The organism is Streptomyces sp. NPDC002680 (genome assembly GCF_042889145.1).
In the GTDB taxonomy this organism is placed as follows: domain Bacteria; phylum Actinomycetota; class Actinomycetes; order Streptomycetales; family Streptomycetaceae; genus Streptomyces; species Streptomyces adonidis.
This window is the reverse complement of the sequence record NZ_JBIAQP010000001.1, coordinates 115,343-230,685: the sequence shown is the minus strand read 5'-3', so window position 1 is coordinate 230,685 and position 115,343 is coordinate 115,343. Positions and strand designations below refer to the sequence as shown.

Sequence of the window (115,343 nt, the reverse complement as noted above, 5' to 3'; positions counted from 1 at the left end):
TGGTCGTCTGCGAGGCCGGCGACATCATTCCCGGCGACGGTGACGTCGTCGAGGGCGTGGCGTCCGTCGACGAGTCGGCCATCACCGGCGAGTCGGCGCCCGTCATCCGAGAGTCGGGCGGCGACCGGAGCGCCGTCACCGGCGGTACGAAGGTGCTGTCCGACCGGATCGTCGTCAAGATCACGACGAAGCCCGGTGAGACCTTCATCGACCGCATGATCGCCCTGGTCGAGGGTGCGGCCCGGCAGAAGACGCCGAACGAGATCGCGCTGAACATCCTGCTGGCCTCGCTGACGATCGTCTTCCTGCTCGCGGTGGCGACTCTGCCGCCGTTCGCGGACTACGCGGGCTCGCATCTCTCGATGGTCGTGCTGGTGGCGCTGCTGGTCTGTCTGATCCCGACGACGATCGGCGCGCTGCTCTCCGCCATCGGTATCGCGGGCATGGACCGGCTGGTGCAGCGGAACGTCCTCGCCATGTCCGGGCGCGCGGTCGAGGCCGCCGGTGACGTCTCCACGCTGCTGCTCGACAAGACCGGCACCATCACCCTCGGCAACCGCCAGGCGTCGGAGTTCGTGCCGGTCAGTGGCACCACCGAGGCCGAGGTGGCCGACGCGGCCCAGCTGTCGTCGCTGGCCGACGAGACGCCCGAGGGGCGGTCCATCGTCGTCCTGGCGAAGGAGAAGTACGGGCTGCGCGAACGCCAGCGGGGCGAGCTGTCCGGCGCCGAGTGGATCGCCTTCACCGCCCAGACCCGTATGTCGGGCGTGGACGTCGATGGCCGCAAGATCCGCAAGGGTGCGGCCGGTTCGGTCGTCGCCTGGGTACGGGAGCAGGGCGGCGCGGTGTCCGAGGACGCCGGCGCGCTCACCGACCGGATCTCCGAGGCGGGCGGCACCCCGCTGCTCGTGGCCGTCGAAGACACCGACGGGGCACGGGTGTTGGGCGTGATCCACCTCAAGGACGTCGTCAAGGAGGGCATGCGGGAGCGGTTCGACGAGCTGCGCAGGATGGGCATCAAGACCGTCATGATCACGGGGGACAACCCGTTGACCGCCAAGGCGATCGCCGAAGAAGCGGGCGTCGACGACTTCCTCGCGGAGGCGACTCCCGAGGACAAGATGGCGCTCATCAAGCGGGAGCAGGCGGGCGGCAAGCTCGTCGCGATGACCGGCGACGGCACGAACGACGCTCCGGCGCTGGCGCAGGCCGACGTGGGCGTGGCCATGAACACCGGTACCTCGGCCGCCAAGGAGGCCGGGAACATGGTGGATCTGGACTCCAACCCCACCAAGCTGATCGAGATCGTCGAGATCGGGAAGCAACTGCTCATCACCCGGGGCGCGTTGACGACGTTCTCCATCGCCAACGACGTCGCGAAGTACTTCGCGATCATCCCGGCGCTGTTCGCGGCCGTCTACCCGGGCCTGGACAAGCTCAACGTCATGGCCCTGTCCTCGCCCGACTCCGCGATCCTGTCGGCCGTCATCTTCAACGCGCTGATCATCATCGCGCTCGTGCCGCTGTCCTTGAAGGGCGTGCAGTACCGGCCGGTGAGCGCGGACAGGATGCTGCGGCGCAACCTCGGGATCTATGGCCTCGGCGGGCTCATCGCCCCGTTCATCGGCATCAAGATCATCGACCTGCTCATCTCCCTCATACCTGGAATTGGCTGATCGGCTATGAACAACTCGGTATCGAACACCGGCCGGTTGCTGTGGGCGGGCCTGCGAGCCCTGCTCGTGTTGACCGTGCTCACAGGTGTGATCTACCCGCTGGCCGTCACAGGTGTTGCCCAAGCACTTTTCAACGACAAGGCGAACGGATCCGAGATCAAGGCGGACGGCAAGGTCGTCGGATCCTCGCTGATCGGTCAACAGGGCTACAGCCTGGACTACTTCCAGCCGCGCCCCGCCAACGGTCTGGGTGTGAACTCGGTCAACACCCAGTACAAGCTGATCCTCTCCGGTGCCACCAATCGCTCCGGTGACAACGCCGACCTCATCAAGTGGGTGAAGGAGGCGAAGGCGAAGGTCATCAAGGACAACTCCGTCCCCGGCTACACGGTCAAGCCCTCCGACGTACCCGCCGACGCGGTCACGTCCTCCGGCTCGGGCCTGGACCCGGACATCTCCCCGCAGTACGCCGACATCCAGGTCCACCGGATCGCCGAGCGGAACGGCCTGACCGTCGCCCAGGTGCGGAAGCTGGTCGACGACCACACCGACGGCCGCACCCTCGGCTTCATCGGCGAACCGCGGGTCAATGTCCTCGAACTCAACATCGCGCTCAAGGGACTTGTGGCGAAGGGCTGATGGTCTTACGCGCACCGAGCGGGAGTCGGCGGACCGGGAGCCAATCCGGTACGCCGACTCCCGCTGCCACAGGGCCGGTTCCGTATGACCCGGCCCTTCGGACACGCAGGAAAGGCGTACCCCGATGACCCGGGTACTGGTGGTGGAGGACGACCCTCAGCTCGTCCGGGCCCTCGTGATCAACCTGCGGGCGCGCCGGTACGGGGTGGACCCGGCGCCCGACGGCACCACCGCGCTCCGACTGGCCGCCGCCCGGCAGCCCGACGTGGTCCTGCTCGACCTCGGGCTGCCGGACATGGAGGGGGTGGATGTCATCAGGGCGCTGCGCGGCTGGACCCGGGTACCGATCCTGGTGCTGTCCGCCCGATGGGCATCCGAGGAGAAGGTGGCCGCCCTGGACGCGGGTGCCGACGACTACATCACCAAACCGTTCAGCATGGACGAACTCCTCGCCCGGCTCCGGGCCGCCGTCCGCCGCACCGAGGACGTACCGCTCGCCCCCGAGACGACACTCGTCGAGACCGGCGACTTCACCATCGACCTGCGCGCCAAGAAGGCCAGCCGCGACGGCCACGACATCCGGCTCACCCCGACCGAATGGCACCTGCTCGAAATCCTGGTCACCAACCCGGGGCGGCTGGTCAGCCAGAAGCACCTGCTCCAGGAGGTCTGGGGAGACTCGCAGAGCAACAAGACCAACTACCTGCGCGTCTACATGGCCCAACTCCGCCGCAAACTCGAAACGGACCCCGCGCACCCCCGCTACCTCATCACCGAGCCGGGCATGGGCTACCGCTTCGAGAGCTGAGGCCACGCTCCGGAAGAACCTTGGGCGCCGCTGTCGATCCAGCAACGTCCCGTTCGACATCCTGATGTAGGACGCCTCGCCAGGAGGCGACAGGACCTGATGAGGGAACACATGGATCAGCTGCTGCGCGTGCAGAACTTCTGTATCTCGACGGACGGCGTCGCCGCCGGCGAGGGCCAGAGCCTGGAGCGGCCATTCGGCCACGACATCGATCCGGGAAGGCTCTTCGCCTGGGCCGGCGCCACGGCGAGCTGGCCCAACCGCACCGAGCCTGGGGGAAGCCGGGGCCTCGACGACTACTTCACCCGGGACTTCAGCCACAACATCGGCGCCGAGATCATGGGCCGCAACAAGTTCGGACCCCAGCGCGGCCCGTGGCACGACCACGAGTGGCGCGGCTGGTGGGGTGACGAGCCGCCCTTCCACACGCCGGTGTTCGTCCTGACCCACCACAAGCGTCCATCGTTCACGCTCTCCGACACCACGTTCCATTTCGTGGACGGCGACCCCGCCACCGTCCTCGCGCAGGCACGGGAGGCCGCGCAGGGCAAGGACGTCCGGCTCGGCGGCGGCGTGACCACCATCCGGGAGTTCCTCGACGCCGACCTCGTCGACACCATGCATGTGGCCGTCTCACCGGTGAAGCTCGGCTCCGGGCTGCGCCTCTGGGACTCGCCCGAACAGCTGATGGACCGGTTCCACATGGAGGTCGTGCCCAGCCCGAGCGGCGTGACGCACCACCTCTTCTGGCGCAAATGACGAGAGAGACAACGTGCGGCAGAACTGCTGGCTCCGGTGCCCCTACACCTCGATGTGCGAGCCCATGATGACCGTGCGGTCGCGGGGCAGGCTGAAGTACTCGGCTGCGTCGGCCGTGATGTAGGACGTGGCGATGAACAGCCGCTTGCGCCAGGGCGCCATCGTCGGGGCCTTGCCGCGGCGCAGCTCGATCTTCGACAGGAAGTAGGACGCCTGGTCGAGTTGGAGTGGTCCTTCGGTGTCGGCCGGGTCGAGGAGGGCCAGTGTGCCGGGCACGTCCGGTGTGTCCATGTAGCCGAACCGGGCGGTGACGTGGATGATCCCGTCGTCGCCGTACCCGAGGTCGTCGACGACGACCCGCTCATCGGCCGGGACGCGGGGCACGGGCTCGGTCCCGATGGACAGGATCACGACCTGGGCGTGCCGCACATGGTTGTGCTTGGCGTTGGCCCGCATGGCCAGCGGCGCGGTCTCCTTGCCCCGGTTCAGGAAGACGGCCGTACCGGGCACCCGGAGCGTCGGCTCCTGCCCCTCGCGGAGGTGTTCGATGAACTCGGGCAACGGGCCCTCCTGGCGCGCCCGTTCCGCGGTGACGAGTTCACGGCCGCGCTGCCAGGTCGTCATGACGGTGAACGCGGTGAGGCCGATCAGCAGCGGCAGCCACGCGCCGTGGACGAGCTTGGTCAGGTTGGCCGCCACGAACAGCAGGTCCACCAGGAGGAGCAGGCCCCCGCCGACGACGAGCAGCCACCGGGGCGTACCCCACTTGGCGCGGGCGACGTAGAAGAAGAGCAGCGTGGTGATGGTGATGGTGCCGGTGACCGCCATGCCGAACGCGTAGGCCAGCGCGGCGGAGCTGCGGAACGCGAAGACCAGGGTGAGTACCGAGACCATCAGCAGCCAGTTGATCCAGGGGACGTAGATCTGACCGATGGTGGACTCGGAGGTGTGCGCGATGCGCAGCCTCGGCAGATAGCCGAGCTGGGCCGCCTGGGAGGCGACCGAGTACGCGCCGGTGATCACCGCCTGGGAGGCGATCACGGTCGCCGCAGTCGCCAGGATCACCATCGGCCAGCGCCCCCAGTCGGGCACGAGCAGGAAGAACGGGCTGCTGATGTTGGCCGGGTCGTCGAGGATCAGCGCGCCCTGGCCCAGATAGCTCAGCACGCAGGCGGGCAGTACGAGGAACAGCCAGCCCCGGGTGATCGCCCGGCGGCCGAAGTGCCCCATGTCGGCGTAGAGCGCCTCGGCGCCGGTGACCGCGAGCACGATCGCCGCCAGGGCGAAGAAGGCCGTACCCCAATGACCGAACAGGAAGCTGAGTGCGTACGTCGGTGACAGCGCCCTGATGATGTCCGGGTGGTCGGTGATGCCGACGACGCCGCACGCGCCGATGGCGGTGAACCAGGCGATCATGACCGGCCCGAACACCCGGCCCACCGCCGCGGTTCCTCTGCGCTGCACCAGGAACAGCCCCACGATGATCACCGCGGTGATCGGCACGACCGCGCTGTCCAGCGACGGCTCGACGACCTTGAGCCCTTCGACCGCGGACAGCACCGAGATCGCCGGGGTGATCATGCTGTCACCGAAGAACAGCGACGCCCCGAAGATGCCGAGCGCGGCGAGGACGACGGCGGCCCGACGCCCACGCTCCGAACTCCACCGCCGCAACAGGGTGATCAGCGCCATGATGCCGCCCTCACCGTCGTTGTCGGCGCGCATCGCCAGCAGAATGTAGGTGACCGTGACGATGATCATCACCGACCAGAAGATCAGCGACACCACCCCGTACACGTTGTCCGTGGTGACCGGGACGGGGTGCGGGTCGTCGGGGTTGAACACCGTCTGGAGGGTGTAGATCGGGCTGGTGCCGATGTCGCCGAAGACCACACCGAGAGCACCGATGACCACCGCGAGGCGTACCGCGTCGCGCGTGCTCGCCCGCCGGGTCTCCTCCGGTGGCTGCGGCGCGGATCCGTCGTCCGACGCGGTTGCCTGCCGTCGATCGGCCATGGTGCTCCTCCTCCGTGTCGTCCGCTGAGCTGCGGACCAGGGGCATCGGGGCGGACGATACCCACCCCCTGGCGTGACACCTGGTAGGGGGTGCTGTTTCGTGTTCCGAGTGGCGTCTGCGGCGAGTCGTTGTCACGGCCTGTCGACCGGGGCCGCGCCGATCCAGCGGTGGTACGAGTCCACGTCGACGTTGCTGCCACACACGATGGTGACGACGTGTCGGCCGGCGAAGCGGTCGCGGTCTTCGAGGATCGCCGCGATGCCTAGCGCGGCCGAGGGTTCGACGACGAGGCCGGCGTGGTCGAGGAGCATCCGCATACCGGCGATGATCGACGCCTCCTGGACGAGGACGGCGTCGTCGGCGACCAGGAGAAGGTCGTCCAGGACGGCCGGGATGGGATACCGGCCGGCGACGCCGTCGGCGATGGTGTCGGTCGAGTCGGTGGTGACGATGCGCCGCTGGTGCCATGAGCGGGTCAGCGCCGGTGCGCCCAGCGGCTGGACGCAGATCACCTCGACCTCGGGTGTCAGGGCCTTGACCACATGACCCACTCCCGTGGCCAACGCTCCACCGCCGAGAGCGATCAGGACGGTGTCGAACGACGGCGGGGTGTCCACTCCTTCCACCAGTTCCAGGCCGATGGTCGCCGCGCCCTCGCAGGTCTCGATGTCCAGGCTGTCCTCCACCAGCCGGATGCCCTCGTGGCGTGCAATGGCCGCAGCCCGCTCACGGGCCAACTCGTGGTCGCCGTCCACCAGTTCCAGCCCGGCGCCGAGTGCGCGGATACGGTCGAGCTTGGCCCGGGTCGCGAAGCGGGACGCCACGACGGTGACATCGAGCCCCCGGCCGCGACCGGACCACGCGAGGGCCTGGCCGAGGTTGCCCGCGCTCGCGCACACCACGGCCCGCGAGCCCTCGTCGGCGAGCCGGCTCGCGATCACCTCGGTGCCACGGGCCTTGAAACTGCGGACCGGGTTCGCCGTTTCGAGCTTGATGCTCACGGCGCATCCGAGGCCGGGTTCCAGTGCCTCGCAGCGGTACAGCGGAGTGTCGAGAAAGACCGGGTCGATCAGTCGGCGGGCCGCCCGGATCCGGGCGGTGTCGAGACGCGTCTTCTGCACGACATGGCAGCGTAGTGCCACGGGCGGCGGCTCCCTCGGCAACGGCCAGGAGCCGTGGCCCGGTTGAGGTGTGTCACGCTGCGGGGGTCTCTTGGGACTGGCCGCGCCGGGGCGCCCGGGCACGCGATCCCCGAGGACCGGCCGTGGGTGGAGGCAGAGCAGCGACAGCACCCCGGAGATCTCCGGCGACGCGCCCAACTGGTCGGCCAGGAGAGGTTGCCCCGACCTGCCCGGCTCGCGGCCGGACGGAGTGAGGGGCATCGATGCCGGTCCCTTCGGACTGGCCGCATGCGCCGACAGGCCGGGGCGGGCCGTGTGAACGGCGACAGGCCGAGGCGCTCTCGCCCGTGCGCTTCACGGTCCTCGCCGCTTCGGGGCGCCGCGCGGCACGCGGAGTTACGCCCCGGCCGATTCCCGGTTGATCCGGCGGAGCCATCCGTACGTGCTTCCAGCGACGCTGCACAAGCCGCGTGAAGGGCGCCAGAGGATGGGGAATCGTATGACTGCGATCGCGGAACGGACAGCGGACGCGTCTCCGCGCTCCAGGAGGGGGCACCGGCCGCAACGCCCGCTGTTCGGCGTACGGCTCGGACAGGTCGTCGTGTGGGAGGCCGCCGCTCTGCTGCTCGCGGCCGGTCTGGCGTACCCGGGCCCGGCCCGGGTTCCCGCACTGGCCGCCGCCGGGCTGCTGCTCGTCGCGACACTGCCGAGACTGCAACGACGCCCGCTCTACGACTGGGTGCTCACCCGGACCCGCCATGCGACCCGGCGACGCGGACCCCGCGCGCGGGACACCGGGCCGTTGCGTGCCCTGCTGCCGGAGCTGAGTGTGGGCCGGGCGGGCGGGCGCAGCCGGGTGCGGATGGGCGTCGTCCACGACGGCCGGGCCTGGATCGCGCTCGTCGGCGTGGACCGGGACGACCGGATCGGCCCCGGCCAGGACACCGGCGCGCCGATCCCGGTGCACCGGCTGGGCGAACTGCTCCAGGTGGACGACATCGCCTTCGACTCCGTGCAGGTGCTGGTGCACAGCGTCTCCGCGCCCATCGTCGGGGACTCCGCCGCTGAGCCGTGCGCCGCCTCCTACCGGCAGTTGAACAGCGAGGGCATCCCGCTCACCCGGTCGACCTGGATCGCGCTCCGGCTCGACGAGGCCGTCTGCCCGGAGGCCGTGGCCGCGCGCGGCGGCGGTGAGGCCGGCATCCGCCGGGCCCTGCGGCGCGGCGCCCTGCAGGCGGTCGGTCTGCTGCACGACGAGGGTCGGCCGGCCCATGTGCTCGACGAGACGGAGGCCGCGGAAGCACTGACGGCGGTCGCCGGACTGCGGGGCGACGAACCGGGCGGGCAGCATCCGCCGTCGGCCGAGGAGTGGGCGGCCTGGCACGGCCAGGGCGTCCCGCACGTCTCGTACTGGGTGCGCGAGCGGAACCGGAACGCGACCGGGAGCGGACCGGCCCGGCTCCAGGAGCTGCTGGGAGGGATTCCCGCCCGCGCCGCCGTCCTCTCCCTCACCCTCACCGCGACCTCCGACGGCACTCCCGCCCGCACCACGCTGGTGCGCACCACCGGCGCCGCCCCTAACGAGGCGAACGCCCTCGCCCGCAGCGCCGCCGAACACCGGATACGGCTGCACCGGCTGGACGGTGAGCAGGCCGCCGGCATGCTAGCCACCCTGCCGCTGGGCCGGTCCGTCGGCCCGCACGTGCTCGCCGAGCCGGTCACCGAGCCGGTCGCCGCACGGGCCGGTGGGCCGCTCGAACCCGCATCGCCCGCCGAAGGGCTCACCCTCGGCACACTCCGGGACGGCAGCCCGGCCCCGCTGCGGGTGTTCCGGCGTCTGCCCCTGCGGATCGGCGTGTTCCTGCCCCGCCCCTCCGTCGAACTCCTCGTCTTCCGGCTGCTCGGCGCGGGCGCGACCGTCCACGTCCGCTCCCCGCAACCCCAGTCCTGGGCCGCGCTGATGCGTGCCGCGGCCGTCGACCCGGGGCGGCTGGTGATCGGCCTGCCCGGCGGAGCCACCCCGCCCGCCGGCGGTCCGCTCGCCCCGGTCGTGGTCGTCGACGACTTCCCCGGCGGCTCCGGAGGCCCGCGCGCCGACCTCGGCACCTGGCAGACCGGGCTCACCCTGCTCCCGAAGGTGCCCGACCTGCCCGCCGACGGCACGGCGGCGCTGCGCCGCTACGACGCGGTCCTGGTCCCACGCCTCCAACCGGCTGCCGTACGGCAGTTGAGGGCCGCGTACGGGCTGCCGGACAGCGTCGTACGGACGCTTCCGCTGCTGCCGCGTGACGCCCTCGCCGTCGTGGAGAGCGGCGGAGCCGAGACGGTGGACCTGCGCCCCACGCAGACGGAGAACGACCTGCTGCACACGCTCGGGCACGGCCCCGGGGTACGGCCATGAGCGCGCGTCGCCGCAACAGCGCGGCGGTAGTGATATCCGTGGTCGCCGCGACCGCTGTCCTGCCCGCCGCCGGCCCCGCCGTCGCGGCGGAATGTGCCGCACCCTCCGTGCAGACCACCGCCGAACTGCCCTGGTCACAGGCGCGTCTTGACCCGCAACGGGCCTGGACACTGACCCAGGGCGAGGGCGTGACCGTCGCGATCGTCGACTCGGGAGTCGACGGATCGGTTCCGCAGCTCGCCGGGAATGTGCTGCGCGGCTCGGACGTGGTCGGCGGGAGCGGGCGCGGCGACACCGACTGCGTGGGCCACGGGACGTTCGTGGCGGGCATCGTCGCGGCCCGCTCGACGGCCGGCCTCAGGTTCGCGGGCGTCGCCCCGGCGGCGACGATCCTCCCGGTGCGGCAGACGACCGACGGGGAGGACGGCACGGCCAACGGCATGGCCGACGCGATCCGCGAGGCCGTCGACTCGGGTGCCGACGTCGTGAACGTCTCCATCAACTCCCCGGTGCGGAGCAGGGGACTCGATGCCGCCGTGAAGTACGCCGTCGACAAGGACGTACTCATCGTCGCCTCCGCCGGCAACGAGGAACAGCCGGGACAGCGGTCGTCGGCGCTCAGCTTCCCCGCCGCCTACCCGGGGGTGCTCGCCGTCGCGGCGGTCGGCCGGGACGACCAGCCCGCCGCTTTCTCCAGGAGCGGAGAGTACGTCGACATCGCGGCGCCCGGCGTGGACATCCTGAGCCTCGGCACGGGCGGCCCCGGCTACCGGGTCGACGAGGGAACCAGCTTCGCCGCACCCTATGTCTCGGGTACGGCGGCACTCGTACGGGCCCGCCACCCCGAACTGACGGTCCAGCAGGTGATCCACCGGCTGGAGTCCACGGCCGACCATCCGGCGAAGACGCTGCCCGATCCGCAGGTGGGCTGGGGCATCGTGAACCCGTTCGAGGCGGTGACGGCGGTCATCCCGGAGGAGGCCAAGGGCCAGGAGCAGCCGCAGGGCTCCGCGCCGTCCGCGGTGCCGTCGGACAACGCTCCCGTCGCCGCCGTACAGGATGCGACCCCGCGCGGCTCCCTCTTCCTGCTGTTCGGCCTTGCCGCGCTCGCGGTCCTCGGTGCCGGGGGAGTCCTGGTGGCCCGCATGGCGGCCCGTCGGCGCTGAGAGGCAAGGGACGACGAGACGTACGTGGGGGCGGGACCCGGATCCGGGTCCCGCCCCCACGTACGTCGTTGTCAGGACCGCACCGCCTCCGCCAGCCCCGTCTGGACCAGCACCGGCGCCGCCCGGCGCGTGATGAGTTGGGCGCGGCCCACGGGCAGTCGCTTCGGGGGTACGCCGTTGAGGAAGCTGCCCTCCTCGCGGCCGCAGGAGAACAGCAGCGAGGAGCAGCCCAGTTCCATCAGCCGTCGGACGACCGGGTCCGACATCCCGCGCATCGCCCCCGCCGAACTGCGGGCGATCACCAGGTGGAGCCCGATGTCGGCGCCTTGGGCGAGCAGGTCCGCCAGCGGTGACAGGGGCTGGGTGGTGGGGGTCGCGAGGAGGTCGTAGTCGTCGATCAGGAGGTAGAGGCGCGGGCCCTGCCACCAGTCGCGCAGGGGGAGCCGGTCCGGGGTGATGTCGGCGCCGGGAACCCGCTTGGCGAGGGAGCCCGTGGCCTCCTTGACCAGGTTCGCGAGGGTGGTGCCGGACACCGCGTAGCCCAGCTGGTACTCCTTCGGCACGGCGTCGTACAGATTGCGCCGGGTGTCCGCGAGGACCACCCGAGCCTCGGCCGGGGAATAGCGGTCGGCGACCGCCTTCGCGACCAGCTTCAGTACGTTCGTCTTGCCCGTCTCCGTGTCACCGACCACGAACAGGTGCGGGCTCTGCTCGAAGTCGTGCCACATCGGCCGCAGCCCGGTCTCCTCCAGGCCGAGTGTCATTCGCATGTCGCCCGCCACGGACGGCAGTTCACCGGCGCCGACGACTGCCGGAAGCAGCTTGATCTGCGGGGCGCCGGGCCCGTGCCAGGCCTTCGCGACCGTCTCGACCAGTTCGCGGTGTGCCTCGGCCAGGCCGTCGCCGCTCTCGGTTCCGTCGATCCGTGGCACCGCGCCGAGGAACTGGAGCCGCTCCGGGGTCAGACCGCGGCCCGGCACCTTCGGGACCAACGCCGCCGCCTTGGAGTTGATGTCGGAGTCCATCGAGTCACCCATCTTCAGCTCGAAGCGGGTGCCCATCGCGTCGCGCAGCCACGGCCGGAAGTCCATCCAGCGGCCGGAGGTGACGATCAGATGGACGCCGTAGCCGAGGCCGCGGGTGCAGATCTCCTGGATGGAACTCTCCAGCTTGTCGAACTCGCCGCGCATCGTCACCCAGCCGTCGACGACCAGGAACACATCGCCGTACGGGTCCTGGTCCAGGAAGCGGCCGGCCTGCCGTGCCTTGCGGTACTCGGCGACGGACTCGATGCCGTGCTCGCGGAAGAACTCCTCGCGCCGGTCGAGCAGCCCGACGACCTCGTTGACCGTACGGGTCACCCGGTCGACGTCCAGCCGGCCCGCGACGCTGCCCACGTGCGGCAGCCCGCGCAGCGAGGACAGCGAGCCGCCGCCGAAGTCCAGGCAGTAGAACTGCACTTCGCGCGGGGTATGGGTGAGGGCCAGCGCCGTGACGAGCGTACGGGCCAGGGTGCTCTTGCCGCTCTGGGTGGCGCCGACGATCGCCACATGGCCGTCGCCGCCCGCCAGGCTCGCCGTCATCACGTCCCGGCGCTGCTCCAGCGGCTTGTCGACGATGCCGACCGGTACGCGCAGTCCGCCCCGGTCCGCCCAGCCGGCTGCCGTGAAGCCCAACTCGCCCGCCTCGGCGAGCGGCGGCAGCAGCCGGTCCAGGGTGGGCGGCTCGGCCAGCGGCGGCAGCCACACCTTGTGCGCGGGCGGGCCCTGGTCCACCAGCCGGTCCACGATGACGTCCATCATCGACTCGGTGGTCCCCTCCGGCTCCTCGGCCGGACCGGTCTCGGCGGGCCGCAGGATCCGCGGCTCGATGTACCGCGAGGTGAACGGCACCACCTGCTGCTCGATGACCGCCTGCCGGCGGGCTCCGCGCGCCGCGGTGGAGCGGTACGGACCCGAGACGTACGCGGCCCGGAAGCGCAGCAGCGTCTCCGTGTCGGTCTTGATGTAGCCGTGGCCCGGCGCCGACGGCAGGTTGTGCGCGTCCGGCACCCCGAGCACGGCACGGGACTCGGAGGCGGAGAAGGTCCGTAGACCGATGCGGTACGACAGATGGGACTGGAGGGCGTGGATCTTGCCCTCCTCCAGCCGTTGCGAGGCCAGCAGCAGATGCACGGCAAGGGACCTGCCGAGCCGGCCGATCATCACGAAGGTGTCGATGAACTCCCGCTTCTGGGACAGGAGTTCACTGAACTCGTCGACGACGACGAAGAGCGACGGCAGCGGGTCGAGCGGGGCCCCGGCGGCTCGCGCCTTCTCGTAGTCGAAGACCGAGCTGTAGTTGCCCGCCGCGCGCAGCAGCTCCTGGCGCCGGTTCATCTCCGACTGCAGTGCCTCCTGCATACGGTCCACCAGCGGCAGTTCGTCGGAGAGGTTGGTGATGACGGCCGAGGTGTGCGGCAGCCGGTCCAGGCCGAGGAAGGTCGCCCCGCCCTTGAAGTCGACGAGCACGAAGTTGAGCGCCTCGGAGGAGTGCGTGGCCGCGAGGCCCAGTACCAGGGTGCGCAGCAGCTCCGACTTTCCGGAACCGGTCGCCCCGATGAGGATGCCGTGCGGGCCCATGCCGCCCCGGGACGCCTCCTTGATGTCGAGGTCCACCGGGTCGCCGTGCTCGGAGATGCCGATCGGGATGCGCAGCTGGTCCAGGACCGAGCGGGGCCGCCAACTGATCGCCGGATCAAGGCGCTTGGCGTCGCCCAGGCCGAGGAGGGTGGGCAACTCGAAGTCCGTGGCCTGCGGTTCGGAGGTGTCGGTGCCGCGACCGAGCCGGTACGCGGTGACGAGCCGGGCCAGCTTGGCCGCGCGGCCCGTGCTCAGCGCGTCGGGCACGCAGATCTCCGTGAACACCTCGGTGCCCGCCTGGTTCCTGGTGACCCGTTCGATCGCCTCCGGAGTCACCTTGAGCCGCAGCACGAACCGGTTGTCGCGGCGCGGCAGACAGTCCGCGAGGTCGATCACCACACCGTTGCGGTAACCGCTGGACACGGCCTGCACCCCGGCCGGGATCTCCGCGCCGTCCACCACGACCACCAGGAACGGCTCGTCCGCCGACATCTCCGCCTTGGGCTCGAAGCCCGGCCGCTCGCGCAGCTTCTCGCCGCCGAGCAGCTCCTCCAGCCGGGCGAAGTCACCGCTGATGACCCGTACCGGCCCGGCCGCGTCCGTGACCGTCGGATGCGCGGTGTGCGGCAGCCACTTGGCCCACTCCCACTCCTCGGCCGCCCGGCCGTCGGTGAGGATGCCGATCCGCAGGTCGTCGGGGGAGTGGAACACGGCCAGATGCGCCAGTACGGCCCGTACCAGCGCCCGCGCCGCGTCCTTGTCGCCCTCCATCAGAACATGCGCGAAACCGCGCAGGAACGCGGAGGCCGGAGTGCCGGGCACCTTGCCGTACGCCTCGATGAAGCGCCGCAGCGCATGGCTGCTCACCGGCTCCAGGTCCTCCACCGGGGCGGACTGCGGGGGCGTCAGCCGTACACCGAGCGGCTGGGCGCCGACGCCGAGCCGTACCTCGCCGAAGTCGGGGTGCGAGGCGCGGCGCTCCCACAGCCGCTTGCTCATGGCCGCCGACCACAGCCCCTCCGGGTCGGGGAACTGCCAGAACTGGTGACGGCGCTGCTGATCGGCGGCCCTGCGGACCTGCCTGCGGGTCTGCGCCAGATAGCGGAGGTAGCCGCGGCGCTCGGCGCGCAGCTTGCGCTTGCGCTCCAGCGGCCCCCGCAGCAGGTTCATCACCAGCATCAGGACACCGGAGATGCCCATCGCCGCGATCATCACGTAACGGATGCCGGCGTTGATGCCGGGGATGACGAACATCATCCCCATCGATCCGAACGACATCAGCATGGGCAGAAAACCCATCACCGCCTGAAAGCCGCCGGGTTCCAGCTCCGGCAGCGGGGGCGGGGTCTGCAGATCGATCTCGCCGCGCGGTGGTTCCGGCGCCGAGCGCCGCGCGGGGCGGCGGAAGAGCACGGTGGACACCCTGGCCTCCAATCGGTGGCGCACCCGGTGTGCGCGCCTGGAACACGCATGGAACGCGCCGTCGGGTCACTCGAATCGCAGGAAATCGCGGGCAATCGCAGATTTCCTGGGCCGCCGGAAATTTCTTCAAGTCCGCTGAACCGGTTCCGGGGAGGTCTCGTGTTGTCGGCGTGAACAGCAACGTGACCAACGAACTGAGCCGGTTGATGCTCGTGACGCCCTCGACGTCACTGGAGGTCGCCGTCCCGTCGGACGTCCCGCTGTACGACCTGTTTCCGACCCTGCTCTCCTACGCGGGACCGGATCTGGCGGACGCCGGGGTGGAGCACGACGGGTGGGTGATCCAGCGCCTCGGCGAGCCCCCGCTCGACGAGGAACGCACCCTGTCCATGCTCGCCGTCCGCGACGGCGACACCCTCCATCTGCGGCCCCGCAGGGCCGAGTTGCCCGTCATCGACTACGACGACCTGATCACCGGGGTCGCCGACGGAGTCCGCCGACGCCCGGACCGGTGGCGGGACTCCATGACGCGCCGCCTCTTCCTCACCCTGATGTCCCTGGCCCTGGTCACGAACCTCGCGGTGCTGTGGCTCGACGGCCCCCCGCTCGCCCGGGCGGGCACGGCGGGCGCCCTCGTCCTCGTCCTGCTGATCGCCGCCGCGATCTGCTCCCGGCTGACCGGCGACGGCACGGCCGCCGGACTGCTCGGCCTCGCCGCCGTACTCTTCGCCGCACTCGCCGGACACACGGTGATGCAGCCGCCGGGCGGCGGAACCGATCCGGCCCAGATACTCGCCGCCGGTGCGGCGGCGCTGGTCACCGTGCTGGTGGGGATGGGCCTCGTGGCCCGCTGGCTGCCCGCGTACGCGGCGGCCCTGGCCGTCTCCTTCGCGCTCGCGCTGGGCGGACTGCTCTCGATGGCGGGCGGGTTGAACCGTTCCGAGTCCGCGGCCGTTGTCCTGGTGGTGGCGCTGGTCTTCAACGCCACGGTGCCGATGACGTCCTTCCGGCTCGCCGATCTCCGGCTGCCCCTGCTGCCCACCAACAGCGACGAACTCCAGCAGGAGATCGAGCCGGAGCGCGCCGCCCGGCTGCTGGACCGGGCCGTGGTCGCCGACCAGTACATGACGGCACTCTTCACCGCCGTCGGCCTGGTCAGCGGAGCGGCCCTGCTGGCCCTCGCACCCGCCACGCACTGGGGCGCGCAGACCTTGTACGGGGCCGCCTGTCTCACCCTGCTGTTGCGCAGCCGGGTACTGGCCGGGGCGGGGCAGCGGATCGCCCTGCTGGCGCCCGCCGCCCTCGCGCTGGCCGTGGGAAGCGTGGGCCTCGCCGCCGCGCTGCCGCCCGAACTGCAGCCGGCGGGACCGGTGCTCGTGCTCACGCTGCTCGCGGGACTGCTGCTGACGGCGGCCGCGGTGCTGCCGGGGCGCCGGCTCGTCCCCTACTGGGGCCGGGCCGCGGAGATCGGCGAGCTGCTCACCGGGCTCGTCATGCTCCCTGCCCTGCTGGCGGTGCTCGACGCCTACGACTGGGCCCGCGCGCTGTTCGGCTGACACGTGGGTGCGATGGACCCACGAGGGCGCCAAGTCCCGTACGGCAAAAGAATTCTGACGGAAAATCAGAGGAGGTAGTTCGCGATGCAGACACGCCGGGATCAGGTCCAGGCCCATCTCTTCACCCTCAGCCGGATCACGGCGGGACTGACCCGCGGTGAGCCGGACGCCCCCGAGACGCCGATGCGCCGGTTCAGCCTCGGCACGATGGCCGGTGCCATGCTCGGCGTGGTCGCCCTGGGCGGCTTCGCGGCCTTCGGATTTATCTCGCCGGGCAGCAGCAAGGCCTTCCAGAAGGAGGGCACGCTGGTTGTCGTCAAGGAGACCGGCAGTCGCTATCTGTTCCTCAGCGGTGCCCTGCATCCCGTCACCAACTACTCCTCCGCGCTGCTGATCACCGGCAAGAACTCCCTGAAGCCGCAGACCGTCACCACCAAGGCGATCCAGGACGTGCAGCGCGGCCCGACCGTCGGCATCGTCGGCGCCCCCGAAGGACTGCCGGCGGCCCGCAGCCTGGACCGGGACGCCTGGGCGGTCTGCTCGGCCGAGACGGACGACGGCCAGGGCGGTACGACCCCGGTTGTCACCGCATACGTCGGCGGCCGGCCCGAGGGGCTGCGGGACCTGGGGGACGACCAGGCGCTCAGCGTCCGGGCCCCGGACGGCACGTCCTTCCTCGCCTGGACCGACCGCCGGTTCGCCGCACCCAACCGCAACGCGCTGACCGCCCTCGGATTCGCCAACGTCGCCGCCTTCCCGGTGGGGAACGCCTGGCTCAACTCCCTGGCCGCGGGCCCCGACCTGACCCAGACCGACGTACCGGGGCGAGGCGAGCCGGGCGTCACGGTCGGCGGCCTGGCGACCCGGATCGGGCAGGTCCTCCAGGACGACACCAACGGCAACTTCTTCCTCGTATGGGGCGAGGGCATCACCCCGCTCACCCGCACCGAGGCCACGCTCGTCCTCGGCGACCCGCGCACCGCGCCCGCCTACCCGGACGGCAACCCGGTCGCCATCGAGGCGAACTCGGCGGCCATCGCCCAGACCGCGCTCACCGACCGCAAGCTCAACGAGGCCGGGCTGCCACCGAACCCGCCGACACCGGTCGGCGACCCGGGAACCGGTTCCACCCTGCCCTGCGTACGGATCAAGCCGGGCGCCGGTACGAACGGCGAGGCGACGGTACGGGTCGCGGTGCGCGAGTCGGCCGACGGCACCGGCAGCCCGCCGCAGGCCGGGCTCCAGAGGCCCGCGACACCGGCGGCCGACGGCGGCACGCTCGCCGACCGGGTCGTCGTACCGGCCGGGCGCGGGGTGCTGGCCCGGGAGCAGTCCACGGCCGGCGACACCAGCCCCACCCTCTTCCTGATCACCGACTCGGGCGTGAAGTACCCCCTGGCCACGCCCGACGTCGCCAAGACCCTCGGCTACGACACCGCCTCCGCGGTGCCGGTGCCGAGCCAGGTCCTGGCACTGGTCCCCACCGGACCGGTGCTGGACCCCGATGCGGCGAAGCGGCCGCTGGCTGCCGACCCGGGCACTCGGCCCGGGGTGCCCGCGGCCACCGCGCCGGGACTCTCCGACCAGCCGGATCCCTCCGGCACCCAGTGACCCCAGGGCGCCCTCCGGGGCCCGGGACCGACCGAAGGAGGCAGACATGGCAGTGAATTCCGCGGATTTCGCCGGAATGAAGAGGGGCCTTGAGCTGATCGTGAACGCGGGCAACGACCTGCGCACCGAACACGGCAAGGCCCAGTCCACGGTGCTGGAACTTCAGCAGTACTGGTCGGCGCAGTCGGCCAGCACCTTCCAGCGGATCATGACCACCTTCGACGACAAGATGGCCGCGATGCTCGCCGCCCTCGAGGAGATCGAGGCGAAGCTGGAGAGCACCCTCGGCATCCAGATCGCGGCCGACCAGGACACCGAACTCGCCATCACCCAGCTGAGTGCCGCGCTGGAGGGCCTGACCGGCCCGACCCGCTGACGGCCCCACGCGGCGCGTCGTACGTACACAGCAGATCGCACCAAACCCCAGTAGCAGCACACCGTAAACCGAGGAGGGCACAGCCATGCCTGTAAATGCCGACTACAACGGCGACGGATTCATCTCCAACGGCGAGGCCATGAGGGGCGCGATGGAAGGGATCATCACCGCCAGCAACGCCGTGGGCCAGTGCCTGGACCGACTGGAGACGGAGATCTACCCCACCCTGCAGAACTGGCAGAGCGAGGGCGGGGACGGCGGAGCCAAGGGCGTCTACGACAAGTGCCAGCAGGACTGGGACCGGGCCGCCAAGGAGCTCCAGACCTTCCTGACCCAGGCGGGCCAGGGCGTGGGCGCCGTGGTCGACATCTACCGCCAGCAGGACCTCAACGCCATGCGGGCGCTCGAAGGCTGAGCCGCAGCGGGTACCGCATCGCTGCTCCGCCCGTGGTGAACGGACCGTTCGTGTACGTCCGTTCACCACGGGCCGCCGGGGACCGGCCCCGGAGCGCTCAGGGAAGTCGGCCGACTCGACCACAGGACGGAAGAAGGTACATCGACATGGCAGCGGGCAGCTCCGAGATCGCGGTGGAGCCCAGAGACCTCAAGGCATTCGGCGAACACCTCAAAGAACTGGCCGCCGAAGGGGTGGCGGAGGCGCCCGGTCTCGCCGCCATCCAGCGGAAGGTCGGGGAGATCGTCGTCCCCGACGTGGACCCGCGGTACTTCCCCGGGACCCAGGAACTCCGGACCACCCTCGACACCGTACGCACCGGCATCGGGGAGGAACTCCGCGCCCTCGCGGACTTCTTCGTCAGGCTCGGCGACGACCTGGTCGACGCGAGCGAGATGTACCGCGACGGCGAGGACATGGCCCAGGCCCAGGCCGACGAGCTGGGCAGGCTGCTCCAGGAGACCTCGGAGTTCCTCGACGTACGCGACGCCAAGCTCGCCAAGATCGAGGAGCGGCAGACCGGCGAGAAGTCACAGAAGACGAACGACGAGTCGCTGCGTGACGACGACCTCGACGACGACGGCACGGTCGACAACCCCAACCTCGACGCCGACGGCAACGTCAAGGACCCCGAGGCCGACGGCGACGACAACGGCGTCAAGGACGGCGACCAGTACGTCGAGGGCGACGCCGACCTCAACGACGACGGCGAGCTGTCGACGTTCGAGAAGGAGTACGGCGACAAGGACGACGACGGCAGGCTCGACAACAAGGACGACGCCGAGGGCAACGACCTCGACGTCGACGACACCCCGGGCACCGACCCGACGGACCACGACCGCAACCACGACGGGGTCGACGACCGGTACGCGCCGGAGAACCTCGGCCACGGGGAATCGGTCCTCGACGACAAGGTGTTCGCCCCGGTCCGGGAAGAGAACGAAAAGCCCACCTTCCTCGACGGCATCGCCGAGTTCGGGGAGGACGTCGAGGAGTTCTTCGACGGACTGGAGGCCGACCAGGACATGGACGGCAGGCCGGACGACCAGGACGGCAAGGTCGAGTTCGTCGACAAGGACGGCAACGGCGTTCACGACAACCTCCAGGACTCCGACGGCGACGGCTACTCCGACGAGATCGAGAACTTCGCCGGGTCCGACCCCAACGACGCGAGCAGGTAGGCGGCCATGCCCACGATCACCTTCGAATTCACCGGACCACAGGCCACAGCGACCATCCAGGCCACCCAGTCCGCGCTCACCGCGCTCAACAACAACCACCGGATCCGGCGCACCGACGTGGACAACGAAGGCGTCCCCACGTTCAAGGGCCGCCAGAACGGCGGCGGTTCGCCCGTCGCGGGTTCGCCGGCCGGCACCCCGAGGCAGGTCCAGCGGACGGCACGGCAGGGCGGCACCGACACCCGGACCGGGACCGGGACCGGCGGCACGGGCACAGGTACCGGGACCGGTACCGGAAACAACCTCAATCGGACCCTGCCCGCCGACGCCCGCCAGACCCCCGACGGAGCCAACCCCAGGACCGGCGCGCTGCCCACGGGCGGCGACACGCCGACCAAGCTGAGCAGCACCACGCCCCCGGGCGGCAAGCCCGCGACCGGCAGCCTCCTCGCCGACACCCCGGACTCCCTCACCGGAGGAACGGGCGGCGCCGGGACCTCCCGCCTCACCACCCCCTCCGGCACTCTCGGTTCCATCGGTTCCGACGACGCCGGGCGCAAGGGGTCCGCGCAGGTGCCCGACTTCGGCGGTGCCACAAGTCGCCTCGACGCACTGGCCGGTGAGGGCGAGGCCGGTCTGCGGACCGGCTCCACGGACACGAGCTTCGGCGGCGGCCGTCCCGGCACGGGCTCGCTCGACCTCGACCAGGCCGACTTCGACCGGCTCGGAAATCTCGCCTCGGACGGCGCCACCCGGCTGTCCGGGGTCAACGACAGCGGCGGCTTCGGCGCCGGGACCGGCGGCATCACACTGCCGCCCACCTCGCTCACCGGAGGGGCCGGCCTCGGTGGCGCGGGCGCGGTGCGGGTGCCGTCCCTCGGCAGCGGCACCGACGGACTGTTCGGCGGTGGCGGTGGTGGCCTCGGCGGCGGTGGCGGCCTCTCGGTGCCGACGGGCGCGCTCACCACCGGCGGGATCGGTGGGGGAGGCGGCGGTGGCAGCCTGCTGAGCGGCGGTACGGGGACCCCCGGTGCCGGCTCACCGACCGGGGCCAACCTGGGCGCGGCCGCCGCAGGCCGGGCGGGCGCCGCGGGTCTGCCGGGCGGCGGTGTCGCGGGCGCCCCGGGCACGTCGGGGGCTCCGATGATGCCGATGGGCGGCGGGGGGATGGGCGGCGCCCCGCAGCAGGGCGGCAAGCAGGAGACCCCGAACCAGTCCCAGACCTGGCTGACCGAGGACGAGGACGTCTGGGGCAGCGACGACGACTGCCGTTCCGGTCAGCTGGGCCGTGACTGAGAACCCGAACCGAATCCGTCGCCGGTACGTGTCCGTAGCGCCCGCGCACGAATGATCCGCCCCGAAAGGATGTGATCCGACATGCCCGAGAGGGTCTCGTCGGTGGCCCCACCGACCCAGCTGGACCTCGACACCCTGAACCAGCTGATCACCGCGATCAACAGTCTCAACGCCGACCCGTACTTCGCCGCGGCCCAGGTCTTCTTCGACGTGTCGGTCATGCTCGGCGAACTCTCCATGGAGGTCCGGGCCAAGGCCGAGTACCTCACCACCGACCAGGGCGGGGCCAAGGGCTGGACGGGGGAGGGCGCCGAGGCCTTCAAGAAGGTCGCGGCGGAACTGTCCACGTTCCTCATGGAGTTCGCCAACGTGGTCCAGCGTATGGAGATCCCGACCCGCGACGCCGGGAACGACGTCGTCGAACTGCGGCAGCAGTTCGACCAGATCCTCAGGGCCAACGCCAGCAACTTCGGCGGCGGCACGGACGGAGGGCCGCGATGAAGCCCTCCAACGAGGCCCTGCTGAAGGAGATCCAGGCCGACTTCGAACGGACCCGGGACACCTTCCTCGAAGTGCAGCGGAACCTGAGTTCACTCGAATCGGCCGCAGAATCCCCGGACCGCATGATGAGCGTGACCGTCGACGCGCAGGGCCAGTTGTCCTCCCTCACCTTCCGTGGCACCGGTTACCGCTCCATGGCGCCCGCCCAGCTCGCCGACCTGATCGTGTCGACCGTGCGCCGCGCACAGCACGACCTCCAGGCGCGGGCACAGGCGACGGCCGCCCCGATGCTCACGGACGGGGTCGCGGGCACCTTCGACGGTTCCTCGCTGTGGGACCTGCTCCCTGGCGCGGACGACCCCGCGAACGCCGAGTTCTTCAAGTCTCTGCGCAGCGGCTTCGGGACGGAGGACGACGGAGCGGGCGCGTCGCCGCAGCAGGGCGGAGCCCGTCGGCCGGCGCGCCGCACCGCCTCGGCGCTGGACGACGAGGAGGAGTAGGCCGTGGCCGTCCTCAAGAACAAGGACGACGACAACGACGAGATCGTCTTCGTCCCCTCGCAGATGAGGAAGATCGCGCCGAGCTTCGACGCCCTCGCCGACCGGATGAAGTCGATCGGCACCGCCATCGCCTACGTCACCGACACCCCCGTCGAGGGCGACCAGGGCAACGAGACGTACCAGGCGATCGGCGACCTGATGAAGGAGGCCAAGAAGGTCATCGACGCCTTTCCGGAGGTGGCCGAGGGCATCGGCAACACCGGAAAGATCGTGGAGGGCCTCGCCGACGCCGGTGACATGGCCGAGAGCAGCGCCCAGGACGTGATGATCGGCCTCGACAAGGTGATGCCCGACGGCACGTTCCTCAGCAGCAGCAACAAGGGCAACTCGGCTGCGCCGCCGCCTCCGCCGAGTTCGAGCACCGGCACGTCGGTGCCGAACGCCGGTAAGCGCTGACGGCCCTACCGGCCACCACCGGTACCGCTTCATTCCCTCTTCCCCGTCCCGTTCCATCGCCACGGAGGACCCTCATGCAGGGCGACATCGACCCGCCGGACTGGCTCGCCGACATCATGGCCACCGTCGCAGGCGAGGACTGGCCCGACGTCAGCGAGATGGACCTGCTCAACCGGGCACGGGACCTGGAGGAGACGGCGCGCAAACTGGAGGAGATCGGCCCGCAGTTCATGGCGGCGTCGCAGGAGGTCCTCAACATCACCAAGGGGCAGGGCGCGGAGGCCTTTCGCAAGAAGGTCGAGCTGTTCGCCAAGGGTGACGGTACGGAGAAGAGCCCGGGTGCCTTCCCCGGGCTGATCGAGGCGTCCAGGAAGCTCGCCGAGGCCCTCCAAGCTGCCTCCAACAACGTCGAGACAGCCAAGATCACCATCATCGGCATGGCGGCGATGGTCTTCGCCGAACTGGTCGCCGCCGCGGTCTCCCTGGTCATCTCCTTCGGCGCGGCGGCAGCCGCCGGAGCGGCACTGATCAAGACCACCATCATGATCATCCGGCGCCTGGTCGTGCAGCTCATCAAGTCGATCCTGATGGGCGCGCTGATGATGGGCGGGATGAACTTCATGGCCCAGCTGATCCAGGTGATCCGCGGCCACCGGGCGAGCTTCGACTTCAAGGAGATCGGCAAGCAGGCCCTGCTCGGAGGGGCGTCGGGGCTTCTCGGCTTCGGTATCGGGAAGGGCATCGGCAAGGCGCTGGGCAAGTTCGGCAAGACCTTCGTGGGCGAGATCGTCAACAACACGCTCACCGAGGGCCTCACCGAGCACGCTCTCGCGAAGATCATTCCGCTGGTCGACAAGGACGCGAAGGAGGACGACCCCGGTCTGCTGCCCTTCGCGGGCGGTGCCGCCGAGAGCATCGCCGAGGGTCTGCACGGCAAGGCCAAGAGCAGCACCAGCTTCAAGATGCTCAATGTGCCCGTGCCCAGCATGAACGTCGACATCCCGAACATGAAGGTGGACTTCTATCTGGAGAAGGGGACGCCGACCGGGGCGCCGTTGCCGAGCCCGGGAATCAGCTTCCCGAGCGGGGAGACGGGACTCTTCGACCCGTCCACCGGCCAGAAGATCGACACTCCGCCCGGGGTGCAGCAGCCGCCACCCGCGGCCAAGGCCCCGGACACTTCGAATGTTCCGGGCGCCTTGAACCAGCCGCAGGGCAACGGCCTAGGTACTCCGGCGGAGTCGGCGCCCTTGGGCGGGCCGGTGCAGAATGTGCCGCCCGTCTCGAACGGGGGACCGGTACAGCAGAACTTGTCGGCCCCGGAGAACGTGCCGGGTTCTGACGACTCTCCTGTGCTGAACAGTCCTCCTGGGCCGGAGAACCTGTCGGCGCCGAGCAGTACGCCGGCACCGGAGAACGTGCAAGTGCCCGAGAACTCGCCGGTTCCTGAGAGCTTGCCTTCACCCGAGGGCGTGCCCTCTCCCTCTTCTCCACCTTCACCTGAAAACACGCAGGTGCCGTTCAGCGAACCCGCGCCTGAGAACCTGACCGCGCCTGAAAACGTGGCCGCGCCGGAGAACGTGCCGGTTCAGGAGGGTGCTCCGATCCAGGAAGGTGCTCCGGTCCAGGAGAACGATCTCGTGTCGGAGAATCCACCATCCCCGGAGAACCTCCAGCCTTCAGAGAGCCCCCAGGTCCCAGAAAACCTTCAGTCCCCAGGGAACACGCAGTCCCCGGAGAACGCCCCTGTCCCGAATGGGGAATCGCTCCAGGATGACCAGTTCCTGACGCAGAACCCCACTCCGCAGCAGGAGTTCCAGCCCCAGCCCGACAACACGCCTCCCGCCCAGGACGTCAGGGAGACCCCGGCCCCGCAGCAGCCCCTCCCCACTACTCCCACTCCCACTCCCGTGCCGGACTCGGTCATCTCCCCGCCCCCCACCGACACTGGCACCACACCTTCCACCCCCAAGAACACCGAGCTGTCGGGCTTCGAGAACCCGAACGGAACAGCCGGCAGGGGCTCGATCGCCGACGTACTCGGCGGCGGTTCCGCTCCGACTCAGTCGCCGACTCCGTCCCCCACCCCAGGTACGACTCCGCAGAGCGCCGGTGGTGCCCCGTTCGTGCCCATCGCCGACAGCGCGCCCCAGAACCAGAACCAGACTCCGGGCGTGAGCCCGAGCCAGACCGGCGGCCCCGCTCAGCAGGGCGGCGCCCCCGGCTCCGTACCGCCCGGTGGGGCGTCCCTGCCCACTCGCGGTGGCATCCCGGCTCCGCCGCCACTCCCGAAGCAGAGGCCCAAACAAACGTCCGTGCCGCCGCCCGCGACCACGCCCGCGACGACGCCCACGAACGGCAAGTTGGGCGCCGAGCAGTCCCCGACGGGCACGAAGCTGCCGTCCAAGGGCAAGGCTCCGACGATGGTGTCGCCGTCGCCTGGTGCGGTGTCTCCGGATCAGTGGCTGTACCGCAAGGAGGGTGCGAAGCCGGCGGCCCTGCGCACGGAGCGGTTCGATCCGAAGGCGGATCCGCTCGCCTCGACCCGACCGGGTCTGTTGAACGGTTGGGGGACGCTGATCCGCACGGACATTCGTCGGGTTCAGGCGGACAACGGTGCGTGGGTGCGTGATCTGACGGTGGAGTTGCCGGTGAAGGTCGGCAACGGGTTCGACGCGAGTCAGATTCCGGCCCTGGAGCAGCACATCCGGGATCTGTTCGACACGCATGTCAACACCGGGTTCAAGCTGCCCAAGTCCGGTGACCAGCTGCACATCGACGTGAAGCTGACGCCGTCCGCGAGCGGCAACCCGTACGGGGTGAATGTCACCGTCTCGCCCACGCCCGGGCGTTCGGACCAGTTGAACTTCCATCTGCATCCGCCGACGGCCACCCCCTCCCAGCAGGTGAGGGACGACGCGACCCTGCTGCACGAGGTGTTGCACTACACCGGACTGAGCGACCGCTACAGCGACAGTGACTCCCTGTTCCGTAATCGTCCCGGCAAGGGCGACACGAGCGGGGTGATGGCGGACGTGAGTGTGCTGCCAGACGGCACGTTCCCGTTGGAGTACCTGGCCCAGATCGAGAACACCACCGACTCGGGCCCCGTCGTCCACGACCACCCTCTCTCCACGCCCTCCACCTCGGACCTGCTCGGCACCGGCGACGCAGCACCGAACACTGCCCCGTCCTTCGACTCGCCCTCACCCGCCCCTGACACCACTGCACCGGTGCCCGCGTTCGGGCGGCCGGCGTTCGAGAGCCACAAGAAGCAGTTGATCGAACGGCTCGGCGGGATCGGTGACCTGGCCAACTCCCCGGAGTTCCAGAAGCACCTCGACGAGTTCCTCACCAACCTCGACCAGAACGGCGCCAAGCTGGAGACCGGGGTGCGTCCCGACCCGCTCGCGGACGTCAACACCGCGGCGATCGACGGGATCATCGACGGTCTGACGTCCATCGACGGCCTCAAGGTCCCGTACGACTGGTACACCCAGAACCAGAACAGCCCCGACTTCCCCGGCCTCCGCAAGGACAAGGCCGACCATGCCGTCGACCACGGACGACTGTGGTCGAAGCTCAACACACGGCGTTCCGACAAGGCGGCCCTCGCGGACGGCGGTGTCTTCCTGGAGTCGTCGGTCGGCGGCAAGCTCTTCAACGACCTGTCGTTCGGGTTCCCTTGGAACGGCTCCCCGGCGATGAGCCAGCTTTGGGAGAAGCTCTCCAGCACGTACGTCGGAGGGCTGACCGGTACGGTCAACGCCGATGTGCTGGACGGTATCCACCCGAGCAGCGTGCTCACCCAGACCGAGTGGGTACGGCTGAAGGACCTGATCAACAAGGGGCAGGTCGACGGGCTCACCGTCAACATCTTCACCTTCGAGAACAACCGCTTCCAGATCGTCGACCAGGTCCCGGTGAAGACACAGACGGAGTTCGACAACCTCGCCAAGGTCCCGGACACCCCGGAGTGGAAGGACAAGCAGGCGGGGATCGACCGGAACGAGCGGCTGCTGAAGGAACTGGAGACCAAGCTGGCCGAACTCGGTCCGCTCATGGCGGAGGGCAACGTAGGCGCCAGCCTGACACCTACGCCGAGCTCCACCCCGACGACAGCGCCGACGCCTACCGGCAGCGGGACACCGGACGCCGACCCGGCCGGTACGCCGCCGACCACCCAGCAGCCGCAGAAGGCCGACGACGCCGACGAGTTCGCGAAGAACCTCGCCGACCGCCTTGAGCGACTTCCGGACAACGGCGTGGACACGGACGGGCCCACCTTCGAGACGTCCAACGCGCCGGTGAATCCGGAGAGTTCGGGGAGCTCGGGCAGTTCGGGCAGTTCGGAAAGCCCGGCGAACGCGGCGGACTCCGACACGGCGTCAGTGCTGCCCCCGCCTCCACCCCCTCCGCCCCCGCCGTCCGCCAATACGTCGGTGCCTCCGCCTCCGCCGCTTCCTCCGGCCAATCAGTCGGGTCCGCCCCTGCCGCCCCCGCCGCCGGCCAGTCAGTCGGGTCCACCCATGCCGCCTCCGCCTCCGGGCAATCCGCACGGCCCGCCCGCGCCGCCGCCCGCCCCGGGAACGAGCAACGCTCCGGTGGTGCCACCGGCAGGGGTGCCCTCCGGCGGGCTGCCGCCGGCCGGGCTGGGGGCGGGGCTGACGCCCGGCACGAAGGTCGTACGGCACGATGCGGCCGGGGATTCCACGCACTGGGAGATCGTCGGGACGGACAGGTTCGGCCAGTACAAGGTCAAGAACACGCTCGACGGAAAGACCCAGCCCGTCTCCGCCAGTAACCGCTCCTGGGCCACCGAGGGGAACGCCGCCACATCGCGGCCGGCGTTCCTCGCGGAACAGGCCAAGAAGCAGGCCGAACAGCAGCAGAAGCACGACCTGGGCCAGGGCGGGATGTACCTGAGTTCGGGGTACCGGATGATCAATCCGCTGCTCGGCGCCTTCGAGAAGGCGGGGTACACGCCCGCGCAGGTACGGGACGCGAACTTCGACTTCTCGGACCGGGCTGAAGACGTCCTGGCGTACTGGAAGGACCTCGCGAACAAGCGTGGGACGACCCAGGATCTGACGGATGCCTGGGACATGACGGATCTGAACAACTGGTTCAAGAGCATCCAGAGCATCAACCGGGTGTGGGACGACTTCGCGACCCCGGTGATCCCGGACAACACCGTGGTACGCGGCGACAGCCAGCAGGTCTTCGCTTCCTTCGACGGGATCCTGAACCCCGCGAACTACCCCGGGGGCGGCTATCACGACGTGGGCGTGACGATCGCCTGGCCCGGAATCATGTCGACTACCACGGGCAGTCCCATCACGCACAACTTCGTGAACTCGAAGGCGGTCATCTGGAAGTTCAGTGTGCCGGCCGAGGGGCATCCGGGCCGGATTCTGGGTTCTGAGAATCCGTCCGAAGCCGAGGTGACGTTCCCGGTCGACACCCAGATCAAGGTCAACCAGGTACTCGTACGCAAGGGGGACTTCGCCGAGGCGCAGGCCGAGGAGTTCGGTGACAAGGCCCAGATGGTCGTGTTCGCGGACATCCTGTCGGCCGACCAGAGCGACGGTCCCACATTCGCGGACACATCGCAGGCACCGCCGGCGCAGGAAACCCCGGCGCAGGAGCCGTCGGGCAACGCCTTCCCCAAGCAGTCCGAGGTACGCAAGGAAGAGTTCCTGCAACTCGCCACCGACCGGATGGGTCTGTCCCATTCTCAAGCGAACGAGCTGTTCAGCAGCACGGTGTCCGACCGTCCCGAGGGCCAATCCGAGAACGGGCTCGAGAACGGGTCCGACAACGGGTTCGAGAAACCCACCGACTACGACGCGACCTTCCAGCGCGTCGTCGAACACCTCCAGGCCATGGAGGTACGGATCATCCGCGGGGAGGCCGAGGGCATGGACAGTGCCTTCGGGACGAAGGTGTCGGTCCGCAACCTCGGGGGCCTGAACGGGCTGCTGGGACACAACGGCGCCGATGCCGTGCTCGACACCTTCACGCGCGAGGTCTCCTCGGCCATGGACAAGGTCGGCGGCAGCGTCTCCAAATTCAAGTTCGGCCCCAACCTGGAATTCCTCGTCGTCGGCCCCGATGTGCGGCAGAGCCATATCGAGGCGCAGCTGATGGCGGCTCAGGCGGCGATCCAGAAGCAGGTCACGAGCAGCGACCTCGACGGACTCGCCCACCCCAAGCACCAGCTCGACCTCTCCCAGAAGGGGAGCGGAATCCAGTACGACATCCGTCCGATCAAGCCCGCCGACCACATGCCCGACGCCCCGAACAAGTCCTCCGCCGCGCCCGGCCACGGACGCGGAACGCTCTTCAAGAGCTCCGCCCAGGAACGGAAGGAGGGCTTCCTCAAGACGTCGGTGGACGAGTACGGGTTGTCCCTCTCCGAGGCCGAAGAACTGCTCGCGGCCAGCGGCGTGGACGAGGTCGACCAGCTCACGGGCTTCGACAAGGCGGCCGACCGGCGCCTGACCCTGAGCAACGCGGTGAGCTATCTGACCAAGACGGACGCGACAGGCGTCTACGTCGAGGTCGACGTCCGCAATCTGGGCGGCCTGACGGAGGAGCGGGGCAAGCCACAGGCCGACAAGGCCTACGCGGCGATGTCGTCGCTGGCCGAGCAGGCGGTCCTGGACCTCGACGCCGACGTCTCCCGCTTCCGCCACGGCGGCGACGAGTTCAGCTTCATCGTCGTGGGAGGCGAGGTCACGCTGAACGCCGTGGGCGAGGCGCTGACGTCGGCCCAGAAGTCCATCTCGGAGTACGTCAAGGACCAGGGGCTCAGCGAGATCGAGCATCCCAAGCATCCGGGCGACCGCAGCAAGCGGGGCACCGGCATCATCTTCGGTCTGGCCCCGATCACTCCCGCCACGGAGAACGTGGACGGCGTCGTCGACACGATCCTGTCCACCGCCGACCAACAAGTGGAGGCCAAGAAGCAGGAGCCCGTCCCGACCGGCCCCACCTTCGACGCCCCGTCACAGGCACCGGTGTCCACCACCGGGACGACTCCGACGATGGTGTCGCCGTCGCCGGGTGCGGTGTCTCCGGATCAGTGGCTGTACCGCAGGGACGGTGCGAAGCCGGCGGCCCTGCGCACGGAGCGGTTCGATCCGAAGGCGGATCCGCTCGCCTCGACCCGACCGGGTCTGTTGAATGGTTGGGGGACGCTGATTCGCACGGACATTCGTCGGGTTCAGGCGGACAACGGTGCTTGGGTCCGTGATCTGACGGTGGAGTTGCCGGTGAAGGTCGGCAGCGGGTTCGACGCGGGTCAGATTCCGGCCCTGGAGCAGCACATCCGGGATCTGTTCGGCACGCACGTCAATACCGGGTTCAAGCTGCCCAAGTCCGGTGACCAGCTGCACATCGACGTGAAGTTGACACCGTCCGCGGGCGGTAACCCGTACGGGGTGAATGTCACCGTCTCGCCCACGCCTGGGCGTTCGGACCAGTTGAACTTCCATCTGCATCCACCGACGGCGACCCCGTCCCAGCAGGTGAGGGACGATGCGACACTGCTGCACGAGGTGTTGCACTACACCGGGCTCAGTGACCGCTACAGCGACAGCGATTCGTTGTTCCGCCGGGGTCCGGGCAAGGGGGACACGGCCGGTGTGATGGCGGATGTGAGTGTGCTGCCGGACGGCACGTTCCCGCTGGAGTATCTGACCCAGATCGAGAACACCACCGACTCGGGGCCCGTCGTCTACGACCACCCCCTCTCCACGCCCCCCACTTCGGACGACAGCGCAACAACACAGCCCGAACAGGGCACGCCCGTGCACGGCCCGTCCCAGGTGTCGACGCTCGACAAGGGCAAGGTGTTCAAGGCGTGGGCCGGGGCGCAGAGCAAGCCGACCGGCGCACAGCTGAGTTGGATGTGGGGGAAGCTCAACGAGCTGGCCAAGGGGCCCGAACTGAAGAAATTGTCGGTCGCGGACGCGGCCGGACTGCTGGAGCGGAACGGTGTCACCCCGGGCGTCATGGAGGCCGCGTTCGCCGCGCAGGAGAGCGCGCAGCCCGTCGGCCCGCAGCAGACGGCCGTGGACGACGCGCGGGCGTCCTGGGCGCCGCATCTCGAAGGGAAGGCGAATGTCGAGCGCGTGACGTTCGATGTCCCCGGGCTGGGACGTGGTGAGATCGCCATGCTCAAGAACCCCTCGGGCACACCGGCCCACGCCGACACGCTGTCCTGGTTCTCGCACGGATACGAGGGCAAGGGCAGCATCCCGGTCGGCACCCCCAGGCGTTACGGGTTCGCGGTGGCACCGGGGCAGAGCCTGTTCCGGGCCACGGGCAAGGACGTCTACGCCTCCCTGCCGGACACGATGGCCGGCTCCCCGTCGGCGCCGACCCAGGCCGCACCGGCGCTCTTCGTCCAGCCGCACAACGTCCAGGAACTGTCGATCGAGCTGGACGGGATGACCGGCCTGGTCCAGGGCACGGATGTCGCGGTCCTGCTGGACTTCCAGTGGGCGGACTCGGTGGACCCCGGGTACGCGGAGGCCTTCCAGGCGAACACCCCGCCGATGGCCCCCATCGTCGATCAGGCGTCGTCGCTGAGCGCGTACTCGTCGCTGATCGCCTTCACCTGCCGGACGCCGTTCTCCGTGAACGCCCCCGTCGAAGGCAGCAGCAAGCTGAAGGCGGACGCCGGAAAGGCGGCGAGGGAGCAGGCGAAGAGCGAGGGGAAGCCGGACCTGGAGGTGGAGGCCGCTGCCAAGGCGGCAGTGGAGGCACTCGTCGCCGCACCGACCAAGGGCAAGCTCTTCAGCCCCTTGCCGACCGGCCCCGTATCGACCAGTCCCGCATCAACCAGTTCCGCATCGATCAGTTCCGCATCGATCAGTTTCACATCCACCGACTCCGAGTCGACCGGTCCCATATCCACCGGCCCCGCTTCGGATTCGGACACCGGGATCGGATCCCCGGCCTCCGACCTGTCGTCGTCCCCGAGCGAGTCACCCGCCCATCAGACCAGCCAGGGCCCGGTGCCGAACGCCGGGTCCGCGGAGTCGGGCCCCAGTGCTCCCGTACGCCCCGATGAGGTGGCTCCGGAACTGCCGCCGCGTCGGGAACGTCCGGAGGGGGCGTTGTCGCCGGCGGATGTCGCTCTGGCGAAGGCGCAGGCCGACACGCTGTTCGGCGGGCTCCCGGGTGGTGTCTTCACCGCGCAGGACGCGATGACGTTGCGGAACCTCACCGAGCTGTCCAACACCGGGGTCGCGACGGCGAGTTCGCTGAACGCGCTGGTGAAGGAGATCGGTGTCAAGAACCAGCAGGGGCCCTGGGGCAGGGTGTCCCCGCCCGGCCCCGGTGACCGGCAGCGGCTGTTCGAACTGACGGGCCTGACCCGGGAGATCCACGGCGACTCGACGTCCGTGTCGGCCGACCAGATCGTCGGGGTCCGGCGGCTCGTGGACGCGCTGCGGACCGATCCGCTGTTCGCCGGGACGTCGGTGGCCCAGGGCAAGGTGACGCCGGACGACCTGCGGACCAAGATCCGGGATCTGCGCGGGCCGACGGGCGCGGACCGGCCCATCACCCCGGACCACCTCAAGAACCTCGTGAACACGGTGACCGAGGCCAAGCGGCCGGGCGCCGCGGTGACTCCCGCCGATCTGGCGGCGGCGTACTCGGAAGGGTCGCTGAACGGCAAGGGGCCCCGCCCCCTGGGGCTCACCGGATCCGACGGCTCGGTGCTGGACTTCACGCACCGGGAGGCCCTGCGGGACCAGGTGCTGGACTGGACACGCAACGGCCAGGACTTGCGTGTGCGGATGCTGATATCCCGTCTGAACTCGCGCGGCCACGAGTGGATGGGCGAATGGCTGGGCCGGGTGTACGACGCGGCCAGGACGGAGGTCACCGCGAACGGCGGACCCGCGGGCGTCGTGGACGTACCCAAGGCGCTGAACTTCTCCTGGACCGGCCGGGAGCCCAAGGCCGAGATCATCGACAACCTGCTCACCTGGGCCGACCGGGCGGCCGAGGCCGGCTGGGACGTCAACCTGTGGTCGGACCCGGGCTTCGGCTCCTGGAGCGAGGTCACGAAGACGGCGCTGGAGTCGAAGGGCATCGTCGTCCACACCGACCCCAGGCAGATCCTGCAGGAGAGCGCCGGCGACGCGATGGTCGAGGTGTACGAGTCCGCCATGGCGGCCAAGGCGTACAACCTCGTCTCCGATCTGATCCGGTTCTCGGTCCTGGCCAAGCACGGCGGCGCGTACGCCGACGTGGACATCGCTCCCGGCGGACTCGACCTGAAGGAACTGCCGCCGATCCGGATGCGTACCGACGACGTACCGTTGCTGGCGCCCCGCATCCGGGACGCCGGCAGCGTCAACAAGGCGCTGAACCGTGAGGAGGGCGCCCCTGTCTCCATGGACGACATCAAGGAGACGGCACGGATCCGCTACGACGAGGGGCTGCTCGGCAGCAACTTCATCGTGGCCCCGCCCGGTTCGCAGTTCGCGAAGCTCTTCAACGAGGTCGTGCCGGGCAAGTTCAACGGATACAAGGAGTATCTGGCCAAGCTGCGGCCGAACTCGACCCCGGAGCAGATCGACGCGGACTTCAAGGAGTCCCTCGCGGCCAACGCGAACGACATCAGCGGACCCGGCGTCCTCCAGGACCGGCAACTGCCGGTGGGTCTGGAGTTCCCGATGCTGTCCAAGTACACGATGGATTCCGCGGGCCTTCAGATGCCCCACGGACCGGGCGGGAAGCTCGTGCCGACCCTCGCCAACAGCGAGATCAAGTCCCTGTTCCCGCCGGATCTGCTGGAGGCGTTCCTCCCGCTGGAATGGATCACCCCGGAGAGCGGGGTCCACCTCACCGACTCGGAGAGCGGAGACGACAGCTCCGAGACCGGCCCCGAGGCCGACTCCGGTCCCCTCTTCGAGTCCAGCCAGAGCCCTCCCGCCTCGGACGGTTCCCTCGCCGACGACTCGTCCTCCGACACCAGTTCGGTGCCCCCGCGCTCCAAATGGCGCACGGGTGCCTACGACGTCGATGCCCCGGTGACCGACGCCGACGGGCAGTTCGTCCCGGGGACGGCTGCGCACGCGAGGAACGCCTTCGCGACGAGCAGCACGGTCACGGAGTACACGCTCACGACTTCCGAGGAGCCCGGCGCCCTCCCGCCGTTCACCCGTCGGGACGGCACTATCCGGCCCTCGTACGGGAGCAGCTTCACGGATCTCAAGCTGTCCCGGGAGACCTTCCACGACAGCAAGCCGCCGCTGCGCGTCTCGGGGGACTCGACCATCGCCGTCAACGCGCAGGCCGGTGAGCTGAGCGAGATCTACACGACCACCAAGGTGGCCGACCACGCCAACACCGTCCTCCAGCAGATCGGCAGCAATGCGAGGCTGAAGCCGGTGCCGGGGAACTCGGTCTCCGTTCCCGTCACCAACAGCAGCCGGGGCAGGAACCGGGAACTGACCATGTATACCGTCGAGTTCCTGACCCGGCCGCGCACCGAGATCTGCCGCGACTTCGCGAGCTTCGTCCTCGGTGGCCAGCCCTCGGACCTCGTGTTCCGCAACGAACTCGCCTTCTCACTGGGCCTCGCGCAGCCCGACGAGGCCGTCACCACCCCGGTCAACTCCCACGGCAACGTGGAGGTGCGCGGAACCCATGAACTCGCCTCCTTCCTGAGCGAGGTCGCCGAGAGCGACACCGTGCCGCTCAACGAGATCACCCCCACGCTCGCCCGGGAGAAGGTCCAGGAACTGGGCGGCAGCAAGGACTCCGGGGCCTCGGTCGGCCAGGGCAGGGCATTCGGGCGCACGATGGGCGTCAACGGGCCTTCCTCGACACCGGAGTTCCGGATGAACGAGGCCCTGGCCCGGGTGGGCGCCAACGAGTTCGCGCACCCCGATGTGGGCGAGGCGTTCCTGATCCAGGCGATCGGCACCGGCGGCACGTACCAGGACCGGGACTTCGGCACGGACTTCACCCGGGACTTCGAGGGCTACACGGACGGGCGCCGGGGCGGCTACCACTTCGCGGCGGTCGTCGCCGCCAGCCGGAACGGCCAGCACCTCGTCACGCTGGAGAACTTCCGCCGGGACGGTTCGGCACGCGTCCAGACCGCCGACGCCGTCGAGCAGGTCTACGAGCACTTCAAGGGGCAGCTGTCCGAGGTCGAGACCGAGCTGAACTCGGCCGAGGCGGCGGGACAGGACGTCTCCGCACACCGCGCCGTACACGCCCGGCTCAAGGAGCTGGACGTGCTGGTGACGACGTACGAGACATTGAGGCCGTCGCAGCAGGACACGAACGGCACGGGCAGCACGGGTAGCACGTTCTTCCATGAGCTGGAGCAGCAGATCGGCACGACGAAGGGGCAGCTCGGCAAGGCGCTGAACGCCGTGTCGGGGGACGACATCAACCGGCCGCAGACTCTGTGGCACCTGAAGATGCAGGGCATGGCCAAGGGCGAGTCGTTCCACGAGGTGCGGACCACCGACACCCCGGGCCGGTCGATCATCGCCAATCCGCTGACGGCGGTCGTCGTCGGCGGGCGGGAGACGAAGAGTTCGACCCTGGAGTTCCCCGAGGGCTCCAAGTCGCTCACGGAGGTCGGGGCCGCCCGGTTGCAGCGTTTCGCCGAGCAGGCGGTGCGGCAGCTGCTCTGGGACCGCCGGCAGGCGCAGCCGCTGACCGAGATCAAGGTCACGACCTTCGGCAACTCCGCTGTCAATGCCAAGAAGACCAGCGTCGAGCGGGCCGAGCTGATCCGCTCGGAACTGATGGACAAGGTCGTCAAGTTGCTCGACACCGCCGGTGAGCGCTCCGGCCGCCCCGACCGGGTGCCGCACCCCGACGAGATCAGGATCGTGATCAGCCCGGAAGGCCGTCATCCCGACCCGCCGACGGTGGGGGAGTCCCTGGAGGCCCGGCGCCGGACGGCCCTGCTGGAACTCATGGGTTCCACCGACGTGAAGTCGCGGGAGGAGATCCAGCGCGTGCTGGGCAAGCTGCCGAAATCCGCGTACGAGGCGCTGTACGCCGAGGCGGCGGCCATCAGCGACTCCCTCAACCCCTTCCCCGCGGCCCACTCCGACGTGGTCACGACCCTCGCCCAGCAGGCCGCCGCGCGCCGCGAGGACGCGATCCGCAGGGTGGCGTACGAGCTGAAGACGGCCCGCGACACCGGGGCCGACCCGTCGGCCGCGCGGGAAGCGGCCACCGAACTCGCCCGGCGCATGGGCCGGGCCCGAGGCGCGACGGCCCCCGGCACACCCTCGGAGGAGCCGGCGCGGACCCGCTCCATCGCCGAGATTCTGAGCGGCCGTTGAACCCCGATCGGATCCGAACCGAGTGGTGACGACATGCGTGACATGGCTGAGGCAACGACCGCCTCGACCGACAACAACGCCATGCGTCGCGGACGTTTTGAACAGATGTCCTGAGCAGACGTCTTGGGCGGAAGTCCTGAAGGGACCAACGAGATGACTCCCAACCGGCACAACCGGCAAGGGGTACGAGCGCTGCGTGCCGAGGCGGCCGCGGCCGTGCTGGCGAGTTTCCTGCTGGCTGCCGGGGGTGCCGCCGCTCAGGCGTCGGCCTCCCCGCTTACGGACGGCGTCCGGGCCGGGGCGCTCACGGACGCGGCGGACTCCGTCAAGTACTACGTCGTCGGCAAGGAGCGCGACGGCAAGCCCGAGTTCCTGTTCTCCATCGCGGAGAAGGTCCTCGGCGACGGCAGCAGGTTCGACGAGATCTTCGAGCTGAACAAGAACCGGGTCCAGGCCGACGGCGGTGTACTGACCCAGCCGACGGCCATCGAGGCCGGCTGGGTTCTCCAACTGCCGGACGACGCGGCGGGCGAGGGCGTACGGGTGGGGGAGCTGCCGACGGTGGGCTCGGCGTCACCGGCGCCGACCTCCCCGACTCCCTCCACCCCGCAACCCCAGGCGGTGGGCTCGCAGCCGAACACCGACGGCTCGAACGCGGTGACGCCCGTCCTGGGCGTGGGAGCCGCGCTACTGGCGGGCGGCGCGGTGGGTGGCTACGCACTCCGCCGCCGCCGTCCCGCAAGCCCCACCGCACCCGTGACGGCCACCGCCGCCGCGCCGGCGGACCCGCCGGTCACGTCGGCGCCGGCGCCGACGTCCGGTCCCGGCGGGCAGGGCGCGCGGCGCGCTGGCGCGTTCGGCGCGCCGGGGGCCGTACGGGAGCCCGAGCCGACGCCGAACGGGCCGGGCGGCACGACTGTCCGGGCCGCCCGGCAGGGACGGCGGACGGTCTCCGTCCCGGCACCGGCCTCCCGCGCGACCGCAGCCCCTGCCCCGGCGACAGTCGCCGCGCCGGCCGGGCAGGCGACGGTGATGGCGTCGGTCGGGCAGGCGGGTGTGGCGACGTCAACTGTGCGGGGAGGGGAGGTTGCGTCAGCTGGACAGGCGAGGGTGACGGGAATGGCTGTGCAGGCGGCGGCGTCAGCCGTTCAGGCAGGGGAGGCTGCGCCAGCTGGGCAGGCGAGGGTGACGGGGACGGCTGTGCAGGCGGGGCTGGTGGCGTCGCCTGGACAAGCGACGGTGGCGGCGACTGCCTTGCCGACGCGGGTGGCGGCGACGATCGTGCCGCCGGGAGCGCCGGGAGCGCCGGGAGCGCCGGGAGCGCCGGGAGCGCCGGGAGCGCCGGGAGCGCCGGGAGCGCCGGGAGCGCCAGCGACGGTTGTCGCGCGGCGGAGCGGGGTGCGGGGGAACGGTGTGCGCGTGGTGGCGCCGACACCGCGTACCACCGCCCCGATGCCCGCCCCGCTCCCCGACACCATCCGCACGTTCCACGTCGTCTTCGGCGACGACCTCGTCGACATCACCCTTGCCGCAGGCGGAGGTTCGGAGGCCGATGCCCCGGTCGCGTGGATGCCCCTTCCCTACGACATCCCCGAGGGCGACGGAGCGTTCCTCTGCATCGGCGCCTCGGACGACGACGGCTGCCTCTTCCTCGACCTCGCCCGAGCCCCCGGTGCCGTCGCGGTGGGCGGCGACGCGGAAGCGGCGCGACGGCTGCTGGAGTCGCTGGTCCTGCAACTCGGGGTGAGCCCCGCCCTCGATCAGATGTCCGCCTCCGCGGTCGCCGTCGGCGCCTTGGCGGGCATGGCCGAGGGGCTCGCCCGGGTCGAACGCGCCACGAGCCTCGGGGAGATCGCCGCCCGCCGCGCGGAAGAGGCCGCTCCGCAGGTCGAGTTCGTCTTCGGCATCCTGGACTCCGCAGCGGACCACGCGGCACTCTCGGATCTGCTGCGCGGCCCGGGCCGGGTGGTCCCGATCGTGCTGGGCGAGCCCGAGACCGCTGCCTGGACCTTCACCGTCCGCCCCGCGCCGATGACAGAGAACCAGGGGTAGCTGCCCAGGCGGGAACGACTGAGGGGTGGCTCCCAGTGGGAGCCACCCCTTCGTCCGGTGTGGGTACCGCTACTTGACGAGGCTGCCGTCCGCCTTGACCGCGAACCAAGTGCCGCCCACGCCCTGGCCGTTGGTGTCACCGGGGGTCTGGTCGCCGGTGAACCAGTACAGCAGCCAGCAGTCGAGAGCCAGCTGCTTGGTTCCGTCGTCGGGGCGGGTGTAGGTGCTCAGAAGCTTGGGGTCGATGCCCTCGACGGAGTTGACGTCGACCGGCTTGGCGGGCTTCCACTTGTCCAGGCAGGCGTCGACGCAGTTGGACTTCATCGGCCAGTCGGTGTCCTTGGTGAAGCGGTACAGGGTACGGCCCTTGCCGTCACGGACGATGTCGCCCAACTCGGCGTTGCTGACGGTGGACAGCGGCGGGAGCGCCTCGGCCTGGTCGGCGCCGGCATCGGCGCCACTGCCGTAACCGTCCCCCGTACCAGCGCCCGAGTCCTCAGCTGCCGCCTTGGTGCCGTCGGGCGCCGAGGCGAACCAAGTCCCGCCCACGCCCTGGCCGTTGGCCTGGCGGGGCTGGGTGTCCTTGATGTAGCGGTACATCGGCCAGCCGGCGACGGTGAGCTGCTTGCTGCCGTCGGTGCGGGTGACCTCGCCCAGCAGCGACGGGTCCATGCCGTCGGCCGCCGCGACGTCGCCTGCCGGGACCGGCGGCCAGGTCTTGGCGCAGTCCCCGTCGCACGTGGACCGCGGGGGCTTGGCCGTGTCGTTGTCGAAGCGGTAGAAGGTGAAGCCCGCGCTGTCGGTGAGGACCTGTCCCAACTCGGCGTTGTCCCAGATGCTGAGCTTGCCCGGCGCCGAAGCCTGCACCTGCGCCAGGCCGTCGGCCGCCCCCGCGGGAGCCTTCGCGCCGGTGCTCGGGGAGGCGCTCAGCGCGGCACCGGCGGGCTTGGCCGCGTCGTCCTGCTGGGGCCCGCAGCCGGACGCGAACATGATGGCCGCCGCCGACACCGCCACCGTCACCGAAATTCCCTGCAACTTGCGCATGACTGTTTCCCTCTTCCGTATCTGAATTTCGGCGCGGCGGAGCGCGCCCCCGTTTTCGTGGGTTTCCGCGAATTGCGGAACATCCGCCCCGTCGACGGACATCCGCTTCAGCGGTGCATTCCGACGGCGCGTCCGGCGCGGTCGGTCATCCGCTGCTGCCGTGAACACGGGCCGCGCGGGAAGGGGGTTCAATCCCCCGAAGGTTCTCTCGAAGATTTTTTCAGCTCTCAGCTCTCAGCTCTCACGGATGAGCTTGCCGTCCGCGCCCAGCACGAACCACTCACCGTCCAGGCCCTGCCCGTTGACGTCACCGGGAGAGGCGTCGCCGACGTAGTAGTAGAGCGGCCATTCGCCGTAGCTGGCCTGCACCGCGCCGCCGGCGCTGGCGGCCGTGGCCAGCAGCTTCGTGTCGGCGCCGGGACCTGCGGCGACCTTGGCCGAGCCCGTCAGTGCGGGCCAGACCGCGATGCAGTCGGCGTCGCAGTTGCTGGTGCCGGCCTTGTCCTTGGTGAAGGCGTAGAGCGTACGGCCGTCCTGGTCGACCAGGATGTCGCCGAGGTCGGAGCCGGTCACCTTCACGGTCTGCCCGAAATCCTGGGCGGAGGGGCTCGCGGGCTTGTCCGCCGCCGTGCCCTCCGTGTTTCCGCCGCAGGCCGTCAGGGCCAGCAGGGTCAGGGGAATCGCCGCCAGAGTGATCCGTGTGGTCCGTGCGCGCATGATGTCGACCGTCCTTTGTCGTTGTCGTGGCTGCCCGCGAAAGAGCGTCGCGGATTCCCACACGTGCGTCCGGCACGACGGGTTCAATCGGAATTTCTCTGAACCTCCGTACCGCCGTGGCCGTGTGCTGGGTGCTCGAAGCAACACCCGCACTCGGAAAGGTCCAAGAAAATGCGCAGGAATTCCGCCCTCGTCTCGACCGCCTCGGCCGTCGTACTCGCCGCGGGCATGCTCGCCGGTGCCGTCGCCGTCCCGGCCGCCGCCCACGACGGTCACACCGGTCACACCGGCTCCGCGTCCACCCCGGCCACGAAGACGCTGTCTGCGGTCTCGGTGAAGGCCCGGACCGTATCCCTGGTCGCGCGGCTGGACGGCGCACAGGAAGTGCCCACGCCGGGCGGCCCGGCGGTCGGCGACCAGGACGGCGAGGCCGTTGCCCTCGTCAAGGTCAAGGGCGACCGGGTCACCTTCGCGCTGAGCTGGCAGGGCATCGGCGCGCCGACCCTCGGTCACATCCACGAGGGCAAGGCCGGCGTCAACGGCGCCGTCAAGACAGGACTGTTCACCACCGCCATGCCCGCCGGAGTGGACTCCGCCGCGGGCCAGACCTCCGTCAACGACGCCGCGCTGGCCGAACGGCTGCGCACCGACCCCGGCAGCTTCTACGTCAACCTGCACAGCGCCGAGTTCCCCGGCGGAGCGGTGCGCGGTCAACTGAAGCCGACCGGCCGGGCGATCAACCCGCTCGCCATCATCAGGGGCGGCAGTCTGCGCGCCCTCGCCGACGGCAGCCAGGAGGTCCCGGCCGGGGACCCGAAGGCGGTGGGCGACCGGGACGGTCACGCGGTGGCGTTCCTCCACCCCGGACGACGCTCGGTGGGCTACTCCCTGGCCTGGGTGAACATCGCGGCTCCGGTCGCGGGCCACATCCACGAGGGGGTGCTGGGGAAGAACGGCGCCGTGAAGGTGCCGCTGTTCACAACACCCGTACCGCAGAACATCTTCGCCCTCTCGGGCTCGGTCGCGGTGGCGGACACCGCGGTGCTGAAGCAGCTCAAGAAGCGCCCGACCGGCTTCTACGCCAACCTGCACACCGCAGAGTTCCCCGACGGGGCGGTGCGCGGTCAGCTCTTCCGCTGACCGCCGGCTCCTGAACGGCCGGTCAGGACCCGTGATGCCGTCAACAGGACCTCATGGCTCAAGGGCAGGCTTGATTGGTCTGGACATTGCTGGGACGCTGCTCGCGTGTGGATTCGATTCTTCCGCTCAAGAGCCCGGTCTTTACAGGTAGTTGTGCCCATGGTGCTCGGTGTGTGCGTGGCGCTGGCCGTGGGGATCCTCGGCCTCGGCGGCCACCCCACATCGGCACACGGGGCACCGTCGGCCGACCGGTACGTGGACATCTCGGCGGTTCCTGCCACCGCCGTCCCGGCCGACGGACCGGACGCCTCCAGGGGATCCTTCACCGAGGACTGCGGACGCAACGAGAACGGTCATCGCAACGCCGACAACCTCGTGATCTCCCCGGGGCTGACGGGCGGGGCCCATCACGTGCACGACTACGTCGGGAACGTGACGACCGACGCCCTGTCGACCAACGAGGGTCTGGCGGCTGCCGCGACCACCTGTGTGGGCGGTGACCGGTCCACGTACTACTGGCCGGTTCTGCGACGGCTGGACCGGACCGGAAGCGACGCGCACGCCGTGGGCGGCGGGGTCGACGGGAACGCCGGCGAGATCCTGGTGGCGTCCTCGGTCCGGGTGGAGTTCCGTGGCAGTCCGACGAGCGAGGTGGTCGGCATGCCCCGGTTCCTGCGGATGGTGACCGGGGACCCGGTGGCGGCGACGGTGAACGAGCCCGGCCGTGTACGCGCGCAGTGGGGGTGTTCCGGCTACGCGGAGCGTTTCACCGTGAAGTACACGCTGTGCCCCGAGGACAGCGGGCCGACGCGCACGCTGGACTTCCCGAGCTGCTGGGACGGCCTGTCCACGGACAGCCCCGACCACCGCTCGCACGTGGTGTTCCCCGCTGCCAACGGCGTCTGCCCCCGGGCCACGTTCGCCGTACCGCAGTTGAGGATCACCCTCACGTACGACGTTCCGCACGATGTGCGCTACGCCGTGGACTCCTTCCCCGAGCAGAAGCGCGATCCGGTCACCGACCACGCTCTGTTCGTCAACGTCATGACGGACCGTCGGATGGAACAGCTCGTGTCCTGCCTCAACGAGGGCCGCCACTGCCGACCAGAGTGACCGGCCCGAGTGACGCAGACCACATTGAACCAACCTCCTCGGGGATGCGTGTTGGACGTGTCAGTCAGGGAGAGGACGGGAGTAAGTGGATGGCGGCGGCACTGTGGTCCCGCACTCGGCACAAGCAAAGAGCTGCTAGTGACGAGGCACTGATCCGGGCGCTGTACGAGGAACACGGCAGAGCCCTCCTCGCATACGCGCAACGGTTGACCGGCGATCACGCGGCAGCGGAGGACGTGGTCCAGGAGACGCTGATCCGGGCGTGGAAGCACCCGGACGTGCTGGTCAACGGCAAGGGCTCGGTGCGCGGCTGGCTGCTCACCGTGGCCCGCAACATCGTCACGGACCGGCATCGGGCGAAGGCCTCGCGCCCGACGGAGGTCGCGGAGTCCGTCACCACCACCCCGGTGGAGGAGGACCACGCGGAGGCCGTGGTCAACTCGATGCTCGTCATGGAAGCCCTCGACCGGCTCTCGCCGGATCACCAGGACGTACTGAGGGAGATCTACTTCCAGGGCAGGAGCGTCAACGAGGCGGCCGAGACTCTGGGGATACCGCCCGGGACCGTCAAGTCCCGGTCACACTATGCCCTGAAGGCATTACGGGACATGTACAGGGACAAACCAAGAACAGCGAAGCTCGTCGCACTGAAGGAGGTGGCGGTATGAGCATTCAGCAGCACGACAGCGAATTGCTCGGTGCCTACGTCCTCGGCACGCTCGACGAGCAGGAGGTGCGGGCCGTCGACGAACATGTGGAGTCGTGCCCGCGATGCGGCGACGAACTCGACGGGTTGCGGGAGATGCAGGCCGCACTGGGTGAGGTGCCGCCGGAGGCGTTCCTCGACGGACCGCCGGAGGGCGGCGACCTGTTGCTGCAGCGCACGCTGCGACAAGCCCGCAGCGAACGCACAGGTGTGGAGCGGCGACGACGGGTGGTGCTGTCCGCAGTGGCGTCCGTCGCGGCCGCGGCCGTGCTGGGCGGTGGCGTACTGATCGGCCAGTCCTTCGGCGGCGGGACGGGTACGAGTGCGGTGCCCGCGCCGCCTACGGCCTCCGTCCCTGCCACACCGCCCGCCGGTTCCGAGGCGGGTTCGGCGACCAATGCCGCCACCGGGACACAGATGACGGTGCGGGTGACCCCGGCCGCCGACTGGGTCCGGGTCAACGCCTCCGTCAAGGGCATCCCGGCGGGGGAGCGGTGCCGCCTGATCGTGGTGGCCAAGGACGGCACCCGCGAGGTCGCCGGCAGCTGGCTCGTCGCCGACGAGGCCAAGGGCGCCAACCTCGACGGCTCCGCGGCCGTACGGGTCGACGACGTCGCGAAGGTCGTCGTCGAGAACGACCGGGGCAAGGAGTACGTGGCGGTCGAGCTCTGAGACACGGCGGGATCGGCGGGATCCGGAGACGGATCCCGCCGTACGTTTCGTCCACGCGGCCGGACGCGAGGCACGCACCTACTCCGGCGGCATGCAGCGCCGGCTCGACATCGTGCTCAGCAGCGACATCGCGGCGTACAACCCCGTCAACCGGGCCCTGACCGCCGGGCGTACGGCACTCGCCGCGTTGACGGTGGGGATATCCCTCAAGTGCTTCCGCTCCTGCCAGAAATCCGTGTGACCCGCCTCGTCCTCTGTGCGAAACCGGGAACCGGCGACGATGCCGGTTCCCGGTTTCGTCGCCGGTTCATTGAACGCATCAAGCGATGAAGAGGCAGCAATCACATGAATCCCCTTGCGGCCGACCGGTCAATTCCGGCGATGTCCTCGCGCGGGACAGCGGTCGAGAATCTCCCGCTCTGCTCCCGTCACATCCCGGCCGAGGAAATGCTCCTCGGCGACTGGATTCCGGTCCGCGAGACCGCTGGCGGAGTTCTGATCGCCATCGCGGACGAACTGCTGGACCGCTCCGCGCTGAGCGTGTGGCTCCCCGGCGAGAAACTGGTGTTCCAGCGGGCCGGCCGGCGCGAGATCCAGGAACTCGTCGTCGACATGAGGCTCGACGAGGTCGCCGACGACATGGCCAACGCCCTGACCCGCCGCTTCCCGGAGTACGTCGCCCGGACCGGCACCAGACCCTGGCAAAAGACGGCGGCGTGCGTCCTCGCCCTCACGACTGCGGGCACGCTCATGGCCGGAGGCCTCGGCATCGTCGTTGCCGATCCCGCTCGGCGGGACCAGCAACCACCTCCGCACCGACGTCCTTCGGCGGGTGGGCGGCCGGGACGCCTGGAACGTCACCGAGGACGCCGACCTCGGGCTCCGGCCGGCGTCGACCGGCCACCAGGTGGACATCGCCGACTCCACGACGTGGGAGGAGTGCCCCGCGTGGCCATGGGCCTGGGCCAATGCAGCGCACCCGCTGGCTGAAGGGATATCTGCTCACCGCGCTCGTGTACACCAGACGCCCGGTCGCAGCGCTCCGGCAGTTCGGCGCACCCGGCATGCTGTCGCTGCTCGGGATCGTCCTCGGCATCCCCGTCATCTTCATGTTCTGGCCCTGCGCCTTTCTGCTGGCGCCGGTCGCGGCGGCGGGTCCCCAGATGGACTGCGGGCTCACGGCACAGACGGCGGCCGTCTCGGCCACAGCCATGTGGATCAGCGCCGCGATCATGGCCGGAGCGATGCTCGTGGCGGCGTACAAGCGCCGAATGTCCTGGTGGACCGCTGCACTTGTGCCGCTCTACTGGCTGCTGCACGCCTTCGCCGGATGGTGCGCGCCGCACCAGCTCGTCCGCGCGCCCTACAAGTGAGAGAAGACCACCCGCGGCGCACCGTCGTCCGGCCTTGGTGGGCGGCAGAAGCGACCCGCAGGACGGTGGTCTGTGACCGGCGGCGGTCGTTGGCGTGAAGCGCCACGGCCCGCCCGGATCCGGGACCCGCCCGGATCCGGGCCGTCGCGCTTCAGGCGGCGGTCCGTGGGCGTTCACCCGTCGCTCCAGAACGGCTCCGCAGCGCCGCGTTTCCGAGAGTTCGCCGCGAGAGGACGACAGTGGCGTGTCCCGTCGCGGGCTCGGCGGACCGGACCGACCCGTACGTGCGAAGGCGGAGGGCGAGGGCGGCGGTCCGGACGACCGCGTTGCCCTCCGCCAGGATCGCCGTGCTCGTTGTACCCGAACCGCCGTGGTGCACCGCAAGTCGGCAGCGCGGCAGCAGTGCCGGCAGGCCCCCGCTGGAACGCTGGACGTCCTGCTGGTCACCCCACCTTCATCGCGAACGAACGTGACCGAAACACGGGCGCCGTCCCCGTAAACCTGACTGCGGGAATGGAAAACAAAAGGCAACGAAAATTCATACGTGCGAAATGGAGAAGCCCTTTGATTTCGCACACGGGGTCTCCATGGGTACAGGAAATTCACAGCAGAACTTCGCCGCACCTTTGTGGGACATTGCGGAAGAAGGTGGAAATGGGACCCCCGATCCGCCGTTGACAATGGACTGGACCAGTCGTACTTTTTGAAAGCGCAACCACCGCTTGGCTGAACTCTTACCGGTGTCACCGGTCTTCTGGCGCTCCCCTTCACAGGACGGCCACAATGACGTTCGGAATCTCGCAGCGCAATTCATTGATCGCCAATCTGCGACACCTCTACGAAACACAGCCGGAGAAACTCCTCTTCACCTTTGTCGACGACCATGGTGAGGACAAGGAGACGCTCCGAGCCGGCGAACTCGCCGAGGCCGTCGACGACATCGCCACCTCCCTGCGGTTATCGGGACTCAATCCCGGAGACCGGGCGGTGCTCGTCTACCCGCCCTCGCTTGACTTCGTGAAAGCCTTCATGGGCTGTCTGGCGGCAGGAGTCCTGCCCGTGCCGGTCTACCCTCCGAACCCCTTCCGGCTCAAGCGTGACCTGGCCGGCTTCAACGCGATCGTGGAGAGTTCGGGAGCGAGCGCCGCCCTCACCAACGGCCTGTTCGACCGCTCCCGCAGGGCCGGCTCGGTCGCCGGACTGCTCGGCCGTTCGGAGCACAACTGGCCCCGCATCCCCTGGTACCGCACCGACCGGCGCTCCGGCCGACAGACCAGCACGGACTGCGATCCCGGAACCTGGTACGAACCGGCAGACCCGGGGGACACCGCGTTCCTCCAGTACACGTCGGGCTCCACGGGAGTCCCCAAGGGCGTGATGGTCACGCACGGCAACCTCGTCCACGAGATCGCCGCCAACGTCGTGGACCTCCGCCTCAACCCGGACACACGCGGGGTGTTCTGGCTCCCGCAGTACCACGACATGGGGCTGATCAACGTCCTGCTCAGCACCGCTCTCGGCAACTCCACGACGCACATCATGTCGCCGCTCACCTTCCTGCAACGGCCCTGGATCTGGCTCGACGTCATGTCCCGGGTGGGGGCCACGATCACCTCGGCGCCGAACTTCGCGTACGACCTCGCGGTCCGCAAGACCACCCCGGAGATGCGCACCGGATGGGACCTGAGTTCCCTGGAGATGGCCATCACCGCGGCCGAACCGATCAGGACCCGGACCATCCGCACGTTCCTGAACGCCTTCCAGGTGTCCGGGATCCGGCCCGACGTGTTCTACGGCGCCTACGGGCTCGCGGAGAACACGGCGAGCGTCACCAACCGCGGCCAGGGGGTGCTGCGCCTCGACAGAAAGGCGCTGGCGGAGGGCGACGTCGTCCCGGTGGACGACACCCCCGGCGTCTCGGACCCCCTGGACGCGGAACGGCACGTCGAGTACTACGGCTGCGGTTTCTCCAGCAAGCCCGGGGACCGGATCCGGATCGTCGACCCCGACACAGGTGTCCCGTCCCCGCCCCGGCGCATCGGCGAGATCTGGGTCCGCTCCTCCACCACCGCGGCCGGCTACCACGGACGCCCCGAGACGACCCGCGAGGTCTTCCACGCCACCGTGACGGGCGACAACGACCCGACCGAGTACCTGCGCACCGGCGACCTGGGATTCCTGCACGAGGGCCAGCTCTTCATGACCGGCCGGATCAAGGACCTGATCATCATTCGGGGACGCAACGTCTACCCCTCCGACATCGAGGACAGCGTCCGGGAGTGCCACCGGGCCGTCCGCCCCGGCGGAGTCGTGGCCTGCGCGCTCGGCCCGGACGAGACCTTCCCCGGGGACACCACGACCGCCGCGGACGCCACGGAGAGCGGCGAGCGGCTGGTGGTCTTCGTCGAGACGGGCGAGAAACGGGTCGACGCCGACGTCGCCGCCGAGATCTGCGCGACGGTCCGCAAGTTCGTCTACGCCGACCACCAACTCTCCTGCCACGCCGTGGTGTTGGGACGGCCGGGGCTGGTCCGCAAGACCACCAGCGGCAAGGTCCGCCGCCGGGTGTGCAAGGAGGCCCTCCTGAACGGCGCGATCGACCGCGAGACCACCACGCTCCTGGTCTCCGTGCACGAGAACGACATCCCCGCCCGCGACGAGTTCACCGAGGGGCGACGTCGATGAACACAGCCCACGCCGACCACAACGGTCCGATCCTCGCCACCGGTCCCCGCGATCCGCGGATGTACGACGTCGACGACGACTTCCGACGCGTCCTCATCGACATGTCCGCGTTGACCGTGGCCTCCGCGACACGCAGGGACCGCTTCTTCCACGCCACCTCCACGGCCGCCCGCGGTGTCCTGACGGTGGGCGACAGCCCCCTCCTGCCCGCGCACGGATTCCTCCGGCCGGGCCGCCGCTTCCCGGTGCTCGTCCGCTACAGCAACTCGGTCGGCACGGACGACGTCAAACCGACGGTCCGCGGACTCACCCTCCGCCTCCTCGACACCGCCCCCGACACCGCGACCGGACTCGAACCCGGCCTGCTCGACCTCACCTTCAACACCGGCCCGACCTTCTTCGCCTCCACCGCCGAGATCTTCCGGCGCAGCTTCGGCACCCCCGGGGAACGCGCCCGCAACATCAGCGAGAACCCGGCCGTACGTTCCACCATCTGGAACAACATCAGGACCGTCGGCTCCTACGCCACCTACGACTTCTACTCCCAGGTGCCCCAGGGCTTCGTCGCCGAGGACGGACGGCAGTGGCTCATCCGCTTCCGCGTGTACCCGGCCGACGAACCGCTGCTGCGGGGCGACTTCGACCACGGCGACCTGTGGTGGCCGCCGGACGCCCCCGAGGAGATCCCGCGCCCGTACGGCGACACACGCGACCCCGCGTTCCTCCGCGAGGACCTCCGCCACCGCATCCGCACCACCGGCGTACGCAACGTGCTCCAGGCCCAGCTCCACCCCCTGGACGGCACCCCCGAAGGCACCGAGACCGCTCTCGATCCGGCGCGCCGCTGGCCGGAGGACCTGTGCCCCTGGTTCGACCTCGGGGACATCCACCTCGACACCCTCGCCGACGACGACACCGTCAACCACCTCGTCTTCGACCCGGCGTTGGCCCCGCCGGACCTGGGCATCGCCCTCGCCCGCTCGCCCCACTCGACCGCGTCCCTGAACCATCTGCGGGCCCTCGTCTACCAGGCCGCGTCCTACGCCCGACTGGGCGAACGGCAACCCCCGGAACTGGCGGGACTGCTGCGCCCCAGCCGCAGCATCACGACGAGGCCCACCCCCGAGGCCACTCCACCCGTCACCGCCGGATCCCGCAGCGTCGTGGTCATCGGCGCCGGACCGGCGGGCCTGACCATCGCCCGCGAACTGGAGCGCTCCGGCCACCGGGTGACCGTACTCGAAGAGCGGGACGCGGTGGCCGGCAAGTGCGAGACGGTGGAGATCGAGGGCCGCGCCTACGACCTCGGCGGCCACATCTGCACCAACCAGTACGAGAGAGTCGCCGAGTTGGCGACCGAACTGGGTGTGGCGACGGAGGCCACGACCCCGTACCGAGTCCTCGACACCGAGCAGGGCGCGGTGCTGCCGCAGGACACATCCTTCTTCCGCAGGGACACGTTCCTGCGCTACCAGGCCCTGCGAGAGCGGGAGTTCCCGCACATCGCCGAACCGGGCCTCGCGCACTCCGCGAAGGCGCTCGCCGCCCCCGTGACGCAGTGGCTGGCCGCACACGGACTCCAGGCCATGGCCGCCTCCTTCGGCACCGGCTACACCGCGGCCGGCTACGGCCACCTCGACGACGACGTCCCCGCGCTGTACTTCGTCAAGTACGCGGAGATGACCGGGCTCCTGTCCCGCAAGGCCGAACTCCTCGGCCATCCAGGCGCGTTCACCATCACCGGAGGCTTCGCCACCCTGTGGCGTCGGATCGCCGAGGAACTCGCCGACGTACGGTGTGCCGTGCGTGTCGAGTCCGTCGAACGGCACGCGGACGGCGTACGGGTGCACACCGACTCCGGCCCGGTGGAGGCGGACGACCTGGTACTGACCGTCGCCCTCGACCGCGTGCTGCCGATCCTGGACAGCACGGACCACGAGCGCGAACTCGCCGCGCGGATCCGCGCCAACGCCTACCACACCACCGTCGCCACGGCCTCCGGCCTCCCGGACTCCGCCTTCTACTTCCTCAAGCAGCACAACGACACCCGCGAGGCGACGGGCCACTGCGTCGCCTACCACCACCGCTACCCGGACAGCGACGTCCGCACCTTCTACTCGTACGGCCGCCCCGAAGAGGTCGTCCCACTACTGCGGGACGATGCGGCCGCCCTCGGCGGCCGACTGGAGGCCGTACACCTCGAACGCCAATGGGCGTTCATGCCGCACTTCGGCAGCGAAGACCTCCAGAGCGGCATCCTGGACCGGCTCGAAGCGATGCAGGGCCGCCACCACACCTACTACACGGGCAGCCTGCCCTCCTTCGAACTGGTCGAATGCACCGTCGCGCACGCCCAGGACCTGGCCCGCCGCCACTTCCCGCCCGTGGACGGCACACGGACGCCCACCGCGTCCACCGCTCCCGTACGCTCCGCCGTCACCGCTCCCGGGCTGGGCGCCCGGCTGACCGTGGATGCCGTACGGGACTGGCTGGTCACCAACATCGCCGCCGAACTGCGGCTGCCCGCGACCTCTCTCGACACGTCCCGGGCACTGGAGGAGTACGCGCTGGAGTCGCTGTCCGTCGCGGCCCTCCAGGCACGACTCTCCGACTGGCTGGGCTACCGCGTCCCCCACACCCTCTTCATGGAACTGCCCACCATCGACCAGGCCGCCCGCCACCTCGCGGAACCCGACGCACCCACATCCACCGGTGGCACCGCGTCCACCCGCCAGGAGGCCGCGATGGACACCGCCCGCCCCGCACCACGCCGTCTGCTCCCGCTCAACCGACCGGTCCCCTTCTTCTGTGCGGGCGGCCTCGGCGGCTCCGCCCGCTACCTCGCCTCGCTGGCCCGCGCGCTCGGCGACGGCCGGCCCTGCTACGCCCTCGAAATCCCCGGCCTCGACGGCACGGAGGAGCCGTTGGACGACATGCCGGCCCTCGCGGCCGTCTTCGCCGACGAGGTCCAACAAATCCAGCCGCACGGCCCGTACCACCTCGGCGGCCACTCCTTCGGCGGGATGCTCGCCTACGAAGCGGCACGCCATCTGCGTGAACGCGGCGAGGAGGTCCACAGGGTCGTCCTGTTCGACACCTACGTCCCGCTGCCCGGCCGGGGCGCGCCGGCCGACGACGACCTGCGGGCCATAGAGGAACTCCTCGCGCTGCGGCACATCGCCTGCCTCGCGACGGACCGGTGCAGCTGCGGTGTCGACCGCTCCAAGCCCCTGGACGAGCAGGGCGAACAGATCGCGCTGGCCCTCGGGGCACCAGACCCGCAGTCGTACGAGTCCCACCTCGTGAACCTGGTCGGCACCTACCAGGCGGGCCTGCGGGCCTTCGCGCTCTACCGGCCCGAACCCTCGGACCTCTCGGTGGTCCTGGTCAAACCCGAGGCGGGGTTCGCCCCCCTCACCCCGGACGACCACCGCGTCCCGATGCACTTCGACTCGCCCAACGGCTGGGACACCGTCGAACTGGGCGACCTGACCGTCGTCCCGGTGACCGGCAACCACTTCAGCATGTTCACGCGCCCCCACCTCACCGCCGTCGCGGAGGCGACCCGAACCAGCCTGACGGCTGCCCGGTGACCACGGTCAGGTGGTCACCGGGGTCGCCGGGCGGGCGCTCAGGCCGGTCGCCGCGATGACGGAGGCCACCCGTCGCATCAGCGAGCAGAACCTGCGCCAGAGGCTGGCGCTCACCGGCCCGGACGACGAACTCCACCGTCTCCCCGAGGGCCTCGCCGAGGTACGCGAGGACCTGCTCGAAACCAACCGCGAGGCCGAGCGGCTGATTCACGGTCTCGGTCTCCTCCAGGCCACGGTCGCTGCGGGCGAGCAGCATCTGTCGGCCGCGCCGATGCTCGTGACAGCCGAACTCGCCCCGCAGACCAAGGAAGAGCAAGCGGACGTGGAGGTGACGGCGGACCGGCCGCTGACTGTCCTCGGCGATCCCGTACATCGTGCGTTCCATCGCGGAGGCCCACGGAACCAGGGCGACGGCCGAACCGGGCCAACAGGGCGGCCTCACCGTCACCGTGCGCTTCCCATGACACGACCCCCGTCCTCATGGAAGGGAAGGGCGTGGCGCTACTGAGCGCGCTCCCACTTCCGGTACGCGGCCACGGCGGTCGGCAGGGTGGGGAAGATCAGGCCGGTGCCGACGGACTCCGTCAGGCCGTATGCGTCCAGGTCGTCCCGCAGATCCTGCTTGACTCGGGCCAGGGCGAAGACGATGCCCCGGCGGGTCAGTTCCTGGCGCAACTCGTCGACGGCGTCCAGGGCGGTGATGTCGACCTCCACATTGGCCTCGGCGTTGAGGACGAACCAACGGACCGGGTCGTCCTGTTCGTCGACGGCGGCCATCGCCCGGCGGCGGAAGTTCTCCGCGTTGGCGAAGAAGAGGGGCGAGTCGTAGCGGTAGACCAGCAGACCCGGGATCGTACGGGCCTGCGGATAGTCGTCCACGTCGTGCATACCGGCCACCCCCGGGACGACCCCCTCGACCGCGTCGTGCGGGCGCGCGACCCGCGTCAGCAGCTCGGCCACGGACAGACCGACGGCGACCAGCACCCCGTACAGGATGTCCAGGGCCAGTACGCCCGCCAGGCAGCCGAGGGCGAGCAGCAACTCCCGGCGGCGGAAGGACGCCAGCCGCCGGAAGCCCGCCAGGTCGATCATGCGGAGGGCCGCGTAGACGACGAGCGCGCCCAGCACCACCGAGGGTGTGCGGGTCAGCAGGGGGCTGAGGAAGAGGAGGACGGCGAGGACCGCCGCGGCGGCGACCAGTGAGTACGCGGGGGAGCGGGCGCCGGCCGAGGAGGCGAGCGCGGTGCGGCTGGCGCTGCTGCTGACCGGGAAACCCTGTACCGCCCCGGCACCGAGGTTGGCCGCGCCCAGGGCGAGCAGCTCCTGGTTGGCGTCGAGCCCGGGGCCGTCGTCGGTACGGTCGGTGAAGGCCCGCGCGGTGAGGATGAAGTCCGTGTAGGCGACCAGGAGCACGCCGACGGCGGGCAGTACCAGGTGCGGCAGCTCCGTCAGGTCCGGGGCCGCGAGGCCGGGCAGACCGGCCGGGACGTCGCCGATCACCTTGATCCCGTGGCGGTCGTCGAGGTCGAGAACGGCCACGGCCGTAGTGGCCAGGACCACGGCCAGCAGAGGACCGGGGACGGTGGGGAAGAACCGGGCCACGGCGAGGACGAAGGCGAGCAGGAGGACGCCGAACAGCAGCGTGGGTAGATGGATCTGCGACAGATGCCGTACGAAGGACCACAGTTGGGGGAAGAACGCGGAGCCCGTGGTGCTGACCCCGGTGAGCTTGGGCAGCTGGTCCACGATCATGATCAGTGCCACGCCGGCCAGATAGCCCACCAGCACCGGCCGGGAGAGCAGGTCCGCGACGAAGCCGAGCCGCACCGCCCACGCCACGACACACAGCAGCCCGACCGTGACCGCGAGGGTGGCGGCCAGTACGGCGTACCGGTCCGGGTCTCCCGCGGCCAGCGGGCCGACCACGGTCGCCGTCATCAGCGCGGTCGTGGACTCGGGCCCGACCGACAGCAGACGCGAGGAACCGAGCACCGCGTACAGCACGAGCGCGGGCAGGATCGCCCACAGCCCGGCGACCGGCGGCAGACCGGCCACACCCGCGTACGCCATCACCTGCGGCACGAGATACGCGGCCACCGTCACCCCGGCCAGCAGGTCGCCGCGCAGCCAGGCGCGCCGGTAGCCGAGAAGCACGCCGAGCCCCGGCGTCAGCCGGCGCCACACCGGAACGGGTCTGCCCGAGCTGTGGGACATGGGCCTCCTTCTGCCGAGTGACCTCATGATCCACGCATGGACGGGCGACCGCGAGGGACCGGGCCGCTCGGAGTTGCGCACGGGCCCGCCTTCGCGGACCAACAGGCCCTCAGGACAGGGCCGTTCAGCTGCGGGGCCCCCACGGCACGCCGCGAAAACGAGATGCGCGCGGCAATCGGCGACACCTATCGTGCCGTCCATGCCTACGACGCCGACCTGGCGGCCCCTCGCACTCGACGACGCCCCGGCCCTGGCCGGGCTGTTCGCCGCGGTGGAGGCGGCCGACGGCACCGACGAGCACTACGACGCCGAGGACCTCGCCGAGGAACTGGCCAACCCGCTCGTGGAGCTGGCCCACGACTCGGTGGGCGTGTGGTCCGGCGGTGAGCTGCTCGGCTATGCCAAGGCGATGGCGATGCCCGACGCGACCGATGTGCACCGGGTGTACGTCGAGGGGGCGGTGCGACCCGACGCGCGCGGCCGGGGCATGGGCACCGAGCTGGTGAACTGGCTGGTGACCAGGGCGACGCAGCACCATCGTGAGCGCTTCCCGGACCTGCCGGGCGAGGCGCACATCCCGCTCCACGCACCGAACACCGCCAAACGCGACCTGTTCCAGGAAGCCGGGTTCGAGGCGCGGCGCTGGTACTTCGACATGCGCCGACCGCTGGACGGCGACCCGGACCCGGTGACGGTCCCGGCGGGCGGGGTTCGTGTCGTCCCCTTCACCGAGGCGTACGACGAGGCGACCCGGCTGGCGCACAACGAGGCGTTCGTCGACTACTGGGGCCACACCCCGAGCACCCCGGAGCGGTGGAGTCATGAGAGCACCGGCGCACGGTCGTTCCGGTCCGACGTGTCGTTCCTGGCACTGGACGGGGACGAGGTCGTCGGCTACCTCCTCGGCCACGAGTACGACGCCGAGACCGCGATGACCGGTATACGAGAATGCTGGATCGGCCGGCTCGGCACCCGGCCGGCCTGGCGCGGCACCGGCGTGGCCACCGCGCTGCTCACCACCTGTCTGCGGGCCGCTCGGGAACAGGGCTGTGCCAGCGCCGGCCTGAGCGTCGACACCGCCAACGCCACCGGCGCCCTGGGCCTGTACGAGCGGTGCGGCTTCCGCACCCGGCACACCTGGATCGGGTACGTACGGCGGCTGTAACGTCATCGATCGGCTCGGGAGCGCTGCCGGTAGTCCAGGGGTGGCTCGCCGCCTCCGTCTTCACGCGTTCGGTGATCTCACGTTCGAGCAGTTCGCTGAAGCGCCGGCACCTGTCGAGACCGCCCGTTGCGCTCGGTGTGGGGCGGCAGGAGGGCCCTCAGCGACGGGGAGGGCTCCAGGCCCAATTCCTCCCGCAGGACGCGACGGCACTGCTCGAATTGGCGCACTGCCGCACCCCTGTTGCCGGCCGCCAAATGCGCTTTCATCAGTACGCGATGAGCGCTTTCCCGCAGGGGTTCGGTACGCACGGCGGTAAGTCCGGCGGCGACGGCTTCACCATGGCGTCGCGCTTCCGTAAGTCGCTCGGTCATCGCTTCCAGGGCATAAAGCCGGAGCTGATGATATTGCTCCTGCTCGATCAGCATCCAGTCGTTTTCCGGCCATTCCGGCAGCAAATCCGACGACAGGCATGCCAGTGTCCGCATGGTCAGGATGTCGTCGCACGAGCGTGAGTTGTCGAGCAGTCGATGCGCGTGTCCAACTGCCTCGTGCAGGTCGACGGTGACGTCCTTGGCGATGGCCAGGTCGTGCGCGGACACGTCGATGATCGGGTGACCGGCGCGTGTCGCCCGCCACAGGGACGACCTCAGGTTCGCGTTGGCGCGTGATGCCGTGACATCCGGCCAGAGGATTCCGGCCACGTAGGTGCGGGATCGCGGCATGTCCTGCAAAGCGAGAAAGGCGAGGAGTCGTTGAGTGCTGGAGCAGACCGGAATGCGAGTTTGATCTATAGCCAGTGCAAAGCCCTTGAGTAACCTCAGTGAGATGGGTTGTGTTTGTCCGTTCATCGACGCCCCCGTACCGATCTCGGCTTCGGTGATCTTCGGTGTGGCTGATGGGATTCCCGAGGCCATGTTACGAGCAAGTTATGACTGCAGGGTCGACTATCGACGTGACGGCGTCACAAGGGAATCACCGGAGCGTCGCGACAACGTCACCCTTCGCGTTCCAGAAGCTCATCGAGCCAAGTCCGCACCGCTGTGAGGACATCGGCGGTCTTGCTCACCGCGGTGGGCGGCTCCTGCTGTCCGTCGACGGTCTGGATGATGCGTGCGCGGAAGCCGTCCTCCCTGCCGTTCTCCACCCATACCCGGAGGATCAGGACGCCGGACCGTGATGAGGGGGTCTCCATGAGAGACCGAGTGTCCCTCACCGCTGTCACCCGGGCGTTGTCGTTCCGTGTTCGATGACGTCATCGCGAGCGGCGAGGACGGTTTCAGGGATGCATCGGTGACGTCGGTGTGACGGGTGAGTCGCGGGCGGATCACGGGGGCCTCTGCATCCTCTCGGTGGACGGCGTCGGTATACGTCGTCGGAGCGTGCCGGGAAGGGGCTTCGCATGGGTGACTTCGGTGTGATCGCCGATGTCTCGTCCGTCATCGTGAGCACGCTGACGCAGTCCCTGCGCGGGTTGGGCCAGCGCGACATGCCACCACCGATCGCGGAACTGAACGACCTCTCCGAGACCGTGCAGACGCCGCCCCCCAAACTCACGGTGTTCCTCTACGAGATCGCCGAGGACCCCACCTCGCGCAACCGGCCCCCGGTGCGCTCCCAGCCGCCCGACCCGCTGACCTCCCGCAAACCGCCGATGGCCCTGCTGCTGCGGTATCTGATCACCCCCTGGGGCGGCGACCAGGCGACCCAGCACCGGATGCTCGGGCGCGCCCTGCAGACGTTCTACGACGACGCGATCCTGGACGGCACCCAGTTGGCCGGCAGCCTGGCGGGCAGCACGGACTCGCTGCACACGACGCTGACGCCCCTGACCCTCGATCAGAAGTCCTGGGTCTGGTACGCGATCCAGAAGCCGTACCGGCTCTCGCTGAACTACGAGATCCGTGTGGTCAACCTGGACTCGGCCGTCGAGACGGCGGTGCGCCCGGTGCGCAGTCGGATCATCGCGGGGACGGCGACGCCATGAGCGCCTTCCTGCCCCTGGCCCGGTCGGCGCTCTACAGCCCCGTCTGGCTGGTGCCGTTCGACGACCACGCCCGCCGCGTGCGCTCCGCGGGTGTGGAGGCCCGCCTCGAACGGTTCGACGACGAGGGCGGGTCCGACGGCCAGGGCGGCTGGCTGCCGCTGGACGACAGGGCCGTGCGCACTCCCAGCGGCCACCTCGCCTTCCCCGGCCTCGGCCGACGGGCCGAGCCGTGGGCGGCCCGGCCGGAGCGCCACCGGGTCCGCTTCGAGGCCGCCGGCTACCAGCCGCTGTATCCGGCCGACGGCGAGCCGTTCTCGGCCGCTCTCGTCGGTGTCGAGTTCCTGGTGTACCCGTACGACAACACCAACCCGCCCGCGGTGGAGGCCTCCCCGAGGCTGGTCCGGCTGCTGCCGGGGACCGCCTTTCCCTATCCGCCGGGTGTGCGCACGGTCCGCGGCGTCGTGCTCGACGCGGCCACCCGGGCCCCCGTCGCGAACGCCCTCGTCGAGGCCGGGGGCCGGACCGGCCAGGACCTGACGCCGTGGCACGAACGCACCCTCTCCGACGCCACGGGCGCCTTCCGGCTCGCCCTGCGCTGGGAGGGCGAGAAGGCCACCGAGAACACCACCGAGGAGACCTTCCTCGTTGAGGCCACCGAACGGCCGGGCCGGGCCGGGTCGCTGACCGTGCGCCTGCCCCAGGAAGCCGAGCGCCGACACGTCATCGAGATTCGTGAGCAGTGAAGGAGCCACATCCATGGCCGAGTATCTGAGCCCCGGGGTCTACATCGAGGAGATCGATGCGGGGCCACGGCCGATCGCGGGGGTGAGCACGAGCACGGCCGGCATGGTCGGGGTGACCGCTCGTGGCCCGTACACCGGCAAGCCCAAACTGGTCACGAACTTCCTGGAGTTCCAGACCGTCTTCGGCGGCTTCCTGTCCGAGCCGGACGCGGGCGTACGGGACCGCTGGGCCAACGACCCGACCGAAGGCGGCCGTTGGTGGCTGTTCCCGCTGGCGGTCAAGGGCTTCTTCGACAACGGCGGCCAGCGGCTCTACGTCAAGCGGGTCGCCAGCGCCGACGCGAAACCCGCCTCCGGGGAACTGGCCAACGGCCTGGTGAGCCCCATCGCCTCCGACGCCGCGCGTGGCGCGACCAGCCTCCAGCTCGGGCACCTGATCGGCTTCACCGGGGTCGGCCAGCAGATCGACATCCTCCGCGGCGACGACCAGCAGACGATCCACACCGCCGTGGTCGCCGGCTACGACATGTCCGCCCGCCGGATCCGGTTGGAGACGGCGCTGCCCGCCGAGGTCAGGTCGGCCCGCGGGGACTACGTCCAGGTCGGTCAGCGCGGCGCCGAACAGACGCTGCGGCTGTCCGCGGTGAGCCCGGGTGCGTGGGGCGGCGGCGTCCAGGTCCGGGTCCAGCCGATGGTCGGCGCTGCGCTGCCGGTGCTGCCCGATCCGCAGGAGGGCGCCCTGTTCATCACGCGCCTGGTCGCGGACGCGGACGCGGACAGCGACTCCGTCGAGGTGGCCGCGGCGAACGGGCTCGACCCCGACGACCTGCCCGCCGACGTGTGGGTGCTGATCGGCCCACGCCGCTTCAAGGTCCAGGTGAGCCAACCGGCCGACGGCAAGGTGACGTTGACCCTCCCGGCGGGCACGACCCACGCGGCGTGGGACACCGGACTCACGGTGCGCCGCGTGCGCCGGGGCAATACCGCCGCCGGACCGACGCTGCGGATCGGCGGCGCGAGCAGGCTGTACGAGGGTGCGGTGGTCCAGGCCGACGACGGCACAGCCCTGACCGCCCTGACCGTCCAGACGGTCGCCGAGGATCTCGTCACCCTCGACCGGAACGTGCCCGGGACGCTCTTCGAGACCGACCGGATCCATCTCGTCGAGGCCGAGGTCACCACCCGGTTCACGGACACGGCGGGGGCCGCGGTCACCGAGACGTTCCCCAACCTCCGGCTCACCGGCGACAACCCGGCCAACCTGACGACCGCCCTACAGGGCCGCTCGCAGCTCGTACGGGCCACGGCGCTGCCCGGACTGTCCACCGACCCCACGAAGTTCCCGGTGCCCGCGACGGGTTCCTGGCTGACGCTGGCCGACGGCGACGACGCGTACGGCAGCCTCAGCCCGGCCGACTTCGTCGGTACCGACGGCGGCAGCGGACGACGTACCGGAATCGTCGCCCTGGAGGACATCGACGAGGTGGCCGTCTGCGCGGTGCCCGGCATGTGGTCCGGCACCGTCGAATCGGCCCTCGTCACCCACTGCGAGCTGCTCAGGGACCGGTTCGCGATCCTCGACCCGCGCGACGGCCTCGACATCGAGGGCATCCAGACGTTCCGCGAGTCCTTCGACACCAAGTACGCGGCGCTCTACTACCCGTGGCTCGTCACCCGCGACCCCTCCACCGACCGTGACGTCGAGGTACCGCCGTCCGGCCACATGGCCGGGATCTACGCCCGGGTCGACGTGGAGCGGGGTGTGCACAAGGCACCGGCCAACGTGGTCATCCGCGGCATCCGGCAGACCGACGGCATCGCCCAGGACATCACCAAACGCCATCAGGACCTGCTGAACCCCAAGGGCATCAACGCACTGCGGTTCTTCCCCGGCCTGGGCCACCGGGTGTGGGGCGCGCGCACGCTGTCCTCGGACAGCTCGTGGAAGTACATCAACGTCCGGCGGCTCTTCCTCTTCCTGGAGGAGTCGATCGACGAGGGCACCCAGTGGGTGGTCTTCGAACCCAACGACGAGTCGCTGTGGGCCCTGGTCCGGCAGACGGTTACCAACTTCCTCACCACGGTCTGGCGCAGTGGCGCGCTCGCCGGAACCACCGCCGACGAGGCGTTCTTCGTCGCCTGCGACCGCACCACCATGACCGAGGACGACCTGGCCAACGGCCGGCTCATCTGTGTCATCGGGGTCGCGCCGGTCTTCCCGGCGGAGTTCGTGATCTTCCGGATCCAGCAGAAGACCCGCGAGACCCAGCTCGCCTGAGCACCCGACCGAGCCAGAGCCCCGACCGAGCCCGAGCACCCGACTGAGGAGCGGCCACCATGCCACCCGTGACCAGGGAAGATCCCTACGCGTCATACAACTTCCAGATCATCGTGACCAACGTCAGCGACGACGGCGTCGCGGTGAGCGGGTCCTTCACCGAGATGAGCGGTCTGGAGCTGGAGATCCCGCCGATCGAGTACCGCAACGGCAGCGAGGACATCACCGTCCGCAAGATCCCGGGACTGAAGAAGTTCACCAACCTCACCTTCAAGCGTGGCGTCACCGGCCACGTCGGCTTCTGGAACTGGGTGACCGAGGCCCTCAACGGCAAGGTTCGCCGCGCCTCCGGCTCGATCGTGCTGCTCGACGAGAACCGTCAGGAAGCGATGCGCTGGAACTTCGACCGGGGCTGGCCGACCAAGTACACCGGCCCGACGCTCAGCGCGACCAAGAACGAGATCGCCATGGAGACGCTCGTCCTGGCGGTCGAGAAGCTGGAGATCGACGTCTGACATGACGAGCGAAGCGCTTCCCGGCGTATCCCTGACGTTCGTGCCACGCGGCCCGGAACCGGAGCCGCTGCGCACGGACGTGGCCGCGTTCCTCGGCCGGTTCCGCCGCGGTCCGGTCGGCACCCCGGTACGGGTGGAGAGCTGGAACGACGTCGTGGGCGTCTTCGGGCCGCCACCGCCGGAGGGCGCCTTCGCCACGCCGTACGCATTGCGCGGCTTCTTCGAGAACGGCGGCCGTACGGCCTGGGTGCTCCGCGTGTCCGGGCCGGCCGCCACCGCGCACGCCCTGTGGGAGGTCGGGGACATCGCCGGATTCGCGGCCACGCGCTACCGGGTGGACGCGACCAGCCCGGGCGCCTGGGCCAACACCGTGCGCGTCGACATCCGCTACCAGGTCAGTACCGTCGCCGGACCACCTACGGTGAGTGTGCGGGTCACCGTGCCCGGCGAGGCGCCCGAGACCTTCCCCGGGCTGCCGCCTGCCGACGTGGCCGACCGGCTCACCGGGTCCCGCTACATCCGGCTGGTCCCCGACGGACCCGCCCCCGCCCCCGGCACTCCCGGCCCGATCTCGATGTCCTGGCCCCTGACGCTCGCGGGCGGCACCGACACCCCGCCGACGCGGCAGGAGTACTCGGACGCCGTGACCGTGCAGTCCGAACTCCCGGAACCGGCCCTGGTGGCACTGCCCGACCTGGGCACGGACCTGTCCGGGACCGTGCACACCGACATGGTGCTGGAGCTGCTGGGGGCCGTGTCCCCACTCCTCGACCGCCTGGTCGTCCTCGACGTCCCGCCCCAACTGTCCTCCGTCGACGCCACGGTGGAGTGGGTGCAGTCCCTGACCGGGGCCGGCGACAGCCAGCTCCTGAGCTGCGCGGCCGTCTACCACCCGCTGCTGCGGACCCCCGACGGACCCGCTCTGCGCACCGTCCCGGCGTCCGGACACGTCCTGGGCGTGATCGCCCGGCTCGACGCCGAGCGCGGCGCGCACCACACCCCCGCGAACGCCGTGATCCTGGAGGCCGTCGACCTCGCCGCCGAACTTCCCGAACCCCAGCAGGTCCGCCTCTTCGACGCGGGCGTCGACCTGATCCGGTGCACCCGGGGCCGGGGACTGATGGTGTGGGGCGGACGCACCCTGTCCGCCGATCCCCGCACCCGCTACATCGCGCATCGCAGACTGCTGCACCTGCTGGTGCGCGCGATCCGGCGGGTGGCGGGCCCCCTGGTGTTCGACGTCAACTCGCCCGAACTACGGCTGACCCTCGTCCGTGCGATCACCTCGGTGCTGCTGTCCGCCTTCCGGGCGGGAGCGCTCACCGGAACGCGGCCCGAGCAGGCGTTCCGGGTGGTGTGCGACGACACCAACAACCCGCCGGAGCAGGACCCGGGACAGCTGGTCTGCGAGATCGAGGTCGCCGCCGCCGTACCCATGGAGTTCCTCCGGCTGCGTCTTGTACTCGGCCAGGACCGCGGTCTGGAGGTGATCGAGGCATGAACCAGGACCCACTGCCGAAGTACCGATTCCTGGTGACGCTCGACCCCGGCGACGCGTATCTGCCGTCCGCGCAGGCGCTGTTGCTGCCCCTGGTCGCCTCCGGAGCGTTCCAGGAGGTCGCCGGGCTCGGCGCCCAGCTGGAGGTGACGAGCTACCCGGAGGGCGGCCGCAACGACTCCGTCCACCAACTGCCGCTGCGCCACTCGTGGAACCGGATCACCCTCAAACGAGGAGTGGTGCGCGACCCCGGACTGTGGGCCTGGTACCAGGCCGGACTCGCCGACTCCCTCGGCGCCCGCCGCGACGGCGCGGTCATCCTGCTCGCCCCGGACGGGACGCCCGGCGCGGCCTGGGCCTTCCACGGCGGACTCGCCGCCAAGTGGATCGGACCCGACCTGCACGCCGAACAGAACGCGATCGCCATCGAGTCACTGGAGATCGCCCACGAGGGGCTGACCAAAGTCCTGCAGGACACCGCGGCGAACGCGCTGCCGCGACAGAGCCAAGGGAGGTGACCGGCGTGCCGAAGGTGACCATTCACAACCTCGAAGTCCGGTTCCAGGTGGAGGGCGACGACGGCGCCGTGTTCACCCGGCTGTTCAACAAGCACATCCAGGCCTGGGCGAAGTTGTACGAGGACGCGTGCGCCCGCGCCAAGCACACCGAGGCCGAACGCAGCTTCGGCGACGGGGAGGGCCCGCTGTGAGCGTGACGCCCGTCTCCTTCGCCCGCCAGGGCGCCGCCCAGGCCCGCCTGGAGATCGTCCGACCGGTGATCGCCGACGAGCGGCAGCGGCGCATCCCGCTGCGGTTCAACCCCACCGACTACAAGCTCAGCAAGAGCAACACCTTCGCCGAGATCACCATCCCCGGCCTGGAGACACCGCCCCTCCAGTACATACGTGGCGGCACGGAGACCCTCACCGTCCAGGCGCTCGTCGACACCTCCGACACCCTGGAGAACGTACGGACCGCGTACGTCGACGCCCTGCGCGGCCTGCTGCGCCCCGACAGCCGCGAACACGCGCCGCCCATCGTCCGGTTCGTCTGGGACGAGGAGGTCTTCACCGGCGTCGTCGAGAAGCTGGACGTCAACTACCAGCTGTTCCGGCCGGACGGGGTGCCGCTGCGGGCCATGCTGGACCTCTCCCTCAAGGAGTACCGCACGGCCGCCGTGCAGGTCGCCGCCGTACCACGCTCCTCGCCCACCGTCGAGAAGAGCTACGTGGTGCGCCGCGGCGACACCCTCAGCTCCATCTCCACCGCCGTGTACCGGCGGCCCGACGCCTGGCGCGAACTGGCGCGCGCCAACGGGATCGACGATCCACGGGACCTGCGACCGGGCCGGGTGCTGACCGTGCCCCGGCTGCCGTGAGGAGCGCGCGATGAGCTCTCCCACGCCCGAGGTCGCCTCTCCCGACCGGTACGCGCCCGAGTTCGAGGTGCGCATCGAGGGACTGGAGATGGACCCGTCCACCAAGAACGACATCATCGACATCAAGGTGAACCGGGACATCGACGAGATGTCCGGCTTCGACCTCACCCTGAACAACTGGGACGACGCCAACCTGAGGTTCAAGCACAGCGACTCGCCGAGTTTCCAGCTAGGTTGCCGGGTCTCGGTCCGCCTCGGCTACGCCGACCAGCTGCTCACCGTCGCCACCGGGACCATCTCCACCCTCAGTCCGAAGTTCACCGACGGCTCGTCACCGACCGTCTCGGTCAGCGGGGTCGACGGGCTGCTGCGGCTGAAGGACCGCAAGCCCACCGAGAACGAGACCAAGATCTACCTCAACAAGCGGGACTGGGAGATCGCCCAGCAGATCGCCCGGCGCAACCACCTGCGGATCGTGGTCACCGAGGAGGGCCCGGTCCACGACCGGGTGGTGCAGAAGAACCAGGACGACGCGAGCTTCCTGCTGGAACGCGCCAAGCGCCTCGACTTCGACTGCTTCCTGCTGCCGGACCCGGCCACCGGCGAGGACACGCTGTACTTCATCAAACCCACCGACGGCCGGGACGGCCGCCCCATCCGGGTGTACCGCCTGGCCTACGCTCCCGGGCTGTCCACCGGCCCCACCGACCAGCCCGTGGGACTGATCCCCAACCTGATGGAGTTCACCCCCACGCTGACGGTCTCCCAGCAGGTCAGCAAGGTCACCGTGCGCGGCTGGGATCCCCGTACCAAGCAGCCGATCGCGTTCACCGCGACCGCCGAGAACCTCCCGGCCGGACAGAACAAGGCCGACGGCCAGAGCGGGCCGCAGGCCGCCGAGTCCGCGGCGCAGGGCCGCCAGGAGGTCATGGTCGACGCACCGGTCACCAGCGACCAGGAGGCCCGCGAACTGGCGATCAGCCTGCTGCGCGAGCGCGCCTACGAGTTCATCACCGCGACCGGCAAGGTGGCGGGCCTGCCCGAACTGCGGCCCGGCGACAACCTGGAGATCTACGGCCTCGGGCGCCGCTTCTCCGGCACCTACTTCGTCAAACGGGTCGAGCACACCCTCAACACCAGCGGTTTCTTCACCCAGTTCACCGGCCGGCGGATCCACCAGGGGGACAAGTGACGACCAGGACCGCGCCACGGGCCCGCAGCACCGACAAACGGTTCTACGGCGTCGTCGAAGCGCTCGTCGCGGAGGTCGACGGCGACGACGAGGGCCGGGTCAAGCTGACGTTCCCGTGGTTCGACGGGACCACGGTCACCGACTGGTGCCGGGTGAGCCAGCTGTACGCGGGCAACGGCTACGGCTCCGTGTTCGTCCCCGAGAAGGACGATGAGGTGCTCGTCGCCTTCGTCCACGGGGACATGCGGTTCCCCGTCGTCCTGGGCGGTCTCTACAACGGCCAGGACAAGCCGCCGACCGCCCGCACCGAAGGACGCGACCAGAAGATCATCCGGACGAAGCACGGCCACCAGGTCCTTTTCGACGACAACGCCTCCCAGGCCGCCGTACGCATCACCTCGGCCGCCGGACACGTGGTGGAACTCGACGACCAGGGCAAGGCGATCCGGATCACCGCCGCCGAGGGCGGCAGCGTGACCGTGTCCGCGCAGGGGGAGATCACCATCAAGGCGCCGAAGGTGACCGTCGACTCCTCCTCCATCGAACTCGGCGCCGGCGCCACCGAGCCGCTCGTTCTCGGCAACGCGCTGCTCCAGGCGTTCAACACGCACACCCACCCGTCCTCCGCCGGCCCGACCAGCCCGCCCCTCGTACCGCTCACGGCCGCCGTACTGGCCAAGAGGGCGAGGACGGCATGAGCGAGGAGTTCCTCGGTACGGGCTGGCGGTTCCCGATCCTGCCCGACGAGGCCGGGCGGCTCGGCTACGCCGTCGGCGAGGAGAGCATCGAGCACTGTCTGCGGGCGCTGCTGCTCACCGGCCGCGGTGAGCGCGTGATGCAGCCCGAACTCGGCACCCGCGCACCGGAGTTGGTGTTCGCTCCCGGCAGTGTGCAGAACCTGCGCGACCTGGAGAACTCGATCGCCGAGGCAGTCCGCACCCACGAGCCCAGGGTGGAACTCGACGAGGTCCGCGCGGAGGCCGACCCGGCCGACGAGTCACGGGTCACCGTCTCGGTCGTCTACCGCGTCCGGCGCAGCAACACCAAGGCCAACCTGGTGTTCCCGTTCTACGTCGGACTCAGCGGTCTCACCGGTCCGGCGGGGAGTACGCCATGACCGTGCCCGCGCCCCGCCTGGACGACCTCACCTGGGCCGACATGATGGCGGCCGTCCGCCGCCGCATCCCCGCCGAGTCGGACGGCGCCTGGACGCTGCACGCCCCCGTCGACCCGGGCGTCACCCTCCTCGAACTCTTCGCCTACCTCCTCGAACAGCGGCTGTACTGGCTCGACCAGGTGCCGGACGCCCTGGTCGTCGCCATCCTGCGGCTGCTCGGCCTCGACCCGCCGCGCCCCGCGCGTCCCGCGGCCACCGTGCTGCGGCTCTCCGCCCAGCAGCCGGGTACGGCCGTTCCGCTCGTCCCCGCCGGAACGGCGCTGACCCGGGACCAGTTGGGGCGCGTCGTCTTCACCCTCGACGACGACGTCACCGTCCTCCCGCTCGCCGAGAACGACGGGATCACCGTCTGGACCGACCGCGACCGCACGGCGGATCTGCGGGCCGGCCGGGGCGTCGCACTCCTCGCGGGCTACGGCGCGCCGGCGCAGGCCCGGTTCACCCTGCCGCTCACCGGAGAGCACCCCACCCCCGGCCCGATCAGCCTCCTCTTCGAACTGGACGCCCCCGCCGCGTCCTGGCTGCCCACCGCGGTCGCCGACGTACCGCCCCCCGCCGAGCTGACCTGGTCCTGGTTCCGGCCGGAGTCCGACCTCTCGGGTCCGTTCGAGAAGGTCGAGGACGGTACGGCCGGGCTCAGGCGGTCCGGAGTCGTCCGGCTGCACCCGCCCGCCGGCTGGACCACCCAGGACACCGGTGTGCTGGTGTCGACCGAGGCCGCGACCTACGCGGCACCGCCCCGCCTCCGCCGGCTCGCCGTCAACGTCTCCGTCGCCCGCCACCGCCGACGGTTCACGACGCGGGGCGCCGACCTGGCGGAGCAGATCGAGGCGTGGCTCAAACTCCCCGGCCAGCACCTAGTGCTGCCGGACGCCGCCGGTCGGCTCCTCGAAGCGGCCGTACGCCTGGCGGGCGAGAAGTGGTCGCCGGTGCCGGACTTCACCTTCGGCGCGCCGACCGACCGGGTCCACCTGGTCGACCGGACCGAGGGCGCGGTGGTCTTCGGCGACGGACTCACCGGGCGCATCCCCAAGCCGGACCCGGACGTCGTCGTCGACTACGTGCTCGGCGGCGGCCGGGAAGGAAACGGCGGGCTGACCGACAACTGGATCGCGACCCCGGACACCCCGGCGGACGTCGGCACGGTCGTCGCCGCCAACCTCGTACGGGCCGAGGGCGGCCAGGACCCCGAGACGGTCACCGCCGCACGGCAGCGCGCGGGCGCGTCCCTCGGCGAGGTGACCCGGGCGGTCACCGCGGACGACTTCGTCACCCTCGCCCGTACGACCCCGGGAGTCGCCGTGGCCCGCGCCTACGCGTCCCTCGGCGAGCACGCCGGATTCGCGTGCGACCGGGTGCCCGGCGCGGTGACCGTCCACATCGTCCCGTCGGCGCAGCGGACCGACCTCGACCGTGAGGACTTCGTCGCCGCGCCACGGCCCGACCCGGGCATGCTGCGCGCGGTCGCCGCCCGCCTCGACGAGGCCCGGCTGCTCACCTCCGAGGTCTTCGTGCGCGGGCCCCGCTACCGCGATGTGAGCCTGCGTGTCGACCTGTCGGGCGGCCCGGCCGACCGCGCCCGGGTGTCCGCCGTGGTCACGTCCGCGCTGCGGCGCTTCCTCGACCCGCTCGTCGGTGGCGAGGAGCAGGACGGCTGGCCGTTCGGGGAGGCGCTGCGCCCGTCCGCCGTACTGCGTACCGCCCAACGGGCCCTGGGGGACCTCGCGGACGTCGCCGGTGTGGCGATCGGCCTCGACGGGGCCGAACCGGCGGAGGACTGCAACGAGGTGCCACTGCGCGCCGGTGAACTGCCCGTACTGCGGTCGGTCCGCACCCGGATCGTGCCCGCTGTCGAACCGGGGGAGGGGCTGGCATGACCGGCGACGTGTGGTGGGAGAAGGACACGCGGACCGAGGGCGACGTCGTCCCCGGTGCCGGACCGTCCGGAGTCCAGCCGGAGTTGGTCGAGGCGACCCGCGAGGCCGTACGCACCGACGTGCGCGGCCGGATCGCCGGCTACACCCCCGACTGGACCGACCCCGACCGCCAGGACGCCGGAGTCGCGCTCGTACGCCTCTTCGGGACCCTGGCCGAACCCGTGCTCTCCCGCGTCAACCGGCTGCCGGAGAAGGTACTCGCCGAGCACCTGGCCACGGCGGGAGTGCGCCGGCGGCCCGCGAGTGCGGCGGCAGCGCTCCTGGAGTTCACCGTGAACCCGCCGGACGGCGCCTCCGTACTCGTCCCCGCGGGCTTCCAGAGCGCGGCCTCCACACCCGCGGGCCAGGTCGTCTACGAGACGGACCAGGACCTGTACGCCACCCCGGCCACCCTCGCCGCACTCGCCGTCCAGGAGGCGGGGACGCTGGAGGACCTGCCGCTCGGACCGGCCGGCCCCGGCCGCCCGTTCGCGCCGTTCGGCCGCGACCCGGAACCCGGCAACGGCCTGTGGATCGGCCTCGCGGGAACGGCCGTCCCCTACCCGCGTCTCTCACTGGGCTTCGTGGTCGCCGCCGCCGCGCCCGCCCCCGCGGACTCCGGCGGCACGGCACCCCTTCCGCTGCCCGCCGCGCCCCTGCTGCGCTGGGACGTCCTCGACGGCACCCGGCTCGTGCCCGCCGAACTCGTACGTGACTCCACGGGCGGGCTGAACGCCGACGGGACCGTCGAACTCAGGGTCCCGCGCTCGTGGGAACCGGGCAGCCCGCCCGGCTCCCGGCCACGGCCCCGACTGCGCTGGCTACGGCTCCAGATCGCGCACGGCGCCTTCAGCGGCCCGGCGCCCGTGCTCACCGGACTGCGGCTGAACACGGTCGCGGCCACCGCCGCCCGCACGATCAGGGACGAGCCGCTGCAGCCGGTCCAGACCCCGGGGGTGAGCGGCCTGCGGCGGATGACGCTGAGTCAGACGCCCATCCTCGCCGGGTCCGTGGTCATCGAGGTCGACGACGACACCGGCGGCGACGTGTTCGGCACCACGACCGGCTCCACGTCCAGAACCTCCTCCCGCTGGCGGGAGGTGGAGAGCCTTGCCGCGTACGGCGCCGACGACCCGGTGTTCACCGTGGACCACGCCACCGGCGAGGTGACCTTCGGAGACGGCGTCAACGGTACGGCCGTTCCGCCCGGCTTCCGCAATGTACGGGCCGTGCGCTACCGGGTCGGCGGCGGCAGCGCCGGTGCCGTGCGCGCCGGTGCCGTCAACTCGGTGGTGACCGCGCTGCCGTTCGTCAACGGCGTCAACAACCCCTTCCCGGCCACCGGAGGAACCGACGCCGAGCCCGACGCGGACGCCATGCGCCGGGGCGTCGGCCAACTGCGCGCCCGGGGCCGGGCCGTGGCACCGGCCGACTACGGCCTCCTCGCCGTGCGAGCGCCCGGCGCGTCGGTGGCCCGCGCCCAGGGCGTAGCAGGACTGCACCCCGGGTTCCCCGGAGCGCCGATCCCCGGCGTCGTGGGAGTCCTCGTCGTACCGCCCGCCGACGACACCGGCGACCCGCCTGTCCCCACCGCCGCCACCCTGCGGGCCGTCACCGAGTTCCTGACCCGCGAGGTCGCCCCCGCCGGGGTCACGGTGGTCGCCGCCCCCGCGTCGTACCGGAGGGTCGCCGTGGAGGCGTGGGTCACGCTCGACCCGGACCTCGACCGGGCCACCGTCCTGACCGGGGCCGGCGACGCCGTGCGCACCTACCTCGATCCGCTCACCGGCGGCGAGAACGGCGCGGGCTGGCCGTTCGGCGGCGCACTCCGGCACACTGCGCTGCTCCGGCGACTCCTCGCGGCCGACGGCGTCCTGGCCGTCACCCGGCTCTCGCTCGTCGTCGACGGCATACGGCAGCCGGCCTGCGCCGACCACGCCATCCCGCCCCACACCCTCGTCTGGCCGGAGCGCCCGCTGCTGATCCCGGTAGGAGACCGGACATGACGTGCACCCAGCACCCCGCCACCTTCCGCCTCCTCGACGCCCACGTCGGCTGGGAGGAGCCCACCGGCGGCGAGCCGGGGCGGGAGAACATCGTCGGGTTCGACGACCCGGCCGGAATCCGGCTGGCCCACAGCGGCCCCGCGCCGGACGGCCCCACCAGGGAACAACTCCTGCCGTGGTTCCCCGACCCCCGCCTCGCTCCCGGGTGCGACCCGTGCTCCTGGTACCTGCTCGTCCCGGACGGTCCGGGGCTGCTGCGCCGCGACGCCTGCACGGGCGCCTGGACCGCCGTATGGCCGCCCCCGTGCGACCCCGGCCTCCTGCGCGAGCCCGTGTCCGTCGCCGCGCGGGGACACCGGCTGGCCGTGGTGGACGGGGACCGGGTCCTGGTGTGGCGCCGTGAGGGAGAGCAACTCGCCGGTGTGATCAGGGCCGACGAGCCCCGGTGGGCCGCGCTCGCACCCGGGGACGAGCTCCTCGTGGCCTGCGCGGGCGACACCGACCTGCGCCGGTTCGACTCGACGGGGGCCTTCCGCGGGCTGCTGCGCACCGGCGCGCAGGGAGAGGTCGTCGGGCTGCGCACCGGGGAGGGCCGGACGGTCTGGCTGCTCACCGACGACGACGGTCGGCTGACGATCTACCGAGGAGACGGACAGGGCGCTTTCCGCGTCGTCACTCTCGACGAACTCGCCGCGGCCCTCCCGCCGTCCGCGCTGATCTCGGCGGACGAGGACGGGTTCTGTCTGCGGGACGACGGCCCGGACGGCGCCGTGACCACCTGCCACACCTGGCAGGGCGGGCCGAGACAGACCCCGCCGACGGCGACGACGCCGTACGCGACCGACGGATTCCTCCTCACCGGCCTGATCGACAGCGGCATCTCACGCTGCCGCTGGCACCGCGTGCGCGTGGACGCCGACGTGCCGGCCGGCACTGCGGTCTCGGTCGAGATCGTGGTCTCAGAGGACGGCCGCTACGACGAGACCGACTGGCAGCTCTCGCCCCCCGGCGTCACCGACTTCCTCGTGGACCAGCCGCCCGGCCGCTACCTGCGGTTGCGACTGCGGCTGTCGGGCGACGGCGGCGCGACCCCGGTCGTACGCCGGATCCGCCTGGACTTCCCCCGGTCCACCAGCGCCGAACTCCTGCCGCCCGCCTACCGCATGGACCCTGCGGCCGACGACTTCACCGAGCGCTTCCTGTCGCTGTTCGACGCCTCGCTCGCCGACCTCGACCGCGTGATCGAACGGTACCCGGCGCTCCTCGACCCGGCCGGCGTCCCGGACCGGGTCCTGCCGTGGCTGGCCGGACTGCTGGGCCTGTCCTTCGAGGCGGGCTGGGACTCCGGGACCCGGCGCGCACTGCTTGCGGCGGCTCCGGAGCTGTACCGGCGCCGGGGCACGCCGTGGGCGCTGCGGGAGGCGGTACGGATCGTGTTCGGGGTGAGCCCGGTCATCGACGAGCTGGCGACGGACCGTAGGTGGGCGTGGCTGCGCGAAGCGGTCGGCCCCCAGGACTCCGAGAAGTCCCAGGAGTCCCAAGAGCCCCAGGGATCACGGGGGTTGGGTGTCGGTGCCGTGCGGCTGTTCAGCCGGTCTTCGAGCCGGTTCCGGGTCGGCGGCTCGGCGCTGGGAGCGGTGCCCCTGCGGGCGTTCGCGGCGCCGGACACCGACCCGCTCACCGCGCACGCGCACCGGTTCCGGGTGCTCCTTCCCGCCGCACCGGCGGACGAGCAGGCGCTGCGGCGGCTCGTGGAGCGGCAGGCACCGGCGCACACGGTGGGCTCGGTACGGACGGGTGGCGCGGGCTTCGTGGTCGGCTCCCGGTCCACGGTCGGCGTGGACACGGCGTTCGTACCGCTTCCGCCGCCCGTACTGGGCGGCGAACGCCCGTTGCGGCTGGGCCGCGACGGGGTGATCGGACCAGGACCGAGAGGGTTGCGCCGAGGGGTGGGTGTGGGAGTCGTCTCCGCCGTCGGTGTGCATACGCGAGTGTGGTGAAAGGACAGCGATGACGGAGACAGGGGCGCAACGCCCGGGGGAGTTCGACGCGCCGCCACTGCGCAGGCTGCGGTACTTCCACGGCCAGATGCTGGGGGCCAGGGACTTCCAGCGTGAACAGGAGTACTACCGCGAGAAGTTGAAGCTGCGCATGCGCGCCCTGCTCGGGTACGGCGTGGTGTGCGGTCTGTTCGTGGAGCCGGTGGGGCACCACCACGACGAGGACCGTCAGCCAGAGCAGGCCGAACAGGCCGAACCGGCAGAGCGGCCCGAGGAGTTGGGGCACCCCGAACAGGACGGCACCGAGACGGAACGCACCCGGCACCGGGCCAAGGTGCGGATCACCCCCGGTCTCGCCGTGGACTGCGACGGCAACGAGGTCGTGGTGCGGGGCGGTTGCGTGATCGACCTGTGGAAGGCGCTGCCCCCGGACGAACGGGACACGGACACCGTCTGGGTCGGTGTCCAGTACGCCGAGCGGCCCGTGGAAGCCACCCGGGCCGTCTACAACGACGCCTGCGCGGACACCTCCGACTGCGAGTACGGCTGGACGGAGGAGTGCTTCACGGTACGCGTCACCGGGTGCGAGCCCCCGGCGGACGAACGCTGCGACACCTGCTGTTCCCCGTGCGAGCACAAGGTGCTCTGGCTGGCCCGGATCGACTGCGTCGACCTGCACGAACCGGTGCGCGAACACGAGATCCACATGAACGTCCGCCGCCCCTTCGGACGGCACGTGCCCACGGTCATCACCGGCGTGAACTGGATCCACGGGCACACCTACACCGTCGACGAGGCCAAGGCCCTGCTCGGCACCCAGAACGAGGACGGCGGGCTGGTGGTGCGGTTCTCCGACGACGTCCGGACCGACTCGCTGCGGCCCGGCGTGGTCGACCTCCAGGTGATCGAGGGCGGCAGGGGCAACAGCGCCGGCATCTCGTACATGCGCGGTGAGTTCACCGAACCCGACGTCGAGTCCTGCGAGTTCACCCAGGAGTTCCGGTTCCGGCAGACGACGCGGGAGTCGCTCCAGGACGGCGACCGTCTGACGATCACCGTCCGGACCGCGTTCATCCTGGACCGCTGCTGCCGCCCGGTCGACGGCACCCATGTCGGCGGCCGCGTACCGCTGATCGACCGGCCCGGTCATGCCGACGCGGCGGGTACTGCCGACACCACCGATTCCGAAGGGGTGGCCAGGCACGGCGGTTGCGGTGTTCCCCCGTCCGGCATCGGCCCCTGGACGTCCGGCACCGGTGTGGGTGGGGACGTCTTCGAGAGCTGGTTCTTCGTGAAGGAGCGCTGATCATGCGAACCGACTGCGGATGCGGCTGCGGGGGTGACGCCACCCGTACCTCCGCCTTCGTACGACCTCGCTTCTTCGCGGGACAACTGCTGACCGAGGACGACCTCAGCCTGCTCGTCGAGTACACGACGGCGAAGGACAGACTGCACAATCGTTCCCTGTCCGGGCCGGGAGTGGTGTGCGGACTCGGCGTCAGCTGCGATCCCTGCGGCGGCGGAACCGTGGTGGTGCACCCCGGGCACGCCCTCGACCCGGCGGGCAACGACATCGTGGTGTCCTGCACCGAACAGGTCGACGTACGGGCCCTGGTGCAGGAGCAGCGCGTCAGCGCCCGCGGCGTGGACTGCGGGGAGCCCTGCGACGACGACGGCGCACGCCGTTACGGCCTCTTCGTGCGGTACGAGGAACTCCCGGTCGACCCGGTGGCGCCGTACGCCACGGAGGAACCCTGCCCCTCACCGGGCTGCGTCCCCTCCCGGGTCCAGGAGGGCTTCCGTTTCCTCGTCAAGAGCGGTGACGTCGAGGACCACCGCCACAACCCCGGCACCCAACTGCTCGCCGGACTGGGCGACTTGGGCCGGGCCGACCGGGCCCGCAGCCGGGACCGGCGGCTCGGCCACTACGTCGACGCCCTGTTCGCCGCGTCCGTCGGCACGGACCGCGCCTTCCGTTTCGACGCCTCCGACGCCAAGCGGTACGCCGCCGGGCTCGCCTGGCTGAGCGAGAACGGGGGCGGCGAGGGAGCACTGCCACCGGCCACGGCCCGTGAGATGACGGAGCACGTCCGCGCGCTGGCCAGTGCAGTCGCCCGGTTCGACACCTACGACCCGGCCGGGCAGAAGCAGCTCACGGATCAGTACCCGGACCTCACGTCCGTCCACGTCGCCCGCCGTACGCTCAGCGGGGCGTGCGACCGGCTGCGCGGCATCGACGAGGAGGCCACCTGGCCGGATCCGCTGCGCCGCTCCATCGCCCGTGCGGTGGTCACCGAGACCGCGGCACGCGTCGCGATGGAGAGGGAGGACGAGGACGCACCGCTCGAAGTACGTCTGATCGCCCAGGGCACACCGCTCAGCCACGCACTGCGGGTGGAGTTCCGCGGCGACCTGAGCCTGATCCGCGAGTGGCTCCTCGGCCGCCTGGAGCAGAGCCCCGGCCTCGCCGACTGCACGCTGAGCAAGAAGGTCGCCGCGATCGACGTACCGCCGCTCCTGCCACCCCCGCCGACGGACAGCGTGGAGCGCGCGACCATCGCCGAGCTCCAGCAGATCGCGGAGGCGGCCGCGAAACTGGGCGTGGCGGTACGCCGGTTCGTGACCGACGCGGCATGCGCGACGCTGAACCCGCCCTGCGGTGACTCCACCGACACCGATGTCCTGCTCGCGCACGTCGAGCTCAAGGACTGCGATGTCGTACGGATCTGCTCCGCCACCCGGGAGCAGGTGTTGCCGGGCGGATCGGCGTACGGGGAGTGGCTGCCCAAGCTCTACCGTCTGCGGGAACTGGCCGAACGGCTGTGCTGCAAGCCCCAGCCGCGTCACCGGAAGCCGGAACTCCCGTCGGAGGGGCCCGTGCCGCGGCCGTACGTCGAAGGGCTGCTCGGTGACTGGTCACGCACGGGCGACCTGGAGGAGATGCTCTCCCTGTTGCTCACCCGGGCACCCGGGGAGACCCCGCCCAAGGTTCTGCACGAGCAGGTCTACACGACGCCCAGTGAAGTGACCGACAGCATGCAGGAACTGGCCATGCTCCGGACGCAAGTGGCCGATCTGAACGCGGCGTTGGAAGGACTGCGCGCGCAACTCGGCAGCGCACAGCAGCAGATGAGCCAGGTGGCGGAGCAACTGCCGGAGCGGCTCGGACCCCGGCTGGAGGAGCTCGAAGGGACGCCGGGTGGTGATGACGACGCACCGGGTGGCGAGGCGGCATCCGGGACCGATGAAGCATCTGGGCGCGATGCAGCATCGGGGCGCGATGAAACATCAGGGGGCGACGAAGCACCGCCCGCCGAGTCCGCCCCGCCCGCCGAGCCGGCGAAGGCGCCTCCGGCGAAGGCCCCCGCCAGACCCCCGGCGAAGCGGACCCGGTCGTCCCGTACCCGGAAGCCCGGTGAGACGACATGACGGGACCGATGCGCCCCGCCTTCCACGAGGGCCAGGTGCTGGCCGCCGCCGACCTGTCGGCCACGGTCGAGTACGCGCGCGGCCAGTCCGCCCGGCACGCACGGCACCTGCACGAATGGGGCGTCGCCGAAGGCCTCGCCCTCTCCACCGAGCCGCGCACCGACCCGCTGACCAACGCACGGTACGTCGAGGTGCGCGTGGAGCCGGGGTACGCCGTCGACGGCACCGGCCGCGAAGTCGTCCTCACCGACCCGGTCGTGCTGCGGGAGAGCGACTTCGAAGAGGTCAACGGCGCGGACCCGAAGGAGGAAGAGCCCTACCCCGTCTTCCTCGCCGCGGCCGACCGGGAACCGGCCACGTCCGCGCGCCCGGACTCGTGCGGCGGTACCGGCGGACGGACGCGGGTGGAGGACTCGTACGAGATCTCCTTCGGGCGGCTCGGCGACGAGCGGACGGTCGCCGAGCAGCAACCACCGGCGATCGGGGTCGAGTTGGCCGCGCCGCCGGCCCTGTGGCGCATCCTGCTGGGCTATGTCCGCTGGGCGGACGGCCACTTCAGTGGCGTGGAGACCGTGGCGCGCGGGGTTCCGGTGCGGTTCTCCGGAGTGCGCGCGGACATCGTCTCGGCCCAGTCGGGCTCCCTGACCCTGCGTACGGGCCAGGCGGCCGAGGAGGGCAAGCCCGCGATCGTGTTGTCCGGCGGCGACCGGCCGAGTCTGGTCTTCGGCCTCTACCAGGGCGGCGGCGCGGTCGACCCGCTGCTGACCATGGCGGCCAACGGCAACCTGAAGATCGCGGGCAGCTTCGAGGGCACGATGCCGGCGGGCAGCACCCTGGTGACGTCGGGGACGGCCACCGACGGCATGCTGCTGCCGCTGCCTGCGGGCATCACGGCACAGCAGGTCGCCGACGGCCGGGTCCTCGTGCATGTCCACCTGACTCCGCGCACCCCGCCCGTTCTGGGGGAGTCGGTGCTGTACATCCCCATGGAGGCCACGGTGGACGGCGACCTGCGGGTGAGGTGCCGGGCACGCCTGTACGACCCCTTGAACAGCCCGCGTGACGTCGTCGAGCGCCCCGGGGCGGTCGACTTCCTCGTCGTGGCGACGGTCTCGTCGGTCTCGGCAACGAACGGCGGTGGCTGACGATGGCGCTCTCCGTGGTGTACGCGGTCGACACCGGCCATGTCCTGGGCGCGCTGGCACTCACCGGCGCGAACGCCCCGACCGACGCGGCCGCACTCGTCGGCACCGAACTGCCGTTGCGGGTCTCCCTCGGCGCCGACGGGACGGCGACCCTTCCGGTCGACGCCCGGGACCTCGCCGTGGCGGCCGTGGACGACGAACCGGGCGCACTCGCCGAACCGTTGGCGTTCGCGGTCGAGTTCGGGGCCGACAAGAAGCCCAGGCCGAAGCTGCTGCACCTGCCGTCGTGGACCGGCGGTGTCGAGCCGACGACGGACGACCTCACCATCACCGTGCCCCTCCCCGCGACCGCCCCCACCCGAGTGGTCGCACTGGTCGCCGACAGCCAGGTCATCCACCTTCTCGCCGGGGAGATCCCCGCCGGGCGGAACGACGTGAAGCTGCCGGTGACCCTCGCCGGGGACACCGCGTACGGCGTGCTCGTGCTGGTGGCCGGCTGGGCGGGCCTTCTGGAGCGGGTGAACGTGGCATGAGCCCGTCCACCGTCCGGACCACCGGGGAGATCGAGGTGCACCGCTGCACGATGACGGTGGTCCGGCGCGGTGGGTGGAGCTGGGGGCCCGATCCACGCGGTCTGGTCCGCGAGGTCGTCGACGCGCTCCCCGAGGTGCTGGAGGAGCACTTCGCGGAACACCTGGCGGGCGACGGCCCGGACGTGGAGATCACCGAGCCGGTGACCGTCACCGTCCGGCCGGGCAGGCCCGGTTGGTCCGGACGGGGCGAGACGCCCTTCGAGGTCCATGTCGCGCCGGTGTCGGTGGCGGAACTCCCCGCCGACCCGTCCTCCGCGCAACCGGTGCCGTTCGAGGAGGCGTTGTCGCCGGAACGAACGCCGTGGTCGGTGCCACCGACCGCCGCGCTCTTCACCGAACTCGCCGAACGCGACGAACTGGACGCGCTCCTCGCCCTGCTCCCGGACCACTCGCTCCGCGTCTACCTGCTCGCCCTGCTCGGAGCCGACGACGCGTCCGCCGGGCGACTGCTCGCCGAACTCGCCCGGCGCGCCCTTCTGGCCGGGACGACGGAGGGCCTGCCCGAGGCGCTGCGTGATGCCCGGCCGGGAGGGGCCTTGACCCAGCTCCTCACGGACTACGCGGCATCGGCGGACCGCGAGGAGGTCGCCCGGCTAGCGGGGTCCCTGCCCGACGCGGCGGGGCACGCGGACCAGCCGGCCCGGACTTCTGAGCCCCCGTCCCCCTCGTCCGACGGCACATCCGTGTCCCGTGCCATCGCGCGCGAGGTCCGGGTGGGCTCGGTGCTGCCCTTCCTGCTCGCCGGGCCGCTGGCGCGGATCGGGTACCTCGACGCGATCGGGCCGGCCCTGGCGGGCATCGAACTGGCCGAGGAGGCACCGCTGTTCGCGGCGGCCCTGGCGTACAAGGTGCTGGGCGGGACCGGACGGGGCTGGCGCCGCAACGAGCAGGACAGGGAGGCCGCGGCCGCCTTCGCCGGCCTCGACCCGCCCGTGTCCGGGGAGCGGCTCCCCGACTTCGCCCGGCAGGCAGGCCCCGCGCTCCCGCTCCTCGACGGTGTCCTGGCGCTCTCGGTGAGCAGGGGCCACGACCCCGCCGACCCGCTCCTGATCACGGGGATGGACGACGGTTTGCTCCTCGTCGACGCCCAGGGCATGTTCCCGATCGCCTGGGCCGCGGAAGCCGGGCGACTGCTGCCGTACTGGCAGGCGTGCGGACGGCCACCTGTACTGATCTGCGACGGCCCCCTGCCGCCCGGAGCCCTGCGCGAACTGGCGGCGGCGGGCGTGCCGTTCATGACCGCCGTACGGCCGCTGCGTGGTGACCCGGTGATACGCCTGCCCTGGCGCACCCCGCTGTGGACGTCCGGGGACGGATTAGGGGAGGTACGACCGGATCCACGGCTGGCCGCGGGGCTGCCCGGCCATGCGGCACGGCTGGCGGACCTGGTCACCGCCCTGGCCGTGGAACGGAGGGCGGTACCGCTCGCGGACGACGGCGACCTGGAACACACCGTCACCCTGGCCGCGACGCTCGGCCTGTCCACGATCGCCTGGACGCTCTGGCAAGGGCGTGAGACACCGCATCCGCTGCTGTCCCTGAGCCGTTTCGCGGACCTGGAGGCCACGATCCGGTTCGAGCCCGACGCCGTACGCGTGCGCGTCCCGCTAGGGCGACGCCACGCCGACCTGCTGCGCGGCGGTCTGCTCGCCGACGTTCCTGACGTGGTGTGGCTGGACGGCCGGACCCTGACGTTCTCGGGCGGGTGATCGGGTGTGGGTGGGGCGTGGGTGGGTGGCGGGGATGAGTGAGCCGTGGATGGGGGACGGGGATGAGCGAGTTCTGTGTGAGCCATGGGCGGGTGACGGGCGTGGGTGAGCCTCGGACAGGTGACGGGCATGGGTGAGCCGGCGGTCGAGCATCTGCGGATCCGGCTGGCTGACCTGCACCGGGCGCTGCGCGCCGCCGTCGAGCGCCAGGCGCGGATCGCCGCGCGGCTCACCCGGCCGGACCTCACGCCGTACTGCGTGACGGACGAACAGGTCGGTGTCCTCCTCGACGAGGTGCACGACCTGACCGAGACCATGGCGCAACCGTACGCACCGGCGCGGCCCGAGCCGGAGGCAGAACGCCTGCTCAGGCGACGCGCGTCCGCCGAGGGCGGCACCCTGCCGCTGGACGCGCTCGCCACCAGGTTCGGCCTGACCCGCGCGGACCAGGACGCGCTGCTTCTGGTCGCCGCGCCCGAACTGGACCGCGGATACGAACGCATCTACGCCTACATCGTGGACAACCTGAACCGGCGGCTGCCGAGCGTGGAACTGCTTGTCACAGTGGGGGCGATGGGCGCGGTCGGCGCGGGGAGTGCGGGAGCCGTGGGGGGTGCGGAGGGCCTCGGGACCGGAGCGGGCCCGGCAGCTGCGGAGGGCCCTGGGGCCGCGGAAGCCCTCGGGGCCGCGGAAGTACCTGGTGGAGAGGAAGTTCCTGGGGAAGCGGAAGTTCCTGGGGAAGCGGCGGCCCGGCTCGCCCGGCGCCGCGCGCTCGGACCGACCGGCTCACTGCGCCGGTACGGCCTGCTGCGCGCCCACGGCAAGGCCCCGGTGGAGCTCTCCCAGGAACTGGTCCTCGGGCCCGGCGTGTTGGAGTTCCTGCTGGGCTGGGGCGGCGACGTCGGTCTGCTCGGCCACGATCCAGGCGAGGTCGTGGAGCCGGAACCCCGTGTGCTCTCCTCGTATCTGTCCTCGGACCGCCTCACCCGCCTCGGCCGGGCCCTGGGTTCCGGCGACATCGACCTCGCCGGGCTGTGGGGATGCCCGCCGGACGGTCAGCTGGACGCCGTACAGGCACTGGCCCGAGCGGCGGGAGCACCGCTGCGGCGGCTGACCGCGGACCCCGGGGCGGATCTGCGTACGGCCGCCGCACTGGGCGCGGTGCTGTGGATCCCTACCGACGACCTGCACGGCGAACCGCACGACGGGCAGGCCGAGTCAGTGTCGGCGGCGCTGCTCCGCTCCCGCTCACCGGTGTGCCTGACCGGCCTCAAACCCTGGCGCCCGGCAGGTCTGCTCGCCGCCCGCGCGTACGCCGAACTCACCGTACCCACACCGGGGTTGGGGGACCGCCGAGCCATGTGGTCGGCAGCGCTCCCGGACCTGGACGGGCCCCTGCTGGAAGACCTCGCCGCCCGCTACCGGATGAGCGGCGGGGAACTGCGCGCCGTGGCGTCGGTCGCGGGCGCCGGGGCGCGCCTGGCCGGCAACGGCCGCCCGGAACCGGTCTCCGACCACGTCGAACCCGCCATCGCCACGGTCACGCGCGGGCGCAGCGGCAGCGGCGTCCAGTCGATCGTGCCCCGGCGCACCGTCGAGGACCTGGTCCTGCCGGACGCCCAGCTGAACCAGATCCTGGAGATCGCCTCGGCCTTCCGCGCCTGGCCCAGGATCGCCGAGACATGGGGCTTCGCCCACCGCACGGCACACGGCGGGGTGAAGGCGCTCTTCACGGGCGAGCCCGGCACCGGAAAGACGATGTCCGCGGAGATCGTCACCGGCATGCTGGGCTTGGAGCTGCTGAAGGTGGACCTCGCCCAGGTCGTGTCGAAGTGGGTGGGGGAGACGGAGAAGAACATGGAGGCCGCGTTCCGGCAGGCGGAGGAGAGCCACGCGGTACTGCTCTTCGACGAGGCCGACTCCCTGTTCGGCAAGCGCGGAGAGGTGAAGCACGGCACGGACCGCTACGCCAACCTGGAAGTCGGCTACCTCCTGCAACGCCTGGAGGCGAGCGAGGGCCTGGTGATCCTGACGAGCAACCTCAAGGACAACATCGACCCGGCGTTCACCCGCCGCTTCCACTTCGTCCTCCACTTCCCCCGCCCAGCCGCGCCGGAGCGCCGCCGCCTCTGGCGCCTGGCCTTCCCTCCGCAGGCCCCGCTGGCCCCCGACATGGACCTGGAGATCCTGGCCCGCCTGGACATGACGGGCGCGGGCATCACGGCGGCGGCCCGCACCGCAGCCCTGGCGGCAGCGGACGCCGACAGCGCTACGATCGGAATGCGCCACGTAGTACGAGGCGTGGCCCGCCAGTTCCAACGAGAGGCCCGCCTCCTCCGCCCGGCCGAACTCGGCCCGCACGCCCACCTGCTCGACGACGGACACCAGGGGTGACACGGATGCTGCCTACTGAACCGCCGCTGTCACTGCACCGGTTGGTGGCGCCTGTGCCGCCGGCGCGGGCCCAGGATGCCGCGACTGCCACCCACCAGGTGCTGGCTCCGACGCCGAGCCCGGTGAGCAATGCTACGGCGGCCCGCAGCATGTACGCGCTGGCCAAGGCACCACCGACCGCTGCCCAGGACCAGCTCGGCAACGCAGCCACAACCAAAGCGGCCGCACAGGCGGCCCCAGCTGTACCGCTGCTCGTCATGCCGATGAAGACGCGCTGCGAGGACGCACCGAATCGGTGACACCACAGCCAGCCCCAGGACGCCATCCTCGGGGCACCGCGACACACGCTGGGGTTCAGTCCACTGGCAGGATCGCTGGCAGCAAGGGTGTGATGACCTGGTACGGCCGACGTCACATCGATCAGGGCACTCGTGCGCCGCGGCGGATCTCGCTGTCCCGTAAAGCTTGAGCCATGTCGTGCAGATGGTCCATCTGCTCGGCCATGACAGCTTCTTCTCCGACGGCACGTCGAATCCGAGCCTCCGCCATGCCCTCGATCTCCTCGCCGGAGCTGCGCATCTCCCGAGCCTGGTGCATCGCTGACGCATAGGCACGTCTCTGGAGCAGACCGGGCACGACCGTGTCGGTGCTCGACGAGAACGTCGACCAGCTCAACACGATGGGCACCACGGGCAGCGGCGAGATCGGCATGTGCGGCTCAGCCGCCGCCATTGTCAACGCGATCTGGCACGCGACCGGCGTCCGCGTTCGAGACCTCCCGGTCCGCCTCGACATGTTCCCGCCCGCGGCTCCGACCGATCAAGCGGCGGCGAGACGAGCCGCTCGGTAGGTGATCGGTTCGGTGTCCAGTGCCTTCAGCGCGTCCCGGAACTGTTCGGTCGGCTCGGCACCGGGATTTTCGACGGCCCTCACCAGCCAGCCGTCCCCGAGCGCCTGGGAAGCGTACGCAGGCAGGGTCGCGAGGCGAATACGAACCTGGTCGGTGAGCCCATTACCCGAGACATAGGTCCACGGTCCGAACTCTTCCGGCAGGTGGGAGCCGGGCCGAAGGCGCGTGGACGGGTAGATCTCCCCGTAGCCGTCAAGGTGCCACGCCGTCAGATGCACCAGGCTCGGACTGAGGCCCGCCACGAGCTGTGATGTCAGGGCGACAGCCATCTCCCATTCCTGCTTGAGAACGTCCCCCGGCTCGTCCAGGTGGACCGTCAAGAAGATCGTGCCGACGCCGTCCGGCTCGAAATCCCCGAGACTCACATGAACCCAGGAGTTGAGTGCCGAGTGAGCAGGATGCGTGAGAGCGACCCTCATAGCCGCTCCCTCCCCGTTGAGGAAGCGCGTACTGCGGGCGCCTTTCGGCTCAAAGCCTTCGCCGGCAAACTGGCCCAGCGCGGTAACGGCTCTGCGCAGCACGGTGCTCTCGGTCTCGTCGGACGCTTCCATCTGAAGGACCAGCTGGCTGCCTGCCGCGTACGAATCATCCATGGCCATCATCCGTTCCATCTCACGTCGATGCCCATCGTCGCACCCACCTCCTTGGCGTCCTCGATGACGTCACGGAACTCTGCCTGTGAACGTGTGTCGAGGCTGCTGAACTCAGGCCAGTCGATGATGTGCGAGGTGTATTTTCCACGACCGCCTTCCATTTGACCGGTGAGCTGGGCCGCCAATTTGGTCACCAACTCGTCTCGGCGTGCGGTGCTGAGCTTGCCGGTCACGTGCTTGTACTCGATCATGACGTGTTGCGCCCGGCCGTCGATGCTCATCCGGGCCGTGTAGTCGATGCGCTTCTTCCCGACCTTCACCTCGACGCCGGTGAGATCTCCACCCTTCTGAAGGAAGTTCACGATGGCTTCCATCTGCTTACGGATGCCCATATTGAATGGCCGTTGCTTGTTGGCACCCTTCTCCAGCTGGTTCGCGAGACCGTCGGGATTACCCTCTAGATCAGGCGCTTCGTCGAGCTTCAGCTTGTCCCGGTGGGTGGCGATCGCGGCGCGGTACGCCTTGATTACCTCCATGTCGGCCCGCAGGATGCCCGCGCCCTTCTGCACGAGTTCGCTCGGGTCGACGTGCACCATCGGGAAGCTACGCTCGTCGGCAGATCCGAACCCGCCCGCGCGTTGAATCTGCAGGAACGAGTAGCTCTCGCCGAACAGGAACGTTCCGCTGTCCGGCCGGACGTCGTAGCCGAGCAGTCCCTTCGGTACATCGGCGACGAGCTTGCCGAGCCAGGGCTCGATGGAGTTCTTCTGGTCAAAGATTTCCTTGAGTAGGTCGGCAAGCTGTTTTTGTTCGGCGGAGAGCTCCGCCTGCTCCTTGGACATCTTCTGCTTGGCCGCCGCTTCCTCCTTCTCAGGGACGTGCACCGCAAGCTTCGCGATCTCGTTCGCCTGACCACCTGCGGTTGTCGCCAGCTGGAGCGCGGCCTGAGCCTTCTGCTTGACCTCGGGATTGGTCTTCTCATCGGCGATGACGTGGTTGAGATAGCCCACGACCGGCTGCTCCGTGCTGGCGACCATGAGCGTCGCCTTGCCGCCGGACGCCGCGACGAAGAGCCGATGCGCGTGCCCGTCCGCGGAGAATCTGACGGTTTCCCAGTTCGGTCTGAGGGTGTGGCCCTCGCCCGTCCGCTTTTGATCCCGCCCGGCCTTGGGATGTCGTCGCTTGTCGGGACGCCGTCGCTTGTCCGGGCGGCGTTTGCGTGGGCTGCCCGGTCGTTTTCGTTCCGGTCGGCGCTGCGGCTTCGTCTTGGTCTTCTGCGTGGGCTTCTTCTTGTCGAACTTCGACTTGATCTTCGCCCACAGCTTCTTCACCAGCCCCACGATCTTCTCGATCACCCAGTCCACCGCCCGGCCGACCGGCTTGGACATGGCCTGGACGATCTGTTTGACCTTGGCCGCGATGCCGCCGATGCCCAGGAGGGAGGCGAGGAAGCCGAGCAGGACGGGGATGGCGCGGGCCAGGGCGTTTTCGATCAGGGCCGGTACGCCGCCGCTGCCGCCCCGGGCGATCGCGATGACCGCGTCGAGGACGGCGTTGACGAAGTCGAAGATCTGACGCGCCTGGGTGACCACGAACTTGACTATGTCGATGATCAGTTTCACCGCGCGTACGAACGCGGACGCGGGGTTGAGCAGCGAGAGCACCCACGTGATCCCGGCCTCGACGATCGTGGGCGTCACATACGCGATGACCTTGTCGAGCAGGTCCTTCTTCATGTCGCCGACACGGGACTTGAGGTCGTCCCACATGCCCGCGACACCCCGCTTGCGGACCTCGGCGACCAACGGCACCGCGGTCTCCGCCGCCGCGACCGCCGGTTCCATCTTCGGGACCTTGCGCACGATCCGGGCCCGGATGTTCTGCCAGGTCAGCCCGAGCAGCGAGGCGAGCATCTGCACGATGCCCTGGGTGTCGAACTTCGCGGGCATCTCGATGCCGGCCTCGGACGTCTTGCCCAACAGCCAGGACATGATGCCCTGTTGCAGATGTCTGCCGATGTTCCGCAGGAACTGTTTCAGACCCGCTCCGACGGCCGTCACCAGGTTGCGCAGGAAACCGATCGGATCCTTGAGGATCAGCATCACCGCCTGCGCGGCCTTGGCCAGGACCGACAGGAGCAGGTTCTTGAGCTCCATGATCGTGTTGATCACGGCCTTCACCGCGTCCACGGCCTTGGCCACGAGCCCCTTGTTCTTCTCCTTCTCCGCGGCGATCTCGTCGTCGACGGACTTGAGGGCGTCGGTGTACTTGGTGGCCAGCGTGTCGACCAGCTCGGTGCCCTTGTCGTCCACGGACTGGGTGAGCTCGTCGAACTTGTCGGTGAACTCGGCCGCCGCTTCCCGCCCGATGGACCGCAGGTCGGCGGGGAGCTTCTGCACCGCGTCCCGCATCTCGGACCGGCCCTGCGCGATGCGCTTCTTGGCCCGGTTCAGCTGCGCACCGATGGTGTCGGCGACGTCGGAGATTACCTGCCGCATCCGGCGGACGTAGTTGTCGCGGGCCGCTTCGAAGATCTTGTCGGCTTCGGCGGGCAGCCCGGCGAACAGATCCCGCGTCCACCGAAACGGGCCCGCCGGACCCGAGTAACGGCGGTCCTTGTACTCCTCCATCCCCCGTTTGTGCTCGGCGGTGAACGCATCCCGCGCCTGCTTCTCACCCCTGCCGAACTGGTCGTCGACCAGCTTGTCGAGACCGTCGAGAGTGCCCTGGACGTCCTTCTGCATCCGGTCGAAGACACCCTGGAGGAGCGTCGTGACCTGGGCCCTCTTCTCCTCGTCCCGGCCCTTGGCGCCGCCCTTGCCCGCGTCGACCCGCTGCCCGGTCAGTGCCCGCTGGGCGCCCATAGCGCCCATCGCGGCGGTACCGAGCCGCTTTGCCTGAGCGGTGGCCGAGTTGAGTTCTTTCTTCTCGTGCCCGCGCATCTGGCCGGGAGCCACCTCGGAGTGGTGCTCGGCGGCCTTCTTCTCGCCCATGGCCTTCTTGAACGTGGGCTCGTTGGACTTCTGCATCTGCGCTTCGGTGACCTGCGCGTCCGCCATCCGCTGATTGACCTCGGCGGGGCCGGCGGACAGATCGGTGGCCGACGGCGGAAGTCTGTCCGGCACGGCGTTCGCGGGTGCCGGTGTGCCCGGGGCCCCGGGCGGCCGGTCCGCGGTCATCGGTACGACCTTCTTGGGCACGGCCGTCGAGGTGTCCGGCGGGGCGGCGGTCGTCGTGGCGATCTGCTGCGCCGAATCCGACTTGCCCTCGCCGACCTTGCCGTCCACCTCCGCGCGTACCTCGTCGGCCTTGCCGGACTCGGCGAACTTGTCCGCCTCGTCGAGGTTCTTGGGCGCCTTGTCGGCGATCGCCTTCTCGACCGCCCTGATGAACGCGTCCTTGTCGAACTCCTTGGGCTGCGCCTCGTTCATCTTCTCGGCGTTGGCGGTCTTGCCCTGTGCCTCGGCGTCGTCCTTCGGCGGAAGAGCCGCGTCCTGCGCCGCGCCCGCTTCGGTCCGCGGCGGCGGGTGCGAGGCGGCCAGCGTCCGCTTCTTCTGTGCGACGTCCTTCTTCAGCTTCGCGAACTTCGGATCCGCGTTCGGGCCGGGCCGCGCCTTGACGTCCGGCGCGGCACCGGAGGCAGCGGCCGCAGGTGCCGCCTCCACCGCGTCCGCCACCGCGGGTCCGGCGACGGCCGGAGCGCCGACGGCTGGAGTATCCACGGCCAATCCGGCGGCGGCCGGAGCGTCGACGACCGGAGTACCAACGGCAGACAGGGCCGCGCCGCTCTCCCCCCGACCGGCCGCCGCCACCGCGCTGTTGCCGAACATGTCCTGCGCGGCAGGCGGGAGACGCCCCGGGAGAGACGGGGTCGGCACCGGTCCGCGTCCGCTCACCAGGCCGGCTGTCACCGCCGCATTGGACGACGCCGACGGAGTACGGGAGGGACCCGATGCCTCCGCCCCGCCCTTCGCGGCCGCCACCCCCGTCGTCGACACCTTCGGCCGCAGCCCAAGAGCCTTCGGCGCTGGCATCGGACGGAACCCCTCCCACAGCCGGCAGTGGCGACAGGAACTCGGTGTCCGGGGGACACTCCGAGGCAGTGTGCCAATACGGGCGTGACGAGACCGTCACCTCTGTATCCCCGAGGCGTCTCCGGCAAGCGTGCGCGGTGCGGGGTGAGGGATGCATGGTCCTCGCCACCGACGACTTGGATCCGCCAATCGACGCCCCCACGGCGAAGGCCTCCAGCCGCTCGATCGCGGGCGCGCCGGCGCCGGGTCCGAGCGGCGGCGGGCCGGTCAGGAACGACGCCTGGTAGGCCCGCTCGGCGGCAGGGTCGAGCAGCGTCATCAGCAGCCCGGGCCGGTCGCCGAAGTGCCGGAAGACGGTGCCCTTGCCCACCGAGGCGGCACGCGGGACCGCGCCCATGGTGATGTGTCGGACGCCGTCCTCGGCGGCCGGACGGGCTGCCGCTTCCAGCAGCCGCGCACGATTGCGCACAGCGTCGGCGCGCATCGGCCGGCGGGTCCGAGCCGACTGCCCGTCCGACAGGGCCACTTGAGGCAACGCCGGCTGCCGGGACTCAGGCGCGTCGTGTCCGCGCGGTGCGGCTGGAGTCACGGCTCTTCCTCGGCGCAACGGTTCGACGAAGGGAGACGGCCGCCCATACGCCGCGATCCCGGTTCCTGATGCCGCGCGTCACACCGGTCGCAGCGCGGCCAGTTGCTGTGCGAACGGGACAACGGGCGGGTCGTCGTTCGCTTGCGCGGCAGACCTCACCCGCCCGCGCATCAGCTCCGCCAGTTCGCCGCCCGCGCGCACGATCCGGTTGGGCAGTGTGTCGGTCAGGGGATCGCCGTTGCCGCCCCAGTCCTCGGAGGCCGCGTACACCGATGTGGGTACGACGACCGCGCGCGCAGGTAGGCGAAGAGCGGACGCAGCGCGTGCTCCAGCGCCAGCGAGTGGCGGGCCGTACCGCCGGTCGCCGCGGCCAGCACGGCCTTGCCGGTGAGGGCGTCGTTGTCGATGACGTCGAAGAACGACTTGAAGAGCCCGCTGTACGAGGCGGTGAAGACCGGAGTGACGGCGATCAGACCGTCCGCCGAGGTGACCGCCTCCACGGCTTCCGCCAGGGAGGGTGAGGGGAAGCCGGTGACCAGGTTGTTGGCGATGTCGACGGCCAGGTCGCGCAGTTCGACGACCCGTGTCTCGACATCGCTCCCGGCGTCGGCCAGTTGCTGTCGGACTGCCTCGGCGAGGCGGTCGGCCAGCAGCCGGGTGGACGAGGGGACGCTCAGGCCGGCCGACACGACCGTGAGGCGGAGTGGCTGGGCGATGTCCGCGTTCACTTGGTCGCCTCCTCGGAGTGCGCGGCGAGCAGGGAGGCGTGCGTGGGAGCCTCCGGAACACTGCTGGGGCGTACGGAGGCGAACTCCTTGCGCAGGGTCGGAAGCACCTCCTCGCCGAGCAGGTCGAGCTGTTCGAGGACGGTCTTCCGCGGCAGCCCGGCCATGTCGATGTTGAACAACTGGCGCTGGTAGTCGCCGAAGTGCTCACGGAAGGACAGCGTCTTGTCGATGACCTCCTGCGGGCTGCCGACGGTGAGCGAGGTCTGCGCCATGTACTGCTCCATCGACGGACCGCCGCCGTAGACGGGGGAGTTGTCGAAGTAGGGGCGGTACTCGCGTACGGCGTCCTGGGAGTTCCTGCGTACGAAGACATGGCCGCCGGCTCCGACGACGGCCTGTTCCTGGGTGCCGTGTCCGTAGTGGGCGTAGCGCTCGCGGTAGAGGTTGATCAGCTTCGTGAAGTGGTTCATGGGCCCGAAGAGGTTGTTCACGAAGAAGCCGTCGCCGTAGTAGGCGGCCTGTTCGGCGATCTCGGGGCTGCGCACGGAGCCGTGCCAGACGAAGGGCGGGACGCCGTCCAGGGGGCGCGGCGTCGAGGTGAACCCCTGGAGCGGCGTACGGAACCTGCCCTCCCAGTCGACGACGTCCTCGCGCCACAGCCGGTGCAGCAGCGCGTAGTTCTCGATGGCGAGCGGGATCCCCTGGCGGATGTCCTTGCCGAACCAGGGATAGACCGGGCCGGTGTTGCCGCGGCCCATCATCAGGTCCACGCGGCCGTCGGCGAGGTGCTGGAGGACCGCGTAGTCCTCGGCGATCTTCACCGGGTCGTTGGTGGTGATCAGCGTGGTCGACGTCGACAGGATGATCCGGTCGGTCCGCGCGGCGATATGGCCGAGCAGGGTGGTCGGTGAGGAGGAGACGAACGGCGGGTTGTGGTGCTCACCGGTCGCGAAGACGTCGAAGCCGACCTCCTCGGCGTGGACCGCGGTCGCGACCGTCGCCTTGAGCCGCTCGTGCTCGGTCAGAATTCTGTCCGTGGCGGGGTCGGCGGTGACGTCGCCGACGCTGAAGATGCCGAACTGCATGGAGCCCTCCTGGGCGAGAGAAGTGCTGTGGTGGTGCCAGGCGGGGGTGTGGGGCGGGCGGTGCTCACCCCACACCTCGTTCTGTCGGGTCGGACTCAGCTCTGGGGGAGGAGTTCCATGAGGATGTTGATGATCTTGCTGCCGTTCGGGGTGGTCCAGTTGTGGGCGAGTTCGGCGAGGAGCTGGTTGGTGGAGGTGATGGTGGCGCCGGCCTTGTCCATGCGGCGGACGGCGATGTCGTCGGCGGTCTTGGTGGGGGAGCCGCCGGCGTCGGCGACGATCTGGACGGGGTGACCGTCGGCGAGGGCGGTGAGGGTGGGGTAGACGGTGCAGACGTCGTTGGTGACGCCGGCGATGATGAGGTGGGTGCGGCCGGTGGCGGTGACGGCGTCGGCGAAGTTCTTGTCGTCGAAGGCGTTGACGACGCCCTGACGCTGGACGCGGGCGGCGAACTCGGCGGGGGCTGTCTCGGCGAGTTCGGAGAGCAGGGGTCCCTGGGCGTACTCCTCCATGGAGGAGGTCAGGACCAGCGGTATGTCCAGGGCCTTGGCGGCCTTGGCCAGCGCGAGGGCGTTGGCCTTCATCTCGTCGAAGGCGATGGAGCCGACCCAGCCCATGGTGCCGACCTGGTGGTCGATCAGCAGCATCGCGGAGTTCTCGGGGGTGAACGGCTCGGCGGCGGTCTGCGCGGTCTGTGCGGTCATGAGGGGCCTCTTCCTGGGGAGCGGACGGATGGTGCGGTGTCGATCCAGATACTTGGTCGACCAATTGTTAGTCGTCAGCGTATGCCACCTGGCATCTATTCCCTACAAGTGGCGAAATGTTTTGCCGCCCAATGCATCGGCTCGGTGGGAAGATCGTGTTGAGCTCACCGCCGACCAGGTACGTCGTCCTGGACACTGTCCTGGGGAGCATGGACATTCCTGTGGGAAAGGAACTCTCGATGGACGAGCAGGATGAGCGTTTCGACGTCGTCGTACTCGGTGCGGGTCCCGGCGGCTATGTCGCCGCCATCCGGGCCGCCCAGCTGGGCAAGCGCGTCGCGGTGGTCGAGGAGAAGTACTGGGGCGGTGTCTGTCTGAACGTGGGCTGCATCCCCACCAAGGCCCTGCTGCGCAACGCCGAGCTGGCGCACATCTTCACGCGCGAGGCGAAGACCTTCGGCATCAAGGTCGACGGCCAGGTCTCCTTCGACTACGGCGAGGCGTTCCGCCGCAGCCGGAAGGTCGCGGACGGCCGGGTCAAGGGCGTCCACTACCTGATGAAGAAGAACAGGATCACGGAGATCGACGGCCGCGGCACGTTCCTCGACCCGCACACGCTCCAGGTGGCCGGCTACGACGGCAACACCCGCACGATCGGCTTCGACCACTGCATCATCGCCACCGGCGCCACCCCGAAGCTCCTCCCCGGCACCAAGCGCAGCGCCCGCGTGGTGACGTTCGAGGAGCAGATCCTCGCCGACGACCTGCCGCGGTCGATCGTCATCGCGGGCGCCGGCGCCATCGGTGTCGAGTTCGCCTACGTCCTGCACAACTACGGCGTGCAGGTCACGATCGTCGAGTTCCTGGACCGGGTCGCCCCGCTGGAGGACGCCGAGGTCTCCGCCGAACTGGCCAAGCAGTACCGGAAGTTGGGCATCGAAGTGCTCACCTCGACCCGCGTCGAGTCGATCGACGAGTCCGGTCCCCAGGTGCGCGTCACGGTCACCGGGAAGGACGGCACCCAGCAGGTCCTGGAGGCCGACAAGGTCCTGCAGGCGATCGGCTTCGCGCCGAACGTGACGGGTTACGGCCTGGAGAACACGGGCGTCACCGTCACCGAGCGCGGCGCGATCGACGTCGACGGCCGGTGCCGTACCTCCACCCCGCACATCTACGCCATCGGCGACGTCACCGCGAAGCTGATGCTCGCGCACGCCGCCGAGGCGATGGGGGTGATCGCCGCCGAGACCCTCGCGGACGCCGAGACCATGGAACTGGACTACGTGATGATTCCGCGCGCCACCTACTGCCAGCCCCAGATCGCCAGCTTCGGCCACACCGAGGCCCAGGCGAAGGAGAAGGGATACGACGTCCGGGTCGCCAAGTTCCCGTTCACCGCGAACGCCAAGGCCCATGGCCTGGGCGACGCGACCGGCTTCGTGAAGCTGATCAGCGACGCCAAGTACGGAGAACTCCTCGGCGCCCATCTCATCGGCCCCGACGTCACCGAACTGCTCCCGGAACTGACCCTGGCCCAGCAGTGGGACCTCACCGTCCACGAGGTCGCCCGCAACGTCCACGCCCACCCCACCCTGGGCGAGGCGGTCAAGGAAGCCGTCCACGGTCTCGCGGGCCACATGATCAACATGTGAGGTCACGGGCAGCCCGCGTCCGCCGGACACGACCGTGCCTCCTCCACGGTCCCGTGCTCAGGCGGACGCACTGCCGGAGCAGGACGAGAAGAGCATCGACGACGCACTGCCGGCCCGGCTCGGCGGCGACAGGTACGAGGCCACCCGGCTGGCGCCGGCCTGGTGCTCGGTCGAGGAGTGGCAGCCGCCCGCGCCGGCCGTGCTGTGCCGCAGTGCCGAGGTGCGTCGTCGGCACGCGTCCGCGATCCTTCCCGCCTGCCGCGACCTGGCGGCCCTGGAGCACCACGACCTCAAGTGCCTGGCCTACGCGCCGGCGGTGCTCGACGACGAGCCCCTCGTCGTGCTGCACGGGCCCACCGGGACCAGGACCGGGACCGGGTTCGAGGTGCGTGTCGGCGGCATCGGGGACAACTTCCAGCCGCACACGCTGTTCGCCCATGTCCTTGGAGTCCCGCGCCACCGCCGCCAGTTGGTGTTCGGTTGCCCGACGCGGTCAGGCCGTTCGGGCGCGGAGGCGGAGGCGGCGCAGCATGCGCGCGTCCTCGAAGCCGACCGAGTGGGCGGCGGCGTCGACCGTGGCGCCGTGGCTGATGAGGTGCTCGGCGCGTTCCAGGCGCAGGGTCTGCTGGTAGCGCAGCGGGGTGAGGCCGGTGGCGCGGCTGAAGAGCCGGGTGAGGGTGCGTTCGCTGACGCCGACGGCCGCGGCCAGGCCGGGCAGCGGCAACGGCTGGTCGAAGCGGGTGTCGATGAGGTCCTGGGCCCGGTGCACGGTGTCGTCGAGGTGGGACCGGTGCCGGAACATGGCGCTGGACTGCGGTTCGTGGCCGTTGCGGCGGGCGTAGACGACCATGTCCCGGGCGACCTGGGCGGCGACGGCGGGCCCGTGCCGGCCGGCGACGAGGTGCAGGGCCAGGTCGATGCCGCTGGCGATACCGGCCGAGGTGATCACCCGGTCGTCGGTGGTGAACAGGACGTCGCGGACGACGACCGTCCCGGGGTGGCGCAGGGCCAGCTCGTCCTGCACGTCGTGGTGGGTGGTGCAGCGGCGGCCCCTGAGCAGGCCGGCCCGCCCGAGTGCCTCCGCCCCCGCGCAGACGCTCGCCACCGATCCGCCCCTGGCGTGGTGGTCCCGCAGGACCTTCAGGGAGGCGTCGGTGATGGCGGGCGAGTCGGCCAGGGTGACGGTCCGCCAGCCAGGGACCACGATCAGGTCCTCGGGGCCGAGTTCGGGCCAGTCGAGCCCGGCCACCAGGGGCAGTCCCTGGGCGGTGGGGACCTGCGGCCGCTCGGCGACGTAGGTGAGGGTGTAGGGGTGCCCGAAGTCGGCCGCGGTGGAGAAGACCTGCGCGGGGCCGGCCAGGTCCAGCAGATGGACTCCGGGCACCAGGAAGAAGACGACGTGGCTCACGATTCGGTCATCATGCCGGAAGAACGGCCGCGGCTTCCACCTCGTCGACCGTCGCGATGGTGGCGAAGCGGCCGGCGAGGGCGTACTCGGTGCGCCGGACGACCTCGTCGGCGGGCAGGGTACGGGGGTCGGCGAGCAGCTCGGCGACGCTCCGGTCGGCGGGGGCGTCGCGGTGCGGGATCGGGTTGGTGGCCGTCGCGTCGACGACGAACGTGACCTGGTAGCCGAGATCGCTCGCGACGCGGGCGGTGGTCTCCACGCACTGCTCGGTGCGGATGCCGCAGACACTGACTTCGCGGACCCCGTGCTCGGTGAGGAGTTGCTGCAGGTTGGTGGTGGTGAAGGAGTTGTGCGAGGTCTTGTGGATCAGCGGCTCGGTGTCCTCCCGCCGCTCCAGCTCCTCCATCAGCCGGACGTGACCGAGGGCCGGGTCGAAGGCATCGCCGCTGCCGGGTTCGGAGTGCAGTACCCACACCACCAGGTCCCCGGCCCGGCGGGCGAGCCGGACCAGTCGGTTCACCTTGTCGGCGATCTTCGGGTCGGAGATCGCCTCCCACAGGGGAGTGGCGCGGAAGGACTCCTGGACATCGATGACGATCAGTGCTCGGGTCATGCCCCAAGCCTCCGCCGTACGAACGGGGCGGGGACAGACCGCATCGGGTCCCGAAGCGGACCGATCCAGTCATCACCAGGTCGCACCCGCCGCCCTGAGCGGCTCGGCAAGCCTGGAAGACCTGCCGTCCAGCGCGAAGGGGGAGGCTGCTGCGGGGCGAACAGATGTAGATACCAGTCGCCGTCGGGCAGCGGGGTCCAGGCCGGGCCACCGAACTCGGGGATCCAGTTGTTCGGCGGCAGCGCGCCGTTGGGACCCCGCCCGGCCCGAAAGACGTACCGCTCCCGCTCCGGACTGCCCGGGCCTGCGGCCAAAGCCGCCTGGAACCAGGCATGTCGGTCCGAGGTGTGATTCGGGACGAGGTCGGCAATGACCCGGATCCCGTGCCGATGCGCCTCCGCGATGAGCTGCTCGGCCTCGGCATCCGCAGGCCCTGCGGATGGCGGGGGCTCTGCCGCAAGAGCTGTGGGACGCGGCGCACCTGTGCGAACATCGGCCCGGCAGAGACGGTCCAGCCGCTGCGCTGAAGGCCGGTCACTGATCGCCGAACCCGTCGGCACGGGTCCAGCGGAGGGTCGTGTCACTCCTGAAGGCGACCTCGTGCCCGTCGTCGGAGACGGAGGCCTGCTCCCAGCCGTCGAAATCCTTCGTGACGTTGATGTCCCACCTGGTGAGGCTGTTGGTGCCGACGGCCGCGATGGACGCGGCCGGGGGCTCGCCGTCGTAGCAGTAGGGGCCGAAGTTCGCGATTGCCGCGACGGTTCCACCGTTCGCCCGCAGCTCGATGCCCTGGCACGCGTCTACCTCGGTGCGGTGGATGACGATCGCTTCGGTCCAGGCCTTCGCCCGAGGACTGTAGTGCTGCTCGACGAGCCCCTTGCCCCGCCGGTAGTACATGGCCACCCGGCGTCCGTCGTCGAGTTTCACCTCGGCGTCGTACGGACTGGGACTGCCGCTCCAGGGGAGGTCGCTCTTCTGCAACTCGGAGGTGTAGGTGGAGGAATCCTCGGAGGCGTTCTGGGAGACGTCGTCGGCCGTCGAGTCGGGGTGACCGCAAGCCACCACGGCCGCCACCATCACCCACACTGATGCCGAACCCCAGGTCAGCACCTGGATACCAGGCCTACGCATGCATGCCTCCCATCACCTCGCCGCAGCATAGGCGGCCCGGCCGTCGCCCGGCCAACTGGACGCAGGCGGCGCCGAACCGGCCCCGGACGTCACTGTGATGACCCGGCCCACACCCTGGCGGCGGCCCGGCGCGGTGAATCGAGAATCCGGTCGACAGACGAGGGCGCGACGCACTGTGATGGCTCCGACTGCCCGCCACAGGTGGCGGGCCGACGTGGGAAGTTGCTGCTGGTGACCAGGAGGATCGCGGAAATCCGCCCCGAGATCGATGCCGCACTGGTCAGACGCCTGGTCGACAAGCAGTTCCCCTGGTGGGCCGATCTGCCCCTGGGACTGCTCGATCCGGCCGGTTCCGACCATGTGATCTACCGGCTGGGCGAGGAAATGTCCGTGCGGCTGCCCCGCTACGCAGGGGCCATCGGGCAGGCCAGGAAAGAGCATGAGTGGCTGCCCAGGCTGGCCCCACACCTGCCCTTGGCCATCCCGGTACCGGTGGCGGTGGGAGAACCCGACTTCGGCTATCCATGGCCGTGGGCGGTCTCCCGTTGGCTGGACGGCGAGGTGGCGACCGTTGAGATGCTGTCGGACTCCTCTCGGACCGCCGTAGAACTGGCGGATTTCCTGACCGCCCTCCACCAGTTCGCGCCAGCTGGCGTCCCGGCCCGGGACGCCGGCAAGGACCTCACCACCTGGGCGCTGGCGGACCGTGACCGTGCCACGCGAGCCGCCATCGAGAGGGTCGGCGGGGCGTTCGACCCCGTGGCGACGACCGAGCTGTGGGACGCGGCGCTGAACGCTCCCGGATGGGACTGTCCGCCGGTCTGGTTCCATGGCGACTTCCACACCGGCAACCTACTGACCGTCGACGGCCGCCTCAGCGCGGTCATCGACTTCGGCGAGCTGGGAATCGGCGACCCGGCCTGCGACCTGACGATTGCCTTCACCCTGATGTCGGCCCGGAGCCGGGATGTGTTCCGTACGGCGCTCGATGTGGACGACGCCACGTGGCTGCGGGGTCGAGGCTGGGCCCTGGCGACCGGCCTGAACGCCTACACCTCCTACGCCGCCGTCAACCCCCAGGTTGCCATGCAGACCACCAGACAGATCACCGAGGCACTCATCGGGTGAGCCTTGACGGCCGGCGCCACGGCAACTGTTCGACCTACGACACCTTGAACTCGATCTGGGTGATGGCCGGTCCGTCGCCGGTGACCTGGCCTTCACTGATGGACTCCGTCCAGGAGCCGTCCTGCTGGAGTTTCGCCAGAACCGCGGGGGACAGGCTGACCGTGATCTGGATGCCGCCGCCGGAGGACGGGGCACGGTCGATGCGGATGTCTTTGCTCATGCCGACGAAGCTACCTCCAACACGCCGGTCGGCATGGGCCGTTGGCGTTTTACCCAAGGGCGTGGGGTTACGGGCCGATCGGTCCTGTCATCGACCGGGACCGGGTCCAGGACGAGGTGGCGAGCTTCCTCGTCGCTCCTCCCGACCGGCTGAACCACCAGACCTCCTGGAGCTCGATGCCGGCCTTGAACACAGGGAACCCCTTGGGGCGTTGGAGAGACCTCCGAGCGACAGCCGGCCGACGACACTGTGCGACGAGACCCTGAATCACGGCCCGCCCGGAAACATGCCATCGCTGAACCTCCCAGTGGCCCGGCCCCGCAGGGCCAGGCCACGATGGGGTGCAGGCGACGGTTGGCGAGACCGTTCCTTGGCATGGGCCGCAGATGGTAGAACGTGCGCGGGTCGAGCAAGATCGCGGCGGGCGGGGTCCTCGTCGCTGAGGGGAGTGGGGCGCCATCACTGAACGCCTGGGTTTCGGGGAGGTGTTACGCGCCCATCGGCGTGCGGCACGTCTGACGTTGGAGCAGTTGGCCGGGGTGTCGGGGGTCAGCACCCGGACGCTGTCGGACATGGAGCGCGGCCGCAGCAAGGGGCCTCAGCATCGGACGGTGACCGCGTTGGCGGACGCCCTCGCTCTGACGGGCGATGTCCGCAAGCAGCTGATCGAGTTGGCGCGCGAGGGCCGGCTGCGGGATCACTGGACGCGTCCGACCGGACTGTGTGAACTGCCCCGGTCGGTCGACGACTTCACCGGCCATGCCACGGAACTGGTCTGGGTGAGCGAGCTGGTGTACGCGGAGAGTGCGCCCGGTGTCGGTGTGGTGGGGCTCGTCACCGGCTCCGCGGGCCTGGGCAAGACCACGTTCGCCGTCCGTGCCGCCCATTCGGTTAGGCCGAGCTTCCCCGACGGAGTGCTCTTCCTCGATCTGCTGGGCATGTCCCAGCGCCCGCTGGCCGCCGCCCAGGCACTGCAACTGCTGCTGCGCGCGCTCGGGGCCGCGGACCAGCAGATACCGGGCGACGCCCAGGAGCGCGCCTCCTTGTACCGCTCGCTGCTGAGGGACCGGCGCGTCCTGGTCGTCCTCGACAACGCCGCGTCGGAGGAACAGGTGCGCCCGCTGCTGCCGGGAGGGGGCGCGGGCCGAGCGCTGATCACCACCCGTCGGCTGCTGTCGGGTCTGGAGGGCGTCCGCAGGCTCGCCCTCGGGCCCCTGCCGTTGCCGGAGTCCACGCGGCTGCTGTCCGGGATCCTGGGCGATCGGTCCGCGTCCGACGGGGAGGCGGCCCTCACCCGGCTCGCCGAGTTGTGCGGCGGTCTGCCCCTGGCGCTGCGGATCATCGGGAACCGCCTGGCCAGCAGGCCCGGATGGGGCGTCGGCGAACTCGTCGCCCGGCTGGCGGACGAGGAGCGCAGGCTGGACCAGTTCAAGACCGGGGACCTCAAGATCGCCAACGCGTTCGGGATGTCGTACGAGCAACTCGCCGATTCCGCGCGGCGGATGTTCCGGCGGCTCGCCGTGGTGCCGGGACAGGATTTCGACGCCGCCCTGGCCGCCGTGGTCGGCGGGGTGCCGGTCGAGGACGCGTGGGAGGCGCTGGACGACCTCGTGGATCTCGGCCTGCTGTACGACAGCGCCGCGGGCCGCTACCGCTTCCACGACCTGGTCCGTCTGTTCGCCGTCGACCGGCTCCGTGAGGAGGAGACGGCGGCCGAGCGCGAGGCGCTCATGGGGAGAGTGACGACGTGGCTGCTGCGGACGGCCACGCTCTCCGGGCGATGGTTCGAACCCGGCTACGGCCGTCCCGACCGGCCCGACCCCGATCTCGCCGTCCTGACCTCTCCCGAGGAGGCCGAAGCATGGCTGCGGGTGAACGTGGACAACTGGCTCGGAGCGATGCGGGCCGCGGCAGACGGTGGCCCCCACTCCCTTGTCCTCGACTGCGCGGAGTCGATGCACTGGTTCTCCGATCTGTGGGCGCACAACCCGCACTGGCACGAGGTGTTCACACTCGGAGCGGAGGCGGCGGCCGCCCTCGGCGACCTGGCACAGCAGGCGACCCAGCTGAACTATCTGGCCTGGGTCCATTCGCTGCCCCCCAGCGATCCGCAGGCCGTGCTGCGGTACACGGCCCAGGCGCTGGAACTGGCCACCCGGGTCGGCGCCACGGCACAGATCGCCTGGTCGCACGAGTACAGCGCTTCGGCACTGCGCCTGCTCGGCAGACTCGACGAGGCCGTCGCGGCGTCCTCCCGGTCGGCGGAGATGTTCAGGACCATCGGCGACGCCGACGCCCACGTCCAGTGCCTCGCCCACATCGCCCACTGCCGTTTCGACGAAGGGCGCCATGCCGAGGCGCTGGAGCAGTACCGCGGACTGCTCGCCGTGCTGGAGGACCCGGAGTCGGGGATGACACCGAGCGTCGTGACGCTCAGCCGGCCCCTCGCGCTGATCCGCATCGGCCACTGCCTCGAACGCCTCGGCCGCCGTACGGAGGCGATCACCACGCTCAGCGAGGGCATCGACCTCCTGGACACGCTCCAGGTGTCCGACTACCGGCAGGCCGGCGCCCTGGAAACAGTGGCGGCCCTGCTGGCCGGCGAAGGCCGGACCGTCGAGAGCCGCAGCACCTACGCGCGGGCGGCGCAGGTCTTCGAGGCGATCGGTGACACCGGGGCGAGTGACCGCTGCCACGCCCTGGCGACCGCCACCCCCTGACCTCGGCCGACGCGCTGCGCGCGAAGAATCCGGCGGGTACTTCTGCCTGCTGTTCTGCGTGGTCCGGCCGCGTCTTCTCGACTTGACTCGGGTGTACCGGGACAGCCGTCAGGGCGCTGTCCCTCCAGGTCAGGAGTGACCATGCCAACCATCAGGAACATCGTTCTCGTACACGGTGGCTTCGTCGACGGATCGGGCTGGCAGGGGGTCTACGACCATCTGAGCGCCGACGGATACAAGGTGGCCGTCGTGCAGAACCCGACCCTGTCGCTGGCCGGTGACGTCGCCGCCACCCGCCAGGTCCTCGACGGTCTCGACGGGCCGGCCGTGCTGGTCGGCCACTCCTACGGCGGTGTCGTCATCACCGAGGCCGGCAGCCACCCCAAGGTCGCGGCGCTCGCCTACATCGCCGCGTTCGCGCCGGACAAGGGCGAGTCGGTGAGTTCTCTCATCGCCGACCCGCCGCCCGGCGCGGCCGTCCCGCCGATCCTGCCGCCCCAGGACGGGTTCCTGTTCCTGGACCGGGAGAGGTTCGCGGCAGCCTTCGCCGCCGACGTGCCCGAGAAGGTGGCGGCGTTCATGGCCGACTCCCAGGTCCCCTGGGGCGTCGACGCACTCGAAGGGGCCGTCTCCGAACCGGCCTGGCAGACCAAGCCGTCCTGGTACCTGGTCGCCACGGACGACCGCATGATCCCGCCGCCCGCCCAGCGCGCCATGTCCGAGCGGGCCGGGGCCACCGTCTCCGAGACCCCCGGCAGCCACGCCGTCTACGTCTCCCGCCCGGCCGTCGTGGCCGCCGTCATCGCCCAGGCCGCCCAGGGCACCGACGGCCGGTCCTAAGGCCTGTCCGGCGGATCAGGCCGGCTGCAGAGAGCGGTGCCCGCCGGGCACCGAGCGGGGCCGGACGCGCGTACCAGGGCCCCCTTCGCCGGCCCGATCCGCCGCACAGGCCCCAGCAGCGAACGCCGCCGCGCCGCGTCACAGCACCAACTCGCCCGGCCCGCAGCCGGGCGAGACCTCTTTTCTCTCCCGACCCACCGCGAAGGAGCTCCTGATGGGCCCTGACATCACCCGCCGCCGAGTGCTCGCCACCGGCGCCGCCGCCGCGGGCACCGCCGCACTGGGAACGCTGTCCTCACCCGCCTCCGCCGCCGACCGCTCCTCGGCCGGAGCCAGGCCGACCATCGTGCTGGTGCACGGCGGATTCGCCGACGCCTCGTGCTGGAGCGGTGTCATCGAGCGGCTCCAGCACGCCGGCTACCCGACCATCGCCCCCGCCAACCCGTTGCGCAGCCTGCCCACCGACGCCGCCTACCTCGCCAGCGTCCTCCAGTCGGTCAGCGGCCCGATCGTGCTGGTCGGTCACTCCTACGGCGGAGCCGTCATCACCAACGCCGCCGCCGGCATCCCCAACGTCAAGGCGCTGGTCTACATCGCCGCCTTCGTCCCCGACGAGGGCGAACAACTCGGCGCGCTGATCAACAAATTCCCCGGCAGCATCATCCAGGCCGCGACACGGCCAGTGCCTTACCCCGGCCCCGACGGCACACCCGGTACCGACCTCTACCTCCAGGCCGACAAGTTCCGGGCCGCCTTCGCCGCCGACCTGCCCGTGGCCACCACCCGCCTCATGCAGGCCACCCAGCGGCCCTTCAGCACCGCGTGCTTCTCCGACGTCACCACCGCAGCCGCCTGGCACACCATCCCGTCCTGGGGACTGGTGGCCGACACCGACAAGGCCATCCCGCCCGCCCTCCAGCACTTCTTCTACGAGCGTTCGGGCGCCCGCAAGACCGTCGAAGTCCCCGGCGCATCCCACGTCGCCATGATGAGCCACCCGGGCACCACGGCCCGCCTCGTCAAGGACGCCGCCCACGCCACCGCCTGATCCGTGACGGGGCACGCCTCCTTCGGCGGCTGCGCGCATGAGGCCGCGCAGGGCCAACTTGCCGCCGCCGGCACAACCATCCGGCGGGGCGAACGGTCTCATAAGTGACCAAACAATTACGGGGGCGACCGTGCAGGTCCCACGCGGCACCCCCGTGGACAACGGGGAGCAGCCATGAAGACAGGCGTGTGCCTGAGGATCGCGATCATCGCGGCGCTCACGGGAGCCACCGTGACCGTCGCCCCGGCCGCGGTCTCGGCGGCGGACGGTGCTGCTCCCGCCGCGTCGGCCCGGGGCCACGCCCCGGCCTGGCGTACCTCTCTGGCGGGGACGCTCTCGGACAACTCCGCGCTCTTCGACATCGCGTCGGTCGGTCCGGACGCCGCCTGGGCGGTGGGATCCCAGTACGTCGACGGCGTCAGCGAGGGCGTCATCCTGCGCTGGAACGGCAGAACCTGGCAGCAGCAGTCCACCCCCGCCGTACCGGAGACCGGGGTGTGGCACGCCGTGGACGGGGTGTCCGCGCACGACGTCTGGGCGTACGGCTGGGACCAGGAAGGCGAGACCCTGGGCCACTACGACGGCAAGCGGTGGACGCAGACGCCCCTGCCCGCGGAGCAGGGCTACGGCTTCGCGAAGCTCGCCGCCGCCCCCGGCAGGGCCTGGCTGGTGAGCGACACCGCGATCAACTCCTACGCCCACGGCGTCTGGCGGAGCACACCCCTCCCAAGTGGCGTCCACATCAACGCCATCGAGGCGCGGACCGCCCACGACGCCTGGGCGGTCGGACGGTTCGCGCTCGTCGGCCAGCCGAGCCGGTCCGTCCTCCTGCACTGGGACGGCCGTTCGTGGACCGAGACCGCGCCGGCCGGCAGCGATCTCGGGATCACGGCCGTGTACCAGGAGTCCGCCCGCAGCGTCTGGGTCACCGCTCTCACGCCGTACGTCGAGGACGAACCGCAACAGACCAAGGTGCTGCACTGGAACGGCCGCACCTGGCGCGATGTCACCGGGCCGGTCGACGGGTTGTGGGCCAGCACCATCACCGGTGACGGCAAGGGCACCGTCTGGGTCTCGGGCGACCCGTACGGCTACGAGGGCACCGCCCTCTACTGGCGCCTGCGCAACGGGACCTGGACCTCCGTGGAGGGTGACGCCGTCCCCGGCGGCCAGACCCAGTCGTACGACATCGAGGCGCTCGCGCCGACCGGCCGCACCGGACAGTTCTGGTCCGTCGGCTCATACGGGCTGATCACCGGGGAGTCCACCTCCGCCCAGTACGAGCTGATCCAGCGTTCGACTCGCTGAACCGCCTGACACATTCGGTCTGGCCGTTGTCCAAGACGCCCGCGCCGGGTGCGTGCCCGCTCAGGCCAGCAGGACGTCCTCGCCCGCCGTCACGGGAACGACCTGCTCGGCCGGCGGCGCCTCGGCCTTCACCGGCGTCCCGAAGTCCGACAGTGTCATCGTCGTCTCGGCCTTGATACCGCCGAAGTAGGACAGTCGGGCCTGGACGGCGCGCCCCTTGCCGTCGACCCACACGTCCGCGTAGACGGGCACGTCCGCGCCCAGCGTCTCGCGCATCTTGTCCAGCCCCTGTTTTGTCCGCGCGGTCATCCGGAGCGTCGCGGTGGCGTGGTCGATCGTGCCCCGGTAGTGCACCGCGGGGGCGCCGTTCACCTGCTCCCTGCCCTCGTTCGACACCTGCCGCATCGCCCTGATCTGGCGGAGCAGGTGCTCGGGGTCGTTCAGCGGCGCCCGCAGGAAATAGCGGCTCAGGGCCTCGCTGCGGACGGCCGCAGCCCACTTGCCCGCGTCCACCGCCCGCGAGCCCCGCACATAGACGGTGTCGCCGACGAAGACCTCCTCGACGGGGTCCATGCCGCTGTCCTCGAGTTCCACCGTGAGCCGGCCCCTGTCACCGGCCAGGTCGAAGGCGCCGGCGATCGCGAACACGTACGTCGTGGGGCTGTCGCCGGACCGCAGCTCGATCTTCTCGGCCAAGCGGGCGCTGTCCGCGCTCGTCCTGTCGATCGCGGCGCGCACGGCCGCCCCGTGATCCAGCGCCTTCTCCGTGCTCTCCTCCGCGTCGCTGTCCGCACCGCCGGAACAGGCGGTGCAGAGCAGGAGGACAGCGGCGGAGAGGAGGTGGGCGCGGCGCATGGGCTCTCCGGGAAATCGTTACTGCGGCAGGGCGGGGCCCGAAAGGGCCTGTAGATCTTCGCACGGAACCTGTGAAGGGGCCCGAGGGTTTCTGTCGTGCCGCCGCCCTGACCCTCATGGCCTCTCCGGACTCGTCAGGGCACTGTCTAGAGGTTGTAGCCGCCCGACACCTCGATGTTCTGAGCGGTGACCCAGCGGCTCTCGTCGGAGACCAGTGCGGCGATCATCGCGCCGATGTCGTCGGGTTCGCCGACCCGGCCGAGCGCGGTCCTGGCGGCGAGGGCCGGGACGACCTCGGGGAACCGGGTGAAGGCGTCGTCGGCGATCCGGGTGCGGGTCGACCCCGGTGAGACGGCGTTGACGCGGATGCCACGCGTGCTGAACTCCTTGGCCATGTACCGGGTCAGCACGTCCAGTCCGCCCTTCATCGAGGCGTAGACGGAGTAGCCGGGCTCCAGGCCGCCCGTCGCCGTCGCCGAGTTGCTGCTCGTGTTGACGATGGCCCCGCCGTCCGCCATGAGGGGCAGCAGCTTCTGTGTCAGGAAGTACGGGCCCTTGAGCAGGACGCGCATGAGCCTGTCGAACGTCTCCTCGGTCGTGTCCTCGATCAACGACGTCTGCGAGAGACCGGCGTTGTTGACCAGGTGGTCGAAGGTGTCGCGCTGCCAGATGTCGTGCAGCACGCCGGCGACCGTGTCGCGGAAGCCCGCGAAGGCGCCCGCCTCGCTGACGTCCAGCGGGAGCGCGACGGCCGTGCCGCCCCCCTTCTCGATGATGCCGGCCGTCTCCAGCCCTCCCTGCGGGTTGGTGCTGTAGGTGAGGATGACTCCGGTTCCCCGTTTGGCGATCTCGATCGCGGCGCTTCGCCCTATGCCGGAGCTGGCGCCCGTGACGACGGCGACCTTCATGGTGTTCCTCCTGGTGTACGACTCGTGAGTGCGGTCGGGTGTGTGGGTGCGCCGGTGGCGCTATGCGGCAAGGTCCGGCAGCAGGAGCCGGGTGAGCCAGGCGGTGCGGGTCCGGCGGGCCGAGGCCGAGATGCGCGCATGCGGGTACAGGGCGTCGAAGCCGTGGAAACCGCCCGCCCAGACGTGGAGTTCGGCCTGGCCGCCGGCCGCCCAGATACGGGTGGCGTAGTCGGTGACCTCGTCGCGGAAGACCTCGGCGGAACCGGTGTCGAGGTAGGTGGTCGGCAGGCCGGAGAGATCGTCGGCCAGCGCGGGTGAGACGTACGCGGGTATCTCCTGGCCGGTGAGGTCGCCGAGGACGGCACGCCATCCGAACTCGTTCATCTCGCGGGTCCACACGCCGGGTCCGCCCGAGTACTGGCGGCTGGAGGTGCTGGTGTTGCGGTGGTCGAGCATGGGGCAGATCAGCATCTGCGCGGCGATCGTCGGCGTGCCGAGGTCGCGGGCCAGCAGGGCGACACCGGCGGCGAGACCACCGCCCGCGCTGGCGCCGGCGACGACGATCCGGGCGGGGTCGATACCCAGCTCGGCCGAGTGTTCGGCGACCCACAGCAGGCCCTGGTAGCAGTCGTCGACCAGGGCGGTGCCGGTGGCCTCGGGCGCGAGCCGGTAGTCCACGGAGACCACGACCGCGCCGAACTCGTCGAGCCACTCCAGAGGGATGTCGATCTGCGAGAAGCGGTCGCCCATGACCATCCCGCCGCCGTGCATCCAGTAGACGCAGGGGGCGGCGGTGGAGGTGCGATCGGTGTTCGCGGGACTGAAGACCGACAAGGGGATCGGGGCACCGTCCTTGGCGGGCACGGTGACTTCGCGCCGGTCGACCTGCCGGTCGGAGAGGAGGGACTCGACGGGCGTCGACGGGAGCCGGCGCAGTTGCGCGAGGATCTCCGGGCTGAGCTGGGACATGAGGGGCATGTCGGCGAGCAGCTCACGCAGTTCGGGGTCCAGGGAGGGTCGTGCCGTGGTCATGGTCGTGGCCTTTCACGTGGGATAGCGGACGGACTGTCTGGTCAGAAGGCGGCCTTGCCGCGGACCGGGACGTAGTCGGTGTACTCGGACTCCTTGGCCAGCAGTCCGCCGATCTGCGCCACGATGGCCTGGGCCGCCTCGCCGGCGAAGATCCGGTGGTGGTCCTCCTCGCTGGTCCACCCCTCGGTGACGTGGACGACGTCGGGGTCGGAGGCGGAACGGGAGACGAGGTAGACGACGCAGTGTTCGCCCGCACCGGGGCTGCCCTCGTCCAGACCGGTCAGCAGCAGGTCGACCAGCTGGTCGCCCATTCCGGGCTTGGCGGTCAGGGTCGCGTTGAAACCGTAACTGACGATCATCGCTGCTCTCTTCTCGGTGATGGAGTGAAGTGATTCCATTGAACCGAGCTGACCTGCGAAAACGTTAGAACGATGCTCGCTCCTACTTGCACGATCCTCGCGAACACAGGAGCCACGGCCCGGAGCGATGCTGCAATGGACGCATGTACCTCGAAGAGCTGCGCACCCTGCTGGCCCGGCACGCCCGCCCCGACTGGACCACCGCCATCGACGGCCTCCTCATCTCGAAGGTCGACCGGCCCGATCCGCCGTCACCTTCGATGTCCGGCACGGTGCTGGCGGTCATCGCCCAGGGCGCCAAACGACTGGCCCTCGGCGAGCGGGTGTACGAGTACGGGCCCGGGCAGTACCTGGTCGCATCCGTCGATCTGCCTGTCACCGGGCAGTTCACCCAGGCCGACCCCGAGGAGCCGGCACTGGGCTTCGGCCTAGTACTGGAACCGTCCGCCGTTGCCGAACTGCTGCTCCAGGCCGGCCCCGGAGACACCCCCCGCGCCGGCGGAGGCGCGCCGTCGGGCATCGCCGTCAGCGACGCTCCGGCCGCGCTGCTCGACGCGGGGGTACGGCTGCTGCGCCTGCTCGACGAGCCCCGCGACCGGGCCGTGCTGGCCCCGCTGGTCAAGCGCGAGATCCTATGGCGTGTTATCAGCGGCGAGCAGGGAGCGACGGTTCGTCAGCTCGGCCTGGCCGACAGCAGCCTCAGCCATGTCTCCCGGGCCGTGCGCTGGATCCGCGAGCACTACGCGCAGCCCTTCCGGGTCGAGGACGTGGCGCGGCTGTCCGGGATGAGCGTCTCCGCCTTCTACCGCAACTTCCAGGCGGTGACCGCGATGAGCCCCATCCAGTTCCAGAAGCAGATCCGGCTCCAGGAGGCCCGGCTGCTGCTCGCCACCCACCCGGGCGACGTCACCGGGGTCGGCCACCGCGTCGGCTACGACAACCCGTCGCAGTTCAGCCGGGAGTACCGCCGCCAGTTCGGCGCCCCGCCCAGCCAGGACGCCGCCCGCCTGCGTCAGGCCGTACGCACCCCGGCAGGTGTCCTCCCTTGAGCCGGTCCAGCCGCGCAGGGGGATCGCCCAAGGGCCGGCGAGGATCAATTCGGCCGTCACATTCCGCCAGTCGGCCACCGCCATCGAGGAAGGCCGGACCTGTCCTCGACGGCGGCATGCCGGCCGGCACCGCCTGCCAACTACCGTTGGCTGCCGGCCTTTCGGCCCGGACTCACTTCAGGTGGCGGCCGAAGAACCGGTTCCCGTCCTCCACCTCGAACCACGGGGTACCGGTGTGCCCGCCCAGATTGGCGTGCAGCGTCTTCTCCTTGGTGCCGAAGGCGTCGAACAGATCCAGCGCCCGCTGCCGGGGGTTGCCCTCGTCGTCCCACTGCAGCAGCAACAGGAGCGGAACGGTGACCTGCCGGGCCTCCTCGCGCTGGGCGCGGGGCACAAAGCCCCCGGCGAAGAAACCGGCGGCCGCGATGCGCGGATCGGCCACCGTCAGTCGGATGCCGAGGGCGGTCCACCCCGAGTACCCGACCGGGCCGCCGATCTCGGGCAGCGCGAGGAGGGCGTCCAGGGCGGTCCGCCAGTCCGGGACCGCCCTCTCGACCAGCGGGCCGATGAATGACTCGAAGATCTCGTCGACCGGCTCGCCGGCCTGCATCGCCCGGCGGATGTCGGCGCGGGCCTGCTCGTCGGCGGCGGAACGGGGCCGGTCACCGCACCCGGCGGCGTCGATGGAGGCCACCGCGTAGCCGTACGCCGCGGAGTGCCGGGCCCGGGCCACCAGCCGGGGTTCCCTCTTGGGCAGGCCGTTGTTGTGGGCCATCAGGATCAGCGGAGCCGGTGCGGCCCCGGAGGATCCGGCCGAGCCGGGCGTCCACAGGGTGCCCGGGATCTCGCCGAGGGTGAATTCGCGTTCGAGGACGCCGTCGTCGAGGCGTTGCTCGGAAGTGAAGTGCATGGTCGTGCCTTTCGGGAGTGCTCAGAGTGGCGCTCCCGGACGACTCAGCGTCCGACCGTGACCCCGGAGGGGAGCACCCATGTCGATACTGCGTTCACGGGTACCACCTCCTCGTTCTCTCGCACGGCCTCGGGAAAACTAGCAGTGGCCTCCGTGGTCCGCCAACGGGTTTACGGAGCCACTCGCCCGAAGTCCAACGACGGAGGAAGATCCCTACTCTGCACGAGTGCTTTCCTACGACGAGTTGACTTCGCCAGAGCGTGAGCTGTGGGACGCGTTCCCCGAGGGGCGCCGCGTGGACCTGCGCACCGGTGTGCCCGAGGACGACCGTGTCGCCGAGGGAGGAGAGTGGGGTCCCGGGCGGACGGTCCGGGCCGCCGTGATCGTGGCGCTTCTCCTGGGCGCGAACACCGCGCAGCCGGACGCCGTCGCGTGCCTGCGGCTCGTCGGGGCACGGATATCCGGGCACCTCGACCTGGGCGGCGCGCAGGTCGCTCACGCCTTCTGGCTCGAGGACTGCTGGTTCGAGGAGGGCGTGGACCTCTCCGGTGCGTCGACCCAGTCGATCGCCATCGTGGGCAGCCAAGTCCCGGGTGTGGAAGCCGGCTTGATCCGGATCGAGGGACGCCTCGACCTGCGACGCTCCCGCATCGAAAGCGGCCCTGCCTCGCCCTTCCACCGCAGGGTCACCGCCTTGTCGCTCATCAACGCCCGCGTGGCAGGGGCCGTGAACCTCGGCGGCGCCGAGATCACCGCACCCGACGAGTGGGCGGTGTCCGCCGGCGGACTGGTCGCGGAGGGCGGCCTCTACTGCGTGGACGGATTCGTCGCGCACGGTGAAGTCCGTCTCATGGGAGCCCAGTTGCCGGGCGGGCTGCACATGCGGGGCGCACTGCTGGAACGCCCCGGCGGGCGTGGGGTGGCGCTCGCCCTGGACAACGCCGTGGCCTCGACGCTCGACTTCTCCGACGGGTTCGTCGCGAACGGGACCGTACGGCTGCGGGGTGCCCGGATCTCGGACAACCTGACCTTTGAAGGAGCCGTCCTGAACGGCCCGCCCGACGGCCACGGCCCGTCATTGGCCGCCCTGTTGATGCAGGCCGTCGACTTCGACCTCACCCTCGCCCGGCCACCGGCCGGCCCCGTGGACCTGCGGGGCGCACAGGTGTCCTACCTCCACGACAGCGAGCGCAGTTGGCCGGACGTGGTGGAACTGGACGGCTTCGTCTACGGCTCCATCAAGGTGGACGAGGCAGGCGAGCGGCGGGAGGCGGTGGGACGGCGCGGCTCCGTGGCCCGCCGCGTGGCGTGGATACGACGCAGCCCGGGCTACAGTCCCCAGCCCTATGAGCAGTTGGCGGGCTGGTACCGGAAGGCCGGCCACGACGACGACGCCCGCCGCGTACTCCTGGCCAAACAGCGCCATCGGCGTCGAACCCTGCCCCCGGCCGCGCGGGTGTGGGGGCATCTGCTCGATGTGACCGTCGGCTACGGCTACCGCCCCTGGCTGGCCGGCGTCTGGCTCCTCGCGCTGACCTTGCTGGGCGCACTGTCCTTCGGCAGTCACTCTCCTCATCGGCTTCAACGAGGCGAAGGAGCCCCGTTCCAGCCCCTCGTCTACACACTCGACCTCTTGATCCCCATCGGCGGTCTGGGCCAGCGCACGGCCTGGTACTGGTCGGACGACGGCCTCCAGTGGCTGGCCTACCTGCTGATCGCCTTCGGATGGGTGCTGACGACCGCGGTCATCGCGGGTGTCAGCCGCACCCTGCAGAAGAGTTAGCGGCCGACAGCCGTCACGGGTCTTGTCAGCGGTGCCGACGACGTGCGAGTGTCCGGCCATGGTTACGTAACCATGGCCGGTTTGCGTGGGTCCGGGAGCCGTCAATATCCGGATCCCGGCTCGTCCGTGCCTCGGCTCAGGTGACGAACCCGCACTCCGCCCGCAGCGATACCCGTCACTGGAGACGACATGACCAAGACCCGGACGAGGTCGAGAAGACTGGCCAGCGTGATCATGGCCGGTTTTGGCGCGACACTCATGTTCCTGACCGCCCCCGCTCCCGCCCTCGCCCAGTCGGCCCCCGAGGCGTCAACCGCCTCCCACGCGCCGGGGAAGCCCGCGGCGAAGGGCGGTACGAGTGACTTCCGCGGAGTGAACTGGGCGGACCCGCGCGACAATTACGCCTCCGACGCGGTGGTGCCCAGCGGGCTGTCGGTGACCGACGACTACCGCACCGTGTACCGCACCACGAACCGCATGGTCCGCGGCTTCAAGCAGAACCTCGGCGCCAACACCCTGCGACTGCCGATCAACCCGGCGACCGTGGGCACCACTTGGTGGAAGTCGTACCGGGCGACGATCGACGCGGCCACGGCCTACGGCGACAAGGTCATCGTCAGCTACTGGGAGGCCAACACCAGCAAGGACGGCCTGGTCGACGACACGGCCGCCTGGAAGACCATGTGGAACACCGTGGTGCGGGAGTACAAGCACAACCCGCGGGTCTACTTCGAGCCCATGAACGAGCCGCACGGCTACACCCTGGACCAGTGGGTGTCCGTCACCAGCGGCTGGCTGGCCCAGCACAAGGACGTCCCGCGCGGCCGTGTCGTGATCAGCGGCACCGGCTACAACGACAACGTCACCGGTGTCGGCGCGGCCCGTGAACTGCGCGGCACGCTGCTGTCGCTCCACTTCTACGGCTTCTGGGCCAGCCACACCACGCAGGCGGACTGGACCGCCGACCTCGAAGCCCGCCTCGGCGAGTACGCCGGCCGGACCGTCATCGACGAGGCCGGCGCCCCGATGACCATCGGCCTCAACTACGGCGCCTGGAACGGCAACATCTACACCTCGTACCTCGCGGCCGTGGCCAACACCGCCCGCAGCAAGGGCATGGGACTGGTGTACTGGCCGGGGCTGAGGTTCGGCGACGCCTACTCGATCGAGTCGCTGGACTCCGAGGGCAACCTGGTGGACAACAGCGCCACCGGAGTCGCCCTGCTGCGCTGGGGCTACGGCTTCGGCAAGACCCCGCCCGTCAACGACCTGCCGCCCGCGCCTCCCGGCGAGGTCCTGCGCGGAGTGGGCTCGGGCCGCTGTGTCGACGTACCCGGCTTCAGCACGACCAACGGCACCCAGCTCGACCTCTGGGACTGCAACGACGGCGGCAACCAGACCTGGAACTGGAACGCGGACAAGCAACTCACCGTCTACGGCAACAAGTGCATGACGGTGGGCGGCACCGGCGCGACGGCGGGGGACCCGGTGGTCATCTCCGACTGCACCGGTACGACAGCCCAGCAGTGGAACGTGAACGCGGACCTCTCCGTGACCAGCGTCGCCAACCCGGCGCTCTGCCTGGACGCGGCCGGAGCGGGCACCGGCAACGGCACAGCCGTGGACGTCTGGTACTGCAACGGCAGCAGCAACCAGCAGTGGACCAGGAGCTGACGCCGACCCTGATCCTTTGACGGGCCGTCAGTGCCGCCGTCCTTCACCTTCCGGTGAGGACGGCGGCGCTCCGGTGCTCGCGCGGACCACCAGCCGGGTCGGAACCAGCGTCTTGTCGACCACGTCGGGCCCGGTACGGCCGATCTTGCCCAGCAGCTTCTGAAGACTGAGCCGCCCGACCGCGGCGAAGTCCTGTCGTACGGTGGTCAGCGGCGGCCAGAAGGCATGGGCCTCCTCCATGTCGTCGAACCCCACCACGCTGACGTCCTCGGGAATCCGACGGCCGAGCTCGTGCAGGGCACGCATGGCGCCGAGCGCCATATGGTCGTTCGCGGCGAAGATCGCCGTAACCTCCGGCCTCCGCCCCAACTCCAACCCGTGCTGATACCCGGACCTGGTGGTCCAGTCCCCGTACAGCACCGAGGGCGGTACGACGCCGGCCTCCCGCAGGGTGCGCCGCCAGGACTCGACCCGGTGGGCCGCGGAGAACGAGGTCGGGGGCCCGGCGATGTGCCACACCTGTCGATGGCCCAGCTCCAGCAGATGCTCCGTGGCCTGCCGGGCGCCCAGGGCCTGATCGGTGTCCACCACGGTGTAGCCGGGGCCGGTGTCGGAGTCGACGACGACCATCGGGACCCCGGGCGGGAGGCTGAACTCCGCGTCGTCCAGGAGATGCGCCTCGAAGATGAGGATGACTCCGTCGACGGCCGCCTCGCTGAGCCGGTCGTACGCACCGGAGACCCTGCCCATGGTCGGGTCCGCGACGGGGATGAGGGTGACGGCGTACTTGGCGCGGGCGGCTTCCTCGGTGATGGCGTCGAGTGTGCGCGTGTTGCCGAACGTCCTGAGCGTGAACGTGATGACACCGATCGTGTTGAACCGCCCGCTCTTCAGCGCACGCGCGGCGCCGTTCGGCCGGTAGCCAAGCGCCTGCATCGACTCCACGACCCGCTGCCGGGTCGCCGGGTCGACATTGCTGTGGCCGTTGGACACACGCGAGACCGTCTGCGGCGCGACACCGGCGTGCCGCGCGACATCCGCCATCGACGGCCGGGGCCGTCCGGACATGGGCTCGCCCCCAATCGCCGTGATCCCTTTTCCCTTTTCCCTGCTTCCCGGGCCCTGCCAACAGCCTAGTACTCCGGCTGCGGATCGAGATCTTCGAGCTTGAACAGCAGTTCGCTCAGCTCTGTCGGCATGGTGACCATGCAGTCGTGCCCGGTGGGCAGTTCCCACACCTGTGCGGGTGAACCATTGGGCTGTACGGCGGGGACCGGCCGCCGTGTGATGCCCTCCGGTGCGAGGCCGACGCAGTGGATGTGGGTGCGGGGGATCGCGTTCACGGCCGGGTTGTCCAGCCGGACCGGTTGGCGCAGGCAGAGGACCGGCTGGTCGGAGAGCATCGCGCGCAACCATGCGACGTCCGCCGGGTCGGTGACCCCGAACAGGCCGAAGGGCGGAGGCATTTCGGGCAGTGGCGGAACGCGCCAGCCGCTGTCGGACTTCGCGGCCAGGTCGATCAGCTGCTGGGTCATGGGCATGATGTCGACAGCGGTCTCACCGTGCTCCGGGACCATGGCGTCCAGGTACACGAGGTGCGCGATCCGTTCCGGGACCTCGTTGGCCACGGACGAGATGACCAGTCCCGCGTAGCTGTGCCCCACGAGGATCACCTCGGTCAGATCCTCCTCGCGGATCAGCCCGACGACGTCCTCGACGTGCGTGTCGAGCCCCACCTCGGGACCGAGCAGGTGTGCCTTGTCGCCGTAACCGGTCAGCGACGGCGCGAACACACGATGTCCGGCCGACTCCAGCAGCGGGACCACCCGCTCCCAGCACCGGCCGCTGTGCCAGGCACCGTGCACCAAAAGGAATGTGGACATAAGGGGGAACGATCTTCCTCTTCGGGACGCGGAGGCACGGGAACATGGTGGTTCCTCTTTGTGCCTCGGTACTCTTTGAGAACCGAAACCCATCGTGGTACGTGTGTGGCACCGCGAGCAATAAGGCACATTTCAGTGCCCCGGTTCTCTGGAGGTAACCATGAGCACGGCGGGCAGCGAGTCGCAGCAGGCACCGCCGGAGGACCCGTGCCGGACCCGCGCGGTGCTCGACATCGTCGGTGACAAATGGTCACTGTTGGTCGTACGCAACCTCAGCGACGGACCACGCCGGTTCACCGAACTCAAGAGGGCCGTCGACGGGGTCAGCCAGCGCATGCTCACCGTCACCCTGCGCAGTCTGGAACGCGACGGAATCCTCACGCGGACCGTCCGCAGCGTCATGCCGCCGCACGTCAGCTACGAACTGACCCCGATGGGCAGAACCCTCCGCGAAGCCACCGCACCCCTCCTGGAGTGGAGCATCACGCACCTGTCCCACATCGACGACGCCCGCGCCGCGTACGACGCCCGCTCCGAATCCCCGCACCCCGACCGGTAGTTCGTCCTACGCGGCCCGGTTCTCTTCACCAACCTCGCCGGGTATTGGCCTGCTGTCCCGCACCACTCTCGCCTTGCTCGCGACCAAGAGCCCCACTCACACCGCTCCGAAGCCGTTCCCGGCAGTGACGGCGTCGGGGTGATCCCCGACGTACGCCCGTACGACCGACTCGAAGTTCTCGTCGGGCCGGAGGCCGAGCGCCGTGGCGCGCGTGTTGTCGAGGACGGCCGGCCATGAGCCCACGATGGCCTCGACTGCGGGATCCGGCGCGACCGTCACCAGATCGGCGACGGCGTCGCCGGCCACTCGGCGCAGCGTGGCCAGCATGTCGGCGACCGTGACCGTCAGCGCCGGCAGATTGACCGGAAGACCGCCTTCGAGCCCGCCCGGGCCACGCTCGACCTCGGCGATACGGAGGATGCCGTCGACGGTGCGACGCGGCGAGGCCAGGGCGACCCGCAGCTCGGGACCGACCGGGCAGACGGCAGGCAGACCGGCGAGCGGCTCACGGATGATGCCGGACAGGAATCCGGAGGCGGCCGCGTTGGGCTTGCCCGCCCGCACCGCGACGGTCATCAGCCGCGCCACACGCCCGTCGACGAAGCCCCGGCGGGTGTACTCGGCGATCAGCTGCTCGCAGACGCGCTTCTGTGTTCCGTAACTGGACTGCGGCGTGGGCAGCGTCGACTCGCTGACCACGGGCGGCAGCGGCAGCGCGGGATCGGATCCGTAGACCGCGACACTGCTGGAGAACACCAGCCGTGGCGTCGGGCCGCTGGTGGCCGACTGTGCGCGGGTGGCTTCGAGCAGCGCACGGGTGGTGTCCAGATTGGCGCTCATGCCGAGGTCGAAGTCGGCCTCGCACTCGGCCGAGACCGCCGAGGCCAGATGGACGACGACGTCGACCGGCCGTACGAAGATCTCCTCCAAGTGCTCGCTCAGGTCGCCGTGTACGACGTCCACCAGCGGGTCGGCCGCCAACGCCGACCCGACCGGGACGAACCGGTCGGCGAGCACGAGGCGCTCGATGGAAGCACCGCACAGCGTGTGCCGCTTGAGCAGAACGCCGGCCACCCGCTGTCCCAGAAAGCCGAAGCCACCGGTGATAAGGACCCTCATGCGCATGCTCCTCGATACTCCGTGACCCGGCCGAGCCGCTCGTCCGGCCCGGTACAGGGGACATACCCGCTCGCTCGGGCCCGGCGCCGGACCAGTGCCGACCTTCGCCACGCACGCCTGCCACAACGAGGCGCCTCTTCCCGGCACTCCTGCCGCGCCCACTCTTCAGGGTCCGAGCAGCGCATGGCTTGGGGCGCACCAGTGCGGAGAGCAGAAGAGGTCATTCGTACCCGGCAACCACCGGCACACCACGGACATGCTCATGGTGAGCCTGTCAACTCTCCTTGCCTGTCGGGCAATTGTCCGTTCCGTCATTGGCCCCCGCGAGGGATGCGACCTACCATCTCTGGAATACCCCAGGGGGTATAAGTCCGCAGACAGTGAGGAGAGCCCTTCATGCCATCCATGTCCTCCGCCTCCAGGCCCGCCCGCGACCACCACAGGGTGCTGATCGTCGGAGGCGGCACCGCCGGGATCACGGCCGCGGCCCGGCTGCGCCGCGCGGGTGTCACCGACATCGCGGTGCTCGAACCGGCGGACGTCCACTGGTATCAGCCGCTGTGGACCCTGGTCGGCGGCGGCAGGGCCCCGCTCGACATCACCCGCCGCCCCGAAGCCTCCGTCATGCCCCGCCATGTGCGCTGGATCCGAGAGGCCGCCACCGCCGTCGACCCCGAGGCGCGGACCGTCACCACCGCCGCGGACCGCACGATCGGGTACGACTACCTGGTGATGGCCCCCGGCCTGCAACTGGACTGGGACAAGGTCCCCGGTCTGGACAGCGCGGTCGGACACGGCGGAGTCTCCAGCAACTACTCCTTCGAACACGCTCCCTACACCTGGGAGCTGATCCGCGGTCTGCGCTCGGGCACCGCGGTCTTCACCCAGCCCGCCGGCCCGGTCAAGTGCGGCGGCGCCCCGCAGAAGATCGCCTACCTGGCCGCCGACCACTGGCGCAGGCAGGGAGTCCTGGACCGTATCCGGGTGATCCTCGTCCTGCCCGCCGACTCCATGTTCGGGGTACCGGTCTGGCGCCGGGCCCTGGAACAGGTCGCCGCCCGCTACGGCATCGAGGTCCGCCTGAACTCCGAGATGACCGCCGTCGACGGCGCGGCCCGTGAACTGACCATTGCCGATCACGCTGCCGACACCGAAGAGAGCCTGACCTTCGACCTGCTCCACGCGGTACCGCCGCAGAGCGCCCCCGACTGGGTCAAGCGCAGCCCGCTGGCCGACCCCGCGAGCCCCTACGGCTACGTCGAGGCCGACAAGCACACCCTTCAACACCCGGGCCACCGCAATGTGTTCGCCCTTGGCGACGTCGCCAACCTGCCCACATCCAAGACCGGCGCCGCCGTCCGCAAGCAGGCCCCCGTCGTGGTCGCCAACCTGCTCGCCGAGATGAAGGGCGAGCGCCGCGACGGGCGGCGCCGCTACGACGGCTACACGTCCTGCCCGCTGGTCACCGCCCGCAACAGGATGCTGCTCGCCGAATTCGACTACGACCAGAACCCCGCCCCGAGCATCCCCCTGCTCGACACCACCAAGGAGCGCCGCGACATGTGGCTGCTCAAGCGCTACGGACTGCCCGCCCTGTACTGGCACGGCATGCTCAAAGGCCGCGCCTGACGGCCCGGCGTCGAGGATCCGCGACGAGGAAGACAATCACGCGGCAGGACTAGAACGATTAAGCTCCCTCCCTGTAACATCACGGCCTAATCGATTTAGCATTCCTTTCCCGCGGCGGGACGCGGGGTCGAGGAGGTTGCCGCAGATGCCAACCGTGCAAGACGCCGCCGTAAGGCGGTCGAGAACACCCGCGGGGCTGGAGGGGCTGCCACGGCCGGGCCGATGCCTGGTCATGGGGGTCCTCAACGTCACGCCCGACTCCTTCTCCGACGGCGGTCTGTACGAGGACCGCCGGGCCGCGATCGACCGGGGTCTGGAACTGGCCGCCCAGGGCGCGGACATCGTGGACGTGGGTGGCGAGTCCACCCGGCCGGGCGCGCGACCCGTGGGCCTGGGGGAGGAGTTGGCCCGGACCGTACCGGTGGTGCGTGAACTCGCCCGTGCCGGTGTGTGCGTGAGCGTCGACACCATGCACGCGTCCGTGGCCCGAGCCGCCGTCGAGGCGGGAGCGTCTCTGGTCAACGACGTCAGCGGCGGC

The 115,343-nt window shown here is 70.4% G+C and carries 87 protein-coding genes and 2 pseudogenes (2 of these 89 running past the window's edge); 62 read left to right on the top strand and 27 right to left on the bottom strand.

Features of this window, described 5'->3' with window-relative positions; translation table 11 throughout:
* The 4 genes from kdpB to ACFYXF_RS00945 form a co-directional block, all read left to right on the top strand.
* Positions 1-1,676, top strand: partial view of a potassium-transporting ATPase subunit KdpB gene (gene kdpB / locus ACFYXF_RS00960; protein WP_389346701.1) — the 3' portion only. It extends 457 nt beyond the left edge of the window; only the last 1,676 of its 2,133 coding nucleotides appear in the window; its start codon lies beyond the left edge, outside the window; it ends in the stop codon at positions 1,674-1,676.
* 6 nt (positions 1,677-1,682) lie between these two features.
* Positions 1,683-2,315 (top strand): potassium-transporting ATPase subunit C, encoded by a 633-nt coding sequence (locus ACFYXF_RS00955; protein WP_389346699.1) that lies wholly within the window; start codon positions 1,683-1,685, stop codon positions 2,313-2,315.
* 124 nt (positions 2,316-2,439) lie between these two features.
* On the top strand, positions 2,440-3,123 hold the full coding sequence (locus ACFYXF_RS00950; protein WP_389346696.1) for a response regulator: 684 nt from the start codon (positions 2,440-2,442) through the stop codon (positions 3,121-3,123).
* A gap of 111 nt (positions 3,124-3,234) precedes the next feature.
* Positions 3,235-3,882, top strand: coding sequence for a dihydrofolate reductase family protein (locus tag ACFYXF_RS00945; RefSeq protein ID WP_389346694.1), 648 nt, complete (start codon positions 3,235-3,237; stop codon positions 3,880-3,882).
* Positions 3,883-3,924: 42 nt separating this feature from the next.
* Here the strand turns inward: ACFYXF_RS00945 and ACFYXF_RS00940 are convergent, their stop codons facing one another.
* Both ACFYXF_RS00940 and ACFYXF_RS00935 read right to left on the bottom strand, forming a co-directional pair.
* Entirely contained in the window at positions 3,925-5,898 is a 1,974-nt protein-coding gene (locus tag ACFYXF_RS00940) for a potassium transporter Kup (protein ID WP_389346692.1), read from the bottom strand.
* A gap of 132 nt (positions 5,899-6,030) precedes the next feature.
* Positions 6,031-7,020, bottom strand: coding sequence for a threonine/serine dehydratase (locus tag ACFYXF_RS00935; RefSeq protein WP_389346690.1), 990 nt, complete (start codon positions 7,018-7,020; stop codon positions 6,031-6,033).
* Between the two features lie 499 nt (positions 7,021-7,519).
* On the opposite strand from ACFYXF_RS00935, the gene eccE reads away from it, so the two are divergent.
* The gene (gene eccE, locus ACFYXF_RS00930) at positions 7,520-9,421 is read left to right on the top strand and encodes a type VII secretion protein EccE (protein WP_389346688.1); all 1,902 of its coding nucleotides are present in this window, start codon (positions 7,520-7,522) and stop codon (positions 9,419-9,421) included.
* Positions 9,418-10,587, top strand: coding sequence for a type VII secretion-associated serine protease mycosin (gene mycP, locus ACFYXF_RS00925; protein ID WP_389346686.1), 1,170 nt, complete (start codon positions 9,418-9,420; stop codon positions 10,585-10,587). The genes eccE and mycP overlap by 4 nt, the downstream gene beginning before the upstream one ends.
* Positions 10,588-10,658: 71 nt before the next feature.
* Here mycP and eccCa read toward each other — a convergent pair whose 3' ends face one another.
* Entirely contained in the window at positions 10,659-14,630 is a 3,972-nt protein-coding gene (gene eccCa, locus ACFYXF_RS00920; RefSeq protein ID WP_389346684.1) for a type VII secretion protein EccCa, read from the bottom strand.
* 170 nt (positions 14,631-14,800) lie between these two features.
* Between eccCa and eccD the strand changes: the two genes are divergently transcribed.
* The 11 genes from eccD (at position 14,801) to ACFYXF_RS00865 (ending at position 37,956) form a co-directional block, all read left to right on the top strand.
* Positions 14,801-16,186 (top strand): type VII secretion integral membrane protein EccD, encoded by a 1,386-nt coding sequence (eccD, locus tag ACFYXF_RS00915; RefSeq protein WP_389346682.1) that lies wholly within the window; start codon positions 14,801-14,803, stop codon positions 16,184-16,186.
* Positions 16,187-16,270: 84 nt separating this feature from the next.
* A complete protein-coding gene (eccB, locus tag ACFYXF_RS00910; protein ID WP_389346680.1) occupies positions 16,271-17,797 on the top strand; it encodes a type VII secretion protein EccB in 1,527 nt (508 codons plus the stop codon).
* Positions 17,798-17,843: 46 nt separating this feature from the next.
* Positions 17,844-18,173 carry a WXG100 family type VII secretion target gene (locus ACFYXF_RS00905; RefSeq protein WP_389346678.1) on the top strand — a complete coding sequence of 110 codons (330 nt, stop codon included), beginning with the start codon at positions 17,844-17,846 and terminating at the stop codon, positions 18,171-18,173.
* 85 nt (positions 18,174-18,258) lie between these two features.
* Positions 18,259-18,588 (top strand): WXG100 family type VII secretion target, encoded by a 330-nt coding sequence (locus ACFYXF_RS00900; protein WP_389346676.1) that lies wholly within the window; start codon positions 18,259-18,261, stop codon positions 18,586-18,588.
* Between the two features lie 146 nt (positions 18,589-18,734).
* Positions 18,735-19,808, top strand: coding sequence for a thrombospondin type 3 repeat-containing protein (locus ACFYXF_RS00895; protein WP_389346673.1), 1,074 nt, complete (start codon positions 18,735-18,737; stop codon positions 19,806-19,808).
* A 6-nt stretch (positions 19,809-19,814) separates the two neighbouring features.
* Complete coding sequence (locus ACFYXF_RS00890) at positions 19,815-21,104, top strand: hypothetical protein (RefSeq protein ID WP_389346670.1); 1,290 nt, start codon at positions 19,815-19,817, stop codon at positions 21,102-21,104.
* Between the two features lie 81 nt (positions 21,105-21,185).
* Positions 21,186-21,605, top strand: a complete 420-nt coding sequence (locus tag ACFYXF_RS00885; protein ID WP_389346668.1) for a hypothetical protein — start codon at positions 21,186-21,188, stop codon at positions 21,603-21,605.
* Positions 21,602-22,105, top strand: a complete 504-nt coding sequence (locus ACFYXF_RS00880) for a YbaB/EbfC family nucleoid-associated protein (protein WP_389346665.1) — start codon at positions 21,602-21,604, stop codon at positions 22,103-22,105. The genes ACFYXF_RS00885 and ACFYXF_RS00880 overlap by 4 nt, the downstream gene beginning before the upstream one ends.
* A 3-nt stretch (positions 22,106-22,108) precedes the next feature.
* A complete protein-coding gene (locus tag ACFYXF_RS00875) occupies positions 22,109-22,561 on the top strand; it encodes a hypothetical protein (protein WP_389346663.1) in 453 nt (150 codons plus the stop codon).
* Between the two features lie 74 nt (positions 22,562-22,635).
* On the top strand, positions 22,636-35,904 hold the full coding sequence (locus ACFYXF_RS00870) for a hypothetical protein (protein WP_389346661.1): 13,269 nt from the start codon (positions 22,636-22,638) through the stop codon (positions 35,902-35,904).
* Positions 35,905-36,057: 153 nt separating this feature from the next.
* Positions 36,058-37,956, top strand: a complete 1,899-nt coding sequence (locus ACFYXF_RS00865; protein ID WP_389346659.1) for a hypothetical protein — start codon at positions 36,058-36,060, stop codon at positions 37,954-37,956.
* A gap of 69 nt (positions 37,957-38,025) precedes the next feature.
* On the opposite strand, the gene ACFYXF_RS00860 is transcribed toward ACFYXF_RS00865, so the two are convergent.
* Together ACFYXF_RS00860 and ACFYXF_RS00855 are read right to left on the bottom strand one after the other, a co-directional pair.
* Positions 38,026-39,000 carry an SCO0930 family lipoprotein gene (locus ACFYXF_RS00860; protein WP_389346657.1) on the bottom strand — a complete coding sequence of 325 codons (975 nt, stop codon included), beginning with the start codon at positions 38,998-39,000 and terminating at the stop codon, positions 38,026-38,028.
* A 234-nt stretch (positions 39,001-39,234) separates the two neighbouring features.
* Positions 39,235-39,717, bottom strand: a complete 483-nt coding sequence (locus ACFYXF_RS00855) for a hypothetical protein (RefSeq protein ID WP_389346655.1) — start codon at positions 39,715-39,717, stop codon at positions 39,235-39,237.
* A 171-nt stretch (positions 39,718-39,888) separates the two neighbouring features.
* On the opposite strand from ACFYXF_RS00855, the gene ACFYXF_RS00850 reads away from it, so the two are divergent.
* The 10 genes from ACFYXF_RS00850 to ACFYXF_RS00805 all read left to right on the top strand — a co-directional run bounded on the left by ACFYXF_RS00850 (position 39,889) and on the right by ACFYXF_RS00805 (position 51,507).
* Positions 39,889-40,857, top strand: a complete 969-nt coding sequence (locus ACFYXF_RS00850) for a CHRD domain-containing protein (protein ID WP_389346653.1) — start codon at positions 39,889-39,891, stop codon at positions 40,855-40,857.
* A 159-nt stretch (positions 40,858-41,016) separates the two neighbouring features.
* A complete protein-coding gene (locus ACFYXF_RS00845; protein WP_389346651.1) occupies positions 41,017-41,970 on the top strand; it encodes a DUF1996 domain-containing protein in 954 nt (317 codons plus the stop codon).
* Positions 41,971-42,059: 89 nt separating this feature from the next.
* Entirely contained in the window at positions 42,060-42,638 is a 579-nt protein-coding gene (locus ACFYXF_RS00840; RefSeq protein WP_369034975.1) for a sigma-70 family RNA polymerase sigma factor, read from the top strand.
* The gene (locus tag ACFYXF_RS00835) at positions 42,635-43,348 is read left to right on the top strand and encodes an anti-sigma factor family protein (RefSeq protein ID WP_389346648.1); all 714 of its coding nucleotides are present in this window, start codon (positions 42,635-42,637) and stop codon (positions 43,346-43,348) included. The genes ACFYXF_RS00840 and ACFYXF_RS00835 overlap by 4 nt, the downstream gene beginning before the upstream one ends.
* Before the next feature lie 91 nt (positions 43,349-43,439).
* Positions 43,440-43,589: a hypothetical protein gene (locus ACFYXF_RS00830; RefSeq protein ID WP_389346644.1), complete on the top strand. Its 150-nt coding sequence runs from the start codon at positions 43,440-43,442 to the stop codon at positions 43,587-43,589.
* A gap of 104 nt (positions 43,590-43,693) precedes the next feature.
* Positions 43,694-44,338 carry a hypothetical protein gene (locus ACFYXF_RS00825; RefSeq protein WP_389346642.1) on the top strand — a complete coding sequence of 215 codons (645 nt, stop codon included), beginning with the start codon at positions 43,694-43,696 and terminating at the stop codon, positions 44,336-44,338.
* Entirely contained in the window at positions 44,317-44,721 is a 405-nt protein-coding gene (locus ACFYXF_RS00820) for a hypothetical protein (protein WP_389346639.1), read from the top strand. The genes ACFYXF_RS00825 and ACFYXF_RS00820 overlap by 22 nt, the downstream gene beginning before the upstream one ends.
* A gap of 783 nt (positions 44,722-45,504) precedes the next feature.
* Positions 45,505-47,406 (top strand): fatty acyl-AMP ligase, encoded by a 1,902-nt coding sequence (locus ACFYXF_RS00815; protein ID WP_389346637.1) that lies wholly within the window; start codon positions 45,505-45,507, stop codon positions 47,404-47,406.
* Positions 47,403-50,999 (top strand): alpha/beta fold hydrolase, encoded by a 3,597-nt coding sequence (locus ACFYXF_RS00810; RefSeq protein ID WP_389346635.1) that lies wholly within the window; start codon positions 47,403-47,405, stop codon positions 50,997-50,999. Before ACFYXF_RS00815 ends, ACFYXF_RS00810 begins: the two co-directional genes overlap by 4 nt.
* A gap of 55 nt (positions 51,000-51,054) precedes the next feature.
* On the top strand, positions 51,055-51,507 hold the full coding sequence (locus tag ACFYXF_RS00805) for a hypothetical protein (protein WP_389348435.1): 453 nt from the start codon (positions 51,055-51,057) through the stop codon (positions 51,505-51,507).
* Here ACFYXF_RS00805 and ACFYXF_RS00800 read toward each other — a convergent pair.
* A complete protein-coding gene (locus ACFYXF_RS00800; protein ID WP_389346633.1) occupies positions 51,501-53,213 on the bottom strand; it encodes a SulP family inorganic anion transporter in 1,713 nt (570 codons plus the stop codon). The two genes, ACFYXF_RS00805 and ACFYXF_RS00800, sit on opposite strands and share 7 nt — an antisense overlap.
* A gap of 199 nt (positions 53,214-53,412) precedes the next feature.
* On the opposite strand from ACFYXF_RS00800, the gene ACFYXF_RS00795 reads away from it, so the two are divergent.
* Positions 53,413-54,378 carry a GNAT family N-acetyltransferase gene (locus ACFYXF_RS00795; protein WP_389346631.1) on the top strand — a complete coding sequence of 322 codons (966 nt, stop codon included), beginning with the start codon at positions 53,413-53,415 and terminating at the stop codon, positions 54,376-54,378.
* A gap of 77 nt (positions 54,379-54,455) precedes the next feature.
* Here the strand turns inward: ACFYXF_RS00795 and ACFYXF_RS00790 are convergent, their stop codons facing one another.
* Together ACFYXF_RS00790 and ACFYXF_RS00785 are read right to left on the bottom strand one after the other, a co-directional pair.
* Positions 54,456-55,292, bottom strand: a complete 837-nt coding sequence (locus ACFYXF_RS00790; RefSeq protein ID WP_389346629.1) for a BTAD domain-containing putative transcriptional regulator — start codon at positions 55,290-55,292, stop codon at positions 54,456-54,458.
* Positions 55,293-55,372: 80 nt separating this feature from the next.
* On the bottom strand, positions 55,373-55,570 hold the full coding sequence (locus ACFYXF_RS00785) for a hypothetical protein (RefSeq protein ID WP_389346627.1): 198 nt from the start codon (positions 55,568-55,570) through the stop codon (positions 55,373-55,375).
* A 207-nt stretch (positions 55,571-55,777) separates the two neighbouring features.
* Here ACFYXF_RS00785 and ACFYXF_RS00780 point away from each other — a divergent pair, with 207 nt between their 5' ends.
* The 21 genes from ACFYXF_RS00780 (at position 55,778) to ACFYXF_RS00680 (ending at position 80,633) form a co-directional block, all read left to right on the top strand.
* Positions 55,778-56,362 (top strand): DUF4255 domain-containing protein, encoded by a 585-nt coding sequence (locus ACFYXF_RS00780; RefSeq protein WP_389346625.1) that lies wholly within the window; start codon positions 55,778-55,780, stop codon positions 56,360-56,362.
* The gene (locus ACFYXF_RS00775) at positions 56,359-57,105 is read left to right on the top strand and encodes a carboxypeptidase-like regulatory domain-containing protein (protein WP_389346623.1); all 747 of its coding nucleotides are present in this window, start codon (positions 56,359-56,361) and stop codon (positions 57,103-57,105) included. The genes ACFYXF_RS00780 and ACFYXF_RS00775 overlap by 4 nt, the downstream gene beginning before the upstream one ends.
* 13 nt (positions 57,106-57,118) lie before the next feature.
* Positions 57,119-59,383 carry a phage tail sheath family protein gene (locus ACFYXF_RS00770; protein WP_389346621.1) on the top strand — a complete coding sequence of 755 codons (2,265 nt, stop codon included), beginning with the start codon at positions 57,119-57,121 and terminating at the stop codon, positions 59,381-59,383.
* Positions 59,384-59,442: 59 nt separating this feature from the next.
* Positions 59,443-59,898, top strand: coding sequence for a phage tail protein (locus ACFYXF_RS00765; protein WP_389346619.1), 456 nt, complete (start codon positions 59,443-59,445; stop codon positions 59,896-59,898).
* A gap of 1 nt (position 59,899) precedes the next feature.
* Positions 59,900-61,399, top strand: a complete 1,500-nt coding sequence (locus tag ACFYXF_RS00760) for a phage tail sheath family protein (protein ID WP_389346617.1) — start codon at positions 59,900-59,902, stop codon at positions 61,397-61,399.
* Entirely contained in the window at positions 61,396-61,914 is a 519-nt protein-coding gene (locus ACFYXF_RS00755) for a phage tail protein (RefSeq protein WP_389346615.1), read from the top strand. The genes ACFYXF_RS00760 and ACFYXF_RS00755 overlap by 4 nt, the downstream gene beginning before the upstream one ends.
* Positions 61,911-62,105: a putative phage tail protein gene (locus tag ACFYXF_RS00750; RefSeq protein ID WP_369035229.1), complete on the top strand. Its 195-nt coding sequence runs from the start codon at positions 61,911-61,913 to the stop codon at positions 62,103-62,105. The genes ACFYXF_RS00755 and ACFYXF_RS00750 overlap by 4 nt, the downstream gene beginning before the upstream one ends.
* Positions 62,102-62,773, top strand: coding sequence for a LysM peptidoglycan-binding domain-containing protein (locus ACFYXF_RS00745; RefSeq protein WP_389346613.1), 672 nt, complete (start codon positions 62,102-62,104; stop codon positions 62,771-62,773). Before ACFYXF_RS00750 ends, ACFYXF_RS00745 begins: the two co-directional genes overlap by 4 nt.
* Before the next feature lie 10 nt (positions 62,774-62,783).
* Positions 62,784-63,965, top strand: coding sequence for a phage late control D family protein (locus tag ACFYXF_RS00740; RefSeq protein ID WP_389346611.1), 1,182 nt, complete (start codon positions 62,784-62,786; stop codon positions 63,963-63,965).
* Entirely contained in the window at positions 63,962-64,663 is a 702-nt protein-coding gene (locus ACFYXF_RS00735; protein WP_389346609.1) for a phage baseplate assembly protein V, read from the top strand. Before ACFYXF_RS00740 ends, ACFYXF_RS00735 begins: the two co-directional genes overlap by 4 nt.
* Positions 64,660-65,082 carry a GPW/gp25 family protein gene (locus ACFYXF_RS00730; protein WP_389346607.1) on the top strand — a complete coding sequence of 141 codons (423 nt, stop codon included), beginning with the start codon at positions 64,660-64,662 and terminating at the stop codon, positions 65,080-65,082. Before ACFYXF_RS00735 ends, ACFYXF_RS00730 begins: the two co-directional genes overlap by 4 nt.
* On the top strand, positions 65,079-67,019 hold the full coding sequence (locus ACFYXF_RS00725; protein ID WP_389346605.1) for a baseplate J/gp47 family protein: 1,941 nt from the start codon (positions 65,079-65,081) through the stop codon (positions 67,017-67,019). The genes ACFYXF_RS00730 and ACFYXF_RS00725 overlap by 4 nt, the downstream gene beginning before the upstream one ends.
* Positions 67,016-69,064, top strand: a complete 2,049-nt coding sequence (locus tag ACFYXF_RS00720; RefSeq protein WP_389346603.1) for a putative baseplate assembly protein — start codon at positions 67,016-67,018, stop codon at positions 69,062-69,064. The genes ACFYXF_RS00725 and ACFYXF_RS00720 overlap by 4 nt, the downstream gene beginning before the upstream one ends.
* Complete coding sequence (locus tag ACFYXF_RS00715) at positions 69,061-71,064, top strand: phage tail protein (protein ID WP_389346601.1); 2,004 nt, start codon at positions 69,061-69,063, stop codon at positions 71,062-71,064. Before ACFYXF_RS00720 ends, ACFYXF_RS00715 begins: the two co-directional genes overlap by 4 nt.
* A gap of 10 nt (positions 71,065-71,074) precedes the next feature.
* Positions 71,075-72,370: a hypothetical protein gene (locus ACFYXF_RS00710; RefSeq protein WP_389346599.1), complete on the top strand. Its 1,296-nt coding sequence runs from the start codon at positions 71,075-71,077 to the stop codon at positions 72,368-72,370.
* 2 nt (positions 72,371-72,372) lie between these two features.
* Complete coding sequence (locus ACFYXF_RS00705) at positions 72,373-74,493, top strand: hypothetical protein (protein WP_389346597.1); 2,121 nt, start codon at positions 72,373-72,375, stop codon at positions 74,491-74,493.
* On the top strand, positions 74,490-75,638 hold the full coding sequence (locus tag ACFYXF_RS00700; RefSeq protein WP_389346595.1) for a hypothetical protein: 1,149 nt from the start codon (positions 74,490-74,492) through the stop codon (positions 75,636-75,638). The genes ACFYXF_RS00705 and ACFYXF_RS00700 overlap by 4 nt, the downstream gene beginning before the upstream one ends.
* Positions 75,639-75,640: 2 nt before the next feature.
* Positions 75,641-76,171 (top strand): hypothetical protein, encoded by a 531-nt coding sequence (locus ACFYXF_RS00695; RefSeq protein WP_389346593.1) that lies wholly within the window; start codon positions 75,641-75,643, stop codon positions 76,169-76,171.
* Complete coding sequence (locus tag ACFYXF_RS00690; protein ID WP_389346591.1) at positions 76,168-77,940, top strand: hypothetical protein; 1,773 nt, start codon at positions 76,168-76,170, stop codon at positions 77,938-77,940. The genes ACFYXF_RS00695 and ACFYXF_RS00690 overlap by 4 nt, the downstream gene beginning before the upstream one ends.
* 129 nt (positions 77,941-78,069) lie before the next feature.
* Positions 78,070-80,334 (top strand): ATP-binding protein, encoded by a 2,265-nt coding sequence (locus ACFYXF_RS00685; RefSeq protein WP_389346589.1) that lies wholly within the window; start codon positions 78,070-78,072, stop codon positions 80,332-80,334.
* A 122-nt stretch (positions 80,335-80,456) separates the two neighbouring features.
* Positions 80,457-80,633, top strand: coding sequence for a hypothetical protein (locus ACFYXF_RS00680; protein ID WP_389346586.1), 177 nt, complete (start codon positions 80,457-80,459; stop codon positions 80,631-80,633).
* Between the two features lie 121 nt (positions 80,634-80,754).
* Here the strand turns inward: ACFYXF_RS00680 and ACFYXF_RS00675 are convergent, their stop codons facing one another.
* The 6 genes and pseudogenes from ACFYXF_RS00675 to ACFYXF_RS00650 form a co-directional block, all read right to left on the bottom strand.
* Positions 80,755-81,045: a Scr1 family TA system antitoxin-like transcriptional regulator gene (locus tag ACFYXF_RS00675; RefSeq protein ID WP_389346584.1), complete on the bottom strand. Its 291-nt coding sequence runs from the start codon at positions 81,043-81,045 to the stop codon at positions 80,755-80,757.
* Between the two features lie 108 nt (positions 81,046-81,153).
* Positions 81,154-81,855, bottom strand: coding sequence for a hypothetical protein (locus tag ACFYXF_RS00670; protein ID WP_389346582.1), 702 nt, complete (start codon positions 81,853-81,855; stop codon positions 81,154-81,156).
* Positions 81,843-85,871 carry an HPC2 multi-domain protein gene (locus tag ACFYXF_RS00665; protein ID WP_389346580.1) on the bottom strand — a complete coding sequence of 1,343 codons (4,029 nt, stop codon included), beginning with the start codon at positions 85,869-85,871 and terminating at the stop codon, positions 81,843-81,845. Before ACFYXF_RS00665 ends, ACFYXF_RS00670 begins: the two co-directional genes overlap by 13 nt.
* Positions 85,872-86,538: 667 nt before the next feature.
* Positions 86,539-87,188 (bottom strand): annotated as a pseudogene (locus ACFYXF_RS00660) (FMN reductase).
* Complete coding sequence (locus ACFYXF_RS00655; RefSeq protein WP_389346578.1) at positions 87,185-88,273, bottom strand: LLM class flavin-dependent oxidoreductase; 1,089 nt, start codon at positions 88,271-88,273, stop codon at positions 87,185-87,187. Before ACFYXF_RS00655 ends, ACFYXF_RS00660 begins: the two are co-directional and overlap by 4 nt.
* 95 nt (positions 88,274-88,368) lie before the next feature.
* Positions 88,369-88,977: an isochorismatase family protein gene (locus ACFYXF_RS00650; RefSeq protein ID WP_389346576.1), complete on the bottom strand. Its 609-nt coding sequence runs from the start codon at positions 88,975-88,977 to the stop codon at positions 88,369-88,371.
* Between the two features lie 239 nt (positions 88,978-89,216).
* Here ACFYXF_RS00650 and lpdA point away from each other — a divergent pair, with 239 nt between their 5' ends.
* Positions 89,217-90,629, top strand: coding sequence for a dihydrolipoyl dehydrogenase (gene lpdA, locus ACFYXF_RS00645; protein ID WP_389346574.1), 1,413 nt, complete (start codon positions 89,217-89,219; stop codon positions 90,627-90,629).
* A 493-nt stretch (positions 90,630-91,122) separates the two neighbouring features.
* Here the strand turns inward: lpdA and ACFYXF_RS00640 are convergent, their stop codons facing one another.
* The 3 genes and pseudogenes from ACFYXF_RS00640 to ACFYXF_RS00630 form a co-directional block, all read right to left on the bottom strand.
* Positions 91,123-92,037, bottom strand: coding sequence for a GlxA family transcriptional regulator (locus tag ACFYXF_RS00640; RefSeq protein ID WP_389346570.1), 915 nt, complete (start codon positions 92,035-92,037; stop codon positions 91,123-91,125).
* A gap of 10 nt (positions 92,038-92,047) precedes the next feature.
* The gene (locus ACFYXF_RS00635; RefSeq protein WP_389346567.1) at positions 92,048-92,650 is read right to left on the bottom strand and encodes an isochorismatase family protein; all 603 of its coding nucleotides are present in this window, start codon (positions 92,648-92,650) and stop codon (positions 92,048-92,050) included.
* A 143-nt stretch (positions 92,651-92,793) separates the two neighbouring features.
* Positions 92,794-93,072: pseudogene (locus ACFYXF_RS00630) on the bottom strand (alpha-amylase family glycosyl hydrolase); the annotation flags it as partial.
* Here ACFYXF_RS00630 and ACFYXF_RS00625 point away from each other — a divergent pair.
* Positions 92,983-93,177 (top strand): hypothetical protein, encoded by a 195-nt coding sequence (locus tag ACFYXF_RS00625; RefSeq protein WP_389348481.1) that lies wholly within the window; start codon positions 92,983-92,985, stop codon positions 93,175-93,177. The pseudogene ACFYXF_RS00630 and the gene ACFYXF_RS00625 sit on opposite strands and share 90 nt — an antisense overlap.
* A gap of 7 nt (positions 93,178-93,184) precedes the next feature.
* Here the strand turns inward: ACFYXF_RS00625 and ACFYXF_RS00620 are convergent, their stop codons facing one another.
* Positions 93,185-93,781 carry a hypothetical protein gene (locus ACFYXF_RS00620; protein WP_389346565.1) on the bottom strand — a complete coding sequence of 199 codons (597 nt, stop codon included), beginning with the start codon at positions 93,779-93,781 and terminating at the stop codon, positions 93,185-93,187.
* A gap of 228 nt (positions 93,782-94,009) precedes the next feature.
* On the opposite strand from ACFYXF_RS00620, the gene ACFYXF_RS00615 reads away from it, so the two are divergent.
* Complete coding sequence (locus tag ACFYXF_RS00615) at positions 94,010-94,909, top strand: aminoglycoside phosphotransferase family protein (RefSeq protein ID WP_389348434.1); 900 nt, start codon at positions 94,010-94,012, stop codon at positions 94,907-94,909.
* 34 nt (positions 94,910-94,943) lie between these two features.
* Here the strand turns inward: ACFYXF_RS00615 and ACFYXF_RS00610 are convergent, their stop codons facing one another.
* Entirely contained in the window at positions 94,944-95,129 is a 186-nt protein-coding gene (locus tag ACFYXF_RS00610; RefSeq protein WP_389346563.1) for a hypothetical protein, read from the bottom strand.
* A 485-nt stretch (positions 95,130-95,614) separates the two neighbouring features.
* On the opposite strand from ACFYXF_RS00610, the gene ACFYXF_RS00605 reads away from it, so the two are divergent.
* The 4 genes from ACFYXF_RS00605 to ACFYXF_RS00590 all read left to right on the top strand — a co-directional run bounded on the left by ACFYXF_RS00605 (position 95,615) and on the right by ACFYXF_RS00590 (position 101,045).
* Positions 95,615-97,849 (top strand): helix-turn-helix domain-containing protein, encoded by a 2,235-nt coding sequence (locus ACFYXF_RS00605; protein WP_389346561.1) that lies wholly within the window; start codon positions 95,615-95,617, stop codon positions 97,847-97,849.
* Positions 97,850-97,990: 141 nt separating this feature from the next.
* Positions 97,991-98,689, top strand: coding sequence for an alpha/beta fold hydrolase (locus ACFYXF_RS00600; protein WP_389346559.1), 699 nt, complete (start codon positions 97,991-97,993; stop codon positions 98,687-98,689).
* Positions 98,690-98,903: 214 nt separating this feature from the next.
* Positions 98,904-99,737 (top strand): alpha/beta fold hydrolase, encoded by an 834-nt coding sequence (locus tag ACFYXF_RS00595; RefSeq protein WP_389346557.1) that lies wholly within the window; start codon positions 98,904-98,906, stop codon positions 99,735-99,737.
* 174 nt (positions 99,738-99,911) lie between these two features.
* Positions 99,912-101,045, top strand: a complete 1,134-nt coding sequence (locus tag ACFYXF_RS00590) for a hypothetical protein (protein ID WP_389346555.1) — start codon at positions 99,912-99,914, stop codon at positions 101,043-101,045.
* 60 nt (positions 101,046-101,105) lie between these two features.
* Here the strand turns inward: ACFYXF_RS00590 and ACFYXF_RS00585 are convergent, their stop codons facing one another.
* The 4 genes from ACFYXF_RS00585 to ACFYXF_RS00570 all read right to left on the bottom strand — a co-directional run bounded on the left by ACFYXF_RS00585 (position 101,106) and on the right by ACFYXF_RS00570 (position 104,199).
* Complete coding sequence (locus ACFYXF_RS00585; protein WP_389346553.1) at positions 101,106-101,900, bottom strand: LppX_LprAFG lipoprotein; 795 nt, start codon at positions 101,898-101,900, stop codon at positions 101,106-101,108.
* Positions 101,901-102,046: 146 nt separating this feature from the next.
* Complete coding sequence (locus ACFYXF_RS00580) at positions 102,047-102,808, bottom strand: SDR family NAD(P)-dependent oxidoreductase (protein ID WP_389346551.1); 762 nt, start codon at positions 102,806-102,808, stop codon at positions 102,047-102,049.
* 60 nt (positions 102,809-102,868) lie between these two features.
* Complete coding sequence (locus ACFYXF_RS00575; RefSeq protein WP_389346548.1) at positions 102,869-103,840, bottom strand: alpha/beta hydrolase; 972 nt, start codon at positions 103,838-103,840, stop codon at positions 102,869-102,871.
* 41 nt (positions 103,841-103,881) lie between these two features.
* Entirely contained in the window at positions 103,882-104,199 is a 318-nt protein-coding gene (locus tag ACFYXF_RS00570; protein ID WP_389348433.1) for a putative quinol monooxygenase, read from the bottom strand.
* 143 nt (positions 104,200-104,342) lie between these two features.
* On the opposite strand from ACFYXF_RS00570, the gene ACFYXF_RS00565 reads away from it, so the two are divergent.
* Positions 104,343-105,248, top strand: a complete 906-nt coding sequence (locus ACFYXF_RS00565; protein ID WP_389346546.1) for an AraC family transcriptional regulator N-terminal domain-containing protein — start codon at positions 104,343-104,345, stop codon at positions 105,246-105,248.
* Between the two features lie 172 nt (positions 105,249-105,420).
* On the opposite strand, the gene ACFYXF_RS00560 is transcribed toward ACFYXF_RS00565, so the two are convergent.
* A complete protein-coding gene (locus ACFYXF_RS00560) occupies positions 105,421-106,158 on the bottom strand; it encodes an alpha/beta hydrolase (RefSeq protein WP_389346544.1) in 738 nt (245 codons plus the stop codon).
* A 226-nt stretch (positions 106,159-106,384) separates the two neighbouring features.
* Here ACFYXF_RS00560 and ACFYXF_RS00555 point away from each other — a divergent pair, with 226 nt between their 5' ends.
* Positions 106,385-107,941 (top strand): oxidoreductase, encoded by a 1,557-nt coding sequence (locus ACFYXF_RS00555; protein ID WP_389346541.1) that lies wholly within the window; start codon positions 106,385-106,387, stop codon positions 107,939-107,941.
* 189 nt (positions 107,942-108,130) lie between these two features.
* Complete coding sequence (locus ACFYXF_RS00550) at positions 108,131-109,615, top strand: ricin-type beta-trefoil lectin domain protein (RefSeq protein WP_389346539.1); 1,485 nt, start codon at positions 108,131-108,133, stop codon at positions 109,613-109,615.
* A gap of 27 nt (positions 109,616-109,642) precedes the next feature.
* Here the strand turns inward: ACFYXF_RS00550 and ACFYXF_RS00545 are convergent, their stop codons facing one another.
* Positions 109,643-110,683, bottom strand: a complete 1,041-nt coding sequence (locus ACFYXF_RS00545; RefSeq protein ID WP_389346537.1) for a LacI family DNA-binding transcriptional regulator — start codon at positions 110,681-110,683, stop codon at positions 109,643-109,645.
* A 65-nt stretch (positions 110,684-110,748) separates the two neighbouring features.
* Positions 110,749-111,498: an alpha/beta fold hydrolase gene (locus tag ACFYXF_RS00540; protein WP_389346535.1), complete on the bottom strand. Its 750-nt coding sequence runs from the start codon at positions 111,496-111,498 to the stop codon at positions 110,749-110,751.
* A gap of 160 nt (positions 111,499-111,658) precedes the next feature.
* Between ACFYXF_RS00540 and ACFYXF_RS00535 the strand changes: the two genes are divergently transcribed.
* Positions 111,659-112,057, top strand: coding sequence for a winged helix-turn-helix transcriptional regulator (locus ACFYXF_RS00535; RefSeq protein ID WP_389346532.1), 399 nt, complete (start codon positions 111,659-111,661; stop codon positions 112,055-112,057).
* A 96-nt stretch (positions 112,058-112,153) separates the two neighbouring features.
* Here ACFYXF_RS00535 and denD read toward each other — a convergent pair whose 3' ends face one another.
* Complete coding sequence (gene denD, locus ACFYXF_RS00530) at positions 112,154-113,176, bottom strand: D-erythronate dehydrogenase (protein WP_389346530.1); 1,023 nt, start codon at positions 113,174-113,176, stop codon at positions 112,154-112,156.
* A 396-nt stretch (positions 113,177-113,572) separates the two neighbouring features.
* On the opposite strand from denD, the gene ACFYXF_RS00525 reads away from it, so the two are divergent.
* Together ACFYXF_RS00525 and folP are read left to right on the top strand one after the other, a co-directional pair.
* Complete coding sequence (locus tag ACFYXF_RS00525; protein WP_389346527.1) at positions 113,573-114,805, top strand: FAD-dependent oxidoreductase; 1,233 nt, start codon at positions 113,573-113,575, stop codon at positions 114,803-114,805.
* 145 nt (positions 114,806-114,950) lie between these two features.
* On the top strand, positions 114,951-115,343 hold the beginning of the coding sequence (gene folP / locus ACFYXF_RS00520; RefSeq protein WP_389346525.1) for a dihydropteroate synthase. Its footprint extends 537 nt past the window's final position; the window shows 393 of its 930 coding nt (coding positions 1-393); it begins with the start codon at positions 114,951-114,953; the stop codon falls past the right edge of the window.

Coding starts and splice junctions, on each gene's coding strand:
- ACFYXF_RS00955 (WP_389346699.1), top strand. CDS start 1,683: ATGAACAACTCGGTATCGAACACCGGCCGGTTGCTGTGGGCGGGCCTG.
- ACFYXF_RS00950 (WP_389346696.1), top strand. CDS start 2,440: ATGACCCGGGTACTGGTGGTGGAGGACGACCCTCAGCTCGTCCGGGCC.
- ACFYXF_RS00945 (WP_389346694.1), top strand. CDS start 3,235: ATGGATCAGCTGCTGCGCGTGCAGAACTTCTGTATCTCGACGGACGGC.
- ACFYXF_RS00940 (WP_389346692.1), bottom strand. CDS start 5,898: ATGGCCGATCGACGGCAGGCAACCGCGTCGGACGACGGATCCGCGCCG.
- eccE (WP_389346688.1), top strand. CDS start 7,520: ATGACTGCGATCGCGGAACGGACAGCGGACGCGTCTCCGCGCTCCAGG.
- mycP (WP_389346686.1), top strand. CDS start 9,418: ATGAGCGCGCGTCGCCGCAACAGCGCGGCGGTAGTGATATCCGTGGTC.
- eccB (WP_389346680.1), top strand. CDS start 16,271: ATGCAGACACGCCGGGATCAGGTCCAGGCCCATCTCTTCACCCTCAGC.
- ACFYXF_RS00905 (WP_389346678.1), top strand. CDS start 17,844: ATGGCAGTGAATTCCGCGGATTTCGCCGGAATGAAGAGGGGCCTTGAG.
- ACFYXF_RS00900 (WP_389346676.1), top strand. CDS start 18,259: ATGCCTGTAAATGCCGACTACAACGGCGACGGATTCATCTCCAACGGC.
- ACFYXF_RS00895 (WP_389346673.1), top strand. CDS start 18,735: ATGGCAGCGGGCAGCTCCGAGATCGCGGTGGAGCCCAGAGACCTCAAG.
- ACFYXF_RS00890 (WP_389346670.1), top strand. CDS start 19,815: ATGCCCACGATCACCTTCGAATTCACCGGACCACAGGCCACAGCGACC.
- ACFYXF_RS00885 (WP_389346668.1), top strand. CDS start 21,186: ATGCCCGAGAGGGTCTCGTCGGTGGCCCCACCGACCCAGCTGGACCTC.
- ACFYXF_RS00880 (WP_389346665.1), top strand. CDS start 21,602: ATGAAGCCCTCCAACGAGGCCCTGCTGAAGGAGATCCAGGCCGACTTC.
- ACFYXF_RS00870 (WP_389346661.1), top strand. CDS start 22,636: ATGCAGGGCGACATCGACCCGCCGGACTGGCTCGCCGACATCATGGCC.
- ACFYXF_RS00865 (WP_389346659.1), top strand. CDS start 36,058: ATGACTCCCAACCGGCACAACCGGCAAGGGGTACGAGCGCTGCGTGCC.
- ACFYXF_RS00860 (WP_389346657.1), bottom strand. CDS start 39,000: ATGCGCAAGTTGCAGGGAATTTCGGTGACGGTGGCGGTGTCGGCGGCG.
- ACFYXF_RS00855 (WP_389346655.1), bottom strand. CDS start 39,717: ATGCGCGCACGGACCACACGGATCACTCTGGCGGCGATTCCCCTGACC.
- ACFYXF_RS00850 (WP_389346653.1), top strand. CDS start 39,889: ATGCGCAGGAATTCCGCCCTCGTCTCGACCGCCTCGGCCGTCGTACTC.
- ACFYXF_RS00845 (WP_389346651.1), top strand. CDS start 41,017: ATGGTGCTCGGTGTGTGCGTGGCGCTGGCCGTGGGGATCCTCGGCCTC.
- ACFYXF_RS00840 (WP_369034975.1), top strand. CDS start 42,060: ATGGCGGCGGCACTGTGGTCCCGCACTCGGCACAAGCAAAGAGCTGCT.
- ACFYXF_RS00835 (WP_389346648.1), top strand. CDS start 42,635: ATGAGCATTCAGCAGCACGACAGCGAATTGCTCGGTGCCTACGTCCTC.
- ACFYXF_RS00830 (WP_389346644.1), top strand. CDS start 43,440: ATGCAGCGCCGGCTCGACATCGTGCTCAGCAGCGACATCGCGGCGTAC.
- ACFYXF_RS00825 (WP_389346642.1), top strand. CDS start 43,694: ATGAATCCCCTTGCGGCCGACCGGTCAATTCCGGCGATGTCCTCGCGC.
- ACFYXF_RS00820 (WP_389346639.1), top strand. CDS start 44,317: ATGCAGCGCACCCGCTGGCTGAAGGGATATCTGCTCACCGCGCTCGTG.
- ACFYXF_RS00815 (WP_389346637.1), top strand. CDS start 45,505: ATGACGTTCGGAATCTCGCAGCGCAATTCATTGATCGCCAATCTGCGA.
- ACFYXF_RS00810 (WP_389346635.1), top strand. CDS start 47,403: ATGAACACAGCCCACGCCGACCACAACGGTCCGATCCTCGCCACCGGT.
- ACFYXF_RS00805 (WP_389348435.1), top strand. CDS start 51,055: ATGACGGAGGCCACCCGTCGCATCAGCGAGCAGAACCTGCGCCAGAGG.
- ACFYXF_RS00800 (WP_389346633.1), bottom strand. CDS start 53,213: ATGTCCCACAGCTCGGGCAGACCCGTTCCGGTGTGGCGCCGGCTGACG.
- ACFYXF_RS00795 (WP_389346631.1), top strand. CDS start 53,413: ATGCCTACGACGCCGACCTGGCGGCCCCTCGCACTCGACGACGCCCCG.
- ACFYXF_RS00790 (WP_389346629.1), bottom strand. CDS start 55,292: ATGGCCTCGGGAATCCCATCAGCCACACCGAAGATCACCGAAGCCGAG.
- ACFYXF_RS00785 (WP_389346627.1), bottom strand. CDS start 55,570: ATGGAGACCCCCTCATCACGGTCCGGCGTCCTGATCCTCCGGGTATGG.
- ACFYXF_RS00780 (WP_389346625.1), top strand. CDS start 55,778: ATGGGTGACTTCGGTGTGATCGCCGATGTCTCGTCCGTCATCGTGAGC.
- ACFYXF_RS00775 (WP_389346623.1), top strand. CDS start 56,359: ATGAGCGCCTTCCTGCCCCTGGCCCGGTCGGCGCTCTACAGCCCCGTC.
- ACFYXF_RS00770 (WP_389346621.1), top strand. CDS start 57,119: ATGGCCGAGTATCTGAGCCCCGGGGTCTACATCGAGGAGATCGATGCG.
- ACFYXF_RS00765 (WP_389346619.1), top strand. CDS start 59,443: ATGCCACCCGTGACCAGGGAAGATCCCTACGCGTCATACAACTTCCAG.
- ACFYXF_RS00760 (WP_389346617.1), top strand. CDS start 59,900: ATGACGAGCGAAGCGCTTCCCGGCGTATCCCTGACGTTCGTGCCACGC.
- ACFYXF_RS00755 (WP_389346615.1), top strand. CDS start 61,396: ATGAACCAGGACCCACTGCCGAAGTACCGATTCCTGGTGACGCTCGAC.
- ACFYXF_RS00740 (WP_389346611.1), top strand. CDS start 62,784: ATGAGCTCTCCCACGCCCGAGGTCGCCTCTCCCGACCGGTACGCGCCC.
- ACFYXF_RS00730 (WP_389346607.1), top strand. CDS start 64,660: ATGAGCGAGGAGTTCCTCGGTACGGGCTGGCGGTTCCCGATCCTGCCC.
- ACFYXF_RS00725 (WP_389346605.1), top strand. CDS start 65,079: ATGACCGTGCCCGCGCCCCGCCTGGACGACCTCACCTGGGCCGACATG.
- ACFYXF_RS00720 (WP_389346603.1), top strand. CDS start 67,016: ATGACCGGCGACGTGTGGTGGGAGAAGGACACGCGGACCGAGGGCGAC.
- ACFYXF_RS00715 (WP_389346601.1), top strand. CDS start 69,061: ATGACGTGCACCCAGCACCCCGCCACCTTCCGCCTCCTCGACGCCCAC.
- ACFYXF_RS00710 (WP_389346599.1), top strand. CDS start 71,075: ATGACGGAGACAGGGGCGCAACGCCCGGGGGAGTTCGACGCGCCGCCA.
- ACFYXF_RS00705 (WP_389346597.1), top strand. CDS start 72,373: ATGCGAACCGACTGCGGATGCGGCTGCGGGGGTGACGCCACCCGTACC.
- ACFYXF_RS00700 (WP_389346595.1), top strand. CDS start 74,490: ATGACGGGACCGATGCGCCCCGCCTTCCACGAGGGCCAGGTGCTGGCC.
- ACFYXF_RS00695 (WP_389346593.1), top strand. CDS start 75,641: ATGGCGCTCTCCGTGGTGTACGCGGTCGACACCGGCCATGTCCTGGGC.
- ACFYXF_RS00690 (WP_389346591.1), top strand. CDS start 76,168: ATGAGCCCGTCCACCGTCCGGACCACCGGGGAGATCGAGGTGCACCGC.
- ACFYXF_RS00685 (WP_389346589.1), top strand. CDS start 78,070: ATGGGTGAGCCGGCGGTCGAGCATCTGCGGATCCGGCTGGCTGACCTG.
- ACFYXF_RS00675 (WP_389346584.1), bottom strand. CDS start 81,045: ATGCCGATCTCGCCGCTGCCCGTGGTGCCCATCGTGTTGAGCTGGTCG.
- ACFYXF_RS00670 (WP_389346582.1), bottom strand. CDS start 81,855: ATGGAACGGATGATGGCCATGGATGATTCGTACGCGGCAGGCAGCCAG.
- ACFYXF_RS00665 (WP_389346580.1), bottom strand. CDS start 85,871: ATGCCAGCGCCGAAGGCTCTTGGGCTGCGGCCGAAGGTGTCGACGACG.
- ACFYXF_RS00655 (WP_389346578.1), bottom strand. CDS start 88,273: ATGCAGTTCGGCATCTTCAGCGTCGGCGACGTCACCGCCGACCCCGCC.
- ACFYXF_RS00650 (WP_389346576.1), bottom strand. CDS start 88,977: ATGACCGCACAGACCGCGCAGACCGCCGCCGAGCCGTTCACCCCCGAG.
- lpdA (WP_389346574.1), top strand. CDS start 89,217: ATGGACGAGCAGGATGAGCGTTTCGACGTCGTCGTACTCGGTGCGGGT.
- ACFYXF_RS00635 (WP_389346567.1), bottom strand. CDS start 92,650: ATGACCCGAGCACTGATCGTCATCGATGTCCAGGAGTCCTTCCGCGCC.
- ACFYXF_RS00625 (WP_389348481.1), top strand. CDS start 92,983: ATGTCGGTCCGAGGTGTGATTCGGGACGAGGTCGGCAATGACCCGGAT.
- ACFYXF_RS00620 (WP_389346565.1), bottom strand. CDS start 93,781: ATGCGTAGGCCTGGTATCCAGGTGCTGACCTGGGGTTCGGCATCAGTG.
- ACFYXF_RS00610 (WP_389346563.1), bottom strand. CDS start 95,129: ATGAGCAAAGACATCCGCATCGACCGTGCCCCGTCCTCCGGCGGCGGC.
- ACFYXF_RS00600 (WP_389346559.1), top strand. CDS start 97,991: ATGCCAACCATCAGGAACATCGTTCTCGTACACGGTGGCTTCGTCGAC.
- ACFYXF_RS00595 (WP_389346557.1), top strand. CDS start 98,904: ATGGGCCCTGACATCACCCGCCGCCGAGTGCTCGCCACCGGCGCCGCC.
- ACFYXF_RS00590 (WP_389346555.1), top strand. CDS start 99,912: ATGAAGACAGGCGTGTGCCTGAGGATCGCGATCATCGCGGCGCTCACG.
- ACFYXF_RS00585 (WP_389346553.1), bottom strand. CDS start 101,900: ATGCGCCGCGCCCACCTCCTCTCCGCCGCTGTCCTCCTGCTCTGCACC.
- ACFYXF_RS00580 (WP_389346551.1), bottom strand. CDS start 102,808: ATGAAGGTCGCCGTCGTCACGGGCGCCAGCTCCGGCATAGGGCGAAGC.
- ACFYXF_RS00575 (WP_389346548.1), bottom strand. CDS start 103,840: ATGACCACGGCACGACCCTCCCTGGACCCCGAACTGCGTGAGCTGCTC.
- ACFYXF_RS00570 (WP_389348433.1), bottom strand. CDS start 104,199: ATGATCGTCAGTTACGGTTTCAACGCGACCCTGACCGCCAAGCCCGGA.
- ACFYXF_RS00565 (WP_389346546.1), top strand. CDS start 104,343: ATGTACCTCGAAGAGCTGCGCACCCTGCTGGCCCGGCACGCCCGCCCC.
- ACFYXF_RS00560 (WP_389346544.1), bottom strand. CDS start 106,158: ATGCACTTCACTTCCGAGCAACGCCTCGACGACGGCGTCCTCGAACGC.
- ACFYXF_RS00550 (WP_389346539.1), top strand. CDS start 108,131: ATGACCAAGACCCGGACGAGGTCGAGAAGACTGGCCAGCGTGATCATG.
- ACFYXF_RS00545 (WP_389346537.1), bottom strand. CDS start 110,683: ATGTCCGGACGGCCCCGGCCGTCGATGGCGGATGTCGCGCGGCACGCC.
- ACFYXF_RS00540 (WP_389346535.1), bottom strand. CDS start 111,498: ATGTCCACATTCCTTTTGGTGCACGGTGCCTGGCACAGCGGCCGGTGC.
- ACFYXF_RS00535 (WP_389346532.1), top strand. CDS start 111,659: ATGAGCACGGCGGGCAGCGAGTCGCAGCAGGCACCGCCGGAGGACCCG.
- denD (WP_389346530.1), bottom strand. CDS start 113,176: ATGAGGGTCCTTATCACCGGTGGCTTCGGCTTTCTGGGACAGCGGGTG.
- ACFYXF_RS00525 (WP_389346527.1), top strand. CDS start 113,573: ATGCCATCCATGTCCTCCGCCTCCAGGCCCGCCCGCGACCACCACAGG.